The 115,343-nt window shown below is 59.1% G+C and carries 86 protein-coding genes and 10 pseudogenes (1 of these 96 running past the window's edge); 55 read left to right on the top strand and 41 right to left on the bottom strand.

Features of this window, described 5'->3' with window-relative positions; translation table 11 throughout:
* Nucleotides 1-183: 183 nt before the first annotated feature.
* The 7 genes and pseudogenes from C8D77_RS28730 (at nucleotide 184) to C8D77_RS28755 (ending at nucleotide 6,599) form a co-directional block, all read left to right on the top strand.
* Entirely contained in the window at nucleotides 184-2,043 is a 1,860-nt protein-coding gene (locus C8D77_RS28730; protein WP_109670629.1) for a reverse transcriptase domain-containing protein, read from the top strand.
* A 74-nt stretch (nucleotides 2,044-2,117) separates the two neighbouring features.
* Nucleotides 2,118-2,495 (top strand): annotated as a pseudogene (locus tag C8D77_RS28735) (hypothetical protein); the annotation flags it as partial.
* Nucleotides 2,496-2,663: 168 nt separating this feature from the next.
* The gene (locus tag C8D77_RS28740) at nucleotides 2,664-4,817 is read left to right on the top strand and encodes a ParB/RepB/Spo0J family partition protein (RefSeq protein WP_109670838.1); all 2,154 of its coding nucleotides are present in this window, start codon (nucleotides 2,664-2,666) and stop codon (nucleotides 4,815-4,817) included.
* Between the two features lie 66 nt (nucleotides 4,818-4,883).
* A complete protein-coding gene (locus tag C8D77_RS28745) occupies nucleotides 4,884-5,276 on the top strand; it encodes a hypothetical protein (protein WP_170136844.1) in 393 nt (130 codons plus the stop codon).
* Nucleotides 5,277-5,315: 39 nt separating this feature from the next.
* Nucleotides 5,316-6,107 (top strand): DUF1419 domain-containing protein, encoded by a 792-nt coding sequence (locus tag C8D77_RS28750; RefSeq protein WP_342770058.1) that lies wholly within the window; start codon nucleotides 5,316-5,318, stop codon nucleotides 6,105-6,107.
* A 79-nt stretch (nucleotides 6,108-6,186) separates the two neighbouring features.
* Nucleotides 6,187-6,342 carry a hypothetical protein gene (locus C8D77_RS37750; protein ID WP_170136845.1) on the top strand — a complete coding sequence of 52 codons (156 nt, stop codon included), beginning with the start codon at nucleotides 6,187-6,189 and terminating at the stop codon, nucleotides 6,340-6,342.
* A 59-nt stretch (nucleotides 6,343-6,401) separates the two neighbouring features.
* Nucleotides 6,402-6,599 carry a hypothetical protein gene (locus C8D77_RS28755; RefSeq protein WP_109670635.1) on the top strand — a complete coding sequence of 66 codons (198 nt, stop codon included), beginning with the start codon at nucleotides 6,402-6,404 and terminating at the stop codon, nucleotides 6,597-6,599.
* An 81-nt stretch (nucleotides 6,600-6,680) separates the two neighbouring features.
* Here C8D77_RS28755 and C8D77_RS28760 read toward each other — a convergent pair whose 3' ends face one another.
* Complete coding sequence (locus C8D77_RS28760; RefSeq protein ID WP_146211836.1) at nucleotides 6,681-6,878, bottom strand: hypothetical protein; 198 nt, start codon at nucleotides 6,876-6,878, stop codon at nucleotides 6,681-6,683.
* 209 nt (nucleotides 6,879-7,087) lie between these two features.
* Here C8D77_RS28760 and C8D77_RS28765 point away from each other — a divergent pair, with 209 nt between their 5' ends.
* Together C8D77_RS28765 and C8D77_RS28775 are read left to right on the top strand one after the other, a co-directional pair.
* Nucleotides 7,088-8,110 carry an IS110 family RNA-guided transposase gene (locus tag C8D77_RS28765; RefSeq protein WP_109670639.1) on the top strand — a complete coding sequence of 341 codons (1,023 nt, stop codon included), beginning with the start codon at nucleotides 7,088-7,090 and terminating at the stop codon, nucleotides 8,108-8,110.
* A 543-nt stretch (nucleotides 8,111-8,653) separates the two neighbouring features.
* Entirely contained in the window at nucleotides 8,654-9,343 is a 690-nt protein-coding gene (locus tag C8D77_RS28775) for a transposase (protein WP_245951896.1), read from the top strand.
* A gap of 36 nt (nucleotides 9,344-9,379) precedes the next feature.
* Here the strand turns inward: C8D77_RS28775 and C8D77_RS28780 are convergent, their stop codons facing one another.
* Nucleotides 9,380-10,573, bottom strand: a complete 1,194-nt coding sequence (locus tag C8D77_RS28780; protein ID WP_109670643.1) for a DUF1173 domain-containing protein — start codon at nucleotides 10,571-10,573, stop codon at nucleotides 9,380-9,382.
* Nucleotides 10,574-10,758: 185 nt separating this feature from the next.
* Between C8D77_RS28780 and C8D77_RS28785 the strand changes: the two genes are divergently transcribed.
* The 8 genes from C8D77_RS28785 to C8D77_RS28825 all read left to right on the top strand — a co-directional run bounded on the left by C8D77_RS28785 (nucleotide 10,759) and on the right by C8D77_RS28825 (nucleotide 20,708).
* Complete coding sequence (locus C8D77_RS28785; RefSeq protein ID WP_109670645.1) at nucleotides 10,759-15,330, top strand: strawberry notch-like NTP hydrolase domain-containing protein; 4,572 nt, start codon at nucleotides 10,759-10,761, stop codon at nucleotides 15,328-15,330.
* Nucleotides 15,331-15,342: 12 nt separating this feature from the next.
* Entirely contained in the window at nucleotides 15,343-16,392 is a 1,050-nt protein-coding gene (locus C8D77_RS28790) for a DUF7146 domain-containing protein (RefSeq protein WP_109670648.1), read from the top strand.
* Nucleotides 16,393-16,648: 256 nt separating this feature from the next.
* Nucleotides 16,649-17,590, top strand: coding sequence for a DUF2493 domain-containing protein (locus tag C8D77_RS28795; protein WP_109670650.1), 942 nt, complete (start codon nucleotides 16,649-16,651; stop codon nucleotides 17,588-17,590).
* 182 nt (nucleotides 17,591-17,772) lie between these two features.
* Complete coding sequence (locus C8D77_RS28800) at nucleotides 17,773-18,057, top strand: type II toxin-antitoxin system TacA family antitoxin (protein ID WP_095204806.1); 285 nt, start codon at nucleotides 17,773-17,775, stop codon at nucleotides 18,055-18,057.
* Nucleotides 18,058-18,564 carry a GNAT family N-acetyltransferase gene (locus C8D77_RS28805; protein WP_109670652.1) on the top strand — a complete coding sequence of 169 codons (507 nt, stop codon included), beginning with the start codon at nucleotides 18,058-18,060 and terminating at the stop codon, nucleotides 18,562-18,564. It abuts the gene before it with no gap.
* Nucleotides 18,565-18,764: 200 nt separating this feature from the next.
* Nucleotides 18,765-19,298: a hypothetical protein gene (locus tag C8D77_RS28810; protein WP_109670654.1), complete on the top strand. Its 534-nt coding sequence runs from the start codon at nucleotides 18,765-18,767 to the stop codon at nucleotides 19,296-19,298.
* 723 nt (nucleotides 19,299-20,021) lie between these two features.
* The gene (locus tag C8D77_RS28820; protein ID WP_006205585.1) at nucleotides 20,022-20,345 is read left to right on the top strand and encodes a DUF736 domain-containing protein; all 324 of its coding nucleotides are present in this window, start codon (nucleotides 20,022-20,024) and stop codon (nucleotides 20,343-20,345) included.
* Between the two features lie 72 nt (nucleotides 20,346-20,417).
* A complete protein-coding gene (locus C8D77_RS28825; protein ID WP_109670658.1) occupies nucleotides 20,418-20,708 on the top strand; it encodes a hypothetical protein in 291 nt (96 codons plus the stop codon).
* Nucleotides 20,709-20,997: 289 nt separating this feature from the next.
* On the opposite strand, the gene C8D77_RS28830 is transcribed toward C8D77_RS28825, so the two are convergent.
* From C8D77_RS28830 to C8D77_RS28840, 3 genes are all read right to left on the bottom strand, one after another.
* Complete coding sequence (locus tag C8D77_RS28830; RefSeq protein ID WP_109670660.1) at nucleotides 20,998-21,288, bottom strand: WGR domain-containing protein; 291 nt, start codon at nucleotides 21,286-21,288, stop codon at nucleotides 20,998-21,000.
* Nucleotides 21,289-21,501: 213 nt separating this feature from the next.
* Nucleotides 21,502-21,843 carry a hypothetical protein gene (locus C8D77_RS28835; RefSeq protein ID WP_095204876.1) on the bottom strand — a complete coding sequence of 114 codons (342 nt, stop codon included), beginning with the start codon at nucleotides 21,841-21,843 and terminating at the stop codon, nucleotides 21,502-21,504.
* The gene (locus C8D77_RS28840; RefSeq protein ID WP_109670842.1) at nucleotides 21,840-22,532 is read right to left on the bottom strand and encodes a ParA family protein; all 693 of its coding nucleotides are present in this window, start codon (nucleotides 22,530-22,532) and stop codon (nucleotides 21,840-21,842) included. Before C8D77_RS28840 ends, C8D77_RS28835 begins: the two co-directional genes overlap by 4 nt.
* A gap of 303 nt (nucleotides 22,533-22,835) precedes the next feature.
* Here C8D77_RS28840 and C8D77_RS28845 point away from each other — a divergent pair, with 303 nt between their 5' ends.
* On the top strand, nucleotides 22,836-23,267 hold the full coding sequence (locus C8D77_RS28845) for a hypothetical protein (RefSeq protein ID WP_245951897.1): 432 nt from the start codon (nucleotides 22,836-22,838) through the stop codon (nucleotides 23,265-23,267).
* Between the two features lie 56 nt (nucleotides 23,268-23,323).
* A pseudogene (locus C8D77_RS28850) lies at nucleotides 23,324-23,493 on the top strand (IS66 family transposase); the annotation flags it as partial.
* Nucleotides 23,494-23,601: 108 nt separating this feature from the next.
* On the opposite strand, the gene C8D77_RS28855 reads toward C8D77_RS28850, so the two are convergent.
* The 9 genes from C8D77_RS28855 to C8D77_RS28895 all read right to left on the bottom strand — a co-directional run bounded on the left by C8D77_RS28855 (nucleotide 23,602) and on the right by C8D77_RS28895 (nucleotide 37,111).
* Nucleotides 23,602-24,990: an aminotransferase-like domain-containing protein gene (locus tag C8D77_RS28855; protein WP_109670844.1), complete on the bottom strand. Its 1,389-nt coding sequence runs from the start codon at nucleotides 24,988-24,990 to the stop codon at nucleotides 23,602-23,604.
* 33 nt (nucleotides 24,991-25,023) lie between these two features.
* Nucleotides 25,024-26,460: an NAD-dependent succinate-semialdehyde dehydrogenase gene (locus tag C8D77_RS28860; protein WP_109670665.1), complete on the bottom strand. Its 1,437-nt coding sequence runs from the start codon at nucleotides 26,458-26,460 to the stop codon at nucleotides 25,024-25,026.
* Nucleotides 26,461-26,542: 82 nt separating this feature from the next.
* Complete coding sequence (locus C8D77_RS28865) at nucleotides 26,543-27,442, bottom strand: dihydrodipicolinate synthase family protein (RefSeq protein ID WP_109670667.1); 900 nt, start codon at nucleotides 27,440-27,442, stop codon at nucleotides 26,543-26,545.
* A gap of 947 nt (nucleotides 27,443-28,389) precedes the next feature.
* Nucleotides 28,390-29,622, bottom strand: a complete 1,233-nt coding sequence (locus C8D77_RS28870) for a serine hydrolase domain-containing protein (protein WP_109670670.1) — start codon at nucleotides 29,620-29,622, stop codon at nucleotides 28,390-28,392.
* Nucleotides 29,623-29,748: 126 nt separating this feature from the next.
* Nucleotides 29,749-30,984 carry an NAD(P)/FAD-dependent oxidoreductase gene (locus C8D77_RS28875; RefSeq protein WP_109670672.1) on the bottom strand — a complete coding sequence of 412 codons (1,236 nt, stop codon included), beginning with the start codon at nucleotides 30,982-30,984 and terminating at the stop codon, nucleotides 29,749-29,751.
* A 313-nt stretch (nucleotides 30,985-31,297) separates the two neighbouring features.
* Nucleotides 31,298-32,488, bottom strand: coding sequence for a M24 family metallopeptidase (locus C8D77_RS28880; protein ID WP_109670674.1), 1,191 nt, complete (start codon nucleotides 32,486-32,488; stop codon nucleotides 31,298-31,300).
* A gap of 263 nt (nucleotides 32,489-32,751) precedes the next feature.
* Nucleotides 32,752-33,822: an ABC transporter ATP-binding protein gene (locus C8D77_RS28885; RefSeq protein WP_109670677.1), complete on the bottom strand. Its 1,071-nt coding sequence runs from the start codon at nucleotides 33,820-33,822 to the stop codon at nucleotides 32,752-32,754.
* 13 nt (nucleotides 33,823-33,835) lie between these two features.
* Nucleotides 33,836-35,677, bottom strand: a complete 1,842-nt coding sequence (locus C8D77_RS28890; protein ID WP_109670846.1) for an ABC transporter permease subunit — start codon at nucleotides 35,675-35,677, stop codon at nucleotides 33,836-33,838.
* Between the two features lie 321 nt (nucleotides 35,678-35,998).
* A complete protein-coding gene (locus C8D77_RS28895) occupies nucleotides 35,999-37,111 on the bottom strand; it encodes an ABC transporter substrate-binding protein (RefSeq protein ID WP_170136846.1) in 1,113 nt (370 codons plus the stop codon).
* Between the two features lie 1,052 nt (nucleotides 37,112-38,163).
* Here C8D77_RS28895 and C8D77_RS28905 point away from each other — a divergent pair.
* Both C8D77_RS28905 and C8D77_RS39110 read left to right on the top strand, forming a co-directional pair.
* Complete coding sequence (locus C8D77_RS28905; RefSeq protein WP_109670681.1) at nucleotides 38,164-41,139, top strand: Tn3 family transposase; 2,976 nt, start codon at nucleotides 38,164-38,166, stop codon at nucleotides 41,137-41,139.
* A gap of 5 nt (nucleotides 41,140-41,144) precedes the next feature.
* Complete coding sequence (locus C8D77_RS39110; protein WP_425453767.1) at nucleotides 41,145-41,639, top strand: enolase C-terminal domain-like protein; 495 nt, start codon at nucleotides 41,145-41,147, stop codon at nucleotides 41,637-41,639.
* A 378-nt stretch (nucleotides 41,640-42,017) separates the two neighbouring features.
* Here C8D77_RS39110 and C8D77_RS28915 read toward each other — a convergent pair whose 3' ends face one another.
* Together C8D77_RS28915 and C8D77_RS39115 are read right to left on the bottom strand one after the other, a co-directional pair.
* Nucleotides 42,018-43,478 (bottom strand): M81 family metallopeptidase, encoded by a 1,461-nt coding sequence (locus tag C8D77_RS28915; RefSeq protein WP_109670685.1) that lies wholly within the window; start codon nucleotides 43,476-43,478, stop codon nucleotides 42,018-42,020.
* Between the two features lie 91 nt (nucleotides 43,479-43,569).
* Complete coding sequence (locus C8D77_RS39115; RefSeq protein ID WP_109670687.1) at nucleotides 43,570-43,878, bottom strand: autoinducer binding domain-containing protein; 309 nt, start codon at nucleotides 43,876-43,878, stop codon at nucleotides 43,570-43,572.
* Nucleotides 43,879-43,904: 26 nt separating this feature from the next.
* Between C8D77_RS39115 and C8D77_RS28925 the strand changes: the two genes are divergently transcribed.
* Complete coding sequence (locus C8D77_RS28925; RefSeq protein ID WP_146211837.1) at nucleotides 43,905-44,156, top strand: transposase; 252 nt, start codon at nucleotides 43,905-43,907, stop codon at nucleotides 44,154-44,156.
* An 11-nt stretch (nucleotides 44,157-44,167) separates the two neighbouring features.
* Here C8D77_RS28925 and C8D77_RS28930 read toward each other — a convergent pair.
* The 4 genes and pseudogenes from C8D77_RS28930 to C8D77_RS28945 all read right to left on the bottom strand — a co-directional run.
* Nucleotides 44,168-45,595 (bottom strand): annotated as a pseudogene (locus C8D77_RS28930) (ISKra4 family transposase).
* Nucleotides 45,582-46,043 (bottom strand): annotated as a pseudogene (locus C8D77_RS38435) (aminotransferase class III-fold pyridoxal phosphate-dependent enzyme); the annotation flags it as partial. The pseudogenes C8D77_RS38435 and C8D77_RS28930, both read right to left, overlap by 14 nt.
* Entirely contained in the window at nucleotides 46,040-47,224 is a 1,185-nt protein-coding gene (locus C8D77_RS28940) for a glycine C-acetyltransferase (protein ID WP_109670851.1), read from the bottom strand. The gene C8D77_RS28940 and the pseudogene C8D77_RS38435, both read right to left, overlap by 4 nt.
* Nucleotides 47,225-47,296: 72 nt before the next feature.
* Nucleotides 47,297-48,157 (bottom strand): annotated as a pseudogene (locus C8D77_RS28945) (aminotransferase class IV); the annotation flags it as partial.
* A gap of 484 nt (nucleotides 48,158-48,641) precedes the next feature.
* Between C8D77_RS28945 and C8D77_RS28950 the strand changes: the two are divergent.
* Nucleotides 48,642-49,344, top strand: a pseudogene (locus tag C8D77_RS28950) (IS6 family transposase).
* A 445-nt stretch (nucleotides 49,345-49,789) separates the two neighbouring features.
* Here C8D77_RS28950 and C8D77_RS28955 read toward each other — a convergent pair.
* From C8D77_RS28955 to C8D77_RS28985, 7 genes are all read right to left on the bottom strand, one after another.
* The gene (locus tag C8D77_RS28955) at nucleotides 49,790-50,188 is read right to left on the bottom strand and encodes a M20/M25/M40 family metallo-hydrolase (RefSeq protein ID WP_245951898.1); all 399 of its coding nucleotides are present in this window, start codon (nucleotides 50,186-50,188) and stop codon (nucleotides 49,790-49,792) included.
* Between the two features lie 308 nt (nucleotides 50,189-50,496).
* Nucleotides 50,497-51,936, bottom strand: coding sequence for a CapA family protein (locus C8D77_RS28960; RefSeq protein ID WP_109670691.1), 1,440 nt, complete (start codon nucleotides 51,934-51,936; stop codon nucleotides 50,497-50,499).
* A gap of 50 nt (nucleotides 51,937-51,986) precedes the next feature.
* A complete protein-coding gene (locus C8D77_RS28965; RefSeq protein WP_109670693.1) occupies nucleotides 51,987-53,042 on the bottom strand; it encodes an ABC transporter ATP-binding protein in 1,056 nt (351 codons plus the stop codon).
* Complete coding sequence (locus tag C8D77_RS28970) at nucleotides 53,039-54,046, bottom strand: ABC transporter ATP-binding protein (RefSeq protein WP_109670695.1); 1,008 nt, start codon at nucleotides 54,044-54,046, stop codon at nucleotides 53,039-53,041. Before C8D77_RS28970 ends, C8D77_RS28965 begins: the two co-directional genes overlap by 4 nt.
* 1 nt (nucleotide 54,047) lies before the next feature.
* Nucleotides 54,048-54,929, bottom strand: a complete 882-nt coding sequence (locus C8D77_RS28975) for an ABC transporter permease (RefSeq protein WP_109670697.1) — start codon at nucleotides 54,927-54,929, stop codon at nucleotides 54,048-54,050.
* Nucleotide 54,930: 1 nt separating this feature from the next.
* Nucleotides 54,931-55,872, bottom strand: coding sequence for an ABC transporter permease (locus C8D77_RS28980; protein WP_109670699.1), 942 nt, complete (start codon nucleotides 55,870-55,872; stop codon nucleotides 54,931-54,933).
* Entirely contained in the window at nucleotides 55,872-57,482 is a 1,611-nt protein-coding gene (locus C8D77_RS28985) for an ABC transporter substrate-binding protein (protein ID WP_109670701.1), read from the bottom strand. Before C8D77_RS28985 ends, C8D77_RS28980 begins: the two co-directional genes overlap by 1 nt.
* 737 nt (nucleotides 57,483-58,219) lie before the next feature.
* On the opposite strand from C8D77_RS28985, the gene C8D77_RS38870 reads away from it, so the two are divergent.
* On the top strand, nucleotides 58,220-58,402 hold the full coding sequence (locus tag C8D77_RS38870) for a PhzF family phenazine biosynthesis protein (RefSeq protein WP_281277054.1): 183 nt from the start codon (nucleotides 58,220-58,222) through the stop codon (nucleotides 58,400-58,402).
* A gap of 517 nt (nucleotides 58,403-58,919) precedes the next feature.
* Here C8D77_RS38870 and C8D77_RS29000 read toward each other — a convergent pair.
* The 3 genes from C8D77_RS29000 to C8D77_RS29010 form a co-directional block, all read right to left on the bottom strand.
* Nucleotides 58,920-60,299, bottom strand: a complete 1,380-nt coding sequence (locus C8D77_RS29000) for an aspartate aminotransferase family protein (protein ID WP_109670703.1) — start codon at nucleotides 60,297-60,299, stop codon at nucleotides 58,920-58,922.
* A 36-nt stretch (nucleotides 60,300-60,335) separates the two neighbouring features.
* A complete protein-coding gene (locus tag C8D77_RS29005; RefSeq protein WP_109670705.1) occupies nucleotides 60,336-61,829 on the bottom strand; it encodes an NAD-dependent succinate-semialdehyde dehydrogenase in 1,494 nt (497 codons plus the stop codon).
* A gap of 135 nt (nucleotides 61,830-61,964) precedes the next feature.
* Entirely contained in the window at nucleotides 61,965-62,456 is a 492-nt protein-coding gene (locus tag C8D77_RS29010; RefSeq protein WP_109670708.1) for an Lrp/AsnC family transcriptional regulator, read from the bottom strand.
* A 261-nt stretch (nucleotides 62,457-62,717) separates the two neighbouring features.
* Here C8D77_RS29010 and C8D77_RS29015 point away from each other — a divergent pair, with 261 nt between their 5' ends.
* From C8D77_RS29015 to C8D77_RS29035, 5 genes are all read left to right on the top strand, one after another.
* Complete coding sequence (locus tag C8D77_RS29015; protein WP_245951900.1) at nucleotides 62,718-63,848, top strand: quaternary amine ABC transporter ATP-binding protein; 1,131 nt, start codon at nucleotides 62,718-62,720, stop codon at nucleotides 63,846-63,848.
* A gap of 1 nt (nucleotide 63,849) precedes the next feature.
* Nucleotides 63,850-65,361 (top strand): ABC transporter permease, encoded by a 1,512-nt coding sequence (locus tag C8D77_RS29020; RefSeq protein WP_109670713.1) that lies wholly within the window; start codon nucleotides 63,850-63,852, stop codon nucleotides 65,359-65,361.
* On the top strand, nucleotides 65,358-66,323 hold the full coding sequence (locus C8D77_RS29025) for a glycine betaine ABC transporter substrate-binding protein (RefSeq protein ID WP_109670715.1): 966 nt from the start codon (nucleotides 65,358-65,360) through the stop codon (nucleotides 66,321-66,323). Before C8D77_RS29020 ends, C8D77_RS29025 begins: the two co-directional genes overlap by 4 nt.
* A 29-nt stretch (nucleotides 66,324-66,352) precedes the next feature.
* Complete coding sequence (locus C8D77_RS29030; protein WP_109670717.1) at nucleotides 66,353-67,534, top strand: M24 family metallopeptidase; 1,182 nt, start codon at nucleotides 66,353-66,355, stop codon at nucleotides 67,532-67,534.
* Nucleotides 67,535-67,780: 246 nt separating this feature from the next.
* Nucleotides 67,781-68,251, top strand: a complete 471-nt coding sequence (locus C8D77_RS29035; protein WP_109670719.1) for an Lrp/AsnC family transcriptional regulator — start codon at nucleotides 67,781-67,783, stop codon at nucleotides 68,249-68,251.
* Between the two features lie 466 nt (nucleotides 68,252-68,717).
* Here C8D77_RS29035 and C8D77_RS37755 read toward each other — a convergent pair whose 3' ends face one another.
* Nucleotides 68,718-68,891, bottom strand: coding sequence for a hypothetical protein (locus C8D77_RS37755; RefSeq protein ID WP_170136848.1), 174 nt, complete (start codon nucleotides 68,889-68,891; stop codon nucleotides 68,718-68,720).
* Here C8D77_RS37755 and C8D77_RS29040 point away from each other — a divergent pair.
* Nucleotides 68,890-71,364, top strand: coding sequence for a GcvT family protein (locus C8D77_RS29040; protein WP_109670721.1), 2,475 nt, complete (start codon nucleotides 68,890-68,892; stop codon nucleotides 71,362-71,364). The two genes, C8D77_RS37755 and C8D77_RS29040, sit on opposite strands and share 2 nt — an antisense overlap.
* A 251-nt stretch (nucleotides 71,365-71,615) precedes the next feature.
* Nucleotides 71,616-72,641: an NAD(P)-dependent oxidoreductase gene (locus C8D77_RS29045; RefSeq protein WP_109670723.1), complete on the top strand. Its 1,026-nt coding sequence runs from the start codon at nucleotides 71,616-71,618 to the stop codon at nucleotides 72,639-72,641.
* Nucleotides 72,642-72,745: 104 nt separating this feature from the next.
* Here the strand turns inward: C8D77_RS29045 and C8D77_RS29050 are convergent, their stop codons facing one another.
* Complete coding sequence (locus C8D77_RS29050; protein ID WP_109670725.1) at nucleotides 72,746-73,927, bottom strand: M20 family metallopeptidase; 1,182 nt, start codon at nucleotides 73,925-73,927, stop codon at nucleotides 72,746-72,748.
* Nucleotides 73,928-74,192: 265 nt separating this feature from the next.
* On the opposite strand from C8D77_RS29050, the gene eutB reads away from it, so the two are divergent.
* Nucleotides 74,193-75,179, top strand: coding sequence for a hydroxyectoine utilization dehydratase EutB (gene eutB / locus C8D77_RS29055; protein WP_170136849.1), 987 nt, complete (start codon nucleotides 74,193-74,195; stop codon nucleotides 75,177-75,179).
* Complete coding sequence (gene eutC / locus C8D77_RS29060; protein WP_109670729.1) at nucleotides 75,179-76,171, top strand: ectoine utilization protein EutC; 993 nt, start codon at nucleotides 75,179-75,181, stop codon at nucleotides 76,169-76,171. Before eutB ends, eutC begins: the two co-directional genes overlap by 1 nt.
* Before the next feature lie 382 nt (nucleotides 76,172-76,553).
* On the opposite strand, the pseudogene C8D77_RS39120 reads toward eutC, so the two are convergent.
* Together C8D77_RS39120 and C8D77_RS29070 are read right to left on the bottom strand one after the other, a co-directional pair.
* Nucleotides 76,554-76,829 (bottom strand): annotated as a pseudogene (locus C8D77_RS39120) (aldehyde dehydrogenase family protein); the annotation flags it as partial.
* A gap of 151 nt (nucleotides 76,830-76,980) precedes the next feature.
* Nucleotides 76,981-77,967, bottom strand: coding sequence for a GlxA family transcriptional regulator (locus C8D77_RS29070; protein WP_109670853.1), 987 nt, complete (start codon nucleotides 77,965-77,967; stop codon nucleotides 76,981-76,983).
* 240 nt (nucleotides 77,968-78,207) lie between these two features.
* Between C8D77_RS29070 and C8D77_RS29075 the strand changes: the two genes are divergently transcribed.
* The 11 genes and pseudogenes from C8D77_RS29075 (at nucleotide 78,208) to C8D77_RS29125 (ending at nucleotide 88,723) form a co-directional block, all read left to right on the top strand.
* Nucleotides 78,208-79,071 (top strand): transporter substrate-binding domain-containing protein, encoded by an 864-nt coding sequence (locus C8D77_RS29075; RefSeq protein WP_109670733.1) that lies wholly within the window; start codon nucleotides 78,208-78,210, stop codon nucleotides 79,069-79,071.
* Between the two features lie 30 nt (nucleotides 79,072-79,101).
* Nucleotides 79,102-80,091, top strand: a complete 990-nt coding sequence (gene doeB / locus C8D77_RS29080) for a N(2)-acetyl-L-2,4-diaminobutanoate deacetylase DoeB (protein ID WP_109670735.1) — start codon at nucleotides 79,102-79,104, stop codon at nucleotides 80,089-80,091.
* A 35-nt stretch (nucleotides 80,092-80,126) separates the two neighbouring features.
* The gene (locus C8D77_RS29085) at nucleotides 80,127-80,906 is read left to right on the top strand and encodes a maleate cis-trans isomerase family protein (protein ID WP_245951901.1); all 780 of its coding nucleotides are present in this window, start codon (nucleotides 80,127-80,129) and stop codon (nucleotides 80,904-80,906) included.
* A 37-nt stretch (nucleotides 80,907-80,943) separates the two neighbouring features.
* The gene (locus C8D77_RS29090) at nucleotides 80,944-82,125 is read left to right on the top strand and encodes a M24 family metallopeptidase (RefSeq protein ID WP_109670738.1); all 1,182 of its coding nucleotides are present in this window, start codon (nucleotides 80,944-80,946) and stop codon (nucleotides 82,123-82,125) included.
* A 16-nt stretch (nucleotides 82,126-82,141) separates the two neighbouring features.
* Entirely contained in the window at nucleotides 82,142-83,182 is a 1,041-nt protein-coding gene (locus C8D77_RS29095) for a threonine aldolase family protein (RefSeq protein ID WP_109670740.1), read from the top strand.
* A gap of 48 nt (nucleotides 83,183-83,230) precedes the next feature.
* Nucleotides 83,231-83,896, top strand: a complete 666-nt coding sequence (gene ehuC, locus C8D77_RS29100) for an ectoine/hydroxyectoine ABC transporter permease subunit EhuC (protein WP_109670742.1) — start codon at nucleotides 83,231-83,233, stop codon at nucleotides 83,894-83,896.
* Nucleotides 83,897-84,565 carry an ectoine/hydroxyectoine ABC transporter permease subunit EhuD gene (gene ehuD / locus C8D77_RS29105; RefSeq protein WP_109670744.1) on the top strand — a complete coding sequence of 223 codons (669 nt, stop codon included), beginning with the start codon at nucleotides 83,897-83,899 and terminating at the stop codon, nucleotides 84,563-84,565.
* A complete protein-coding gene (ehuA, locus tag C8D77_RS29110; protein ID WP_281277051.1) occupies nucleotides 84,566-85,384 on the top strand; it encodes an ectoine/hydroxyectoine ABC transporter ATP-binding protein EhuA in 819 nt (272 codons plus the stop codon).
* Between the two features lie 113 nt (nucleotides 85,385-85,497).
* Entirely contained in the window at nucleotides 85,498-86,976 is a 1,479-nt protein-coding gene (locus tag C8D77_RS29115; RefSeq protein WP_109670746.1) for an aldehyde dehydrogenase, read from the top strand.
* Between the two features lie 149 nt (nucleotides 86,977-87,125).
* Nucleotides 87,126-87,321 (top strand): annotated as a pseudogene (locus tag C8D77_RS29120) (FAD-binding protein); the annotation flags it as partial.
* A 652-nt stretch (nucleotides 87,322-87,973) separates the two neighbouring features.
* Nucleotides 87,974-88,723, top strand: a complete 750-nt coding sequence (locus tag C8D77_RS29125; RefSeq protein WP_109670748.1) for a maleate cis-trans isomerase family protein — start codon at nucleotides 87,974-87,976, stop codon at nucleotides 88,721-88,723.
* 216 nt (nucleotides 88,724-88,939) lie between these two features.
* On the opposite strand, the gene C8D77_RS38110 is transcribed toward C8D77_RS29125, so the two are convergent.
* Nucleotides 88,940-89,605, bottom strand: coding sequence for a hypothetical protein (locus C8D77_RS38110; RefSeq protein ID WP_109670750.1), 666 nt, complete (start codon nucleotides 89,603-89,605; stop codon nucleotides 88,940-88,942).
* Between the two features lie 95 nt (nucleotides 89,606-89,700).
* Here C8D77_RS38110 and C8D77_RS29135 point away from each other — a divergent pair, with 95 nt between their 5' ends.
* The 10 genes and pseudogenes from C8D77_RS29135 to C8D77_RS29180 all read left to right on the top strand — a co-directional run.
* The gene (locus C8D77_RS29135) at nucleotides 89,701-92,676 is read left to right on the top strand and encodes a Tn3 family transposase (RefSeq protein ID WP_109670752.1); all 2,976 of its coding nucleotides are present in this window, start codon (nucleotides 89,701-89,703) and stop codon (nucleotides 92,674-92,676) included.
* A gap of 60 nt (nucleotides 92,677-92,736) precedes the next feature.
* Nucleotides 92,737-93,498, top strand: a complete 762-nt coding sequence (locus C8D77_RS38445) for an ATP-dependent helicase (protein ID WP_245951902.1) — start codon at nucleotides 92,737-92,739, stop codon at nucleotides 93,496-93,498.
* Complete coding sequence (locus C8D77_RS29140) at nucleotides 93,419-95,746, top strand: ATP-dependent helicase (RefSeq protein ID WP_245951903.1); 2,328 nt, start codon at nucleotides 93,419-93,421, stop codon at nucleotides 95,744-95,746. The genes C8D77_RS38445 and C8D77_RS29140 overlap by 80 nt, the downstream gene beginning before the upstream one ends.
* 80 nt (nucleotides 95,747-95,826) lie before the next feature.
* On the top strand, nucleotides 95,827-96,573 hold the full coding sequence (locus C8D77_RS29145) for a multiubiquitin domain-containing protein (protein ID WP_109670754.1): 747 nt from the start codon (nucleotides 95,827-95,829) through the stop codon (nucleotides 96,571-96,573).
* Nucleotides 96,548-97,720, top strand: a complete 1,173-nt coding sequence (locus C8D77_RS29150) for a ThiF family adenylyltransferase (protein WP_109670756.1) — start codon at nucleotides 96,548-96,550, stop codon at nucleotides 97,718-97,720. Before C8D77_RS29145 ends, C8D77_RS29150 begins: the two co-directional genes overlap by 26 nt.
* Nucleotides 97,717-98,157 carry a ubiquitination-like system serine protease family protein gene (locus C8D77_RS29155; RefSeq protein ID WP_109670758.1) on the top strand — a complete coding sequence of 147 codons (441 nt, stop codon included), beginning with the start codon at nucleotides 97,717-97,719 and terminating at the stop codon, nucleotides 98,155-98,157. Before C8D77_RS29150 ends, C8D77_RS29155 begins: the two co-directional genes overlap by 4 nt.
* 219 nt (nucleotides 98,158-98,376) lie before the next feature.
* Entirely contained in the window at nucleotides 98,377-101,034 is a 2,658-nt protein-coding gene (locus C8D77_RS29160) for a PD-(D/E)XK nuclease family protein (RefSeq protein ID WP_109670761.1), read from the top strand.
* Nucleotides 101,034-104,426 carry a UvrD-helicase domain-containing protein gene (locus C8D77_RS29165; protein WP_109670763.1) on the top strand — a complete coding sequence of 1,131 codons (3,393 nt, stop codon included), beginning with the start codon at nucleotides 101,034-101,036 and terminating at the stop codon, nucleotides 104,424-104,426. Before C8D77_RS29160 ends, C8D77_RS29165 begins: the two co-directional genes overlap by 1 nt.
* A 294-nt stretch (nucleotides 104,427-104,720) precedes the next feature.
* Entirely contained in the window at nucleotides 104,721-105,707 is a 987-nt protein-coding gene (locus C8D77_RS29170; protein ID WP_146211838.1) for a hypothetical protein, read from the top strand.
* 457 nt (nucleotides 105,708-106,164) lie between these two features.
* Nucleotides 106,165-106,400: pseudogene (locus C8D77_RS29180) on the top strand (IS6 family transposase); the annotation flags it as partial.
* A 112-nt stretch (nucleotides 106,401-106,512) separates the two neighbouring features.
* Here C8D77_RS29180 and C8D77_RS29185 read toward each other — a convergent pair.
* From C8D77_RS29185 to C8D77_RS29205, 5 genes and pseudogenes are all read right to left on the bottom strand, one after another.
* Nucleotides 106,513-107,547, bottom strand: coding sequence for a GlxA family transcriptional regulator (locus C8D77_RS29185; protein WP_109670767.1), 1,035 nt, complete (start codon nucleotides 107,545-107,547; stop codon nucleotides 106,513-106,515).
* A 15-nt stretch (nucleotides 107,548-107,562) separates the two neighbouring features.
* Nucleotides 107,563-108,229 (bottom strand): annotated as a pseudogene (locus C8D77_RS29190) (corrinoid protein).
* 273 nt (nucleotides 108,230-108,502) lie between these two features.
* Complete coding sequence (locus tag C8D77_RS29195) at nucleotides 108,503-110,152, bottom strand: ABC transporter substrate-binding protein (protein ID WP_109670769.1); 1,650 nt, start codon at nucleotides 110,150-110,152, stop codon at nucleotides 108,503-108,505.
* A gap of 82 nt (nucleotides 110,153-110,234) precedes the next feature.
* Nucleotides 110,235-111,359 carry a glycine cleavage system aminomethyltransferase GcvT gene (gene gcvT / locus C8D77_RS29200; RefSeq protein WP_109670771.1) on the bottom strand — a complete coding sequence of 375 codons (1,125 nt, stop codon included), beginning with the start codon at nucleotides 111,357-111,359 and terminating at the stop codon, nucleotides 110,235-110,237.
* 37 nt (nucleotides 111,360-111,396) lie between these two features.
* A complete protein-coding gene (locus C8D77_RS29205) occupies nucleotides 111,397-113,001 on the bottom strand; it encodes a phytoene desaturase family protein (protein WP_109670774.1) in 1,605 nt (534 codons plus the stop codon).
* Nucleotides 113,002-113,275: 274 nt separating this feature from the next.
* On the opposite strand from C8D77_RS29205, the gene C8D77_RS29210 reads away from it, so the two are divergent.
* Nucleotides 113,276-114,235, top strand: coding sequence for a LysR substrate-binding domain-containing protein (locus tag C8D77_RS29210; RefSeq protein WP_109670776.1), 960 nt, complete (start codon nucleotides 113,276-113,278; stop codon nucleotides 114,233-114,235).
* Nucleotides 114,236-114,311: 76 nt separating this feature from the next.
* On the opposite strand, the gene C8D77_RS29215 is transcribed toward C8D77_RS29210, so the two are convergent.
* Nucleotides 114,312-115,343, bottom strand: partial view of a GcvT family protein gene (locus C8D77_RS29215; RefSeq protein WP_109670778.1) — the 3' end only. It continues 1,419 nt past the right edge of the window; only the last 1,032 of its 2,451 coding nucleotides appear in the window; the start codon falls outside the window, past its right edge; the stop codon is at nucleotides 114,312-114,314.

Genomic DNA, 115,343 nt, shown 5'->3' on the forward strand with positions numbered 1-115,343 from the left:
ATGTCCCGTAGGGCGACGGAGCCGCCATAGTAGCCAAACGCCCGGGGTAATGCCCGGGACAGCCATCCAAGGATGGACGTGCACGGGTGAAACCGACCGGGCAACCGGACGGGGAATCTCCACTGCACGGGTGAAGGGCGGCGCGTTTGCTGGGTCTTTCAACTTCATGACGGAGGTTTGCTGATGCAACCGCACACCGTAGAGAAGAGACTGGACTCGATCATCGACCTGTCTCGTCAGGGAAAACGTATCAACGGCCTGTTCAGGCTGCTTTCGGCTCCGACCATATGGGAAAGGGCTTATGAGCAGATCGCTCCCAACAAAGGAGCACTGACACCGGGCGTCGACCCCCAAAACACCCTCGATGGCTTCTCGCTTGAAAGGATGCAGGAGGTAATGGCGTCCGTTCTGGATGGATCGTATCGTTTCTCTCCGGCGCGCAGGCAATACATCCCCAAAGCCAACGGGAAGAAACGCCCGTTGGGCATTCCCACTGCCGACGACAAGCTGGTGCAGGCGGCTGTGAAGATTCTGCTCGAACATGTCTACGAGCCGGTCTTCTCGGAACAATCGCACGGCTTCCGCCGGGGGCGGTCATGTCACACGGCCCTGACTGAAATCAGGCGCACATGGCATGGCATGAAATGGCTGGTCGAGGTCGATATCGCCGGATACTACGACAACATCGACCACGACATACTGCTCGGTTTGTTGCGCAAGCGTATCGATGATGATCGATTGTTGCAGCTGATCGGGCGGATGCTCAAGGCCGGCTATCTCGAAGACTGGAAGTTCCACAAAACTTTCAGTGGAGCCCCGCAAGGTGGCGTGATCTCGCCGATCCTCGCCAACGTCTACCTCCATGAACTCGATCTGTTCGTGGGAGAGATGAAAGCACGGTTCGACAAAGGGCAGGGAAGGCGACGCAGTGCCGCCTACCTTGAAGCCTCAAAGCGGATCCAAATCCGACGCAATATGATCAATCGACGGCGTGCCAATGGCAACGAGGAAGAGATTCCCCGGCTGATCGAGGAAATCAGGGAGTGGGAGCGGCGACGGCTCGAAAAGCCGTCCGTCGATCAGTTCGATCCGAACTACCGCCGACTTCGCTACTGTCGCTACGCCGATGACTTCGTGATCGGCGTGATCGGCAGCAAGGAGGACGCTCGCCGTGTCATGGCCGAGGTCAGAACGTATCTGGCCGAAACCCTGAAACTGGAAGTGTCCGCGGAGAAAAGCGGTATCAGGAAAGCTGACGAGGGAGCCATGTTCCTCGGCTACCAGCTGAAAACATACGGCGATGGTCGCACCAAACGTCTCATGCAGCGCAGTCGTGCTGTAACGAAGCGTGTGCCCGGAGACCGGATGCAGCTTCATGTGCCGATGGATAAGCTCGCCCGCTTTGCAGAACGCAATCGCCTCGGAAATCTCCATACCAACCGTGGCGAAGCTCGATGCGAAGTGATCAACAACTCTGACGTTGCCATCCTGACCGGATACAATGCGATGTTGCGGGGGCTGGCCGAGTATTACAAGCTCGGCACGCTCTGGAAACAGCAGGTCGGACGGCTTCACCATCTATGGTGGTGGAGTTTTATGAAGACCCTGTCCCGTAAGCATAAGTGCTCGGTCAAGGTGACGGCAGAGCGGCTCCGAAACGGGGATCGCCTCGGCCTGTGGTATGAAGGCAGCCAAAAGCGGCGCTTCATGCCGATGTTCCTCCTCAAGGATGTCGAGCCCATGTTGGCATCCCAGCACGTCGATCATCAGACGCAGACGCATATCCACTTTGCTGGCCGAACCGACTTTGTCGATCGGCTCAAGGCGAGGGTATGCCAAGCGTGTGGGACGAAAGACGTGCCGGTGGAGGTGCATCACGTCCGAAAAATGAGTGACATGCAGGGCACCACGCTGTGGGTCCGGGTCAAAGCTGCACGCACGCGCAAGCGTGTTGTGCTCTGCCGCGACTGCCATGTTGCACACCATGCCGGACGGTTACAGGCAAGACTTGATCGTATGAATGCAAACGTAGGAGCCGGATGATGGGAAACTATCACGTCCGGTTCCGTGGGAGGGGTAGAGGTCAATCCCATCGGGAACCCTCGCCCCTACCCGACGGCGTCGAAGATTTCGAGGAAATCACCATCCGGCACTCCAAATATGCCGCTTCGCGCTTCGCCCTCGAAGCGGAGCCGGCGCTGATCCAGTTCGCGGACTCCTCGCCGATGCCCTTTGTGAACGGCATCAAGGCCGCGCGAGAACGGATCGTCGCCCGAGACGATGATGATCGCCAGAGCTTCCTGCGCAAGCGTGGTTTCTCCAAAGCCGAGACCACCAAGATCATCGACACCGTGCTCATGGAGGAGGGGCGGCCACCCGAGACCGTCTTCGATTTTGTCCAGGGCATTACGCGCGTCGCTCGCGACAAGCAGCATCAGGACGTGCGGCTGGATATGGAAGGCAAGGCCAAGAAGCTGCTCGATCTCGCAGCCTGATCCATACCGTGCCGGCAATGCGCCCTCCCTCCGCAGTCGAGTGCGCGGCTGCCCGTGCGGCCGGCGCACGCGCGCGGGCGGCAGAGGCAGAGGGGGGAGGGGAGGTTTCGTGACGGGCTTGGAGGTTCGGGGAGTGGCCCCGGGCCGCCCGTCATGGAGACCCTGACCATGGCAAAGGCCATTCAGAAGATCGCAATGAACGCCGCCGACAACATCCCCTACGACAAGCTGATGCTATCGCAGAAGAATGTCAGGCGCATCAAGGACGGCGTTTCCGTCGAGCAGCTTGCCGAAGACATCAGCCGGCGCAAGCTCCTGCAAAGCCTGAACGTCCGTCCGGTGCTCGACGGCGATGGCGCGGAAACCGGCACGTTCGAGGTGCCGGCCGGCGGCCGGCGTTATCTCGCGCTCGGCATCCTCATCAAGCAGAAGCGCCTGGCGAAGAACGAGCCGATCCCCTGCATCGTCAACCGCAGGCAAGAGACCTCGGCCGAAGAGGATTCGCTTGCCGAAAACCTGCGGCGCGCCGACCTTCATCCGCTCGACCAGTTCCGAGCCTTCAAGACGCTGAGCGATCAGGGGCTCGATCCGGACGAGATCGGCGCCCGCTTCTTCGTATCGCCGGCGACGGTGAGGCAGCGCCTGCGGCTGGCATCGGTGTCACTGAGGCTTCTCGATCTCTACGAGAAGGACGAAATCCGGCTCGAGCAGGTCATGGCGTTCTCGATCTCGGACGACCACGCGCGCCAGGAGCAGATCTGGGAGCGGATATCCAACTCGCACACGCAGGAACCCTACTACATCAGGCGCCTGCTGACCGAGACGACGGTACGCGCAGACGATCGCCGTGCCGTCTATGTCGGCGCGGAAGCCTATGAGGCGGCCGGCGGCGTCGTCCTGCGCGACCTGTTCGAGCAGGATTCCGGCGGTTGGTTCCAGGATGCAGCGCTCCTCGAGCAGCTGGTCTTCGACAAGCTGAAAGTGGATGCCGAGGCGATTCGTGCTGAAGGCTGGAAATGGGTCGAGGCGGCGATCAGCTTTTCCTATGGCCACACCTCCGGCATGCGGCGCATCTACGCCGAGGCCCAGGAGCTCAGCGCCGAGGAGATCAAACGCTACGACGCGCTGAAGGCCGAACACGACAAGCTCGATGCGGACTATGCCGCGGCCGAGGATGCCGACGAGGCGATCGAGGCGAAGCTCGACCAGCTGGGCGCCGACCTCGATGCGATCGATGACCGTCCTCAAAGCTACGACCCCGCCCAGAAGGGCATTGCCGGTGTGTTCGTGACGCTTGCCGCGCACGGCAAGCTCCAGGTCGAGGCCGGTTTCGTGCGCGCCGAGGACGAGCCCCGGCCCGAGACCGGCGGTGGCGATGAGCGCGAGGAAGGGGAGGCCAAGGGCGAAGCCCGGTCTAACGGCGACGGCGACGACCATGGCGATGGTGTTGTCGTCAACGGCAAGCCGGTGGATGACAGCGCTAGTGACGACGGCGAGGAGGACGGCATCAAGCCGCTGCCCGATCGGCTCGTCTTCGACCTGACCGCACAGCGGACGCTGGCGCTGCGCAATGCGCTCGCCGGCGACGCCGACATCGCCTTCTTCGCGGCACTCCATGCCTTCGTCCTGCAGGTCTTCTATCGCTTCGCGCCGGACAGCTGCCTTGAGATCAGCCTGAAGAGCGGCAGCTTCAGCCAGGTCGACGGGCTTGCCGAGACCTCCTGGGCGAAGGAAATCGCCGAGCGGCACGAAGCCTGGGACCGTGAGCTGCCCGATGAGACGGACGGCCTGTGGGACTTCCTTCTCGGCCTCGACGAGGCAAGCCGCAAGGCGCTGTTCGCGCACTGCGTCTCGCTGACCCTCAATGCGGTGGTCGAACCGTGGAACAGGCGGCCGCGGGCGCTCGAGCATGCCGACGTGCTGGCCTACTCACTTCAGTTCGATATGGTCGACGCCGCCTGGACGCCCACGGTCGAGTTCCTCGGGCGCCTCACCAAGGCGCGGATTCTGCAGGCTGTCCGCGAAGCCCGTGGCGAAGACTCCGCGCAGCTGATCGACCACATGAAGAAGGAGATCATGGCCCGTGAGGCTGCCCGACTTCTCGAGGGATCGAACTGGCTGCCGGAGCCGCTGCGCCTCGAGGTCGACCACGCGGCTGCCAATGGCGGCGGCGCAATCGCCGGCGAAACGTCGGACGAGACGACGCTCGATGGCGATGCGGCAGAACTGCCGGCCTTCCTCGCCGACGATGCGGATCCGTCCTCCGATGAGCCGGTGACCATCGACGGCGACGAGACGGACCATCTCCAGGCCGCCGAATAGTCAGCCTCCCGCTCCCCACCGGGCCCGGCACCTCCGCCGGGCCTGTTCCCTTTCATGGAGATCGACATGTTCGACTGGAACAGAAGCTGCTCCTGCGACGAACAGCAGAAGAGACGTTTTCACACGACAGCCCGCTCACGGCTGAAGAAGCTCGCTGCCGAGCTTGCACTTCCGCCGGGCAGCTTTGACTTGCGCTCAAATAAGGCGGGCATCGCCGTTTCCGGGGAAATCACCCTGCACCACGACCGCGCCTATATCCAGGTCGGCCAGTTCGGGCTTTCCTCGGGCCACGGCGTCCTGATCCGGACCTGCAAGTCCCGCAAGGACTACACAGGCGGGGCCAACCATTTTGTCGCGCTCGGCATGCTCGATGACATTGCGGCCCTCGCCGCGGCCGTCCGCGCCATCACCGGCATCGGACGGGGTCATTCTCTTTCCGCAGACCGCCGCGCCGCCTGAGGCCACAGCCCCGATCCTGCGGCGGCGTCGGTTAACCGCATGGCGCCGCAGAGCTCTCCAAGGAGGGGGTATCGGAAGACGATCACGGCAAGCGCGGAACGCCCCCCGATCCTCCAGGGGACCATCGAAGACCACCATTCCGATTCACCCGAGCCCGGCCATCGTGCCGGGCTCTTTCGTTTTCAGGTCACGCCGCGCGGTGTCGATCTGCTTCAGGAGCCAACCGCCATGACCTCAAATCCATCCTTCAGAAAGGTGCTCGTCGGCGTCGCCACGCGCGAGCACATGTTCCAGCTGTTCAATCGACACAAGGACAACCCCGACTTCGATCCGCTTTCCGGCACGCCGTATTCAGGTGAGTGGTTCCAGATCGAGGCCTCCTCGTACCATTTTATGCTCGGACTGCTGCCGCCTCTGTTCCAAAGGTCCGGGCTGTTCGGCATTTCGGAATTCAAGGCCGGCAGCGTCACCAGTGTGTTTTTCGAGATCAGGATCCGGGGCCGCGAACGCTGGTATCATGGCTTTTGCGACCTGTCGGATCGGCAATCCCCAGACAAGATGCGCGCCGCCATCATCGCCCACGAGACGGGCGCGACCGACAGCATGACCCGTGAGGAAAAGCTCGAGGCCATCTGGAACACGACGCATCCGGACTTCAAGGGAATAGCCGGCGAAATCAATCCCGACGCCTGGCCCGTCGAGCACCACGGCAAGCGTGCATTGCTGGTCGATGACGGCCGCGACGGCACGATCCTGAAACTGCTCGAGGATCTGTCGGACGACGAAATCGACAGCTGCATGCCCGTGATACGCGCACGCAGTGGAAGGTGAGGGGGCAACGATGTGGACCCCTCGTAAGCCGCCGCCACGAGGCGAATATGCGCATCTATCAAGCGCGTTCGAGCTGGGCATGCCGAACCTGCGCCTTCGACAATTGCTGGGCGAGGTCCGGAATGCCCCGCCTCGCGGCCAGCGTTGCGATGGCTTCTGTTTCGTGCGGCTGATCGAAGCGAAGGAAGCCGAAAAGCCGATGGCGCGTCGCGGTCCCTATAAGAAGCGGACCTAAGCCCACTTGAACGTGACATCGGCTTGCGCGATTGTCGCCGCCGGTGCCACGGGTGAACGATGAAGCGTAAGGACAAGGCCGCGCCTTTTGTGCCGATAGAAATCCATGTCGGCACGGTCGATGATGAGAGAGGCGTGTTGGGCATCCTCTCAATCCAGACCACGGAAGGCTTGTTGGACATTGCGCTTGATGAGCAAGCCGCCGATGCCATCTTGAAGGCAGTTAACACCATCAAGGCCAAACTAGGCCCGGCCTAAAAGAATGCCCGGGCGGCATCCCGGGCTAGTTGGAGGTCTTGGGAGTGCGCGCCGATACACCCTACCCCAATCGGCACAAGGCTAACTTGCTTCATCATCATGACGAGCAGATGAAGGCAATACCTGGCGGTTGTCGAGCGTCAGCCTGTAGCCGTGCGGAAGGTTCTGCAGCACAGTCAGAGCCTCCGCAGCCGAGTAGAAGGTGACAACGGTCATCACCTGATCGCCGTCGATCCGCTGCAGGCGGTAGACCGGTCTGTGCGGTCTTTCTTCGTCCACCAAACGCTCCCCCGAAATGAGGGATATTAGTAAACGTTCATGAAAGTTTCATGAGACCCGCAATTTCAAACATGGGGTAATCGCGGGAGCGAGTCGCCCTAAGGCCGGAAGCGCTCACATGATTGCAGAGCGGGTGGTTGTTCCCCGATAGGATGGAAGTGCGGGTTCACGACTGGACGCCGGGCCCAAGCATCGAACGGAGAACAACCATGAGCGAATATATCGGTCTCGACGTGTCGTTGAAAGAGACGGCGATTTCTGTGCGGCGTGGCGGCAAAAGGATCTGGCGCGGCAAATGTCCCTCTGATCCGAGCTTGGTCGCGGACGTTCTCCGCAAGCGGGCGCCAGCGGCCAAGCGGGTGGTGTTCGAGACCGGACCCTTGTCGGTGTGGTTCTATCATGCCTTGAGCGCCGAAGGACTTCCGGCGATCTGCATCGACGCCCGGCATGCCAAGGCCGCGCTGGACATGGCACCGAACAAAACGGACGCCAACGATGCCGACGGCTTGGCGCATCTGGCCGAGGTCGGCTTCTACCGCGAGGTGCGGGTGAAGGGCTATGACAGCATGCTGAGCCGCACGCTGGTGGCCGCGCGGAGCCGGCTGGTTAAGATCACGACCGAGCTCTCCAACCAGATCCGCGGGCTCATGAAGACGTTCGGGCTGATCATTCCGCGAAGCAAGGGCGGCAAGTTCGAAGCCGACGTCCAGCGCCTGCTGGCCGATCAGGAAGAGCTTGGCCGGATTGTCCTGCCACTTCTCGAAGCTTGGCTCAGCATGCGCGCCCGCGCTGCTGAACTCGGACAGCAGCTCGTCGCCAACGCCCGGCACAATGACGCATGCCAGCTATTGATGTCGATCCCCGGCGTCGGCACCATCACTGCGACTTCATTCATCGGTGCCATCGAGTATACATCGAATTTCAAGACATCGCGCGCTGTCGGCGCGTGGCTGGGCTTGACAACCCGACGCTATCAATCCGGCGAAGTCGATTATGATGGTCATATCTCGCGGCGTGGGGATCCTCATCTGAGAGGGCTTCTCTATGAGGCCGCAGTCGTGATCCTGACGCGCCGGGCTGACAGCAGTCTGCGCACATGGGGGTTGAAGCTGCGTGACAAGATCGGCTTCAAGCGGGCAGCTGTCGCTGTCGCCCGCAAGCTCGCTGTCATCATGCATGCGATGCTGAAATCCGGTGAGTTGTTCAATCGGGAAGAAGCCGCCATGGCCTGATCCATAAGGAAGTTCGAATGCGCCTACCCGAGGCGTAACGAGACGTCCCTGCCAGGACGTGGGCCGAGCCATTCCGCTGTGTCAGTTGCATCGTTGGCGTCACAACGCTCGCGATTGCGTTTCAAACCTTGGAAGGCTCCATCCCTCGCGAAGCCCATCATGCGGCGGCTTCATGTCGACCGCAAAGACGACCCGTGCTCCCGGCAAACGACACCTCAATACAAATTTGGGCTAGCATTTTGGTCTGCGATTAGACGACTGACCCACTACCGAAGATTTGAGGGGGGTCAGTTTCCCACTTCGCCTGACACTTCCCGGGGGCGCGACTTTGCCGAGCGGCACCGGCCAGCTTGCGCGTGGGAATATCGGCAAGCCATTCGACCGCGGCTTGGATGAGGAAAGGCTGAGATAGCGGCCAGCGTGCCATCCCCACGAGGATTAATCGGTTGAAAACGACACTTGCCCTCCCGCAGGCTCTTTCGATAAAGCTCTACCCGAGAGACAGCGGTCTATCGGCAAATCGTTTCTCACCAGGAAAGGCATATGAAGCAACAGACCCGACCATTCATCGTAGAGGTTAAACAGAAGCGCGGCGTTCAAAAACCGGGTCGTCCCATTTGGGGCGACGTCGACCTGTCCGCTATTGCGGCAGAGGTGGCCAAGGATGCAGAGGTAGTGTTTCTGCCAAATCCTCGGCCGGTTAACACCGTCGTCGGGTCTATCGATGCAGAAGATCAACCCAATCAGAAAGCGGAGCCTTACATGGCCGATCCTCAGGAAGCTCAATCACGCCAAGGTACTATGGAAGCATCTGCCACGCCGAACCCGCTCGAGACGAAAAAGAAAACCTTACGGCCGAGAAAGGCAAAGGCTGAGCCCAAACAGCCTCCTCGAAAGAATGGCGCCAAGCCTGCTTCGAAGGCAGTCGAAGCCCCAGCTGCAGCGGTCCGGACCGGGCGAAAAGTCTACTCCCGGATCGAACGCTCGCAAAGGCTTGCCCAGATCGGTAACTCGATTGCCGGCGGCGCTACCCTCAAGCACGCCGTCGGTCAGGCGGGTATATCCGAACAGACCTATTATCTCTGGAAGAAGGCCGCGGCGCCTGCCCAGGAGAGCGGCGACCTCAGGGATCTGCTCGCGCTCGAGGAAGAAAACAAGCGCCTCAAGAACCTGCTTGCTGACCGTCTGCGCAAGGAAAATGCCGAGCTCAAGAAGAAGCTGGGCCTTGCGTAAGACATACTGAGCCTTGTTGGAATTTCGGCACGACACTCAAGGCGGTAGCGGCGGCATATCGCCTTCGCCGACCCGCCACACCCAGGAGCCGATCTCCGGTCGCCCGGCGATCATTTCGTCGAGCGACGCTTCGTAGTTCTCGTCCGCTCCGGCCGGAACGACAAAGAGCGCTATCGGCTCCTCCCTGTTCTGAAGCAACGCATTGGCGATCGGCTGGTCGGGCTGCAGGTCGTAGCGCAATCCTTTCACGCTCTTCTCGCGAAGACGGGCCAGCGCATCGACGAGCCTCTTCTCAGGGACCGTCTCGTAGGGAATCCAGTTCTCGGACACCACCATCAGCGCGATCTCCTCGACAATGGCGAGGCCGGCCGGATTGAGCCCGAACGTCGCGATCGCTATCAGATGTGAACTCGAATCCGCTTCCCACAGCGACAATTCCTTCTCGAAACGTGCCTGCAAACGCCGATGCAATGCGTCATCGATGATGAAGGGAAAACCGGGCAAATGTCTGATGACAAGTTTCTGACCGGATCGGGCTGGCACGATCTCCTTCACTTCACCGACCAGGACCAGCAACTGTCGCGGCCCCGATTTCGGCGGTAGTGCTGGAGCAAGGACCGTGTTGCGACGCTGTTCGATCGCTTGCCTGTTCTCGGCCCGGAATGGCTCGGGGACGAACAGGATATCCGCGAGCGGTCCACCCCTCGTCGTCATTTGCCCGGCAGCCTCCAGAAGATGCCAGCGGACATTCCACCAATGTCGCTTGCCGGCCCATCTGGATGTCCAGACCGTCAATTCGGCCTCGTGCCAGAGATAGTGAAGGAGGCCACGTAGTGACATCCTCCTGGGATCTCCGGTTACACTGGCGGAGTTTTGGCCAGCAGGCATGGACGCTGCCCGCCCCCCCGTCTTCGACAGGCTGAAATCGAGTTTCAAAGCCGCCATGCCGCTTTGCTGATCGAGCTGGATCGCGCTGCCCATCAAGGCGCCCAGCCCGGACAGTTCGTAAGGGGACTCGTAGGATTCGCAGGAAGACTCGTGCCCGCCGCCGCTGAGCGGCATGCGCTTGATCAGGTAGAGGTCGCCGATGCGGGCGACATACATCGGGCAGCCCGGCTCACGGCACAGGCATAGTGGACGCTCCCTGCGGGTGTAGGCGTTCGCCAGCGCCGCCTGCAGGTCCGGCGCCCCTTCCTCGTAGACCTCACTGCCAATTCTGAACCGTCGCATGACCTCCGCAGCTCCAGGTCGCCGCCGCATCCCTGTCCGCGCATTCAAGTCATGGCTTTGCGTCGAGTGCAACCCGTTTGGTGCATCGGCGCCAGAGGAAGAGGGGAGCCGGGAGGAGTGCGGCCCGGCTGGCGCGGAGAGAGTGCCGGCGCGCAGGCCATTCCCCTCTTGCGAAGGACATCTTCATGAACATCGTCACGACAACACCGACCGTCGCCCGGACGGTCGCTCCCCTTGCCGCGCCGGCACCCGTTCCCACCGCCAGACATAACGCACAGGCGATCCACCAGGCGGCAACGCTTCTTTTTCCCTCCCTCGAGCAGGGCAAGCTCGTCACCAGCAACGCACTCCACGCCGCCATGACGGAAAGCTTCGGCGGCACCGATGCGCAAGGCTTGTGGGTCTGGAAGGACGCCTATGAAGCCCTCGAAGCCGCGCAGGTCCTGTTCATCCGCAGGTTCGGCCCGACGATCCTGTCCCGGTCAACGACACCGCAGGCGACGCTCACGATGATGAAGCGCGTTGCCGAACTCCTTCCCACCCATACACGGCGCTCGGACGAGAGCCAGGCGAGGCAGCAGTTGTCGACGCCGCTTCCGCTTGCCTTCGTTACGGCACGTGCTGCCGCGATCGCGTCGTCGGATATCGTTCTCGAACCGTCGGCAGGGACCGGCCTTCTCGCCATTCATGCCGAGATCGCACAGGCCTCACTGGTGCTCAACGAGCTTGCGCCAACGCGCGCCGACCTGCTCGGCCTGCTGTTTCCGCGTGTGCCGGTCTCGCGGCACGACGCGGCGCATATCGACGATCATCTCGATGCGGCCATCCAGCCTTCCATCGTGTTGATGAACCCGCCCTTCACCGTCGGCGCTCATGTCGATGGCCATGTCGCCGATGCGGCGTGGCGGCACCTTTCCTCGGCGTTCGCGCGACTGCGCCCGGGCGGCCGGCTTGTTGCCATCACCGGCACCGGGATCTCGCCAGAAAATCCCAAGTGGATGCCTGCCTTCGAACGACTGCAGGAGCACGGCACCGTTCTCTTCACCGCTGCGATCGACGGCCGCGTCTATGCCCGCCATGGAACCACGGCCGAAACCCGGCTGACCGTCATCGACAAGGTGCCCGCTGCCGATCCTTCCCGGTTCATCGCCTCGCCGGGAAAGGCCACGACCGCCGAGACATTGCTCTCGTGGATCTCCGATCTGCCGCCGCGGACGCCGGGTGGCTATCCGAATTCGATCGGCGCTCTCGCGAGCGGCATCCTGCGCGACACCGCCTTGCGCATGGCTGGGCGGTCCGCGGCCGGGTCCGCGCCTGCCTCTGTCCCAAAGACCGGGCAGCCGGTTCGCCCAGCGGCCCGGACCACGCCTGCCCGCCCGGTCATGGCAAGCACGCCGGCTGTCCCCCTTGCCTATGAGCTGAGGGACTGGATGCCGGAGAAAGGCGGCCGGCTCACCGACACGATCTATGAGCCCTATGCCCTCCAGGCGATCCATATTCCCCAGGCGAAGCCGCATCCGACACGGCTTGTGCAGTCGGCGGCGATGGCGGCGGTCGCACCGCCCCGGCCTGCCTATCGCCCCTTGCTGCCGGTGGCGGTCGTCCAAGAGGGCCTGCTGTCCGACGCCCAGCTCGAAAGCGTCATCTATGCCGGCGAGGCCCATTCCGGCCATCTCGCCGGCGCCTGGACGGTGGACGACACCTGCGATGTCGTCTCGGCCGCACCGGAGAACGCTGAGAACGCCGTGCGCTTCCGCCGTGGATGGTTCCTCGGCGACGGCACCGGCTGCGGCAAGGGCAGGCAGGTCGCCGGCATTATTCTCGACAACTGGCTGCAGGGCCGTCGGCGAGCACTATGGATCTCAAAATCCGACAAGCTCCTGGAGGACGCCCAGCGCGACTGGGCAGCGCTCGGCCAGGAACGGCTTCTCGTCCAGCCGCTCTCGCGTTATCGGCAGGGCACGCCGATCCGCCTTGCCGAGGGCATCCTGTTCACAACCTACGCGACGCTGCGCTCGCAGGAGCGCGAGGGCAAGAAGTCCCGCATCGCCCAGATCCTCGACTGGGTTGGAGAAGAGGCGGGGAGGGCCGAAGGCCCGACTGGGACTGAAGAAAACTCGGCGGGGAGGGTCGGAGGCGCGACAGGGACTGGAGAGAACGCGGCGGTGAGGGCCGAAGGTCCGACGCGGGCCAAAAAGTCTTTCGACGGCGTCATCGTCTTCGACGAGGCCCACGCCATGGCAAATGCCGCCGGGGGCAAGGGCGAGCGTGGCGACGTCGCTCCCTCGCAGCAGGGCAAAGCGGGCCTGCGCCTGCAGCATGCGCTTCCCGACGCCCGTGTCGTCTACGTGTCGGCGACCGGTGCGACCGCTGTCGAGAACCTGGCCTATGCGCAACGTCTCGGCATCTGGGGCAGCGAGGATTTTCCGTTCGCCAACCGGGCCGAGTTCGTCGCGGCCATCGAGGACGGCGGTGTCGCTGCCATGGAGGTGCTCGCCCGCGACCTCAAATCGCTCGGCCTCTATATGTCGCGTTCGCTCTCTTATGACGGCGTCGAATACGACCTCCTCGAGCACGCGCTGACAGAGGAGCAGATCCGCATCTACAATGCCTATGCCGACGCCTTCCAGGTCATCCACAACAACTTGATCGCAGCGCTCGAGGCAGCCAACATCACCAGCGATTCCGCCACGCTCAACCGCAACGCCAAAGCGGCGGCGCGATCGGCCTTCGAGAGCACCAAGCAGCGCTTCTTCAACCACCTTATCACCTCGATGATGACGCCGACGCTGATCGGCGCGATCGAGCAGGACCGTGTCGCCGGCCATTCGTCTGTCGTGCAGATCGTTTCTACCGGCGAGGCGCTGATGGAACGGAGGCTGGCCGACATCCCCACCGAGGAATGGTCGGATCTCCACGTTGATGTCACGCCGCGTGAGTACGTAGGAGGGTATTTGATGCACTCCTTCCCGACGCAGCTGTTCGAAGAGTACTCGGACGCCGAGGGCAACGTCACTTCGCGGCCCGTCCATGACGCGGACGGCAATCCCGTGCAGTGCCGCGAGGCGGTGCGCCGGCGCGACGAGATGATCGAAAAACTCGCGTCACTGCCACCGGTCGGCAGCGCGCTCGACCAGATCGTCCACCATTTCGGTACCGACACCGTCGCCGAGGTGACCGGCCGCTCGCGCCGTATCGTCAGGAAGACCGGTCGCGATAGCATCGACCGGCTTGCCGTCGAGAACCGTCCCGGTTCGGCCAACCTCGCCGAGACGCAAAGCTTCATGGATGACAACAAGAGCGTGCTGGTCTTTTCGGACGCCGGCGGCACCGGCCGCTCCTATCACGCCGATCTCGGCGCAAAAAACCAGAGACTGCGCAAGCACTATCTGCTCGAGGCCGGCTGGCGCGCCGACAACGCCATCCAGGGTCTCGGGCGGACGCACCGCACCAACCAGGCGCAGCCACCGCTGTTCCGGCCCATGGCCGCCAATGTGAAGGCCGGCAAGCGGTTCCTGTCGACGATAGCCAGGCGGCTCGACACGCTGGGCGCGATCACGCGTGGCCAGCGCCAGACTGGCGGGGCAGGGCTGTTTCGCGCCGAGGACAATCTTGAAAGCCCCTATGCCCGCGCCGCGCTGCGCCAATTCTACTATCTGCTCCACCAGGGCAAGATAGAGGGCTGCTCACTCACGACCTTCGAGACGGTGACGGGCCTGTCGCTGACCACCGACGAAGGTGGGCTGCGCGACGAGCTGCCGCCGATCACGACCTGGCTCAATCGGCTGCTTGCGTTGCGCATCGAAACCCAGAACCTGCTGTTCGAGGTGTTCGAGCAACTGATGACAGCGAAGGTCGAAGGCGCCATCGCTGCCGGCAACTATGACAAGGGACTGGAGACGATCACGGCGGAGAGCATCGTCGTCACCGATCGCCGAACCGTCTACACGCATCCGGTCACGGGCGCGCAGTCGCATGTGCTGACCGTCGCGCGCAAGGACCGCATCCGGCCGCTCGGCCTTGTCGATGTGCTGGCCATCGCCCGCGCCGAGCCCCAATCGGTGTTGCTGGTGAACACCCGTTCGAACCGCGCGGCGATACAGCTGCCGGCGGCGAGCCTGATGCTCGACGACGGAGCGATAGAGCACCGCGTGCGCCTGCTGCGGCCGACCGACGAGCTGCGCTTTGGCCTCGACGCCCTTGCCGAAACGCACTGGCAGCCGACTGAGCGAAACCTGTTCTGTGACCTCTGGCAGACTGAAGCCGCTGCCGTCCCGGAGTTCACGACGAGCACCTTCCACATTGTCACCGGCCTGCTGTTGCCGATCTGGCGGCGGCTGCCGGACGATGACTGCCAGGTCTACCGCATCCAGACCGACGCGGGCGAGCGCATCATCGGGCGTCACATCGCATCGACGCTGGTGGTGACCCTGTTCCGGAATCTGGGTCTCGACGATGTGCCGGCGCTCGCGCCAGAAGAGGCCTGGACCGGGCTCGTGGAAGGCAAGATCGCATTGCAGCTTGCCGACGGCCTGATCCTGCGCCGCAGCCGCGTCATGAACGACTACCGTGTCGAGCTGATCGGCTTCACCGACGCCATGGTTCCCCGGCTGAAGGCGCTGGGGCTGATCTCCGAAATCATCTCCTGGAAGCTGAGGCTGTTCATCCCGACGGCCGCGCAAGGGTCCGACATCCTGACCTCCCTCTTCGACCGTCATACGCTGGTCGGGGTCACCGACCGTACGGCAGCGGCTTGAGGGGCCGCGACCATGACCGGCTCGGCTTCCGATCTGGCACACCGCCTTGGCGATCATGCCGAGGCGGTGTGCCGCGAATATCTTTCCAACGGTCATCGCTCGGGCAATCACTGGATCGTCGGCGACGTGCGCAACACGCGCGGCCGCTCCATGCACGTCCGCCTGAAAGCCAATGCGAAAGGACCAGCAGGCAAATGGGTCGATGAGCAAAGCGGCGAACATGGCGACCTGCTCGACGTGATCGAGGCGAGCTGCGACCTCACGGACTTCCGCGAGGTCGCGGACGAGGCGCGTCGCTTCCTCGCCATGCCGCGGTCCCGACTGCAGTCTCAGACCCTTGGCGCGCAGCGCCAACCTGCCGCGGCACGCGGTTCGCCCGACGCCGCGCGTCGCCTGTTCGCCATGTCGCAGCCGATCGCCGGCACCCTAGCCCAGCGTTACATTGCCGGCCGCGGCATTCTGCTTTCCACGCGCGAGCGCGCCCTGCGCTTCCATCCCGCCTGCTATTACCGGGATCTCGTGACGGGCGAGACGCGGACGCTTCCGGCCCTGATCGCCGCTGTCACCAACCTGGATGGGCGTATTACTGGCCTGCAGCGCACCTGGTTAGATCCGGCAGGCAACGGCAAGGCGCATCTCGTCGATCCCCGTCGCTCGCTGGGCCACCTTCTGGGTAACGGCATCTGGCTTGGCCTCCAGCCCGGTACGCCTGTTCCGGTCATGGCTGCCGGCGAGGGTTTTGAGACGATGGCCTCGCTCCGGACGGTGATGCCGGCCCTGCCGGTGGCAGCCGCCACCTCGGCCAATCACCTCGCCGGCCTGATCTTCCCGCCCGGCTGTACCCGCCTCTACATCGCGGCCGATGCGGACGCCGCCGGCCGGCATGGCATCGAGCGTCTCAGCCGGCGAGCAGGCGAGGCCGGGATCCTCGCCCTGGTGCTGCAGCCGCGGCTCGGCGACTTCAACGACGATCTCCGGCAGCTCGGCCCGGCCCGCCTCGTGGCTTGGCTGCGGGGCCAGCTCATCCCGGATGATGCCCGTCTCTTTCTGCCGTCCGGATGAGCGGCCCAAACCGGCAAGTTGTCCGGGCGGGCAGGGGCGGCGTCACTGGAAAGTTTGCAGGCATGGCGGCGGTCCGCCGGAGGGGCCGCGCCAGTGGCCTGCCTGAGAGGCGACCCCTGCCACCCCCCGGTCACTGCCGCAACGGCTGCGCCGTCCTCCGCTTGCGCTTCGGCCTTCGGTGCGGCCGCGCCCGGGGCGCGGCGGGGATGCGCTGTCAGGCCGCGATCGGCGCGGCCACGACCGACGGAGACACGCCATGACCTACGAGCTTCCTTTCGACGACGCCTACGAGCCCTATCACGCCTCCTCGCCGACTGACCGCGTCATCCTGGAACTGCAGATGTACGGCCATCGTCCGCATCAGGACGAGCCGGACCCGCGCCCGCTGCCCGACGACGAGGTGATCCGGGCCGGCCTCGCCGGGATCGTCGAGACCTTCGCCGGCATGCTCGGCGACACCAGGCTCGAACCCGATCTCGACGACCTGCTCTGGTCTTTTACCAACGTCTTCCATCGCGCCGCCGAACGCGTCGCCCGCAGCCTCGACCGCAACGAGGACGCGCAGCGTTCGAGCCAGAGCGAACAGGACGGCTCGGAGGTGAAGTCCGTCGAGTTGGAACGGCTCACGGGCGAAGGCATCACCTACATCGAGCGTCGCAACGTGCTGGAAATCATGCGCGACGAAGCCGCCGACCTCTACGAGGCGCAGACCGGATCGGCATGGCGGCCGCGCACCGGATCCAAGGTCTCCCATCAGGCGATGACAGCGGCGGTGATCGACTCCAGAGACTTCCTCGCCGCGCGCCGCCACGCCGAAACCGAGGTTCTGGTGCCCGCCGGCACCAAGATCGCTTTCGCCGGCGGCCTCGACTTCAACGATCACGACCGGATCTGGGACGCGCTCGACAAGGCCCGCGAGAAGCATCCCGACATGGTCCTGCTGCACGGCGGAAGCCCGCGCGGCGCCGAGCGCATCGCCGCCTGCTGGGCCGAGAGCCGCAAGGTCACGCAGATCGCCTTCAAGCCGGACTGGAACCGGCACGCCAAGGCCGCACCGTTCCGCCGCAACGATCAGCTTCTCTCGGTGGTGCCCTACGGCCTGATCGTCTTTCCCGGCTCCGGCATCACCGAGAACCTCGCCGACAAGGCCCGTCGGCTTGGCATCCCCGTCTGGCGGTTCGCGGAGGGCGGCGCGTGAAGCGCCGGTTTCCTCGCATCCGCACCATCGAACCCGACGCGCGCGGTCGGGTTCGGCCCGCGCGCGAAGCACGGCACGCTGCGCCTCCACGGATCGTACGCGGTGGAGCATGCAGCCATGCAATATGGTATTGCAGTCCGCGTTACACTGGCGTATATACGTCCGCAGCACAGGAGCGCGCCATGGCCACTACAGCCACGAGGAAGGAAACACCCGTCTCGATGCGGTTTCGCGACGATGATCTCACCATCATCGACCGCGGCGCGGAGCTGCTCGGCCTGTCGCGAACTGAGTTCGTGCGGCGCGCAGCACTCCACGAGGCGCAAGCGGCCATCCTCAACGAAACCGTCATCCGCGTGTCCCCGGAAGCCTATGACGCCTTCATGCAGGCGATCTCAGCCCCTGCCGCCGCCCCCCCGCCGAAGGCGGCGGAGCGGCTGCGTCGGTCCCCGCCCTGGGATCGCTAGGTGGCGCTTTCAGGCATCGAACTCCTCGACGACGCGCACCGCCTCGAAAGCTTCGATTGCGGCAAGCTGGCGCTTAACGCTTGGCTGGCCGGCTTCGCGCGAACGAACCAGGCCCGCGGGTTTACCCGCGTTCTGATCGTTCACGACGAGGGAACAGTCGTCGGCTATTACGGCCTTGCGCCGGGCGTGATCCAGCCAAACAGCGCACCGCGCGCCATCCGCACCGGACGCCCGCCCGATCCGATCCCCTGCCTGCTGATTGGCCAACTCGCCGTCGATCATCGCTATGCCGGACAAGGCATCGGCAGCGGCCTGGTCAAGGACGCGCTTCGTCGCTGCGTCGCCGGCGCCGAAATCGTCGCCGGCCGCGCGGTGGTGGTGCGGGCGATCGACGCCGAGGCCGAGGGCTACTGGCAGAGCTGGGGTTTTGTCCCGTCGCGAGACAACCCGTCTATCCTGATGCGCTCGATCCAGGACGTGAGCCTCTGGCTGGCCGAAAGCCGCTAGTCCATGCGCGTAGCGCCTCCGGCAGCGGCAGGGTCCGGGCGCGCCGGTCTGGCGGCCGGCCGGGCTCTAGTCGCGGCGTCCCGCCGCTCCCCGCGCCGGCTTCGCCGTCTCGGCCTTCGGGTGACGATCCCTCGCGCAGGGCCAGAGGGAGAGGGCGGCCGGCGCGGGGGCGGGGGACGCTGGAGAGAAGGGAAGTCACGATGTCGATGATATTCATAGGTGGATCAGGCGAGATATTCGAGCTGCCGGAACCTGCCATCACTCGCATCGGCGCAATCGTTGCTGCCGAGCACGGCGTGCTGATTGGCGACGCCTCGGGAGCGGATGCCGAGGCGCAAGGCCTGCTCGCGGGCTACAGGTACGAGCATGTCGGCGTCTTCCATGCCGGCAAGGAGCCCCGCAATAATTTGGGCGACTGGGCCGCCTACCATGTTCCGTCTCCTGACGATGCCAGAGGGGACTTTGTCCACGCCGCCAAAGACCGGGAGATGGCGCGGCGCGCCGACTTTGGCATGATGGTCTGGGACGGCGCATCGCCCGGCACGGCCGTCAACGTGCTTCGGCTCGCGATGACAAACAAGCCGTGCGTCATTTACGATCTGGCCAGGGGCAGCCTGGCGACCGCGTACAATGTGCAAGACTGGTGCGCCATGCTCCGCCATGCTGGTCCGGACGTCCGCCGGCAGGTCGAAGCCCGCATGACGCCGGAGGAGCGTCTGGCGTTGCCAGGATGATGTGCGCGCGGTCCACCGGCTGTCCGGCAGGCTCGATCCCATATGCTTGACCCGGCCCCTGTGCCCCCACCTCCGCTGTATGAACGGCCGGAGCCGGCCCCAATTCGAAGCCGGCCCACACGCGCACGGCGGGGCGTCTGTCGAGGATGATCATCTTGACCCCGTCTCGCATCTGAAAGCGGGGGCAAGCGTGGCGAACATCCTGTCTTGGACGGTCATCCAACTTGGCTTCGAGGCACCGCCTATCGAGGGCGTGAAATTCGTTGCCTGCCGGCTCCAATCTCGAAACCGATCGGCCGCCATACCGAAGACGCAAGGCGGTTCACGCGCCGTGTTGCTGTTCGAGGTATCGGCGAGGCACGGGCAATGACCCGAGAGGCTGGCGCGGCAAGCATGTTCCGGCGATCCGGCACCTTTGCGTGGGCGGCCAAGCGTTAGCGGCCAGGGTTCTTGTCCATCTGCCGCATCCGGGGCCATTCCCGTTTCATGTCGCCTTTGTAGACGACCGCCTGCTTTGTGCGGTCAACCCCCGTTGGGGGTACACTCGGCGAATATTCTGGAAAATTCGATTTCTGTTTTTTGTCCGCGGGCAGGCGAAGGGCCTGCCCGCAATTTTTCGGCAAATAGAATTTTCCAGAATTTTCGCCGAGATGACCGCAGCAGGACGGCCCTCTCCTTTGGCGCCATCGGGAATGGTCCCGATGCAACCGAAGGAGAACTACCATGGCCACCACGATCGCAAACCTCACCACCAAGGCCGACGGCTCGATGGAAGGCGTCTTTGCCACGCTCCGGGTCAACGCCCCGATCACCCTTATCCCGAACACCAACAAGTCGCGCGAGGACGCGCCCGACTACCGGATCGTCAACAAGCGCACGGGCTTCGAGATCGGAGCCGGCTGGCACCGCATCTCCCAGCGTTCGGGCGAGGAGTACCTCTCGGTCAAGCTGGAAGCCCCCGAGATCGGCGTGATCTTCGGCAATCTCGCCCCCGCCCCGGGTGGCGAGGAGAACAAGAAGGTCATCCTCTGGAACAATCCCCAGTGACAGCCACGAACGGGCCGGCTTCGAAAGGGGGCCGGCCCCTTCACCTCACCTTCCCGGAACAAGGAGGCTACGATGAGCCGCTATACGATCACAGTCACTGGCACCGTCACCGGACACGGCCGCTCCGACCGCGAGGCCATCATCGGCTACGACCCGCCGCTGCGAACCTACTTCCTGCAGGCATTCCCCCACGAAGAGACCGACGAACCGGCGCTGTGGCTTGGCACTCACGATCAGGCGTTTGAGATGCTTGACGATCTTCACCACGCCGCCATGGCGCACGGCTATGATTTCATGCCGCTGCCGTCCGATGTCGCCACAAAGCTGGCGGATGACAAGGCTGCTACCGGTGATCGTCCGTAGCGTGGAATCTTCGGGGAATTGCTGAAACGCCTCCATCAGCCTGATTAGGCGAACGCGCAAAAAAAGGGCCCGCGACGGATGCTCCGTCGCAGGCCCTTTTTTTGCGCGCGTCGTAGTGAGCCGCAACAGTCCCTCATCACCCTGACCGCGCGGTAATGACGATCACTCCTTCGTTCTCAGCGATGGCCTCGACGACCAATCCCGCCGGGATCAAGGACGACAAACGCAAATTTCTCACCATGGTGCTGATTCCCCTCAGAAAACGGCACCACGCCGCCATGCAACATCATCAAATGTGAGTCAGACCCCTATAGTGGCCGATTGACATCGGATAGGTGGATCGCGGCTGATAGCCGCGCATCCGCTTGGCGCGCAGCAGCTGGAGGAAAAGCTCGACAGCTTCGCCCTCGGTATCGAAAGAGTGCTGTACCGTGCGGCCGGTGGTTCCGATCCGACCCCAACGGCGGACCAGGCAGGTCTGGCCGAACAGGGTCTCCTCGATCGACAGCGCATAGAAGCGCGCCATGTTCCGATCCGCGTCGCGGCGTTCGATACAGAGGCGATAGAGCTGCGCGATCATTGCGGAGAGAATCGCGCAGCCGGACGCGCGCGTCCAATGAATGGTTTGAATCAGCGGACGCGGATCGATTCACTCTCGTGATGGATGGAACCGAACGTCAGTCGTTCAGCAGCGTCTTTGATGGCCTTCCCCGAAGAGATGTAGCCAATCCTCGTTGGGCCGGAGTCATGGGCGGTCGGTGATAACGAAAATCGACGCGATTGGCGCGTCTGGCTACTTTGGCTGCCGAGCAAGGAATTCCGTTATCAGGCCCTGCACCACCTCCTGCATGGTTGTTCTGTTGCGCGCGCAATGGACCTGCAGCTCGATCATCTGCGAGACCGGAATGCGTGTGTGCAGCCGGGCTGTCCCGCCGTCTGCCTTTGGCCTTTCGAGCTCCGCCTTCGCCTTTCTGGCAGACTGGGTTCTCGTCTGCTGCTCCAGGTTGTCCGTTTCGCTGATGCTGGATTCCACGATGGCAGCCATGTTGCGCGAGAACGGATCATCCGAACGGGCACGCGGTTTCAAGGCGGGCAGCGGCAATTGGTTTGCGGTCCGATCGCTTTTCTCGTTCATTGGGGGGTGGCTCCGTTCAGTTTGCGGATGATCTCGGCGGTCAGGGCATTCGTTTGGTCGCGAGCGTCCTGCACGGCCTTGTTCACGGGCTGGACTTCGTAAAGCGTCCCGGCGGTGGCGATTGAGGCGAAGGTCGGCCGTTGCGACAAAAACGTCTCAAGCACGCTGGCATCGGCCTGCCGCAGCAGCTGGATCGCCGTGCGAAAGGCCATCGTGTTGTGCTCGATCCCCGAAACCATGTTGAGCATCACCGAGTAGGGAATTTCGCGATGGCGTCCGCCAAGCGAGCGGATGTGCCGGATCAGACCCAGGCATTGCTTGACATCGAAGACGTGCGCTTTCGTCGGGATCAGCACGAAGTCGGCGTTGGCGACGGCCGGTCCGAGGGCGGCCACGGCCGTGCCTTGGACGTCGACCAGCAGCAGGTCCTCGGCGTCGGATTGCGCCAGGCGATCGATCAGTTCGTCGGTCGAGTTGATGGGGATGACGTCGATGTTTGAAAGAGCGTACCCGGCGCGGCGACTGTTTTTGCTCCACTCCAGCGCTGACAGTTGCGGATCGGTGTCGAGCACCGTCACCCGATGACCGGCGGCGGCGAACTCGCCAGCGAGCAGGATGGTGGTCATGGTCTTGCCGACCCCGCCTTTGGGAGAGGCCACTGTGATTTGCACCGCGCGTTGTTCCGGCATTGTCTTTTCCCAATGTTGCGTCACCTTGGCGTCAAGGCGCATAGGCGATTTGGCGCCAAAGTGACTTTCTTGCATTATGCAAATGCGCCGATGCTACAAAGTGCGAAGGCACGTAAGTGCCTAGGTGATAACACGAATGTGCGCATTTGATGCAATGTTCCGGGATGCATAAATGGCTCTGGACTATCGAAACATCTGATCAGTATAATGTTTCATGGTGAATTGCGTACGCTAAGGGCGAACAGAGCAAGAACCCGAGTGCGATATCGGCCGCATTGCACTTGATCTCTGTGGATAGCGATTTTGAGCAGTTCTTGTTCCGACCCCATCATGCGGCTGACGCCGGCTCTCTGCGAACAGCTCCAGAAACGCATGCTCGATGCGTGTCGGAAGATCGCCACGGATCATGGATTGGTCGTCGAAAGCGCGAGCTGGCGCAATCTGGACAACGGCCTTGCGTTCGAGCCGGTGTTCCGGGTCAGCATCCCCGCTTCCGACGGGACCGCGTTCAACCTGGAAAAGGACATGTTCGCCTATCTGGCCGAGCATTACGGCTTGGCGGCTTCCGACTTCGGACGTGAGTTCACCACCGGAAGCGAAAGGTTCCGGATCACCGGCATCGATCCGAAGCGGCCAAAATACCCCATCTCCGCCGAACGCATTCCCGACAGGCGCGGCTTCAAGTTCACCGCCGAAAACGTCGTCATGCTGCTGCGGGCACAAGCTCAGACTTGATGTTCCCGAGACGTTCCTGATCTTGGCCAAAATCGCAGCTTCGGGCCGATTGGGCCAAATACGCCTGCCGGACCTGCGCGACGGTGCTGCAGGCGCCAGCTCCGGAGCGGCCGACGCCGGCGGCCTGGCGACGCCGGCGCAGGTGCTGGTCAGCAAATATTGCGACCAAACACCGCTCTATCGGCAGTCGCAGATCTTTGCCCGCCATGGCCTCGATCTTCCGCGCCGACTGGGTTGGCGACTACTTTCTTGTGAGCCGCCGTAAAAATTTTTGCAGGTGTCAGTCGCATACGACCTTTGCTGCTACACAGGCCTTCAAGATGGTCAAGTTTCGCTAGGCTACCGAAGCAACGTTCACTGGATGTCGCTTCAAAATGTCGCGGAGGACCCGAAGAACACTGTGTAGTTCGCTAGGATTTTTCGGAGCACCCAAACATATGCGGACCGCACCTGGCTCAGCTTCTCTCACGGCCGAAGCGATCGGGGGCGTTACAAGGATCCCACGAGCCCGCGCAGCGGACACAAATTGATCTGAGGACCACTCGCGGGGCAAAGGCAACCAGCCATAAAACGCTGGACTCGGAATCCTCGCAACGTCAGGGAAGGCTTCCAGCAGAAGGCGGTAGCGCTCCAAAGCATCTCGTCGCCGCTCCAGCAACAGTTCATCGAACTTCCCGCTGGCAATCAGGCGCACGACGGCTTCGCCCAACATTGGAGCGACAAACCAAGCAGAAGCATGCAAAAGAAGCTCGATTTGCGCCACATAGGATGCGGGGACCGTCAAAGTTCCAAGCCGGAAACCGGGAGCGATGCATTTAGAATATGACGTGATGTAGAAGGTTCGGGTTGGAGCCAGGGATGCAAGCGGGAGCGGGCGTTCAGGGAAGAAAAAGCCATAGACATCATCCTCAATCAAAGCCAGATCGAACTCGTCTGCCAACTCGGCGATCTGATGTCGCCGGGCAGCCGTCATTGTCCGGGCGGTGGGGCTGTGCAACGTTGGCATGCAGTAAAGCACCCTTGCCTTTGTCTTCTGGCAGGCCTCTTTCAGAGCGTTCGGAACCATACCCTCTTCGTCCATCTCAACTGGAACTAAAGTCAGGTTGCTGGCCGCCGCAACTGCTTTGAAACCAGAGTAGGTTAGGTCGTCGACCAGAACGCTATCGCCGGGCTTGGCGACCAAGCGCAACGTCATATCGATGGCGTGCTGGGCTCCATTACACAAAAACAACCGCGATGGTTCGATATTGTAGGAGTCGTCGGATAGTGAGGCGGCGATGATCTCGCGGTGCCTCCATATGCCCGCGTGCGGGTGGTAGCGGAGCAGGGGAGCAAGATCATCTTCGCGGATCACGTCGCCTAGGAGTGCCGATAGGATCTTCGTTTCCTTACCATCCGCGGGCATATTCAATGCTAAATTCACTGGCTCGTGTCTTGCCACAGTTTCCGATCGGATACCTGCGCGCTTGCGCACGAATGTGCCCTGTCCGACGTGACCGCTCACGACACCGCGCTGTTCGGCCTCCTGGTAAGCCTTGCTGACCGTACCAACGGAAAGACCAAGTTCTCGTGCCAGGTCACGATGAGCTGGCAAACGGTCGCCTTCCGACAGCAAACCGTCTGCGATGTCCTCTTCTAAAGCATTAACTAGTGCAAGATAGCGCGGGCCCTCAGCGCTTAGCAGCCGCGGCCGCCAGCCTGATAACGTCTCGTCCAAGGTCATGTCCCGCGCCTCTTTTGCTATTTGTCTCATCCCCTACAATACATGAAGATGACCGACGTATTTTCTGACGGTGTAAGACTCCAAACCTTCGATACCGCCCTCTCGACCCCAGCCACTATCGCCAATGCCGCCGAACGGAGTCTCCGGGATCGTTACCACCATCTGGTTAATGCCGATTACACCTACCTCCATGGCCTCCGATATACGATTAGCAGTCGCCGCGGAGCGGGTGAAGGCGTACCCAGCCAAACCATAAGGCAATGCATTCGCTCGCGCGAGCCCCTGTTCTATATCATCCACAGATTGAACCAACGCAAGTGGCCCAAACGGCTCCTCGGTCATAGCCCTCGCCTGGTCGGGAATGTCCGCCAGGATCGTCGGCATGTACATCAGGCCTGAAGCGTTGATGCGCTCGCCCCCCGTGATTAGCCGCGCTTGATGGGACAAGGCGTCCGCGATGAGATCGTCCATGGCTGCGATACGGCGGGTGTTGGCCATTGGTCCCACGGTTGTGCCCGATTGCAAGCCGTCGCCCACGACTTGTTTCTTTACGAAGGCCCGCGCATGTTCCAGATACTCTTCGTAAATTGGACGCTCTACAAAAAATCGGGTCGGCGACGTGCAGACCTGGCCGGTGTTTCGAAGTTTGATAGCCATCGAAAGCTCTGCTGCACGCTGGACATCAGCATCCTTTGCGACAATCACGGGTGCGTGACCGCCAAGCTCCATAGTAGCAAGGGTTAAGGTCTCTCCGGCAAGCCGAGCGAGGTGGCGCCCAACCGGTGTGGATCCGGTGAACGAGATTTTGCGGATGATCGGCGACCGAATGAGATACTCAGATACTTCACTCGGCACCCCGAACACAACGTTAAGTACGCCCTTTGGCAGGCCGGCATCGGTAAGAGCACGTGCTATCTCGAGGGTGGTGCCTGGCGTTTCCTCGGCCGGCTTGATAATGCAGGTGCACCCAGCAGCGAGAGCAGGCGCGATCTTGCGTGCTGGAGTTACGGCCGGGAAGTTCCAAGGGGTGAAGCAGGCTACTGGACCAATAGGCTCCTGCGTCACAGTTTGACGCATATCGGCAAGTCGCGCAGGAATGACACGTCCATAGCTGCGTCTTCCCTCTTCTGCGAACCAATCAAAGAATTCCGCCGCAGCTGTGATCTCGCCCTTGGCCTCAGCCAAAGTTTTCCCTTCCTCCAACGTTAGCACAGTCGCGATATGATCGAGACGGTCGCGCATCAGGTCCGCGGCGCGGCGCAAGATCTGCGCCCGCTCGAAGGGCGAAGTACGCTTCCAGCTCTCAAAGGCGCGGCTTGCAGCCGCGAGAGCTCGATCAAGCTCGGGCTTGCCTGCGTGCGGCAGATTACCGAGCGACTGTTCAGTAGCCGGATTGAGGACGGTTTCGCCTCCAGCTTTGGTTTCCTCTATCCATTCGCCGTCAATGAGGAGTGCAAGTTTCGTATACATATCTATTCCTTAGGTAAGAAAGGAGACGCCCTAGTAAGCCAGAGCGTTCTTGACCGGCTTTGGTACCCGTACGGAAGCCTCTTTAAGGCTTCGCCCAGCGCGCAAGACCCGCATCAGAGATGATCTTTGCAATGTTTGCTTTCTGTTCATCTGCCAAAGGCAGGAGGGGAAGTCGTGGACCGCCGGCACTTCGGCCAAGCTGATCCATGGTCTCTTTGATGGCCGCGTAATACGCGCCGGACTGGAAGCAACGATAGAAAGCAAAGACGTCGCGCCCAAGCTCAGCTACCACCTTCTCTCCGGTGAGAGCCTTATCCCAATAGTCGCGGATGAGGGGGCCGGCGATTTGGTGCGCCATTGCGACAACACCATGAGCGCCAACGGCACGAGCCGGAACGATCATGGTCTCATATCCAACGAATACTTGAAGCTTATCACCCACGCGTTGTACGAGCTCGCTGACTTGGGTGATCACACCCGAACTGTCCTTGATAGCCACCACGGTGGGTAGTTCGGAAAGCTGCTCAACGAGAGCCGGCGTAATGTCGATTCCAGCCCGGCGCGGGCTATTGTAGAGCATAAGCGGAAGCGAGGTGTTCCGAGAAATGTACTCGAAGAACGCGACGATCTCGCGCGGGCTCGGCATGGCATAGATTGGCGGCAGTATCATGCCGCCAGCGCAACCCGCTGCGACAGCCGACTGGCATGCTTCCAGCACATCTTCGACGCGCAGATCTGCTACGCCCGCCAAAACTGGCACACGGCCAGCCACATGATCGACCGTTACTTTGTAAAGATGGGCACGCTCTGCTTTGGTGAGAGCATAGAATTCGCCTGTGCTTCCAGCCGCCACCACGCCCTGCGCGCCGTCGGCGATTGCATCATCAATGAGCTCTTTATAGCGAGTTTCATTGATCGAGCCGTCTGCTCCGAAGGGAGTTACGAGAACAGGAAAGATACCGCTCCAGTTTACATTCGTCATAATCCACGATCCTTTGTTAGAAGATACTTTTTGAAGGTGCAAATGCCGGCGGTGCGATTGGGTTAGGGTGGGCAAGTTCCACAAAGCGTTCGTCGAAAACGACAAACCTCGGAATACTTCCAAGATCGCGGCACGGAATGGGAGGCAATCCGCCCGGGAGATCGGCACGATCAACTTGAAAACCCGCAGCGCCACTGCTCCAAGGTGTTTCACTCGTTCAGTTGGTGCATGTATCCGAGATGTAGCCCCGCCCTTCCGTCACAGCGCCGCTTGCTACGCGCTGGAAGGCGGACGAAGGGTGTTCAGCCGTCGTTGGCACTGACGCCAGCCCGCTCAATGCGGCGACGCTAAATGCAGTCACGACCATTGCGCCGACAAAATGATCGATTGGAACCTCCTCCGGCGAATTGGAATATATCATTTATGTATTGCACTATATCATTTAGTTTGCGACGCGCAACATTAATCTTATGCCGCCATTTTGACTCCCAGGTATCTCAACTCATGGATGCACCGCGGGATGTTTGTGATCTAGGCGGTCATCAGCTGTTCGCCTTGCCTAGGAGCGGTAACAGAGTGGATTGGCCGACGAGATACCGTGAGTCGCCAGCAAAGAAGCTCAGTACGAGGTCGGCATATCGCCGCCCAGCAATGTAGGTGGGAAAAGTCGAGGCCGTAGGTCTTACCATCTGTTTCGGCCGCGGCTCCAGTCGATCAGAGCGAGATACTCCCACGGCATCACGTGAAGAAGGAGCGTAACGGCGACGACCTGGTGACGCTCACCTGGACATCACAGAGGTGCACTATCTCCTCCGGCCCTACGATGTCCTAGGTCGTCATCGTGAAATGACATTCATGATTTCGTTTTCTGTGGGGCCCGCTTTAGCGGACACAGCAAGGCAAAACTCAGGCTCATCAAGAGTTAGCTCAGCGACATACGCCACTGCTCACTTTGCCCACAGCATTCTTCCAAGTGTCAGCAACTGCGGAGATGTGATCCTGCAGCCGGCGCCTTCGGCGACCGGGTGGGAGGCAAAAATTGCCACGACCATCTCCGCCTTCGGCGCCACATAGAGGCGCTGGCCGTGAATGCCACGTGCTTCGAACGCCCCCAACTCGTTGTCCGAGACCCACCACTGACTGCGATATGTGTAGCCAGCTTCAACGTTTGCTCGCTTCCCACCTCTTTGCACGTCATGCACGACAGATGCGGGAATAAGCTGCTTTCCATTCCATCGTCCTTCGCACCGCATCAGCTCGCCAAAACGCGCAAAGTCTCGAAGCGTAGCGCTCAGGCCACTTTCAGCCAGCGGCATGCCACCCGGATCGATCTCTAGACAACCGTCCTCTTCGCAGCCAAGCGGCGCCCACAGGCGTTCGTGCAACAATTGAGCGAAAGAACGACCGGTAACGCGCATCATGACCCAAGCCAGCACTTGGGTGTTCAGGCTCTGATAAGCGAATCGTCCGTGCACTCCGTGCTTGCGCACGGTCCTTAGGTAATCGCATGAGGTCCGGGGGCCGTTGTAGCCAACCGGTCGCGGTAGTCGCCCAAATGCCCATCTGTACTGCCAGATGTCAGAGTGCTCGTCGTAGCCCTCCCTGAATGTAATGCTGGTCCGCATATCCATTACCTGACGGATAGTGGCAGCTTCCCATGCCGTGGTTCGCAACTCCGGCAGATAGTGCGAGATGGTCTGAGAGTCGTCCAGCACGCCTTCGTGAATGAGCGCCGCCGCGAGCGTGCCGGTGTACGACTTCGTGCACGACTGGCACTCATGCGGCAGGTGGGGCTCGAGTGCACCGAAGTAGCGCTCGTAAACAATTTTTCCGCGATGTAATACCACGACGCCGTCAACGTAAGTGTCGATCAGCGCCTCACCGAAGCGTCTAACGACACCGTTCAGGTCTGCGAAAGATAGCTGGTCAATTTCATCGCCCCCCTCGCCGCGGTCGAATTGGACGGGTGTGCCCTGTCCGCGCCACACGTTAACTGTAGGCATCAGCTCACGCATATGCGAGAACGACCAGCGGATTTGTGGAAAGTCACGGAATGTCCCACCCTCAAACGTGATCCGCTTGTCGCTTGGCGCAGGCGCCCCACGCATCCAACCGAGCTCTCGGGGATCGGATGCGCGACCGTCGAGATAGTGATGTCCGTTGATTTCGAGGGTTCCCAACACAATTTCTCCTCTTTCGCGTATGCGGTGCGTGTAACCAGTCCAAGCGGCATCAGCGCTCCGCGTTTTTCGCCTTATGATCGCGGATTGATCAGCCCGTAGCACCCAGGTCTCGGTTTCTTCACTCTATCTGAGGCGATAAGGTGTGCACGAGAGTCGAGGCGTACGCGCCGCGAGGAGATCGGAGATGAGTGCTGCTGTCATCGGCGCGCCGCTGATGCCCATGTGTCCGTGCCCAGTGGCAAAGAACACGGAGGCATAGCGAGGATGGCGATCGATGATGGGCAGACTGTCAGGTGTTGATGGTCGCACGCCCATCCACTCGGTCACTTGACCGACCGCGAGATCCGGCAGCATCGCTTGAGCGGATACCCGCAACTTCCTATTCTGCCCCTTGGTCGGCGCAGCATCAGGTGCCTCGAACTCCGCGATGCCGACGATACGGAGACCTTCACCTAGGGGCGTCGCCACGATTGCTGAAGCGGCGTCTGTAACCGGCCGGCTTATAGCGCTCTCAGCCCCCGGCATAGTGATGTGATAGCCGCGCTCGCTGGCTAAGGACAAAGTGACCCCGAGCGAACGCCCCAGATCTCGGCTTGCGATCCCAGCGGCAATGACAACAGAATCAAATCCGTGAACGCCCGAATGCGTCCGGAGTTTCACTCGGTCCGCCTCTGGGTCGATAGCCACGACAGCCGCTGCCTGTATCGTTGCCCCTAGCGAAGCCGCCCTGTCCATTAATCCCTGCACAAGGCCTAGTGGGGACGTGACATGGCCGCTGTCTGGAAAGAAGATGCCGCGTCGATAAGAGCGAGACAATTGAGGCTCTAGTTCTAAAACCTCGTCGAATGAGATTCTTTGAAATCGAACCCCCTTCTCATTTCGCATCGAGTCAACGATGTGATCCAAAGGCCCTAATGAATCGACTCTGTAAACATGCAGTGCGCCATTCGGTCGAAAATGCCGGTTCCAACCAACTTCTCCGAGCATGTCTTTATAGAGACCGGCGCATTGAGCATTCAGAGCGTGAAGCGCATCGTAAGCAGGCCTCCAATTCTCCAAGCGTCCGGTGCTAAGGAACCGAAGCAACCACGGGAAGGTGCGAGGAAGTTCTCGCGGCGCCAGACGTACCGGACCATTCTTGTCGGTGAGCCACCGCATGGCTTGCCGCATAACGCCTGGATACGCCATTGGCAGGGACGAGCCTGCATTATACTGTGCCCCGTTGCCCCAGGAGCACCCGTAGCCAACACGGTCTTTTTCGAACACCGTAACCTGATGCCCCTCGCGGGCTAGCATTAGCGCACAACTTGCGCCGACGACACCTCCACCAATGATAGCCACGGTGCGACGCTCAAACATTTGGAGCCCCCTTCTCGCGGGTCGTTAACCTCGTCGCGAACGTTTAAGACCGAGCCAGACGACGCTGACCACTCACTGCCGCCGCATTGACATAGCTCGACGCGGGCGCGCACGAGGTTCCTCCTGGATTCGGGAAGGTAGCCCCAGTGGACAATCCGTCTGCTGAGTCCATCGACGGGAACACGCTTGGCAATATGGTCTCCACCTACTTCCTCCTGTTCGAAGACGGAACTCAAATCGAAGTTCCCGTATACCGGCGGTTTGCAATTCAGCAGCGTCACGTCTGCTGGGGGAGCGAGTCCTTTCGCCCTTTTCAGACGGTGAACAGGTCGACAGGCCCAGCCCCGGAGAGTGCTTCGATGCCGGTCTCGGTGACCAAGTAAGTGCCACCCAACATCACACCCAACCCGTCGCGTGGGAGTGATAGCCAAGAATGGACATAAAAGGTCATACCGGGCACTAATGTGCCGGTAGAAAATCTATCGAGCTGGAGGGAACTCAACCAAATAGGGGGATAGGCAATACCAATGCCGACACCAAAACGCATCTGCGCAGCGTCGCCCAAACCAGCGCGATCGATCGGTTTACGCGAACCGTTGTCGATGTCAGCGACATGAGCGCCAGGACGGCATTCCTCCAGACCGGCCACTAGCGATTCCCGCGCTACATCATACAGTTTGCGCGCGCCCTCGCCCGGTTCGCCCGTGGCCAAAGTTGTCATCCCCACACTATGATATCGGCGGGCCACGCCGGCAAACTCAAGGTGAACAAGTTCATTTTTGCCAATAATCTTTAGCATAGGGGCTGCGTGGCCGCTTGCTGAGCGCGCCCCACTCCCACATTCAATCGGAAGCGCTGGATAGTCACTGCCAGCTTCCCGAGCTGCCCGTTCCACAGCTGCGCAAAGCGCGATCTCACTAATACCAGGCTGAAGGCTTCTACGGGCTGCTTCTACGCCGAGATTTGCATAGCGTGCGGCTTCCTTCATGAAGTCAATTTCAGCCGGCGACTTTATGAGCTGAAGCTTGTTCAACAAGTGACTTACATCACCAAATTGTAAGTTCAGTGCAGTTTCGAGAGCCCGCATATAGCTCCCGGTGACCGCCGGTGACTGCATGTCCAATCCTAGGCGACCCTTCGCTATCCCCTGATCGTTAGCAATTTGGCCAACGACCTTAGCCACATCGTCTACGAAAAGTTGATACGTCCGGACGTCCGCCAACCAGGAAGTCTCCTTTACCAGTGGAAGGTCCAGGTTGCGGACCAACAATGTCGGATCCCGACTTTCATCGACGCTCAGTACCAGAGCTTGTGGGCAAATGTTGGCGCAGATTGAATCGTAACCAGTGAGGTAAAAGATGTTTTCCGGGGCGACAATAATACTCCCGCCATAACCCGCCGTGGCAAGTTCTTCACGAGCACGCTTGAGCCTGAATCTATGTTCTGCTTCCGAAAAAGCTTGAAACGCTAGCTTGAGCATCAATATCTCCTTGAGGTTTTCCAATCCCGATCTGTCGCCGCCGTGATCACACTTGGGCGCCGGGTGAGCGATTTTTCATCGTTCCCTGGCGGCATCGAGCGCGATCGAATGCAATGACACCAATGCAAAGCATTGCAGGATGATTCGAGTTCTACAAATCGAGTCCAACACGCACGGTAGGCTGGCACTCGTAAACGGGCTTGCCTGTTGGAATCCTTGGCGAAAGGCGATAGTTCGGCCCGTTGAACTCTCGACGAGGACACCCACGACTCCGATTTGATTGAGCATCAATTCAAAACGGTAGAGTTCCCCATATTCCATGATACTGACACGGGACTTCCGTTCGCAAATTGCGCCTGCCCTCGGTTTTGTTGCTTGACGGTTATGCTTTCGTTTCCGCAGCGAACCACGTACCGGGTCAACTCGCCCAGAAACAATGCACTTTCGACAACTCCATTAAGGACATTTCCCACGTCAGTATTTGCGCCTCGCGGACTGATGTCGATATGCTCCGGTCTTACAAAGAGCCAACCGGAGTCACCACGTGACTGTCCGTTTAAGCGAGCCACGCCTGGCTCGCGATCACCAATAGTCACCTTGCCGGCACCGTTATCTATCTGGTCGACCCGACAGGGAAGGAGATTAGATTCCCCTACAAAAGATGCTACGAAGCGGTTCTTTGGATTGTAGTAAAGGTTGTTGCTATCCGCGACTTGAACGAGCCTGCCCTCGTTGATCACCGCAATTCGATCGGACATAACAAGCGCTTCGTCCTGGTCATGGGTAACGAAGACCACCGTCATGTTCAACTCCTTTTGGATGCGCATGATCTCGATTTTCATGTGCTCACGCAAATTGCGATCGAGAGCGCCAAGTGGTTCGTCCATAAGCAGGAGGCTTGGGTCAAAGACGATGGCACGGGCAAGGGCAATTCGTTGCTGCTGTCCGCCAGAGAGCTGATTAGGAAAGCGATCGCGATATTCACCCATCTTCACGAGATCCAGTGCACGGCGTACTTTCTGCTCCGTTTCAGCCTTTGCGACGCTACGAACCTTGAGTGGGAAGGCGACGTTTTCAGCGACGGTCATGTGCGGAAAGAGCGCGTAGTTTTGAAAAACCATGCCGATACCACGTTCATAAGGCGGGACGTCGACGATCGAGCGACTGCCGAGCATAATGTCGCCGCCAGTGGGTTGCTCGAAGCCAGCTATCATCTTCAGCGCAGTCGTCTTGCCGGAACCGGATGGCCCAAGAAACGTCACGAATTCGCCCGGATCAACGTAGAGATCAAAGTCGCGCACAACGTGGAGCCCGCCGTACCATTTCTGGATTTTTTTCATTTCGAGACTGGTGGACATAGTTCCCTACCTTTCATTGACCGTTGCTGGCAGAGGTACGTCTGTCGTGCCGCACCTTGATCCACAGCGTTGTCAAGATCGCTGCCGTCACGAGTAGGACGACAAACGCCGAAGCCGCGCTAAGCAGCGGATTGAGCTCGTATTTGATATCGTTCCAAAATTTGAAAGGTAGCGTCAGCGTCTGCCTTCCGATCATAAACATTGTCACAAGCAGTTCGTCGAACGAAGTTAGGAATGCAAGCAAAGCGGCTGTCAGCAGCGCCGGCTTTAGGAGTGGCAACGTAACTAAACGGAGAACCTGAATCGGGCGAGCGCCATGAATAGCAGCTGCTGTCTCTAGGGACTGGTCAAAGCCACGCAATGCAGCGGCCATGATGACAACAACATAGGGCACCGACAGAAGCACATGGCCGACGACCAGTCCGGCAAAGCTTCCAAGCAAATGGATACGTGCCTCAAACATGTAAAGAGCCGTCGCGATAACGATAACAGGCACCATAAGAGGCGACAGCGAGAACAGGAACAATGCTCTCTTTATCGGTAGCGTGGTACGCACCAGCCAGAAAGCGCCCATGGTCCCAATGATCGTGGCAAAGATTGCAGAGACCGCCCCGAGCTTGACAGAGAATAGGAATGACTCGTGCCAATCAGAGGCGTGTAGCAATTTCACCCACCACTGCAGTGAGATCCCTGGGGGAGGAAATACGACAAACGAGGACGAACTGAATGAAAGCATGAAGACGACGATAAGGGGCGCTGTCAGAAACAGGAGGACGAGGATCGTGTATGCCCAAAGCCAGCGCGCTCTACGTGACAAGAATGGTTTGGTTATAAAGTGCATCAGGTTTTCTACTGCAGTCAAAGCCGGATGTATTGCCCGCTTCGCATTTATGAATAACTTATATTGTGAGCGACCATGTCGATTCGTATTGTCGAGAGATGACGACGACCAAATCATTTCGAGCGGGATGAATAGGCTTGCAAAGAACAGAATTGCGATTGTCATCAGGAGAAGGACAATTGATGACGCGAAGCTAAGCTCGAAGTTTAACAGCGTGGTCATCTGAGTAACGATCAACTGCGTTATCATCGCATCGCGCGGCCCACCAAGCAGTGCAGGTGTAATATAGAAACCGATAGCAATGATGAAAATGAGTATCCCAGCAGAAAAGACGGCTGGCAGCGACAGAGGGAAATAGACGCGCAGAAAGGCTTGCACCGGCTTGGCGCCGAGTATTTGTGCGGCGCGAGCAGTATTGTGGTCTATATGCACCATCGAGGAGTACATTGTAAAGATTGCCATAGGCAGCAGCACATGCACCATCCCTACAATAACGCCAAAGGTCGTGTTGAGGAGTGGTAGCGGCTCACTGATAAGTCCGAGCCAGATCAATGTGTTATTTATGGGTCCTTCGCGACCAAGGATGATCATCCAAGCGTACGTCCGAATGAGGAATGCAGTGAACAGCGGCACGAGGATGAACAAGGTCACAATCGACAGAGCGCGTGACTCAATCTGAGTCAGCAGGTAAGCAACGGGATAGGCGGTTACCAACGACAGAAGAGTTACGGTAAATCCGACTTTCAATGTTTGCAGCATGACGCTGAGGTTGGTCTCGTCGGAGAATATCCTCGCATAGTGCGAGAAGGTCAGTTTGCTGCCTTCGACGCTGCCCCAGAGAACAATCGATAGTGGTATAACAAGGAAGCCAACTAGGAGAACTAGAATCGGCGTGGCGATGATCGTTCCGCGAACCCATCGGCGCGCTAATAGCCCGTTCAGCGGATTTCGGCTCCTAGACACATTGACAACTGGAGCACCCGCCACTTTTCGTTTTGCCAGCAGAGTGGTCATCTTCTTTTGCTCCTCCCTTAACCATGCCCGTTTCAAATTCCTCTTAACAGTGGCCAACTGCACAGAAGCAACTTCTGAGATCCAGTTTGTGTTATGCGCCGACCACTTGGCCTGTCTCGTCGATCTCAGCATTCTGCAACAGCGCCACATGGTTTTTTGACTTCCCTCAAGTGGCGGCCGACGTCTCCATCGACCGCCACTTGGAGTCTCCTATCTTATCGGACAGGAGTGGTCGGGTTTCGACTGGTCCTGTCGTGCTAGCAATTTAGTACGGTCGCCTCGCAATGCGCTGCAGCGAAGCCTGCAAGAGCGGAAGGCCGATTATTTCGCCAACTCCGATTGGCAACGTTCGACCGCATAGTCGAGATTTGTTTTGCCATCGGGCCTGGTCTTTGACCAAAAAGCGTAGTCTTGAGTGATTTGTTTCTCTGCAATTCCAGGCGCTCCAGGCAGATTCTCAGCGAGGCCTTTCGGAAGAAGTTTGTAAGCGTCTTTGTTTACAACGCCGTAAGGAATTGCTTCGGCAAAGGCCGCTTGCGCTTCTGCACGGGCGATATAGGCAAGGAACTTAGCAGCGTTTTCTTGATTGGGAGATCCTTTCACGACGACCCAATCGTCGTACTGCAAGAGGGATTGATCCCAGGACAAAGCTACCGGTGCGCCCTGCCCCTGCAAGCTAACAATTCGCCCATTCCACGCCGAACCCATATCGGCTTCGCCGTCGATGAGGCTCTGCGGAGCTAAACCACCCTCGTCCCAACCCCACCAGCGTCCGACGTCGGGCGCAATTTTCTTTAGCTTGGCAAAGGCTCGATCAAAGTCGATCGGATAAACCTTATCCGGAGCAACGCCGTCTCCCATGAGCACCCCTTCAAGCAAACCGCCGTAAAGAGTGTTGCCGCAATTCGGAACAGCGCGCTTACCCGGGAACTTCGCAACGTCGTAAATATCGACCCAGTTCTTGGGATGCTCAATGCCTTGAGGATATTTCTTGGTGCTGTAGGCAGGAACGACAGAGTAAGTGTGAGAGCGGAATGCATATTCACTTCTCGCCTCTTCCGGGATACCTGACAACGTTTGCTTCGCAAAATAACTGTAATTGATCTTGTCGATAAACCCTTTGTCGATCCAACCCTGAACTTCACCTCCGCTAATAAACGTAAGGTCAGCTTCAGGCTGTCCAACCTTTACGGAGGCCGTGAGCTTTGCATTTGTTGTAGGAACCACCACTATTTTGATACCGGTATCGCGCATAAATGGCTCAAACCATGCCTTCATTCGGGCGTCGTCAAATGCTCCTCCGCCGCCAGTTGTGGTAACCAGTTCGCCTGTCCCCTTGAGATTATCGGGAATCTCATCTGATAGCGCGACAGATGGGACCGCTGCCAGCAGAAGTGCCGCACTAACTGCAAACTTCATGGTTGTAATTTTCATTGCTAATTCCCCTGATTTGGATGGGTCAACTCCCGATTGCGTTTTCATTGTGTAGCGACGACGGGAGTGTTGCGCGCGACACATCGGCATTTTCTTCTTTTCCTTCCGCGGCTGATTTGAACTTGCGCCTCGGTTAGCTCCCGACCAACACCGGCCTGGATTTCAGGCAACCATCTGGCGGCAGAAACCTACCGTAGGTCAGGATGCCGCGGCCCTGCGAAGACCGCATGGGCTTGTCAATTGGGAATCTTCGAGACCATTCTTCCGATCCACGAGCGCCGTCGCGGCCTTCGAACCAACCCTTCATGGGAGCCAAGCCAACCACCGGGTCTGTATTGGGCTTGCCCGAGGTCTGTCGCGCTTGAGTGATACGCGCTCGAGGCCCTCCATGCGAATAATCCGGATCAAGTGCGATCGGGACTGCGGAGCGCAACATAGGTCTGGTTCCCTGATTGTCTTATGTCATTTACTCATTGCACTATATCATTGTTGTGGGATGGCGCAACATCAAAGATTCCGCTTTTTCGAACGAAGATGGCTCAAAGCCGATCAGATCTTGTTGGAGGGCTTCTCGGCTATGGCGAGGGACGATTTCAGTGGGGGCTCAGCGGCACGCGTAGCCCGTCGATGCAATCGAGTGTGCTGGCCGTCTCTTGCCAACGGCTTGATGGCGTGTCCCTGAGCGCTACGCAGCGGGTCGGGTGTGAATCGGCGTGCAAAAATTGGATGCCGATCCGGGGTCAGTTTTGGAAACGATGACGTAATTGCTGCCGTCGCTCCTTTGAACGAAGATTCGGCTGACGGCAAAAGCCGCCGACCATTGAGATCAAGGAGGCCGCAGTGAAGCAATATGTCGGATTGGATGTGTCGCAGCGAGAGACCAGCGTTTGTGTCGTCGATGATGGGGCCGGAACAAGATTTGCTTTCCCAGACACGCTAAGGTCGAACGAAGCACGAACATCTGTTTGTCCCCTGGATAAGATTACCAACTCGATTGCGATCGATCTTGCAGCGACCATAAGCTCGGCTCCTTCATAGCGAGGAGCGAACGAATGGGCCGAAGAAGGCTGGTCAATGCGGCGGAGGCAAAGGTTCTTTTTGGCTTCCCGGCTGACGAGGATAATCTGCTCCGGCACTATACTCTCGATCCAATTGACAGGTTGAAATGTGAGGTGCGTCGCCGCGCGCATAATAAACTGGGCTTCGCCATCCAGCTTTGCGTCATGCGGCATACTGGGCGTCTCTTGGGAGAAGACGAGCAGCCTCATGCGACGGTCATCCGCTACTTGGCCGACCAGCTCACCGTAGACTCGCGTGATTACGCCATCTATGCGCGTCGGGTGCAGACACGTTTCGAGCACAGCCGTTTCCTGACCGAACATCTCAGCCTGCACATAGCCAACAAGAACGACCGGCGTGCAGCACTTCTGGCTGCTATCGACGCAGCGGCTGCCGGGGATAAGGGGCACCCGATCGTCACGGCGGTGATATCTGCGTTTCGGCAGCGCGGTGCGCTACTCCCTTCTCAGGCGGCGATCGAGACGATCGGATTGGCCGGTCGCGCCATTGCACGCCGACGCGCAGAAATCACACTCCTCGAAGATATCGCCGCCGAGAAGTTGGAAGCGCTCGACGCTCTGCTCCACGTCGATCCGGCTATTGGTCAAACGCGATTCCATTGGCTGCGATCAGCGCCAGACGCGCCCGGTGCTTCGAACCTAATTGGACTGACCGAACGAATTGCCTTCCTGCACACGCTCGAAATCGATCCTCAATTGCAGGCGCGTATTTCATCTGGACGCTGGGACCAGCTCATTCGGGAGGGCGACGCCACTCCTGCGTGGCTCGCCACAGATTTCGGTGCAAATCGCCGGCGTTCGACGATCGTGGCGCAGATCATCAAGCTCGGTAAGAAACTCACCGACGATGCCGTAACGATGTTCATCAAGCTGATGGGTCGGTTGTTCTCGCAAGCCAACAATCGCAAAAAACAGCGGCACATGGACGCTCGGCCGGAGACCTCAAAGATTCTGCGGATGTTCCTCGATACGATATCCGCCCTCCAGGCGGCGAATGATAATGGCGATGATGCGATCGAGACACTCGACCGCGAAGTTGGCTGGCCTCGACTGCTTCGGATGAAGCCCGAGCTTGCCGCTATGGTCGAAGACAACGAGGCTTCACCTCTGGCCTTAGCAGCCGAGCAGTATGCGACCGTCCACAAATATGCGGGTGCGTTCCTGCAGGCGTTGACGTTCCGCTCGACCCGCCGACACGATCCACTTCTTGCGGCGGTCGGTGTGCTGAAACGCCTCTACTCGGAGAGGCGCCGGACACTCCCGGAGCGCGTCCCGATCACGCACCTCCGCCAAGCCGATCGGAAACTCATCTTCGGACAGGAAAAGCCCGATCGGCGTCTTTATGAAATTGCAACACTCGCCGCATTGCGAGACAGGCTTCGTTCGGTCGATGTCTGGGTCGACGGCAGCCGCTCGTTCCGCCCGATCGATGAGCACCTCATGCCTCGACCAACTTTCACTGCAATGAAGGAAGAAGACCGACTCGGCCTTGGCGTACAAGTTGATGGAGCGGCCTGGTTGGCTGAAGCTCGCCAAATGCTGGACTTCAACCTCAAACGCCTTGCCTATCGGGCACGAGGCGGAAAGCTCGAAGAGGTTCGTCTTGAAGGCGGGACGCTGATCGTTTCGCCGACCGTCGGCGAGGTTCCTTCCGCTGCAGAAGATTTGAACGCCGAAATAAGTGACATGTTTCCGCAAATCGAGGTGCCCGATCTGCTGAGAGAAGTGCACGAATGGACCGGGTTCGCCGACCAGTTCACCCACGTCCGAACTGGGGATGCGCCGCAGAACGTATCCGCCATGCTGGCCGGCGTTCTGGCTGACGCGACCAACCTCGGTCCGAAGCGGATGGCCAGTGCTTCAAAGGGCATCAGCGCTCATCAGATCGGCTGGATGCGCACCTTCCACGCTCGATCAGAGACGTATCGCGCAGCGCAAGCCTGCGTGACAGATACACACAGCCGCCATCCGTACTCTCGTCTGTGGGGCAACGGAACGACAGCTTCATCCGACGGGCAGTTCTTCCGGGCAAGTGATCGAGCCGCCAAACGCGGTGACGTCAATCTACATTACGGCAGCGAGCCGGGATCGAAGTTCTACAGCCACCTGTCTGACCAGTATGGCTACTTCAGCATCTTGCCCATCAGCCCGACGGAAAGCGAGGCTGCCTATGTGCTCGACGGCCTGTTCGATCAGGACACGATCCTCGATATCCAGGAGCATTTCACCGACACCGGCGGCGCAAGCGATCACGTGTTCGGGTTGTTCGCTCTGATCGGCAAGCGGTTCGCACCTCGGCTACGCAATCTGAGGGATCGGAAGTTCCACACATTCGAGAAAGGCGACGCCTATCCTGCGCTAACCAATCACATCGGTGCGCCGATCAACACGGCATTGATCCTCGATCACTGGGATGATCTGCTTCATCTTGCGGCGTCGATCACCACCCGCGCCGTTGTGCCCTCGACAATTCTGAAGAAGCTCTCGGCGTCTCCGAAGGAAAGCCAACTCGCGAGGGCTCTGGGGGAACTGGGCCGCATCGAGCGATCGTTGTTCATGATCGAGTGGTACTCGAGCCCGGCACTGCGACGGCGCTGTCAGGCTGGCCTCAACAAGGGCGAGGCTGCGCACAAACTCAAGCGCGCCGTGTTCTTCCATGAGCGAGGCGAAATCCGTGACCGATCGTTCGAAAGCCAGGCCTTCCGCGCATCCGGCCTCAATCTCGTCGTCAGCGCGATCGTGCACTGGAATACGGTCTATCTCGACCGTGCTGTCGCGCATCTGAAGCAAGCGGGCAAAAACATTCCCGACACGCTGCTGAAGCACATCTCGCCGCTCAGTTGGGAACACATCAATCTTACAGGCATCTATGCCTGGGATACCGAGCATCAAATGCCCGAAGGCTTCCGGTTGCTCAGACTGCCTGCGCGCCGACTTCGCGCAGCTTGATGTTCATGCTTCGTTCGATCTTAGCGTGTCTGGGAAAGCAGATCTTGTTCCGACCCCTTCTAGCTAGGAACGGCGTGGTGCTGGTCGAGCAACCATTTGCACCAGAGGAGGACCAGCGGCTGGACCATCTGCCCCATCCAGTCCCGCTCTGTGCGGACGAGTCGTGCCGAGACGCTGCCTCGCTTGACGGTCTCCGAAATCGATACAAGTGCATCAGCATCAAGCTAGAGAAAGCAGGAGGGCTGACCGAAGCTCTTGCCGTGTTGCGGCGAGCACGGGAGTTGCGGTTTGGTGTCATGGTCTCGTGCATGATCTCACTCGTCGCTAGCGTTGGCGCCCGCGATAATTCTCGCGGGAGAAGCAGACTACCCGGATATCAGCGTTCCGGGCGGCATCGAGGGCGACCCTCAGCCCACCCTCGAGACACGCGACGGCCTGTGCCTGCCGCCGGCGCCCGAACTCTGGGGCTAGAGCGTGCTATTGTTCATGCGGAAGCATAGCCCACGCAATGGCCTCGACCGATTCGCCGGCTTTCGCCGTGTTGCCTCGACGGTTCGGCGGCTTTTCTGATCAGGAGCTGAGGCGAAGGCCCATGTGTGCCGGCGGCCAGGACGGCCGGCACACTACTCCACCTTTGTGACTGGCGATGTTTGTCGAGAATGACGACGTCGCCCTTCGCCACTGTAGACGAGGACTGTCTCGACACAGAGGTGAAGAGTTCGCCGTTGCTCGGTCCGTCATTGACCCGGGTCGCTGGCTCTCCCGATCAGGGCGTCCCGTCAGTAGACCGCTCCTCCAATCACCACCTCTCCCGGGCCAACGGTTTGTTCAATCCCCGGCTCCGAAGTCGTGGCCGCAGCCTACACGGCCGGAGAGGATCAACGCGCCTCAAATGGGTCCTCAACGCACGGCCAGAAGGGGGTCTTGAATTTGGTGTATGGCACCGTTGCATAGTCGAGGGTCAGAAGACCATCGGTTGCGGGGTATAGGATCTCAGTTGCAATCGGCGCGAATCCCGCCCGGAAATGGTTGGACGATTTCACAATGATTGCACGTTTTCCCGTGAGTTCGATCCCGAACTGCGTGAAAGCGTCTGGCTGGTATATCTGTTGGCGCGTCTCGGTGAGCACAATATCGATGGCATCGTCTGTACGGACGCAAACCGCGTCGCCGATCGAGTCGGTGGTGCCGGCAAAATGCTGCGAGGCATTCTCGATGATGCGCATAACGGTCACATTCAGGTCTAGCGGCTGACCGGACGCCCTGCAAACCTTGCCGCCGATCCGCAGATCGAGCTTGGCGCCTTCCCCGGCGGCGATGCAAAGGCCGACAGCGCCCTGGTCCCAGATAAAGCCGCAAGCGGAATTTCCGATTCCCCGCTCCACCAGCGCGCGGAGAATATGCGTTGAATCGCTCGGCGCGCCACCTCCGGAATTGTCGCAAAAATCGGCAATGACGATCGGCCCCGACTTTGCTGTTGCCACTTTGTCGAGAACGGCGTCGAGGCTCTCCCATGTGCGGGCGGTTTCCCGCCGCATATCCCACAGCCTTTGTCCAAGGTCGCGCGCAAGCGTTTCGGCAGCAGCCGCATTCCCGTTCGCAATGACGAGAACCTTTGCGCCGCCCTCCGGCACGTCGGCCAATCCGAAATCATGCGCAAACGAGACTGAAAGAATATCCCCTCGCCCCTCGCAGTCCATCATGTGCCGGACGAAGCCGGCCATGGGCTCGCGGTCCGTCGGCCACGTTGAAACCATCCGGCATTCATGGATCGCCGTGACCGGCTTTATTTCTCGGCGAACGGCTGCGTCGCAGAGGGCGAACACTTCCGGGGCCCTCTCCTCGACATCCGTGTGAGGGCTGAGTTTATAGGTGATAAGAATGTTCGCGGCGGCGACCATTTTGCGGGTTATGCTGCAGTGAGGATCGAGTTCTGCGCCAATAACTACATCGGGACCGACAATGGACCTCACCCGTTCAAGCAAGTCACCTTCGCAGTCGTCATAGCCCTCCGCGATCATCGAGCCATGTAGGGACAAAAGTACCATATCCACATCGCCCGCGCTGCGCAGGTCATTGAGAATCTCGTCCCGAAGCTCCTCATAAATCGCGCGCACCACCGGAGCGCCCGACCCGGCACTCGCACAAAGGCTCTCTATGACCTCGTAACCCTTTTGCTCGGCCAGTGTCTTCCAGATGTGCATCGGCGCCGAAGCCCAGCCCGGTGGGTGAGCCGTGGCGTCACCATGAAAGGTTTCCCCGGCGAAAGACCCGCGCCCAATGGGCACAGGAGAGAAACTGTTGGTCTCGGTATACAGACCACACATGAACATACGCATATTGGAAAGCCCTCTGCTTAACGGTCCCCAATGGTCCCAGCCGAGTGCTCTTCCGTCAAATTCAGTTTGTTCGCTAACAACGCTGATGAGGTTATGAAGTCATGGTTCGATGCATCGCCATGCTCCAACTGGTTGCCTTGCCCAGGCGTATCGAGCGGCGCTTGAAGCGCAGGCTACCGTGGGCGTACATCGAGATCAGGTGCAGGTTAAGCCGCGTTTCCGGCTCGAGGTCGATCTCCGAACCTCCGAACGAAACGCAACCTTGCAAGCCGTCGGCGCCGTGAACCGGAACACAGAACCCCGTGACGAGGCCTACGTTGTGATTAGGCGTGGAATAAGGCCCCGTGATGTGGAGTGCGCCCCGTGGGGCGGACAGATTAGGATTTTGGGATTGACCCAGTCAGCCGGGTTTTCGGAAAGAAGACCATGGCAAGATATCGTACCCAGAGCATCGAGTTTAAGCGGCAGGTCGCGCAGGAATACCTTGCCGGCGAGACGCTGCACGGACTGTCCAAGCGTCACGACATTCAGCGACAGCTGATCCGTGTCTGGGTCCGCAAATATGAGGAAGGCGCGCTCGATGAGGACGCGCAGGCAGCCGACCTGATCCAGGAATATGAGGCCCGCATCGCAGCACTTGAACGGCTCGTGGGCAAGCAGGCTGTCGGAGACCGGTAACTTCTCTGGGGTTAGGCGGCGCGCAGAAGGGGCGGTTTGGGCTTGAATAATGGAGGCACGTTCGGTTCTGGCTGTCGGAACGGTGCCCGCAGCCGATCGCGAAGCTCACCATTGATCTCCGCCGTCCTGACCTGCATGAGCATGTGCGCACCGTGGAGAGACCAGCGCATCTGCTGCTTCTTGACCATGCGTTTGCCGACAAGCGAATTCACTGCTGACTCGGCGAGGCTGGTGGCGACACGAAGCCCAGCTCGGTATCGCTTGCCATAGTTGACGATCGCGCCGCGGTTCGATCTGACATAGGTCAGGAGCTGCGAGCCGAGGCTATGAAGCCGTGCGATCGAGAACTCGCTGTCTCCTTGCGAATACTCTCCAAGAGTTGCTCCAGGTCGCGGATCGCGCGATCGACGCGCCCATGCCACAGGCGCCACTTCACGGCTCTGATGTCCCTGTGGAGGGTTGGAAGGGGCCTGGCACCGTCCGCGCGAGATCGAACCATGTGGTCGGCGATCTGCTGCATTGGTTGGAGCTTCATGGCGATGTGGAACCAGTCGATGATATGGCTGGTCGGCCTTGGCATGGCGCGGGGCAGGCGCTTCAGGATTTCGGCGCCATCCGAGATCACGGTGACGTCGCCAAAGCCGCAATATCCTTCTTGCTGAAGCGCGTGGAGCGCTCGATCCCGGATTGCGGTTGGTCGGTGCTGCTGGTCACGAAATAGCGGCCACCGGGTTCGCCCCGACCGCCGCAACCGCATCTGGCTACAACGAGTTCGAAGTTTCGCGCTGCATTGGGATCGGCGCTGCGCACATGCGCTGTGTCGATGCTGATGATAAACTCTTTGCGCCGATCGCCGGGAAGCTCCATTTCGAGCTGGCGCCGATCATCAGCTTGCGCCCTTGCGCGCCGTTCTTCCTCTGCAACCTGCTCGCCCAGCCGTTCACCGATCCTGATGGTGCGCTTGCGCACGGTCGCATGCGTCTCGGTAGGCTCAATGGGCAGGAATTCGGTGAGCACTCTGGCGGCCTGCCGGTACGGCATCATGCTTCCCAGCCGCGCCGTCAGTTCCATCAGCTCGGGCGTCGCCCGATCCGGGCAGATTTCCTTCAGTGGCGCGAAAGCAACGACCATCCCTGGATGGCAACCCCACACAGCATCCAGCGGGGATTGCGCACCTCCACCGTGCCGAACACAGTTCGGATCCGGCGCGCCGTATAGTCTTTGACCGGCCGGAACGTGTGGCAGTCCGGGCAAACCCGCCGAAACAGAGCATAGGCATTCACCTCCTGGTTTACGACCGCGCTCTGCAGCGCCGTCATGATCTTCTTGCCGTCTTCGATCGACAGGCCGATTTCGCCGTCGAACAGGCGCTCCCAGCTCTTGTCGACTCGGACCTCCCGACGACAAACGTCGCCGAACTCGCTCGTGATAACCGCGATGCCGCGAGATGATCTTTTTTCTTTTCAGGGCGGCCGAGAATGTCGTTGTAGTACCAGACGAGCTTGATATTGGTTTCATTGGCATCGGACCCGGACAGGCCAAAATAAACCCTTTGCCGGTTCCGGGCTGCTCACCAGAAGCCTGGACAGGCCTTCCATTCTTTCACAAGTTCTTCGACCATGTTCTGCCCGAAATCGGCCAAACGTGCGACAGGCTCCGTGCCCTGGCTGGCATAGACATGCGCGAAGGGCAGTTCGTACGCCTGCTTCGCAATGGCGTCGGCGATCTCCGTGCATCCATATCCCCTGTGACGCAGTAACGGCCGCCGAAACCACCGAGGCTCTTTCGACCTTCGGTATCCCAGCTGTAGACACCTTCCTCCAACGGCCTGCTAGGCTTTCGCCCAAGGCTATGTTTGGCGGCAAGCAGATAGAGACCGCAGGTCATACGATCGAAAGCTCCCTTGCCACCTCAGCAAACGCCTCGACCGCGCGGTCGATGTCGGCACTGGAGTGCGCCGCCGACATCTGCGTGCGGATGCGGGCCTGGCCCTTCGGCACCACCGGGAAGGAAAAGCCGATGACGTAGATGCCGCGCTTCAGCATGCGCGCCGCCATTTCCTGCGCCAGTGTCGCGTCGCCCAGCATCACCGGGATGATCGGATGGTCGGCGCCCGCCAGCGTGAAGCCGAGCTTGCCCATCTGCGACCGGAACCGCGCCGCATTGGCATTGAGGCGCTCGCGCAAGGCGTCGCCATTGCGGACCAGTTCGAACACCTTGATCGAGGCGCCGGCGATCGCCGGCATCAGCGTGTTTGAGAAGAGATAGGGCCGCGAGCGCTGACGCAGCCAGTCGACCACCTGTTTCCTGCCGGACGTGTAGCCGCCGGACGCGCCGCCGAGTGCCTTGCCCAGCGTGCCGGTGATGATGTCGACCCTGCCCTCGACGCCGCAATGTTCGGCCGAGCCGCGGCCATTTTTGCCCACGAAGCCGACGGCATGGCTGTCGTCGACCATCACCATGGCATCGTATTTGTCGGCGAGGTCGCAGACACCCCTGAGATTGGCGATGATGCCATCCATGGAAAACACCCCGTCGGTGGCGATCAGCCGGAAGCGGCAGTCCTTGGCTTCCTTCAAGCGCGCTTCGAGATCGGCCATGTCGTTGTTGGCGTAGCGGAAGCGTTTGGCCTTCGACAGCCGCACACCATCGATGATCGAGGCGTGGTTCAGCGCATCGGAAATGATCGCGTCGTCATCACCGAGCAACGTCTCGAACAGGCCGCCATTGGCGTCGAAGCAGGAGCCGTAAAGGATGGTGTCTTCCAGGCCGAGGAAGGATGAAATCGTCGCCTCGAGCTGCTTGTGCTCCTCTTGCGTGCCGCAGATGAAGCGTACCGAGGCCATGCCGTAGCCATAGCGGTCGAGCGCCCGGCTGGCCGCGGCACGCAGGTCGGCGCTGTCGGCGAGGCCGAGATAGTTGTTGGCGCAGAAATTAAGCACCTTCTCGCCGCCCACCACGATCTCGGCAGACTGCGTCGAGGCAATCACCCGCTCGGATTTGTAGAGGCCGGCGGACTTTAACCCGGCGAGCTCATTCGAGAGATAAGAAATGAAAGCGGAGGTCATTGGCAGACTCACGGCAGCACAGCCCTCGCCGCGCGAGGGAGGAACGCTCGACAAGATATCGCGGTACGATGCGTAATTTACGGCGGTCGACCATGCCGGATCGGCATGCTTCTCCCAATACAGGTCTGTCAGCTGGCGAGTCAGGGCACCAACCTTGCCGTCGCCTACAACGGTCTCGTTAATCTTGGATACTGGCATGATCCCGCCCGCTGTAGACGTAATGAAAACCTCATCGGAGCCCTTAAGCTCGTCGCGATCAATGTCGCCGGCGCTGACCGATAGGCTCAGTTCGCCGCATAGATCAAATACGGTCTGGCGGGTAATGCCGGTGAGGACGCCATAAGCCGGTGTCTTCAAGCGGCCGCCCTTCACGGTGAAAACGTTGAAGCCAGGCCCCTCGGCAATGTTGCCGTTGATGTCGACGATCAATGCAGTTTCGGCACCGTAGTCGTACGCATCGAACAGGCCTTTGATCAAATCGAGCCAGTGATAGTTCTTGATGGTCGAATCGATCGACTTGGGCGGGATTCGGACGGTGCTGCTGATGGCGACATGCAGGCCGCGCTCTAGTTGCTCCTTGTTGGCAACCGACCCGAAAGGCACCGCGAACGCGATGAAACGGTTCTCCGCCTCGCGCGGATCGCGGCTGAAGGTGGGCGAGCCACCGCGCGTGCAGATCATTTCGACATAGGCGGACTTGTGCCCGGACAACGCCACACAAGTTGACAGGATCTTTTCGATCTCGCAGCGGCTGTAGGGAACTTTCATGCGGAGCTTTTCCATTCCGCGGCAGAACCGGTCCAGGTGCAGGTCCAGCCTGAAAAACCTGCCGTCCCATACATGAACGGTATCGTAGGTGGCATCGGAATGCAGAAAGCCCCAGTCAAGAACGGATATCTTGGCTTCGGACATCGGCAGGTACTGACCATCCATGAAGGCTATGCCGTGAGGATAATGCCGTTGATCCCGGTGGCGTTTTTCTATGGCTGGGAGAGCTGTTGCAGGTTCGGCTGCAGCAAGTGTCATTCCTGAGTCCTCCAAATCTTGCAATCCAGACGCTCCGCACACCCGGTCACGATTTGCCGCCGCGAAACCGCCCCAGCGGCTCCATCTCAGCAGTTGGCGCACCTCGAACCGCCAGCACGCCGCGCCTGCCAGATTTCGTCATCGCGATCGGTTACCGCCTGGGCGGGTCCATAAGCCCGTTCGTGGGCGGCAGTCGCTCACCCGAAAGCCTAACTAAATCGCAGACTTCGATGCGTCGATAGCGATCAAAGTGGCTCCCCGGCCGCAATGCACGCTTCAAAAACGGGATGGGAGTGGCGAAACATTCAGTCTTAAAAGAGGCTGCACCAGCACTCGGGGCGGTGGCGTCGCCTTATCCGGCTGGTGCGGATCCGTAGGATAGTCTACCTGCATGATTGAAGACTCGCCCGCCCGCTACAAACGTCACCTATTTCCTGCCGAGATCATCGCGCACGCGGCATGGCTCTACTATCGGTTTCCACTGAGCCTGCGCGACGTCGAAGACCTGCTTGCCGAGCGCGGTATCGTTTCAGACAGTCTGGGAGTGGGCGGAAAAGTTCGGCCTCAAGTTCGCCATCAACTGCGGCAACGGTCCCGCGGTCACTTTGCCGACAAGTGCACCTCGACGAGATGGTCGTGTCCATCAAGGGAAAGAAGTTCTGGCTGTGGCGTGCCGTCGATGCCAATAGCTACCTTCTCGACGCTATTCTCCAAAACCGCAGAAACAGGGGGGCCGCTCTTTGGCTGATGCGCAAGCTTCTAAGCGCCAGGGCGTCCCGCCGCGGGTGATGGTGACCGAAAAGCTGCGCTCGTACTCCACCGCAAGGGCCGAGTTGATGCCGGGCGTCGAGCACCGTTCGCACAAAGGGCTCAACAATCGCGCCGTGAACTGTCATCTTGCTCTGCGGCGACGAGAGTGGCGCATGATGCGCTTCAAATCGGCACGAAAATGCCAACGTTTCGTCTCAACCCACAGTCAGATTGCCAATCTCTTCCACATTCACCGAAACTATCTCACTGTCGCCGATCATCGCCAACTTCGCGCACATGCTATTGCGAGTTGGCAAAAGATTGCCTTGTCAGCTTCTGCTTGAAGGAAAGTCCATATGCCCTCTTCCCGAGTCGAGCTCCGTCAAGGCGACGCCACCTTTCAGTATCTCGACGAGACAAACGCATGTGGCCATTCCAGCCCGAGTCGCTGGCGCATGACTTGACCGCGTTGTTTCCAACGCGCGTACCGTTTCCTGACGAATCGGGCAGGCCGGAATGTTCCAGCATGAAACGCGTCCGGCTTTTGATCGGAATGCTGTCTGGCAAACCGTCGGAATCTGCAGTCCGGATGTTGCCGGTGCGAAAGTGACCGGTCTCGATTAGCAATCGACAATCGTCGCCTTACGAGGGTCGGCTGAGCATCATGCATACTGCCTAATGCGTGGTCTCAGCCGCAGCCAAGCTCACGCTCACCAGCTTCTTCCGCTTGACAACCAGGAACGTGCACCTCCGTGCGGCATCCATTTGACGCACAACCCATGCATCTCCTTACTGCTGGGTCGTAGGTTTGTAAGGCAGAAGGGTCTCCACGAGCTTAACCCACCAGCCGATACCGTAAGGCAATGCTTCATCATTAAAATCAAATTTCGGATGGTGAAAATCCGCGCTCGGTCCATTACCAATGAAGATATAAGCACCGGGCCTCTCCTGAAGCATATAGGAGAAGTCCTCAGCGCCAACTTCTTCTCGAATGTTGTCATTCACGGACGCATCACCGACTAGATCGCGTGCTGCCGCGACGGCCAGTTTGGTTTGCTGTGGATAGTTGAAGGTCGCCGGCACTGAGCGCATGTACTTGAATTCGATTTCCGCGCCATAGCCTTGAGCAATTCCAGCTGCAATGACAGGTATCTGCTTTTCTGCGAAATCTTGGAGGCTGGCTCCCAACGCTCTGACCGTGGAAAACCGTGATTTGGGACCAGGTGAATCGGCGCCGCAGGCCTTATCGCGTTCTAATCTAGACAACGTGACATCGCCCTGTCGTCATCACCGCCAAAGTGATGCGCGCGGTCTTGTCTCCCAGCGCGACGATTGCGACGTGGATATGGCGTTGAGCGGCGACCCACGCTCCACTTGCCCGACCATAACAGCGGTCATAATATCTCGTCGTTCTCCCCAAACCGAATGACGGCTTGGTCGCGGAGGCCGTACATCTCATTACGTGCGAGACGATCGGCGATTTGTACGCTGATGCTTCAAGCTCCAATGAATGCACCCGAACCGCGTCGTTGGTCCAAGTTCGGCTGCAAACGGATCACTCCGACGCCTTTATCGATCTCAATTGCCGTGCCGAGCGACTTAGAGAGTTCCTGAATTCTCTTTAGAATTGAGTGCCCTTGCGTCGCTGGAGCTATACGCGGAACTCCGCGGTTGGCGAACCTCTCCAAGCGACGGAGCTCAATCGGGTAGAGCCGTATCTCAGCGATTTGGTTGTCCTCGAAACGGCTCACGCTGATGACGCTCTCATAAAACTCTGCCTCGCGAAGCGGTATAAAGCCTTCTGCCGACGGATATCCTACCGCCATTTCGTGAGCGCTTACCTCTGCATCGGTAGCAACCCGAGGATCCTTACCGTGTGCGTCGAACATGTCCGCACCCACTGGCGATCTTAAGTCCTGATTGAAGAAATTGCCCAATGCATAAAAAATTGGTCTGCCCTTGTAGATTTCGATACCCCTGACGTGATGAGGCCCATGATTAATATATACATCCGCTCCGGCGTCGATCAGTTCGCGCGCAAATGCTTGTTCGTAGTCAGCCGGTTCTCGGCTGAACTCGCCTGGCTCATGCCCGTGGTTCGTAGCTATGCAGAAGTCGCCGAATTGCTTACCCTGGCGCACGTTGCGAAGAATATTGTCAACGTCCTGCGCATTCGGTTCAAAGCTGTAGCCCGGCTTTTCCCCTGCTTTGAATACTACCTCTCCAAATGGCCATTGAATGGCCACACAGGAGGCCTTTTTGGGAGGGGGAGCATACCAGGGAAGGGACTCTCGCACACGCCTTAGGTTCTCGAGCATCTCTGACGAGACGACGATGCTTTTCGCCAAACGAAGGGGATTAAGGCCTGGTCTGCCGGGGGCCTCGCCCGCAGGATCGCCCGCACGAGCCATGGGCTCGAACGTAGCCGCAAAGGAAACCAACGCCACTCTACCACGTGGGGTTTCCAGGAAGCGGGCTGCACCGGCCTGCGCTAGATTCTCCCCGGCGCCTGCATGGACGATCCCGTGGTCATTTAGGGCGCGACTCGTCTCGCGCAAACCTTCAACGCCCCAGTCAAGTGTATGGTTATTCGCGCGGCTCACGATATTGAAACCCATTGTGCTCAGATCGGGTGCAACTTCTGCAACACTGATCAGGTAGGCTCCGCCATATTCAGCTTGAGGGCACCCCTTGGACTGAACATCCAAGATATTAGTCTCCAAATTTCCAAAGACCACGTCGTTGCCATGAAAAATCTTGAGGACCTCATCCAGCCCAGGGTAATAGCCTTTTGTTACAGGCCGTCCGTAAAGAAGATCGCCGACCGCAGCCATTGTGAAACCATCAGCAACATTTGTTGCAATAGAACCAACCTCGTCAAAACGATCATCGCTGTCAGTTGGATGAACGTCGTTTTCGCCTAAATCTTTCTGCATATGGTCTTCCACTTGTATGAGTGGCGAGAATCGCCTTGCCAAAAGTCTTCTTATCCAGAGATCGAGCTGTGCGATTCTGAAACCAGAGCGAGTTGATCCCCGGCAATTACATTCGACTGCTCCAAGAGATCGGTAACCGGAGCGCGCACATGACAGGCGACGACGCGCCCGTCCGCCATCGGCACCAGAGGCGGTACGTCGATGCGGCAACGCTCGACCGCGATCGGGCAGCGTGGATGGAACGCGCACCCGCTCGGCGGATTGATAGGGCTTGGTACCTCGCCCTCGACGGGCGCCTCCAGCCGAACCCGCGTCGGATCAGGTATCGGGGCTGCCGCAATCAGCGCCTCCGTGTAAGGGTGGACAGGTTTGGCGAAAAGGGCCTCGCAGGGAGCGAGCTCGACGATCCGCCCCAAATACATGACCGCGACGCGATGGCCGATATGCTCGACGACGCCAAGATCATGCGAGATGAAGACAAAGGCAATGCCCATCTGCTGCTGGAGATCCAGAAGCAGGTTCAGGATCTGTGCCTGCACGGAAACATCGAGGGCTGAGACCGCCTCGTCGGCGATGATGAGCGAGGGCTGAAGAGCCAGGGCCCGCGCAATGCCGAGCCGCTGCCGCTGGCCGCCCGACAACTCCGACGGGAGCCTGTTCATCATCTCGGGCGACATGCCGACCTTTCGCAGAAGCTCCGCGGCAAGTGCTTTGCGCTGTTTCCGGCTGAGGCGTTCAAAATTCTCGACGGGCTCAGTAATGATCTTTTCAACGGTCAGGCGTGGATTGAGCGACGAGTAAGGATCCTGGAAGACCATCTGCATCCGCCGGCGCCAGGCGCGAAGAGCATTCTTCTTGAGGCCGGCGATATCGGTGCCGTCGATCAGCACGCGCCCGGCAGTCGGTTCGACGAGCCGCATCAGGAGCCGCGCGACCGTGGACTTGCCGCAGCCGGATTCGCCGACGATGCAGAGCGTCTCGCCAGCCTCGACCGAGAAGGATACATCCTCCACCGCCCGCACCACCGGGATGGTCTTGTTCAGGAACCCAGTACCGAGCGGATAATGCTTGGTCAGGTTCTCGACTTTCAGCAGAGGACCGCTCATGCGCCCATCACCTCTTCAGCGCGCCAGCAAGCCGCCCCATGCCCGGGCACGACATCTCGCAAGATGGGCGTTTTCTCGCGGCAAATGTCGATCGCGAATGGACAGCGAGGCGCGAAGCTACATCCCACGATCGGCTCGCGCAGACTGGGCACGATACCGGGGATTTCCGGCAGGCGGCGCTGTCGGCCGCGCCGCCGATCAGGCACCGAGCGCATCAGGCCCTGCGTGTAGGGGTGCGAGGGCCGCGCGAACAGATCAACTACGCTCGCCTGCTCCACGATGCGGCCGGCATACATGACAATCACGCGTTGGCATGTCTCGGCGACGACGCCCAGATCGTGCGTGATGAACATGACCGCCGTTCCTGTACGCTCTTTCAGTTCAACCACCAGCCGCAGGATTTGTGCCTGGATAGTGACGTCGAGCGCAGTCGTAGGCTCGTCGGCGATCAAGAGTTCCGGCGAGCAGGCAAGCGCCATGGCGATCATGGCACGCTGTCGCATGCCGCCCGACATTTCGTGGGGATAGTTATTCACCCGACGCTCGGGGTCTGAGATGCGCACGAGACGCAGCAACTCTTGTGCCTTGGCCATGGCTTCTGATTTGGTGGCCTTGGTGTGGATCTGCACCGCTTCAGCGATCTGGTGACCGACCGTGTAAACCGGGTTCAGGCTTGTCATCGGCTCCTGGAAGATCATGGCGATCCGGTTGCCGCGGATGCCTCGCATCTCACGCTCGGAGAGTTTCAGGAGGTCGCGTCCGTGAAAGCGGATCTCGCCGCCGACGGTCTTGGCGGTGAGCTTCGGCAGCAGGCGAAGGATCGACAGCGCGGTGACGCTCTTGCCGCATCCGGATTCGCCGACGACGCCGAGCGTTTCGCCTCTCTTAACCTGGAAGCTAATGCCGCCCAGCGCGCGGGTGATGCTTTCGTCGCCGTAGAAGTGGGTCTCAAGATTTTGGACATCGAGAAGCACGTCATTGGCTATTGTCGTATGCATCAGCATGTCAGCGTCTCCGCTTCGCGCGGGGGTCGAATAGGTCGCGCAAGCCATCGCCGAGCAGGTTGACGGCAAGAACCGTGACAGCAAGGCAGATGCCTGGGGCAAAGATAGTCAATGGCGCGATGGCGAGATACAGTCGTGAACTGGCGATCATGTTTCCCCAACTGGGGATCTCGGGCGGTACGCCCACGCCGAGGAAACTCAGGGCGGCCTCGGTCAGTATCGCACTGGCACACACATTGGCGCCCTGGACCATCAGCGGCGGGATGGTGCTCGGCAGGATATGCCGCCACAATACCTTCGGCAGGCGCGCGCCGCCACAAACCGCGGCCTCGACATAGGGACGTTCACGCACACCTAGAACGACTGAACGGACCAGCCGCGCGACACCCGGGAGTTCGGGGATGGCGATTGCGACGATGAGGATGCCGATGCCCGGGCCGGTCAGCGAAATCAGCGCAATGGCCAGCAAAATCGTCGGGATCGACATCAGGCCATCCATCACCCGCATCGCGACACTGTCGAAGGCGCGGCTGTATCCGGCAAGGATGCCGATCAAAAGCCCACCCACGGCCGCGTACGCCGCCGATATCAATCCCACCATGAGGGAGATCCGGGTACCGAACATAGTTCGCGCAAACACGTCCCGGCCCAGATTGTCGCTCCCGAACCACATCTCGGGGGATGGCGGTTGAAGGCGTTTGAAGGGATCCATATTCAGTGGATCGCCGGCGTAAAGTGGTGCTGCAAGCGCCAGCACGATTAACAAGGTCAGGAGGCCCCCGCCTATGAAGACGAGAGGATGCCGCTTTGCCAGACGGGGAAGGTCGGATAGGCGCTGCCGGCCTATCGGCACGGTTTCAACGGGTGCGGAGAGGAGCGTCATATCAATACCGGATTCGAGGGTCGATCAGGGTGTACCCAAGATCGACGGCGAGATTGACAAGGACATACATGCCAGAAGCAAGGATCAGCACGCCCTGGATGATGGGATAGTCGCGGTTGTTGATCGCATCGACAGTCAGGCGGCCGATACCAGGGACGTTGAACACGGTTTCGGTAATGACGACGCCGGAGATCAGATAGGCGAAACATAAGCCTACGACGGTCAGGATCGGTACACCGGCATTCTTCAATGCATGGTGGAAAAGCATAGCGTAGGACGATGCGCCCTTTGCAGCGGCCGTTCGCATATAGTCTTCCGACAGAACCTCCAACATGCTGGCGCGCGTGATCCGGGCGATGAAGGCAATATAGCCGAGACTCAGAGCCAGGGTTGGCAGGATCAGGTGGTCAAACCACGGGCCGATGCCTTGACCAATCGGCTGGTAGCCCTGGACCGGTAGCCAATGCAAGTTGATTGCGAACCAGTATATGGCAAAAAAGCCGATGACGAATACCGGGACAGAAAAACCCAGTGCCGCGAAGGCAGAAAGCATGCGGTCGACGAGCCCGCCGGCCCGCCATGCGGCAACGATGCCGAAGGAAACGCCGACTGTTACCGAAACGATCATCGTCAGCATCGAAAGAGAAAGAGTCGGTTCAAGCCGCTGCCCGATGAGTTCGAGCACCGGTCGTCCGGCAAAGATGGAAGTTCCGAAATCTCCGCCGAGCATGTCGCGCACCCAACGGATGAACTGGATCGGCATGGGATCGTTGAGGCCCAGCTTTTCTCGGATGCCAGCAATCATCTCCGCCGTGGCTGACTTGCCGGCGATGATAGCAGCCGGGTCGCCTGGCGCCAGCCTGAGGAGCAGGAACACGAACATCCCGACCATCGCCATGACGGCGATGGCCGAAACCATCCTGCGAAGGATGTAGGCAGCCATCAGGCAGAAGTCTTCTGCATGTTCCACATCGGCACGATCGCAGGCACACCGATGAGGCCCGTGAGGGTCTTGCGGCGCGCGATCGGGGAAATGTATTTTCCCAACCTCACATCGCCGACGAAGTCCCACCAGATTGCTTGCATTTTTCGGGCAAGCTCCTTGCGCTCTTCGAGTGTTTGGACATCCGCCAACTTACGCCTAAGAGCCTCGTATTCGTCGTTATTCGGCCAGCCGTACCAAGCCTTATCGCCATTGGCGGTCAGGAGTGGGTCCGTCAGAGGGTTGCCAAGGGAGAAATCCATTTCAGATGTGATGAACATGCTCCAGCCACCGTTCTCAACGGGCCCCTTGTTCGCGCGTCGTGTCGTGACACCACCCCAGTCCATGGGTGCCAACTCGGCGTTTACTCCTACTTTCTGCAGCGCCGCCGCCAGAAGCTGAGAGGCATTGTCTCCCTCGTGCCAGTCCGTCGGATCGAGAATGACCACCTTCTGCCCGGCATATCCAGCTTGCTTAAAAAGCTCTTTTGCTTTTTCTGGATCGCCGCCCTTCTTGTACCATCCGGTATTCTCGCCGTTAGACAATAAGGTATCTTTACCGAATATCGAAGTGACAGAGTCGATGTATTTTGGGTCAGGGTACATGGCGCGCATGAACGCCTCCTGATCGATCAGGTGAAGCACCGCTTGGCGCGCTTTTACGTTGTCGAATGGCGGCTGCAGGAAATTCATGCGCACGAGCGCGTCCTGGCCCGCCTTATCCAGAACTTGAAGAGCAAGATTGGGATCGCTCTCGATCGACGAGTAGAAATCGGCAGGAGGCAACTCGAAATAGTCAATCTCACCGGCTTGTAAGGCCGCCATAGCCGTCTGCTGGTCGGCGATAACATCCCAGACGACTCGGTCGACCTTGACGACCTTCCCGCCAGCCATCCCGTCCGACGGCTCCTTACGAGGGATGTATTTTTCATTACGATCGTAGGTGATGCTTGCGCCGGGCTTTGCGAGAGCTTCATTGAATTTGAAAGGCCCCGATCCAATCTTTGTCGTCACTTGTTCGCTAGCGGGATGGCTGGCATCCTTCTCGCGCATGATGAACAAGCATGGGGGAGTTAGATCTGCCAAGAGATCGATCAGAAGCCCAAGCGGCTCCCTGAGCGAAATTGTGAAAGTCTTATCGTCCTTTTTCGAGATGTCGCTAGCCCGTTCCAAGAGGAGCTGCCCGCCGGGTGCCACTTGGCCCCAGCGATGGATCGAAGCGACGCAATCCGCGGCGGTAACGGAGGTGCCGTCATGCCAACCTAGGCCGTCCCGCAGCTCGAAAGTGTAAGTCTTCTTGTCGTCGGAGAGCCCCCACCTACCCACCATTTGTGGTTGAGGCATGAACTTCGAGTCGACTGAAAACAGCGTGTCGTAAATCGCCGCGCCGTGGTCGGCAGTGATGTTTGTCGCCGTCCAGATGGGATCGAACACGCGCAAGTCGGTAGACTTCACCATGCGGACCGTACGGTCGGGGGCTGGCTGTGTCTGCGCCCGGAGGATGGATGAGACGGATATGGCCGCTCCCGCAGCAATACCCGCCTTGAAGAGAGTGCGGCGAGAAAGTGTCATGTCTATTCCCCTTTGGAGTTATAGCGCAGTTGGTTCGCGCGCCTCATTTTGACTTGTTACGCCGCCACCTACGGTTTCCTCACTAAGCTAACGAGCTATCGGTGGAGCATTTAAATCACTACTACCATCGTGAGCCAGAGTTCGTGCAAAAGGCATCGATCGATGAAATGCATGCCCCACACTGCGGCGCAATTTGAAATGACGTCAAGCATCACGGTCGGGGAACGGGATCCCGTATCCCACGAGCCGTACCGCACCGTGTGAACGACGACCTGGTAAGGTGGATATCCTAAGCTCCGCCATGAAACTGGCTCAACGTCATCGTCGAGGCAACCTAAACCCTACGCCACACCATCGGGTTCACGTCCTTCAGCATATGCGGAATTATAGGATGAAAACCTCATCGTCCGAGGCTGCCGTCTCTTCGAGCGTTTTGTTTGCTGCCCGTTTTGCCCTCCTCACATCCGCCGGCGTGCGCTTCCGCTCCGAGGGCGATTACAAGCTTGCCGCCAATGATGGAATATGGTGATGACCCAGTTCAATGGATTGCCGCGCAGCAATGGTCGAGCGGCAAGGTCGGGAGTTATGGCTGCTCTTCTTGTCTTCCCTGGCGGCCGGCCACCAAGACGTTGCTACCGCAGCTCGTCGAGGCGCTGAAGCAAAAGGGATCGGCAACATAATCGTGGTTTGCGACGGCGTCGTGCCCCGTCAGGACTCTCAATTTCTTGTCGAGCACTGTGTGGCGGCTGTCTTCGGCCCCTGTAGGCCTCGTTCTGACGGGGCAGGAGGCCGAGAGCGCGAAGGCACACTTCGTGTCCCGCTACTTCGCGCCAGGTGCAGGTATACCCGAAGACCCGGTTACGGGGTCGATCCATGCCACACTTGTTCCCTATTGGGCGAAGCGGTTGGGTTGCGACTAGCTCTTAGCTTATCAGGCGTCGGCCCGTGGGGGTTGGCTCGTCTGCGAATTGACTAAAGATCGTGTTTTCCTGTGTGGGAATGCTGTGACCTTCATGGAGGCGGAAATTTCTATTCCCAATGCTGCTTAATGCAAGGTTGTTGATCTGGCGTCAGGCGTGTTCTGTCCGAAGCAGCCCGGTAGCATAAAAAGCTGGGGGCCTCGTCGGCTCTACGTTTGCGTCTCGAAGCCGAACTCGGCCCCAAGCAGGCGACGTCGCAAACCGTCCCAGGCCAAATGGAACAAGATGCCGATGCCCGGACCGCCCGTGAGGATCGGCATCGGTGGCGGCTACGTGCGCAGTTGGACCAACAGACCGACCAATCGAGGTGATCGTCGGCAAATCCGTGCCCGAGGATGGGCCGGCACGGCGCTTTGGCTTCGTAGCCGGGCACGACGAAAAGCAAAAGGCCGTTTACACGAGCTGTTGGCATGCGCCCCAACGCGGAGCACTTTCTCGACTATTTCATGGCTGGATTTCAGATACTTGCAAACACGCTGTTCACGGCGTCGGCGGTCCTGGCGACGATTGTGTCGGCCTCCTCACGCGTCAGGCAGAGCGGCGGCGCGAAGCCGAGAATGTCGCCCTGCGGCATGGCGCGGCCGATGACGCCGCTCGCCGCAAGCGCCGTAGCAATCTGCGGCCCGACCTTCAGCGACGGATCGAAGAAGACGCGGTCGTCGCGGTCCTTCACGAACTCGACCGCGGCCAGCATGCCGTCACCGCGCACCTCGCCAACGTGTTTGTGGCCGCCGACGGCCTTGGCGAGCTCGGCGCGGAAATAGGCGCCGGTCTCGCCGGCGTTCCGCACCAGGTCCATCTCGTCGATCAGTTCGAGATTGGCGACACCCGCGGCAACGCAGATCGGATGCGCCGAATAGGTCCAGCCGTGGCCGAGCGAACCGAGCTTGTCGGAACCCTGCACCAGCACCTGCCACATCTTGTCCGCGACAATCACGCCCGACAGTGGCGCATAGGCCGAGGTCAGGCCCTTGGCGATGGTGATCAGGTCCGGCTTGATGCCATAGTGGTCGGAGCCGAACATGGTGCCGAGCCGGCCAAAGCCGGTCACCACTTCGTCGGCGACCAGCAGCACGTCATATTTTTTCAGCACGGCCTGGATCTTTTCCCAGTAGGCGGCCGGCGGCGGCACGATGCCACCAGTACCGAGGATCGGCTCGCCGATGAAGGCGGCGACGGTGTCAGGGCCTTCGGCGAGGATCATCTGCTCGAGCTTGTCGGCGCAATGTTGCGAGAACTGCTCCTCGCTCATCGAGCGGTCGGCGCGGCGGAAATAATACGGCGCCTCGGTGTGCAGGATCGGCGCGCGCGGCAGGTCGAAGGCGTTGTGGAACAAGTCGAGCCCGGTCAGCGAACCGGTCATCACGCCCGAGCCGTGATAGCCGCGCCAGCGCGAGATGATCTTCTTCTTCTCAGGTCGTCCCAGCACATTGTTGTAGTACCAGATCAGCTTGATGTTGGTCTCGTTGGCATCGGAGCCCGACAGCCCGAAATAGACCCGGCTCATGCCCTGCGGCGCGCGGTCGATGATCATCTTGGCAAGCCGGATTGACGCCTCGGTGCCGTGTCCGACATAGGCATGATAGTAGGCGAGGTTTTTTGCCTGCTCGGCGATGGCATCGGCGATCTTCTGGCGGCCATAACCGACATTGACGCAATAGAGGCCGGCAAAGGCATCGATGCTCTTCCTGCCATTGTTGTCCCAGACGGTGACGCCTTCGCCGCCGGCCATGATGCGGGTCGGGCTTTCGCCGCGCGCGTGCGTGCCCATATGCGTCGAGGGATGGAAGAAGTGATCGCGATCCCAGGCGGCGAGTTCGTTGGACTGGTCGAGCATTCTTTTTGACTCCTTGAAAGACAAAGCGGTCGCAGCCTACGCCACGTCCAGGCAGAGGTATTTGAGATCAGTAAAAGCTTCGAGCCCGTGACGCGAGCCTTCGCGGCCGATGCCGGACTGCTTGACGCCGCCGAACGGGATTGGCGCGCCCGTGATCTTGACGCGGTTGATAGCGACCATCCCGTAGTCGAGCGCGCGGCCCATGCGCTGCTGTCGCGCGCCGTTCTCGGTGACGACATAGGCAACGAGGCCATATTCGGTGGCGTTGGCGCGGGCGATCACCTCGTCCTCGCTGTCGAACGGCGTGACGGCGGCGACGGGGCCAAAGGTCTCTTCGCGCATGATCAGCGCTTCGTCGGTGACATCTACCAGCAACGTCGGCTGGTAAAACAGCGATCCCGCCGCGTGAAGCTTGCCGCCGGCAAGGCAGCGCGCGCCGCGGGCGAGCGCATCGGCGACCTGTTCCTCGACCTTCTTGATGGCGCGCTCATGCATCAGCGGTCCGATTTCGGTCTCATCGGCAAGCCCATTGCCGGTTCGCAGCATCTCGATGCGCCGCGCAAAGGCGGCGCAGAAACGGTCGTAAAGGGAGCGCTGCACATAGATGCGGTTGGCGGCGAGGCAGTCCTGGCCCGAGGTGGCGAATTTGGCGTCGAGCGCGATCGTCACTGCCTTTTCGATATCGGCGTCGTCGAAGACGATCAGCGGGGCGTGGCCTCCGAGCTCCATTACCAGCCGCTTCATCGTCGGCGCGCTCTGTGCGGCGATCAGCCTGCCGATTTCTGTCGAGCCGGTGAAGCTCATGGCGCGAACGCGGGGGTTCTCGCACATCCGACCGACAATGATGGAAGCCTTTCCGGTAACGACGTTGAAGACGCCGGCGGGCAGCCCGGCGCGCTCGCCAAGCTCGGCCAGCGCCAGCGCGGACAGCGGCGTTTCCGAGGACGGATGCGCGACAATGGTGCAGCCAGCGGCGAGTGCTGCCGCCGCCTTGCGGGTCAACATCGCCGACGGAAAGTTCCATGGCGTGACGATGCCGACGACGCCGAGCGGTTCGCGCCGCACCATCATCTCGGCCCCGGGCAGGTGGCTGGTGACGCTTTCGGCATTGAGGCGTTTGGCTTCTTCGGCGTACCACTCTACGAAGGAGGCCGCATAGGCAATCTCTCCCAGCGACTCCTTAAGTGGCTTGCCCTGTTCCAGCGTCATCAGCAGCGCCAGATCGTCCCTGGAGGCGACGACCAGCTCGAACCATTTGCGAAGGATTTTGGCGCGCTCTTGCGGCAGCAGTGCCCTCCAGGCTGGAAAGGCGCGCGAAGCGGCGTTGATCGCCTTCGTTGTCTGTCCGGCATCGAGTGCGGCAACGAAGGCGACCGTGGCGCCGCTGGCTGGATCGGTGACTTCGAAGCTTTCAGCAACCTCGCTCGCCGTCCACTGTCCATCGACATAGGCGAGCTCGCGCAGCAGCCGACGATCGACGAGGCGGTCGAGTGCGTCATGGCGGATCGTGCGGGCAAAGTGCGCGGACATGGTGGAGGCCTCCCGGATCGGACTGATACAGGGAGACTATTCGCCATCGGCAGACAGAGAGGCTGTTTGGATGCCTACCTGAAGAGAGATTCTCTTTATTGCGCGCGCCGGCAAGAGAATATCACTCTGGTTCCGCTACGAATGTGGTGGCAGCAGGTCGGCCAACGGCAAGACGGTCTCATCCTTCACCGTCTTGGTGACTATGTAAGTGAAGTAGCGATCGATGCCGATCTCGCGCTCCAGCAAGCTATCGACCAGGCGCTGGTAGGCATCGATGTCGCGCGCCATCACCTTCAGCACATAGTCGACGCCGCCGCCGACCGACCAGCAGGCGACGATTTCGGGGATATCGCGGATGACGCGCTCGAAGCGGTCGAAATCGGCCTGGCGGTGGCTGGCCAGCGTCACTTCCATCAGCACGGTGGCGACAGGCGCGACGACGCGGATGGCGATCCTGGCATGATAGCCCGCGACAATGCCGGCCTTTTCCAGCTTGCGCAGCCGCATCCAGCATGGCGTCGGCGACAGCCCGACCCGTTCGGCCAGCGCCAGCTTGGTGATGCGTCCGTCGCGCTGGATGGCGTCGAGGATTTTCAGGTCGATCGGGTCAAGTTTTGCGGCGGTCATCAGTAAGTTTCCTGACCAATAGGCCAGCCCATAAGGCATCGAACTCGCGTTTGTGACCCTAGCCCAGCCTGCCCGCTAGCGCCCTGTAAAGTAATTCAGATCTGAGCATTCCCCTCTCATTCTCGCATCTAGACAGGCGATGTATGGCGGCGATTTTACTCGTCACCGCGCGGTTTAGCAGCTTAAAGTTCGCGAAATACGCGCGAGAAGTGCGCTCGGCGCTCAATATACTGTCAGCTAACAAGGGGAACAAAACGGACCATGACGAATTTCGCTGATGCTATGCACAGCAGAAGCCACGCTTCGGCCTTCGAGGAAGGTCAGCTGCGAGTTGGCAACCAACTGGGCGTCGACCAGCGCGAACCAGTGGTATCCTGTTCCAACGTGTGGAAGATTTTCGGCACCCGTGCGCCGGAGGCTATGGAGGCTATCTTGGATGAAGGCCTCGGTAAGGACGAGGTTCTCGCGCGCTTCGGGTGTGTCGTTGCGGTCAGAGACGTAAGTTTTTCGATCAAGAAGGGCGAAATCCTTGCGATCATGGGCCTCTCCGGAAGTGGCAAGTCAACGCTCGTCAGACATGTGAACCGTCTCATCGAAGCGACAACCGGGATAATTCGCCTCAATGGCGTTGACATTTCCAAGGTTACGAGTGCGGAGCTCCGCTCAATTCGCTCCAAGCAGGTCGGGATGGTCTTCCAGGATTTTGCCCTCCTGCCCCACCGGACAGTCAGGGACAACGTCGCCTTTGGCCTTGAACTGCAAGGCGTGTCAAAGCGTCAGCGCTGGGCAAACGCTCAGGCCGCAATCGAACAGATGGACCTCAAGGGGTGGGAAGACCGGGTTCCCTCCGAGCTCTCTGGCGGTATGCGCCAGCGCGTCGGAATTGCGCGAGCTCTGGCTGCCGATCCGTCAGTCTTGCTGATGGATGAGCCGTTTGGAGCACTTGATCCGCTGATCCGCCGGGATCTGCAGGACCAATTCCTGGCGCTCTCACGCGACCTCGGAAAAACCACTTTGTTCATCACGCACGACCTGGAGGAAGCCTTCCATCTGGGTGACCGCATCGCGATCATGAAAGACGGCGCGATCGTCCAACTCGGAACGGCTGCAGACATCATTACCTCGCCGGCAGATGCCTATGTTGCAGACTTTGTCCGCGGCATCTCGCGCGTTCCCATCCTTACCGCGCGTCACGTGATGACTCCGGCAAATTCTACTGAGCCCCCCCACGTTGCAAACGCACCCGTCGCCACACTTGAAACGCCTCTGGCGGAGTTGATCGCCACAGGCGCAAAAACCCGCTCCGACATTGCAATCGTGGATCAATCCGGACGTACCGTCGGAATGGTGACAATAGAGACGATGCTGTCCGCAATGAAGGAAGTCCGCTGACATGACAAGGTCATACAGGGAGCAGGACTGGTCGAGTTCAATCGCCGAATTCACGGGCGTCAACAGCAGCTACTACCAAGGTAAGTTTGCGGACCTCTTTGAGGGAAGCCGCGCCAGACTCAGACCCAATTGGGCAGCCGCCATAGTAGGTCCATTGTGGGCTGCTTCACGCGGCTTGTTCGGGGCGTTCCTGGTAGCAGGGCTGGTCGAGATTGCCTTGGTCATCGGCATTGTCTTCCTGAGCACCGGTGGCCTCAGCGTCGACAACATGTCGCGTGCTCAGTCACTTGAAAAACTGAGTGAGGCGCGCCTCACCCAGGCGAATGACGAGCGCCAGAAAGGGAATGAGGCGGCGGCGAACCAGATGCAGGAACTTTCGAAGTCGCTCGCTCAGTCAGCGGCGAACGAAAGAGCAGTTGCCAACGACAAGGCTCGGGCCGCAACGATGCTAATCGTCTCAACTATCGCAGGCCTGCTAGGTTTGCGGGCGATTTTTGCAGTGGCAGGAGATTGGCTCTATTCGCGCCAGTACATGCGCTGGCGGCGGGACCGAGCCACGCCATCAAGACGCAGCTATCAGCGTGTCGTGGCCTGTGGGCTCTTGTTAGTCATCATCTACGTCGTCGCGCTTTTCGGCGCCAAAGTACCACAACTTGCCAGTACGCTGGCCATCCAGACGAACACCTCAGAGCTGGCAGGTATTACAGCAACTGCCCTCGATCGATTTTTTACGTCGATAACACAATCGGGCCGGTCGATCTTTGATGCGATTACAGGAAGCATCTCGGCACTAGTCGCCTCGGTGGAAAGCCTTCTCGAAGGACTTCCGTGGATTTGTACGATCCTGGTGGTTGTCTTTGCTGCATGGCTGCTTGCGGGCTCTGGAACCGCAGCGTTCACCGGGGCAGGATTGGTTTACCTGGCTCTTTTCGGTTTCTGGCAGAAGAGCATGGTTACGATCGCGCTTTTGGGAACGGCGGCTGTGTTGGCGCTCAGCATAGGCATTCCCTTGGGAATTCTCTGCGGCAAGAGCCCAAGGGCGTACCGCATATTCCGGCCTATGCTCGATCTCATGCAGACGATGCCCGCGTTCATCTATCTGGTGCCCATCATCGCATTCTTTGGCATCGGTAAGACGCCGGGGGTCTTGGCCACGATTATCTTCGGAATGCCGCCGGTAGCGCGCCTGACAGCTCTGGGTCTTCAGCAGGTACCGCTCAGCATCAGGGAGGCGGCCGTCGCGTTCGGTGCGACCCCTTGGCAGAGTCTGGTGAAAGTCGAGTTGCCGCTCGCCATGCCGTCGATCATGGCAGGGATCAACCAGACGATCTTGATGTGTTTATCGATGGTGGTGATTGCTTCGCTCATTGGCGCCGGCGGCCTGGGCGAGGATGTTTTGCAGGCACTGCAATTCGCGTCCGTCGGACAAGGTTTCTTGGTGGGGGCGGCAGTGCTGATCTGCGCCATCATCTTGGATAGGCTCATACAAGGGAAAAGGAGTAATAACCAATGAAGATCAAGCTTTCGATGCTCGCTCTTGCCGTCGCAATGGGGTTGGCCGCACCGGCAGCGGCCCAGGAGAAAATCAAGATCGGATCCTCCAATTGGCCATCGCTCCAGGCGATGTCCAGTGTCCTGAAGGAAATAACAGAAAAATACTTCGGTGCGTCTGCCGAGGTGGTCAACAGTACACTGCCTATCATTATGGCATCGATGGATAAAGGCGAGATCGATATTCTGCCAGAAATCTGGTCTCCGAACCACGACAGTCTGATCAACACCTACGTCAAGGAAAAGCAAACCGTCAAACTGGGCAGTTTGACTTTCCCTTCAATTTCCGGGATGTGCACCACGCGTCACACGCAGGAGAAATTCGGCGTGAAGTCGATCTATGATCTGTCGCGTCCCGAGATCGCAGACGTATTCAGGTCGGCTGCAGGCGGCAAGCCGAAACTTTGGGTCGGCCCTGCCGGCTGGAGCTCGTCAAAAACCGAGCTTATCCGTGCCCGAGACTACGGATATGCCGACCTCTTTGAACTGACGACTGTCGAGGAAAGCCTTGCGATTGTGGACTTGGAACAGGCGATAAGAGCTGACACGCCATGGATAGGCATCTGCTACACCCCTCACCCGACCTTCTCCCGCAAGGAGGTCGTAATGCTCGACGAGCCGCCGCATGACCCGGCGAAGTGGAAGATTGTACAGCCCGACCAGAACCCGAACTGGCTTGCGATGTCATCGTCGACGACCGCCTGGGCTCCGATCTCGGTCAACATCGCCTATGCCAAGGAGCTGGAAGCAAAGGATCCGAAGCTTGTCGCACTCCTCAACAACATCACGCTTGATCCGGCTGAAATCGCCCAGTGGATCGATGCGGTTGGCACCAAGAAAATCGATCCCGACACCTTCGCGAAGGACTGGGTCTCGAAGAACGACGCAAAAATTCTCGGCTGGATGGCAGGCAAAGCCCAATAGGCACTAGAGTCAGAAAGTTGAGAAGTCACATGTCATATGTAATCCCATTCGACGCGGAAGAGTACGATGCGCGCCTTCGAAAGGTCAAGGAGAGGATGGAAGGTGCTGGAATAGACCTTCTGCTTTGTACCGACCCGGCGAACATTAATTACCTAACGGGTCTTGATGCGCTCTCGTTCTATGTGCCCCAGGTCCTCCTGGTGCACAAAGACGAAGCTGAACCGTTCTGGTTCGGTCGCATGATGGACACATCGTCCCTCAAGGTTACCACCCGACTGCCCGAGAAGAATTTGTTGCCGTACCCAGAAACTATGCTGCATCAGCAGCACGTCCATCCCTTCCAGTTGCTAAGCGAGCACATCCAAACTCGCGGGTGGGCCAGCCAAACGATCGGGGTCGAAATGGACGTCGACTACTACACTGCCCGATGCCATCAGACTCTCGTGGTGGGGTTGCCCAACGCCAAGATCGTCGACAACCGTCGTCTCGTAAACTGGGTTCGGCTGGCTAAATCGCCAGCGGAACTCCGTTACATGCGAGAGGCCGGGAAAATCACCACCGTCGCCATGCAGGAGGCTATCGACAACTTGCTGGCCGGAAAAAGGAGCTATGAGGTAGCAGCTGACATCCTCCATACATCGGTCATGGGCACCGATGGGCTCTACGGGGACTCTCCTGCGGCATTTCCATTTGTGATGGTTGGTGAGAATGCCCACGCCTGCCATCTGTACTGGACCGACCGGGACATGCCCGAGAACGAAATGGTTGTTCTAGAACTGGCGGGCGTCCGCAAGCGGTATCACAGCCCGCTTGCTCGAACGATCCTTCTTGGTAAAGTGACCGACGAGCCGCGCCGACTTGCCGATATCATCATCGAAGGTGTCGATCGGGCACTTGAGGCTGCGAAACCGGGTGTGACGTGCGGCGAGGTCGAGAATATCTGGCAGGATGTCCTGCGAAGGAATAATCTTACAAAAGACAGCCGCGTTGGCTATCCTGTTGGCATTGCCTACCCGCCCGACTGGGGTGAGAAGACAGCCAACATCCAGAATGGTGATAAGACTGTCCTGGAAGCGGGAATGTGCTTCCACTTCCAGTCAGGCCTTTGGCTAGATAAGCAGGGTATTGCGCTCTCGGAGACGTTCGCAGTCACCGAAAACGGAGGTGAACGCCTAGCCCAGGTCCCACATCGCCTATTTTATCAACATTGAAAATGACGGCCGCCGCACCGTCGTGCGCTTTACAATGGTGCGGCCCCCACTCCAGACGTGAGATTTGCATGGTTTCCAAACCCCCGCCGAAACGTCTAGGTGTGGAAATCAACAGTGGGCATCAGACAGCCTTCTGGCTCAGACGACCAATGCGTTGGTCTGCTTTTATCTGGAGGTGTTGGCAGACAGTACAGGCTCCGGTTAAAACTTGCGGGGATCGCTGTTCAGTTTCGACGGAGGCAACCTGTGAGCACTGAAGACATCGACGACTACGACAGGAAGATCCTCGAGATCATCCAGGTCGACGCCGAACTCCCGGCCTCGACGATCGCCGAAGTGGTGAACCTGTCGGCATCGGCGGTCCAGCGCCGAATCAAACGTCTGAAAGACTTAGGGGTTATCGTCGCTACCGTCGCTGTGGTTGACGGCAAAAAGGTCGGCCGCCCGCTGGTATTCCTAGCCGCCGTAGAGGTTGAGCGAGAGCGCAAGGACCTTCTTAACCAGCTTAAGAAATGGTTGCTGGGCGAGAGCTATGTACAGCAGGCGTTCTACACAACAGGTGCATCCGACCTCACCGTGATCATTACAGCGAAAGATGTTGAGGAATATGATCACATTACCCAGATGATGGTGGAGATGAACCCGAACATAAAGCGGATTAATACGAGCGTCTGTCTGCAGATTTACAAACGTGGAAGCATTATCCCAACTGACTGAGTGAACATCCGGTGCCCGCAGCCGGCAAGGATTTGGCACAAACCCGAGTCGGGCCATTTCATACTACCAATCTCCTAGAGACAATTTACTAACACTGATCCTGATATCAATTTGTACGCAACCATGCGGGATACAGGCCGGTGACGTATCCAGAATGGTCGGGATGATCATAGCTGTTTCTGGATTCCACTGATCCAAATGATTTTCGTTTGTGTTGTGTCCTCGTAAATACGCCTTCGAAGCTCGTGTTGCCGTGCTTGGACCCGCCGAAGCGCATGGCATCAAATACGGCAATCCGATGAACACTGATCATTACGCCCTCTGGGTCAATGCCCGCGGCGTACGCCGCGTCAGGAACTCTCGATCTCGTCAACACTAGTTGCAAGGGATTTCAAAGATAACCCAGCACGCGATCTAGCCCCCTACGCCGTCTCAGAGTGCATCTTCTACATGGTAAGACGGCATCTTAGGGATCGAACACGCCTGTTAGCCGCAAAAGTTCGACGCCACTCGCGGCCAAATCGATCATTCTATGTAAAAAACGCAGAATATGCACGCCGCACACGGCTAACTTTGACCAAGTATTTGCAGAGAACGCGGCGGCTTCACATGCCCCTTCATTCAATCCATAGGGTTCCATGACACATTCCCCATTCGTGCGCCCCCGCGCTTTGGCAGCCCGTTATCACGAGATAGTCATTCTGGGAGGCGGCATAGCGGGCACCAGCGTTGCGTATCATCTTGCGAAGTTGGGCAAGAAGGATGTCGCGATCTTGGAGCGGAACACTCTCACTTCCGGCACGACTTGGCATGCGGCCGGCTTGATCATGCAGACACGTGGCACACATTCGTTGACCGAAATCGCAAAATACAATGCCGAGCTTTACGATGCCCTTGAGGCCGAAACAGGCCAGGCCACCGGTTTCAAACGCAACGGCACGCTCGGCGTTGCACGGACGAAGGATCGTCTCCACGAAACCGCCCGCAACGCGTCGGTCGCTAAGAGCTTTGGACTTGAAGCCCATATGATCTCCCCGGCGGAGGCGAAGGCGCTTTATCCTGCAATCGACGCTTCGATCATCGAGGGCGCAGTGTTCATCCCCCGGGATGGGCAGACAAACCCCATCGACACCTGCATGGCATTGGCAGCAGGTGCAAAGCAGAATGGGGTCCGAATTTTCGAAAACCAAGAGGTAAAAGACCTTTGGCGGACGCCGAAAGGTCTCTACCAGCTCCAGACCGACCATGGGGTCATAGAGGCGGAAACGCTGGTACTAGCCTGCGGGCTCTGGACACGTGATTTAGCAGCGCGGTTAGGTGCGCGCGTCCCATTGTACGCCGCCGAGCATTTCTACGTGGTCACGGAACCGATGGATTTCATCCGTCCTACGCTCCCGGTCCTGCGGGACACTGATGGTCACGTATACTTAAAGGAGGATGCGGGAAAGCTCCTTATCGGCGCCTTCGAGCCTTGGGGAAAGCCCCTCGCGATGGAGAGCCTGCCCAAAGAGACGGCTTTCATCGAACTTTTGGAAGATTGGGACCATTTCGAACTGCCTATGACCAAGGCTATTGAAATAGTTCCCGGACTTGCCGATGCGGGAATAGCTAAGTTCTTCAATGGCCCGGAAAGCTTTACTCCGGACCTGCTATTCATGATCGGCGAGGTCCCGGGACTGAACAACCTTTTTGTGTCTGCTGGTTACAACTCCGAAGGCATCGAGTATGGGGCGGGCGCCGGCCGCGCCTTAGCTGAATGGATCGTTGCCAAGTCCCCGCAGATGGACATCAGCTTCGTGGATGTGGCCCGCTTCCATCCGTTCCAGATCAACAAGCGTTACCTGCACGATCGCACGGCAGAAGTACTCGGCTTGCACTACAAGATGCACTGGCCGAGCCATCAACCAGAAACTTCGCGCGGGGTTCGCAAAAGTGCTCTCCATGATCGCTGGGCGAAACTTGGCGCGAGCTTTGGCGAGGGCATGGGCTGGGAGCGTCCAATGTGGTTCGCCGGAGAGGACCAGCCAACAAATAACGTTTACTCGTACGACGAACCAAACTGGTTCAGACATACTGCCGAGGAGTGCCGCGCTGCGCGTGCTGACGCGGTGTTGTTCGACCAAAGTTCCTTCGGCAAGCACCTCATCCAGGGAAGGGACGCGTGCCGGTTCCTCCAATGGCTGTGCGCGGGTAATGTCGACGTCCCCGTCGGCAAACTCGTCTATACGCATATGCTCAACAAGAACGGTGGTATCGAGACCGACATTACCGTCAACCGGCTTTCGGAAACTGAATACCTCATCATATCCTCGGCCACTGTGCATCCGCGCGACACAGCTTGGATCCGCAAACATATCGACGCGGAGTGGAACGTTACGCTGACGGATGTGACTTCAGCCTATGCGGTGCTATCCCTGCAGGGCCCAAAATCCCGTGACATCCTCTCGAAGGTCACCGACGCCGATCTCTCCAACGAATCGTTCCCTTTTGCCACCAGCCAAGTAATCGATGTCGGCTATGCGCGGGTCATCGCCAACCGCCTGACATATATCGGAGAGCTTGGCTGGGAACTGCATGTTCCTACGGAAATGGCTCAGCACGTTTTCGATATCTTATGGGAAGCCGGGGATGGGAATGGTCTGCGTCCAGCCGGCTACCATGCCCTGGAGCATCTTCGCTCAGAACGCGCTTACCGCGAGTATGAGCTTGACCTCACGCCAGTCGACACCCTGCTCGAAGCCGGACTCGGATTCACAATTGACTGGTCGAAGCCGTGCGGCTTCCAGGGCAAGGACGTCTTGGATGCACAGAAGGCGGCCGGCACACCTCGCAAGCGGCTGCTTTCATTTAAGCTGATGGATCCCAGCCCCGTGCTCTTCCGCGAAGAGCTTATCCGACGCAACGGCGATATCGTCGGTTACGTTTCGTCCGGCGTAAAGAGTTTCACGCTCGGGTCTTCGATAGGACTTGGCTATGTCAAACACGCTGACGGTGTAAGCCGAGAATGGATCGACGCGGGAAACTGGCAGATCGAAATCGCTGGCAAGCTGTATGACGCGGACGCTTCGCTCCAGGCCTTTTTCGACCCTAAGGGCCTTAGAGCGAAAGTCTGAACAGGCATTCACGCTCCTTCCATTACGCCATTACGTGATTTTCGCGCAGTTCTAAATTTAAGCAGGATTGCCGCGTGAAAAGCATAAATTTGGGGTCTTGCGGCACTCTGTAGCATTTATTGTCGGGCATGCAGCGCTCGCTCCCGCAGCAGCTAGATATAAATCTGCGCTCGGTTTGGCTTGCCAATATTTGAATATCCAATCTGAACTAAAGACATTCGTCAATCTGGTCGCATCAGAAAGGCTAACCCATGAAAGTCGCATGTCTGTGGCACGCAACCCAGGATGAACTCAACTTTATCAGGAGCTCATTGCCCGCCGACACCGTAGTGACTGCTCCGCAAGGCCAATACGATTCGAGATTTGAAAGTTCATTCGTTGAACTGGATCCAATCACTCACGATGCTGATGCCCTCTTGGCGTGGGCGATTCCAAGAGGAGTCGTAGAGAACGCCAAAAAGCTCAAATTTTTGAGCTGGATGCACAGCGGAGTAGATGACTTGGGACAATTAGGGATCTTGGGCCTTGCCATAAAAAATCACTTCCGCATTGCGAATATACGTGGAGCCAATTCGATCGCGGTAGCCGAACAAGCGATGATGTTTGTGCTTTGCCTCGCCAAGAAGACTTTGCGCAATCACAAGAGGGCTTCGGACGGGACACAACAATTTCCGCTTTGGGATCCGACTGATCGTTCCGGTATGCTCAGCGGACGTCGCCTTGCAGTTGTAGGCGTCGGTGAGATCGGAGCGAGCGTCGCCAAGCGGGCGAAGGCCTTCGATATGGAGGTTATTGGCGTGCGCCGACACAAAGAGCGCCCTGTTGAGTACGTGGACCACATGTATGGACCGGCCGATTTGACCGCAATCCTGCCTGATTGCGACTATGTTGTTTTGGCAACGCCGCAAACGGAAGAAACACAGGAACTGTTCGGCGCAGAAGAGATTTCTGCAATGAAGAAAGGGGCATACCTGATCAACGTGGGCCGAGGCGGTCTCATCAAAGAAAGACCGCTTTACGACGCGCTCGTTTCGGAACATCTGGGTGGCTTCGCCACAGATGTCTGGTGGAAGTATGAGTACGGCGCCGCCTTCCCGAATGGGTGGGGGTCTCGGCTTAATATACAAAAGCTTCCAAACGTTGTCCTATCTTGGCATGAAGCTCACAATGCAGACGACGTTCTTGAAAGGAACCTGGAGCTTGGTACACAAAATTTACGCCAGTTTCTTGCTGGGCAACCTGTCTGCCGCGAAATCAATCTTGAACTTGGATATTGAGCTCGAACGCAGCTGTCGCGCTATTGACGGCCGGCCTGTGAGCCAAGTCTGGGCGGCTATACAATAGAGCGGATGGGTTAACGTGGAGCGGCCAGATCGATAGATCATTTGCGGAGCAACAACTGACAGTATCGAATAGCCAGTTCAGTTGTCGGTATGAGCAAATCGTCGGAAGCTCCGAAGGTTGGCGTGTGAAGACCCGTTTCATAACCGGGTTCCTGACTGCCGAACCAAAAGTATATGGATGGAACGCAGCTGGAATAGTAGCCGAAATCGTCGCTTCCTGAGAGAGCTGGTGGCTCAACGAATTTGGACTCCCCAACCGTTTCAAGAACAAGATCTCGGAACAGCGCGACCATCCCGACGTCGTTGATAACGGGCGGATCGCCAAGATGGGAGGTAAACACCGCCTCACCTCGATGTGTTGCCGCAATGCCCTCGGCGACCTCGCGAACGCGACGCACGAGATGGGCACGCCGCACCAGGCTAGTGGTGCGTATCGTTCCTGTCAGCAGAACAGACGAACAGATAATATTGCGAGCCTCGCCTCCGTGAACGGTCCCGACGGTAACAATGACCCCGTCATCGCCGGGAAACTCGCGCGATGCCACTTTTTGAACCTCGTTGATGAACGCGGCCGCTATGGCGATGGCATCCACTCCCTCATGAGGCATGGCCCCATGAGCCATCAACCCCTTGAAAGTGACGTCAAACTGGTCAGCTGATTTGGTGGCCGCACCTGGCCGTGCGCCGTAGACTCCCGAGGGAATGCTTGGCATGATGTGCATTCCGACGGCCGCATCGAAACCATCGAGGAGCTTTTCCTTCAATACCGACAGGCCACCTACCGGTTCCATTTCTTCTGCAGGTTGGAAGAAAACTCGCACTCTACCGGAAAAATCTGCCCGCATCCGATGGAGAGCAAGCGCTGCTCCCAATGCGATCGAAGTATGCATGTCATGCCCACAGGCATGCATTCTACCAGGGAGCACTGACTGGTAGGACAAATCATCACGTTGCTCCTGGATTGGCAGCGCATCAATGTCCCCACGCAATGCCACAGAACGGCAAGGACCCTCAGCCAATCCTTCAATGTCGACATAGAGGCCGGTTTGATGAAATGCCTTGGACCCCGTTAGACCAAACGCCTCCAGGGCGTCGCGAAGTCTCGCTTGGGTCTTCCACTCATTGTTTGAGAGCTCGGGCTCCTGGTGCATCGCGTGACGCATTTCGATCACCGCGTGGCGCTCTTCGGCTGAGAGCAGGTTGTTGGTCAAAGCAGACATTACATTGGCCTCTGCGCGTAAGCAGCATCATTCCAGTCCCTATGTTTAGACAAATGGCAACCTGTAAGGCCGCATGATCGTCGATCTTTACGCGCGATTTCGGCGTCAAACGCTGCCTTGTCAGTGAAATCCATCGCTGCAGGGTGATATGATTCCTATCGGTCGTATAGGCCAGTCGAGACTGTCCAGCTCGCACGCAAGTACACCAACTCACCACCAGTCGCGCCGCCAACAGGGCCTTTGCAACGTAAGGAGTATCATACCCTTGATACAACTGCCCGACATAAACGAGGCGCGCCGGCGCATCAGCGATGTGATTGTGAACACACCCCTGGTTCGCTCCACAGGGCTTTCCCGCGAGTCAGGGGTCGAAGTCTTCCTAAAAATGGAGCACCGACAGAAGACAGGAAGCTTCAAGCTCCGCGGCGCGACGAACGCCATCAGCCAACTCACCGAAGCTGAAAAGATAAGCGGAGTCGTGACGGCTTCGACGGGAAATCATGGACGCGCTGTGTCGTATGCTGCCACTGCTGCGAAGGTGCGTGCTACGATATGCGTTTCGAACCTCGTTCATGAAAACAAGATCGCAGAGATTCGAAGGCTGGGCGCAGATCTGCGTATCATAGGCAACTCCTATGACGAGGCCGAACAAGAGGCTGAGCGTCTCGCAGAACACGATCGCATGGTGATGATTCATGCATCAGACGACCCAAGGATTATTGCGGGTCAAGGCACAATCGGTCTCGAGCTTCTCGAAGCATTGCCTAATGTCGCGACGGTTCTCGTGGCCGTCGGAAGCGGAGGGCTTTCCGCTGGCGTCGGGCTTGCAATCTCGAGCTTACGTCCAAGTGCCCGGATACTTGGTGTATCAATGGATCGTGGCGCCGCCATGAAGGCAAGCCTTGAGGCAGGCCATCCGGTTGAGGTTGAGGAATTGCCAAGTTTGGCAGACGCACTCTGCGGCGGAATTGGCTTGCAAAACAAACTAACCTTTAAGGCATGCCAGAGCCTGCTTGATGACGTTATCCTTGTCAGTGAGGAAGAGATCGCCGCAGGCATCCGATATGCCTACGATCATGAGCATGAAGTAGTCGAGGGTGCGGGAGCCGTAGGCATTTCTGCACTTCTTGCCGGCAAGGTCACCGCTCTAAAGGGGCCTGTCGCGATCATCATCTCGGGCGGCAATATCAATATGGCCCTTCATCGCCGGGTCATGGCAGGCGATCACACCATTTTCCAGCAGGTCGGCTAATGCAAGAAGTCACCATTCTAACAGAGCAAGTCTTGAGAGGCCTCGTGCCATTGGACCAAAACGCTGTGCAATGCATCGAAGATGCCTTTCTCGCGCTTGCCACTAAGCGGGTGGTAATGCCGCCAATCTTACGACTAGACATACCTGAACATCATGGCGAGGTCGACGTCAAAACGGCTTATGTAAGCGGTCTTGAAAGCTTCGCAGTGAAGATCGGACCCGGCTTTTTTGATAACCCTCGTATTGGACTGCCCAGTACAAGCGGGCTTATGGTGGTGCTTTCCAGCACGACCGGCCTGGTGCAGGCGGTGTTGCTTGACAATGGATACCTGACGGATATCCGCACCGCCGCAGCTGGAGCCGTGGCCGCAAAGCACCTCGCTCGCGACGATGCCTCCATTGCTGCAATCATTGGAGCCGGCGTCCAGGCGAAACTCCAGTTGCAGGCGCTCGCTCTCGTTCGGCCTATCCGAGAAGCCCGACTGTGGGCACGCAATATCACAAAGGCAGTAAGCGTTGCAGCAGAGCTTTCGAGTCGTCTAGGTTTCCCTGTTACTGCATATGCCGACCCTCGTGTCGCAATTGCCGGATCCGACGTCATCGTGACAACGACCCCGTCGACCCAGCCAATCCTGCTTGCCGAGTGGCTCGAACCCGGGCAGCATCTCACTGCCATGGGATCCGATGCAGAACATAAGAATGAAATTGCGCCTGGTGCAATCGCACGCGCCGATGTGTACGTGGCAGACAGCTTGGCACAAACTCGGAAGTTGGGCGAACTCCGTTGCGCGCTTGCAGACAATGTTATCCCAGAAGGTCAACGCCACGTGGAACTTGGGCAACTCATAGCGCGGTCAGAGGTTGGAAGGATTACAAAAGCTCAGATTACGGTCGCGGATCTGACCGGCACGGGGATTCAAGATACCGCAATTGCAACGCTCGCCTTTCACCGAGCGAAAGCTGTAGGTGCGGGTATGACCCTATGGAACTGACCCTTCCAGTCAGCATGAGTAGTGAACGCGAGCCTTTCTACGCGCCTCGTAGCGGCATGTGGCATCCAGTTTGGCGGCATTCGGGGTGGCGATCTCGGGTCGCTCCACATGCTCGGAAAGCGCTTGCGCAGGTCGATCCACGGTCTCGCAAGGAGGTGCTTCAGGATGCCGATGCAGAGACATTTCGTTTCATGGTAGTCTTCGAACCCGTGGCGCGAACCCTCCTGCCCGATGCCGGGCTGCTTCATTCTCAAGGGTGCCGCTCCCGATGAACATGCGTCCCGTGTTGATGCCCATGCCATGTTCCAAGGTCTCGGCCATCCGCCAGACACCAACCAGGTCCGCGGCAAGAAGTAGGCGGCCAGGCCGTAGACCATTTGCCTCATTCACAGCCTGACCCGCAGGGTCGTAGCGAAGGGATGTGGCCAGCTGCCCCCCTCTTGCGCAATCGGTTTTCGCCAGAGATTTGACTGAGGACCGGCGGTCGGAAAAGCGTGCAGTCCTTAACATTGTGCTTGCCCCCGTGGCCAATTTTGTCGCCGTTTGCGACCGCATCGGGGATATGAAATTCGATCTTGGCCACAGCGTGACTATCGATTATCGGGCCGATTGCCGACCCTGAATCGAATCCGTCACCAACCCGAAATCGGCGATCCCGCTCGACAAACTCACCGTGAACTCCCGATTGGCCGTAAAGGCATTCGCGGTGGCAGGGCCGGCACTACGGCTCTCGCTTCGATCGCACCACGAATCCATCGTTTGTCTCTTTTCGCCCCAAGAGCAACCACAACAAGGGCTAAGGCTGTCCTCTAGCTGTTTGAAATTGGTTCGCGAAGAGTGCCGGGCGTGACACCAAAATTCTCTCGAAAAGCTCTTGTGAAATGAGATGCGTTTTCAAACCCAACCTCAATAGCAATATCCAGCAGTGGCGCGTGAGTAGCGATAATGAGTTGCCTTGCCCTTTCGAGCCGCAGCCGTTTGTAGACCACCGCTGGCGAACTTTTGATCGTTTTTGTGAACAAGCGCTCCAGCTGTCTCCGAGATAAACCGACCTCGGCCGCAAGTTCGGAAATCGAAAGCGTCCTATCAATATTGCCATCCATCGCAATTAAAGCCGCCTGGACTCGTGGATCGCTGCTTCCAATAGACTCCGGTCTTCGCGGCTGTACATGAATTGCCGGACGTGCTTTGTCGATCTGGAGAACCTCCAAGGCGTTCCGTTCAGCCCTGTGACTAATGTGCCGCCTGACTATCGAAAAGGCCATGTCGGCAGCGCTGCTGCCACCAGCACAGGATCCTCTGGTACGGTCGAGATTGAATATGCGATCCGATCGGACTTGGTGATCCGGAAAACGCTGACGGAATTCTCTGAAGTGCAGCCAACTCACGCAAGTCCGGTGGTGCCTCATCAGCCCTGCGTCAGCCAAAATGAATGTGCCCGTGCAGACACCAATTAGGGGGACCTTCTTGCTCGCAGCTTGCTTGAGATAATTAACTGTCGCGCTATCGACTGGGGAATCGTGCCTTAATAGACCTCCGATCACGACAATATAGTCGAAATTGCCGGGGTCCGTGAAATCCGACGTCGGGGTTACGCGGATACCGCAGCTCGAATCGATCGTATTCCGACAACTCGCCAAGACCTGCCAATCCGCAAAAACTCGACCCGATTTGTCGCCGTCGTCGCTAGCCAAACGTAAAGTGTCAACGAACAAAGCAAACGCGGTGAGCGTGAACGAGCGTGCGAGTATGAAGCCCACTCTTAGTCGTGCGGTCTTTGTAATTTCTCCCAACACCTGGTTTAGCCTCCTCCAGATATGATTGTGTTTGGCTGCGAGCCTGCGCAATGAAGAAGGGTAAGCTTGCCTCCGCTCAACCTCCTGCGGGCCTGAGAAGAGAAAAAAGCAAGTAGCACCTTTTGTGCGCGCTTTTTAATCGCATTGAAGGCCGAAAACGCGGGATCGCCGCTCTTCAGCGCGTTAGACTGATTGTGCTTGACGGGTTATCCGATCAAGATTCAACCACGAGGCACTCACATGACAGCAGCAGGGAAGTTGGGAGTAAAGCATTTCGCACTCGCAGTCGTTCTGACAGCAATCACGCTTGGTGCTACGGGACTAGCTGTTGCCGATGATCTGCTTACGCGCACGCGCGCCGGCGCCCCTCTTAGAATTGGCTTTTCAAATGAACGACCTTGGGCATTTCCCGATGAAAGCGGTAAAGCCGCAGGCCTGATGAATGTCGTCGCAATCAACACTCTCAAGGCAATGGGGATCACGAATATCGAGCCGGTTGTTGTAGAGTGGAATTCCTTAATTCCCGGCTTGCAGGCAGGGCGATATGACATGATCACCGGAGGGATGTACGTCCTGAAGACCCGCTGCGATAGCATCGTCTTCTCAGATCCAGTCATAAGGATGGGGGATGTCTTTGGGGTCCCCAAGGGTAACCCAAAGAAGATCGAAACATTCGAAGACATCAAGAATCAAAATTCCGTCTTGGTCACCACCGCAGGTAACAACACGGTCGAAGTTGCCAAAAAGGTCGGGATTACAGACGACAAAATAATGCAAGTTCCCGGCCCCACAGAAATGCTAGCCGCAGTGCTAAGTAACCGGGCGGACGCGGCTGGAACAAATTATTTCAGCATAAAGGCTCTCGTCGACCAGAGTGATGGAAAGCTCGAAATCACAGATCTTAACAAAATGCCGGAGTGGACCTTGAATTGGGCTGCAATGGGCTTTCGCGAAGAGGACAAAAGTTTCATCGAGGAGTACAATCAATTTCAAAAGAAATATATAGGATCTGCCGAAATGATGAGCTCGGTCGCTGAATACGGTTACACAAAGGACAATCTGCCGGGTAATGTAGCGACGGATTGGTTGTGCAAGAACCGGTGAAATAATGACTCTGTTGTAGGTCTACCGACGATGGCGAAGAATCCAATTACGTCAACCGTTGATTTCCAGAGGGATGGAGTTCAGCATGGGTTCCTGAATTTGCCTTACTCGTGTGACCAGTCAGCCTGGGGATCGATTAGAATCCCAGTGACTGTAGCCAAAAATGGAGAGGGCCCGACGGTCCTCTTCACGGGTGCGAACCATGGGGACGAATACGAGGGCCCTATTGCCCTTTTTGATCTGGCACGCAACATAAGAGCAGACGAGCTTTACGGTCGCGTCATCATTGTGCCCGGAATGAATTATCCGGCATTCCGAAACGGCACAAGAACGTCACCCATCGATGGTGGGAACTTGAACCGAATGTTCCCCGGCGATCCGTCGGGCTCGGTGACGTCGAAGATAGCGGACTATTTTTATCGTGCACTTCTGCCACTTGCGGACTTCGTAGTGGACTTCCACTCCGGCGGTAAGACGTTGGAGTTTATTCCGTTCTGTTGCGCTCACGTTCTGGACAACAAAGAACAGGAAGAAAAATGTGTCGCCGCCATGCGAGCCTTCAACGCGCCATATTCAGTCATGCTGATGGAGATTGACCCGGAGAATATGTACGACACGGCTGCGGAACGAATGGGAAAGGTCGTCATCGGAACCGAGCTATCTGGCGGGGGTACGTCGACGGTCTACACAAATGAGATCGCGAAAAGGGGCATTAGAAATATCCTGAAGCACGCCGGAATAGTAAAGGGCGACCTGGAGCAGGCGTCCTCGACGGAGCTTAACGTGCCCGACCCGAGCTGTTTCCTCTTTTGCGAGAATTCTGGTCTTTTGGAACCGTGTGTCGACCTGGGTGACGTTGTTGTTGCAGGTCAGATTGTTGCCCGAGTTCACCCGATCGGCCGCACAGGTGCCCAACCGGAGGAATACTATGCCGCGATTGGCGGAGTATTTTCCGGCCGACATTTCCCCGGCCTAATTTCGGCAGGAGATTTTCTAGGGTTGGTAACGGTTCCTCTGTGAACAGTACTTGGTCAACGTAGACAGGAAGCATTTCTATGGCTGAACAACATGAAACCGTGCGACGGTTCGGTCGCTCGAATGCTGCCACATTCGATGACGGGCCGGGGAAGTACAGAATAGGACTTGTCGCGTTGTCCAACGACTATGTGACTGAACGAGATTTCATGAATATGCGACCCGATGACGACGTCGTCATCTACACGAGTCGGCTGGCGAATGCTCCTGACTGTTCTTTGGCGTCGTTGCGCGAGATGGCGCCACGCATCACCGAAGCCACTTCGCTGCTTGTTCCGGAAGGCCGCCTCGATGTCGTTGCTTATTCCTGCACCTCGGGAACGGCCGTTATGGGCTACGAGAGGGTTCAGGAACTTGTTCATGCTGGTCGTCCGGACGTAGCCTTCAGCACTCCTCTTACTGCGTCACTAGCAGGGCTCAATCGCTTTTCGGTACGACGTGTCGCCGTTCTCACTCCTTATACCGACGAAGTGAATTACGTGATCGCCAGCAATATCGAGGCGTCCGGAATCGAAATAGCGGAGTTCAACAGTTTCAATCTGTCCGACAACGAGTTGATGGCGAGAATTACCCCGGATAGTATCGTTCAGTCTGCGTTGGAGCTTGATACTTCGACCGCCGATGCCTTGTTCATTTCTTGCACCGCGATCAGGGCGGTTGAGGTAATAGAGATTATCGAAGCGAAAATCAAGAAGCCGGTGATCACGGCGGTGCAGGCGCTGTTTTGGCAATCCTTGCGACTTGCAGGTTATAACAAGCCTGTTCCAGGATACGGGAGTTTATTGAGACTGTCCCAATAAATGGATATCGGGTCCCTTGAAATAGTGTGGAATTAATATGTTTTATGACAAGCCATTCAGCCCAGCTGAGTATGAGAGCCGAATATCAAAAGTGAAGCGGGGCATGGAAGCGGGCGGTTTCGACCTCCTCATCTGTCAAGACCCTGCAAGCATGAACTGGCTCTCCGGTTTTGATGGATGGTCCTTCTACACCCCACAGGCTGTTCTGATATGTTTAAGCGAAACCGCCCCAATTTGGTTCGGTCGCGCCCAAGATGCTAAGTCGGCGCAGATTACCACGGACATTCCAACTTGCAACATCATCGGCTATTCTGAACCGTTAGTCCATCACGCGTCGAAGCACCCATTTGACGAACTCTGCGGCCTCATCCAGACGCGAGGCTGGGCATCCGCACGCATAGGCGTCGAGATGGACGCCCACTATTATACAGCCAGGGCTCATCAGCATTTGGTAGCCGGCCTTCCAAATGCACGATTTGCGGATAGCAAGGAATTGGTCAATTGGGCAAGGCTGGTGAAGTCCGAGGCCGAATTGGTGTACATGCGGGAAGCCGGGCGGAACGTTTCGAGCACGATGAAGAAGGCAATTGCCAATGTCAAACCTGGCAGGAAGCAATATGAAATCGTCGCCGACGTGTATCACTCTCAGATCACCGGCCTCGATGGAAAGTACGGGGACTACACAAGCATTTGTCCGCTTATGCAGGTTGGCGAGGGCACGAGTACTCCCCATTTGACCTGGAGTGGCGAGGCTCTCCCAACCTCAGGCCTGGTTGTGATGGAGCTAGCGGCAGCGCGCCGACACTATCACACGCCTTTGACCCGCACGCTCCATCTTGGCGCCCCCCCCAGCCACATGGCCCAGCTCGCGGCCACGATCGTCGAGGGAGGCGACGCCGCACTCAGCGCGGCTAGACCTGGGGTAACTTGCGGCGAAGTTGAGAGAGTTTGGCAGGCCGTCCTCCGAAGGGATGGCTTTGAGAAATTAAGCCGCGTTGGATATTCGATTGGGTTGAACTATCCCCCCGATTGGGGTGAGAGAACCGCAAGCCTGCGCGATGGTGACACGACGGTCCTTGAAGAGGGCATGTGTTTTCATTTTCAATCAGGCGTGTGGCTGGCAGAATATGGTGTCGCGGTATCGGAGCCTTTTGTTGTGACAGACAAAGGCGGAGAACGGCTTTCTAATGTCGATCGTGAATTGATTGTAATCGACTAAAGGTAACATAGCTCAAATGCGTCTTTTTGCATCCGATAATGTGACCGGCGCCTGCCCAGCTGTCGTAGAAGCGGTCCTCTCCGCCAACGCTGGTCTCGCCGCGTCGTACGGGGAAGATTACTGGTCGACTGCTTTGAGGGCTAAATTCTCGGAGATTTTTGAGACAGAGGTAGAAGTATTTCCGGTTCTTTCCGGGACGGCCTCAAATGCACTGGCCCTGGCAGCCCTAACGCCGGTTTACGGAAAAGTGTACTGCCATGAGTTATCCCACATCAATACTGATGAATGTGGGGCGCCTGAGCTACTCACCGGCGGTGCAAAACTCATCCCGATGCGCGGTGCTAATGGCCGGATCGTGCCGGATGACCTTGCCCAGGCAATTCGCGGACGTGGAAATGTTCACGTTCCTCAACCCGCCGTCGTTAGCATCACGCAGGCATGCGAAACCGGCACGGTTTACCGGCCTAGTGAGATTCTCGAAATTGCGGCGATCGCCCGTGATCATCACCTTAAAGTTCACATGGATGGCGCACGCTTTGCAAATGCACTTTCAACCTTGGGTGTCACTCCTGCACAAATGACATGGCAGGCCGGCGTCGATGTTCTGTCATTCGGCGGGACAAAAAATGGATGCTTCGTGGCTGAAGCCGTAATCTTCTTCAAGCCTGAAATGGCTGAAAATTTTGATTTTTTGCGCAAGAGGTCAGGACAGTTAATTTCAAAGATGCGTTTCGTTTCGTCACAGCTACTGGCCTATATCTCCGATGACCTTTGGCTTCAGAATGCAATGGTTGCAAACAAAATGGCTCAAAAACTGAGCCGCGGAATGGCGGCTCTCCCCGACATCGAACTGGCCTATCCGACGGAGTCCAATGAGGTCTTCGTGCGGCTACCAGATTACCTCATTGGCGGCCTAAGGGCAAAGCACCGATACATCAACGAAGATGAGCTTGATGGGAAAGCCGTTCGCTTTGTAGCATCATGGGTCACTACAGATGAGGAAGTTCAGAGCCTTCTCGACGATATCAGTCAATGCATCCTGGGAGCCAAAGCGTGAGAGTCAGAGCGCAGACATACTAATTTCTCAACAGGGCGCCCCGCAGCGATGACATTTGTGGAATTCATCATCACCTACTATCCGCGCTTCCTCAGCGGTACGATAGTGACTATCGAGCAGTTCGTTTTGGCGTCAGTGTTGTGCATTTTCCTCGCCCTTCTAGCTGGGCTTATGAAGCTCTCACCTAGAACGTCGGTCCGCGCCTGCGCCACCGTCTATATTGAAATATTCCGCGGCACGTCGCTGTTAGTGCAATTATACTGGATCTTCTTCGTGTTACCACTATTTGGCATAACGCTTGACAAGTTTACGGCAGGATTTGTGGCCGTCGGTCTCAATGTGGGCGCCTACGGCGCAGAACTCGTTCGTGGGGGGGTGCTTTCCGTCCCAACAGGACAATGGGAGGCGGCGGTTTCTATTAATATGTCGCCTGGAAAACGGATGTCCCGAATCATACTTCCTCAAGCATTGGTAAACATGCTGCCCGCATGGGGCAACTTGTTGATCGAACTGCTGAAAGGAACGGCTTTGGTGGCCACTATTGCTGTAGCCGACCTGACGTTTGAAGCGCGTCAAATCAATTATTCGACGTTCATGTCGGCCCAAAGTTTCGGAACTGCGTTGATAATATATTACGTCCTGGCAAGGTTTCTTTTAACTCCTCTTATGCGACGGCTCGAAAAGATTATGGCGCGTCAGATAGGAAGGGAATAGATGACCAACTGGCGCTGGGATTTTGTCTGGGAGATCCTTCCGAGATTAATCTGGGCAACCGGAAACACTCTGCTCGCCGCTGGCGGAGGGTACGCCATAGCGCTTGTACTGGGGCTGGCGTTGGCAGTTGCACAAAGGTCGAGGCACAAACTATCCAAAAACATCCTGCGCGAATTGGTCGAATTCATCCGCTCGACGCCTCTCGTTCTCCAAATATTCTTCATTTTCTATGTCGGCCCCCAATTTGGGGTGTGGCTGTCACCATGGACGGCGGGGATGGTGGCGATAGGCCTCCACTACGCAGCGTACCTGTCTGAGGTGTATCGTGGAGGCATTGATAGCGTACCCAAGGGTCAGTGGGAGGCGGCCACCGCGATAAACTTGACAACGACACAAACTTACTGGCGCATCATCCTTCCCCAGGCGTTGCCCCCCTCCCTAGCAGGTATGGGAAATTATCTCGTTGGCATATTCAAAGACACGCCTATGCTTTCGGTCATCGGCGTTGGTGAGTTGATGCATACGGCGAACGCGATCGGATCCGAAAGTTATCGCTTTTTGGAACCCTACACTCTCGTCGGCGTGATCTTCCTTGCCATATCGCTTCCGACTGCGGCCTTGGTACGTCTGCTTGAAGCTTCTGTGCGTCGCACCTTGGGGATGAGTTGAATGAGTGAGGACATGACACAATTTCCACTGCGGCTTGAAGGCGAGAATGCGCCGATGGTTCGGTTCATGAACGTGTCCAAGAGCTATGGCGAACTCACTGTGCTCGATCAGCTGAATTTGGACGTTGCGCCAGGTGAGATGATGACGATCATCGGGCCTTCCGGTTCAGGAAAAACAACCGTTCTGCGGATGTTAATGACGCTTGAGACCATCAATAAAGGCGTCATTTATGTCGATGGGGAACCCCTCACGCACATGGAGAAGAACGGGGTTCTTGTTCCCGCAAACAAAATGCACCTTCGAAGGATGCGCGCCAAGATTGGCATGTGTTTTCAGCACTTCAATCTGTTCCCTCATATGACAGCGCTACAGAACTGCATGGAAGGGCCAGTGCAGGTCCTCGGACTCACAAAGGAAAGCGCGCGTCAGCGAGCCGAGGAATTGCTGGAAATGGTAGCCATGTCGGACAAGCGAGATCATCATCCGTCCCGCCTTTCTGGCGGTCAGCAGCAGCGTGTCGCAATTGCTCGAGCCCTTGCCATGCGGCCAAAGGTGATGCTGTTCGATGAGGTAACGTCAGCACTTGATCCAGAAGTCATAAACGAAGTCACTGGCGTTATCCGAAAGCTCGTGGGAGAGCATCATCTAACGATGATGATGGTAACGCACCAAATGGGATTCGCTAGGGACATATCTGACAGGGTATGCTTCTTCTACGGTGGGAAGATTGAAGAACAAGGCGCACCTGCCGATCTCTTTGGCAGCCCAAAGAAGCAAAGAACTAAGCAGTTTCTGAGCGCGGTCAAAGAAGCAGTATGACAGCTTGCTGAGGCGTCGTTTCGACAGAGATCATGTGCCGACAATCACTATTGGAAGGTAGAAGTGATGAATTATGTTCTACAGATATTCACTAGTGTATCTGGTGCGAAGTCATGAGTAATTGTCTGACTGTGGAGGAATATAGAGCAATAGCGGGATCAATTCTGCTGCCAACGCAAGCATTCATAGACGGAACGTTTCGACCGGCTATCTCGGGAAAGACCTTCGAATCCATAAACCCGGCGACGGGCAAGGTGCTTGCTAATATTGCCGCTTGTGACAAGAATGATGTGGATCTCGCAGTGGCTAAGGCTCGCGAGGCCTTCAAGGATGGCCGCTGGTGCAAGATGCTGCCTGCAGACCGTAAGGCCGTGCTGCTGCGTTTGGTTGAGCTTTTGCGGCGCAATGCGCGCGAACTGGCTGTGATGGAGTCAATCGACAGCGGTAAGACGATCTACGATTGCGAGAGCGTTGACCTTCCCGAAGCCATTAACTGCATAAAATGGCATGCCGAGGCGATAGACAAGATTTACGATCAAGTGTCACCCGCGTCAGATGGTCACATGGCGATGATCGTGCGTGAGCCCATCGGCGTCGTCGGCCTTGTCTTGCCCTGGAACTTCCCACTGCTAATGCTGGCATGGAAAATTGGGCCGGCGCTGGCGGCGGGCTGTTCCGTTGTCGTCAAACCCGCGGAGGACACATCGCTTACAACCCTTCGTGTCGCCGAGCTGGCGCATGAAGCAGGGGTTCCTAAAGGAGTGCTGAATGTCGTAACGGGGTCCGGAGCTGATGTCGGCCAGCCGCTAGGCCTGCACACGGACGTCGATATGGTGTCCTTTACAGGCTCTACCGAAACCGGCCGACGGTTCTTACGCTATGCCGCCGACAGCAATATCAAGGAAATTGTTCTGGAAATGGGGGGCAAAAACCCCTGTATAGTGATGGATGATGCCGAGAACTTGGAAAGCGTGGCTGCCCATGTGGTGAACGGGGCTTTTTGGAACATGGGAGAGAACTGTTCTGCAATATCCCGGCTCATAGTTCACAAAGACGTCAAAGCCCCCTTGCTGGAGCGCATCGTGGCATGTGTTCGTGAATGGCCGCTAGGCGACCCGCTTAACCCGGGGAACCGTATTGGCGCCCTCGTCTCGAAAGCGCATTTCGACAAGGTTTGTTCCTATCTTGATGGCGGCGAGAAGTTGTACATCGGCGGTTCGACCGTCGAAGGCATCTATGTAGAGCCCACCGTAATGGATGTGTCCAACAATCAGGTAAGAGCCGCCCGCGACGAGATTTTCGGACCTATCCTATCAGTCATAACTGTAGAAAGCCTTGATGAAGCTATCCAAATCGCCAACGATACTGACTATGGTCTAACGGCGTCAATCTTCACCGGAAATGCAAAAAGAGCGCTCCATGGTGCACGAAGCTTGAAGGCTGGCACCGTTACCGTTAACAGCTTCGGAGAAGGCGACGCTTCTACTCCCTTCGGGGGATACAAGCAATCGGGCTTTGGAGGGCGCGATAAATCTATCCACGCCCACGATCAATATACTCAGCTCAAAACCATTTGGTTGGATTTGTCTTGAGAGGGTTGATTGGGTATAGTGCATGTTCTCATTCGTTATTGGTAAAGAGAGGGCCGCAATTGCATTGAGGCGGCAGCCTACAGCCCGCCGAAGCCGCGGATGATGCCCATCGGCTGGAAGATGTCTCTTCCTTCCCGCTATGTTCAACGCAGGTCGGCAAGGTCGTCATCCCCGATCTCTACATCGAGGCTGGCATTTCGGGCGCGATCCAACATCTCGCCGGCATGAGGGATTCGAAGGTCATCGTCGCTATCAACAAGGACGAGGAGGCACCGATCTTCCAAGTTGCGACTGGCCTGGTCGGCGATCTTTCCGTCACCCCTGCCAGAGTTGCAGAAGGCGCTTGAGTTCGGCCGGATGGCCCTCCGCTTCTTAAGCTGGGCAGGGGGGCCGATTGATGAGGTGTGCTGGGCTCAAACCGTCGGCCCTCGTTCAAAATGCTGAATGAATCTCCAACTGTCAGACCATCTTCGCCGCGATAATATCTTTTAGCCGCGTCGGGGCGAGATGAAAACGGAGAGCAGCCTGCACCTTTCACACCCTGACCCGAGCAAGTAGCCTGCCGTGGGTGGATGCGGCTAAATTATACCGGAGTGGCGGTAATACGCAGAATTGCCGCAATATACCGTCGAAAATCAATCTCACTCATTTGCGAAATCGCTCAAAATGCAACTGCCGTGCCGATCACAGTTCTGGCTGGAGCATGACGATCAACGATCCAGATGCGCGGAATATACTTCCCTGCAAAGGCGCCAATTGCTTGCCGGCGTTATGCTTGGCATTAGATCGCCGACCAACCGAACTTGTGAAGGGGCCACCCTCAGGTCGGCTTGGCCGCGCGAGCGAAGCGCACGCACACGGGCTGATTTTTCGAACTACCGAGCGCGGCAAAGCACCATACGTTTCGTGCCTGTTATCGCACTTTGCGCCAAAACACATGTGTCGACGCGTCGATTCAATGCGAGAGGCGCGAACCTGAATTCTCATTGAGGGCATCATGACAGAACTTGACACTCAGATACTAGACCGCGTCACAAAACCATCTAAGGCAGCTACTGTTGGCCTGATCGTTCTCAATACCGACGAGGTGGCTGGCATAGCTTTCAACTCTATAATGCCAAAGGAAAAGGTTTCGGTCTTCGAGACGAGGTGTGGCTACAATACCGTTAACGGGTTTTCACTAACCAGGACCTTGGCTGAGGTGGCCAATGATCTGCCGCCGGTTGATCGAATGGACGTGGTGGCGTTCAGTTGCACCAGCGGTACTGTAGCTTGGGGTCTGGAAAGGCTGTTTTCCGAGCTTAGTAAGGCGTTCCCTGGCGCCAAGTATACGTCGCCGGCTTCGGCGGCCATCTTAGCTTTGAGGCGGTTAAACGCGTCGCGTATAGCATTATTGACCCCCTACGGATTAGAAACGCATAAATCATTTCTTAGCTTCTTTGGCGGAACCGGCTTCGAAATTGTAGCAAATGGAACTTTCCCTTATTCGACCGATCATGAAATATGCGAGCTAAGTAGCGAATCTATCTTCGGAGCAGCTAAGACATTGACTTTGGATGGTTTGCCGGATGCGCTTTTCATCTCATGCTGCGCAACGCCCGTCGTGCCTCATATCAAAGACTTGGAAAGGGAGCTTGGTATCCCCGTTGTTACCAGTTCCCAGGCCATGGCGTGGGATGCGCTTCATCTTGCTGATTGCTACGAGCCCATTCAAGGATTTGGACGGCTTTTGACATTGTCGCGGTAGTCGGATTGATAGGATTCCTAAACCAACGACGCTAAATATGGGTGAAGCTGGAATTCGGCGCTCGGGGCGCCCCATGACCGACCGAACAGGTGAAATACGTCAACTTAATTTCACAATTACGGCTTCAGCAAATGCTGAACGGCCCATAAACAGTGAAATCCCACGAGCGCGGCAACGTGCGCCAGGTGTGCGCGCGTCGTCGGTGCAATCGCGCGTTTAGATTTCGAACAGCTCAACCCGTGCCTGTCGAACAGCGGTATCAACGCTAGGAACCAACTTGAAGTGATCCAAAAAGGTTTCGCTTTCTACCGAGAGCGTTTTAATATGTGGCCCGAGCACCGACACTATTGCTTTCGCCGCATTTACGATAAGCGGCAAGGCATCGAAGAAGATCGGAAGCCTTGCATCTTGTAGGGAGGCGAAGGCAGCCATAGCCTCACCTCCGACATAGGAATATATGGTCGCCACCCTTTCCGCGCTAAGATGGGAGGCTTTGTGCGGCATGTTGAGCAGAGCGTCGGTATCTTCCCACGAAATCGCCTGGATAAAGGCCGGCTCCCCTACTTCCGGTGGCGGACCATAGGTAAACAACCCATAGTTCTTCGACCTCCCGGCTTGGCTCCCCCTTGTGAAGAAGGTCTCCAGGCTTCTGATTCGGTTGGCGTGGTTATGATGTCGGGCGTTCCGAATTGCCAACAGTGTCGCTGTTGGCGCAGTTCGGTTCCACTCAAACACGATTCGAGGATCGTCCTTTGCGGCGTCATAAATGCTATGAAATGCGTTCAGGATCGCCGAAAGACCTTGGTCCAGGTTTCTGGCACATTGGGGCCGGAACAAGAGCTGTGCAGAATCTTGCGCTAAGGTCGAACGAAGAGTGAACACCCGGATGTTCGCTGTGGATACGCCATTTGCCTCCTGTACCGTTAGGCCGCTTTGGACAGAGGCTTGGCCACTACCGTTCTGGAGTGGAGTGGAAAGTGGCCCGACGAGCGCTTCTCAAAGAACACGAGCGAAAGACGCTATTCGACATTCCGGTCGATGACGACGGTCTGATCAGCCACTATTCTCTTTCACCGGCCGATTTGCTGGAAATCCAGCTACGGCGGCGCGAACACAATCAGCTCGGCTTCGCGATCCAACTCTGCTTGATGCGCTACCCCGGCCGGCCACTGTTGGCTAACGAGGTTCCGCCGAAAGCGATGCTCGACTATGTTGCCGAGCAAGTAGGCGTAAGCTCCACCGCATTCAGGCTGTATGCCCGTCGTGAGGAGACCCGCAGCAATCACATTGCTCACCTCTTGGGTTATCTGCAGAGGCGAAACGCAACAGCCGAAGATCGGCGTGCCGCATTGCTGTCGGCAATCGAGATAGCCTCAACAACAGACGCCGGTACTTCGCTTGCTGGTGCCATTGTGGCGGAGCTCCGCAATCGAAATTCGCTGCTCCCGGCGGCCAACATTATCGAGCGGATGGGGCTCGCCGCTCGCGCTATCGCTCGTCGGCGGGCGGAAAGGACCCTGATCGAAGGCATTTCGTCAGATAGGCTACAAGACCTCGACCGTCTTCTGGAGGTTGACCCGACAATCGGGCAGACGCGCTTTCATTGGCTGCGATCGGCGCCAGAAGCGCCGGGTGCATCCAACCTTGTCGGACTGACCGAACGGATTGCATTCCTGCGGACGCTGGAGATAGACCCGAAATTTCAAGCGCGCATATCTTCGGGACGTTGGGATCAGATGATCCGCGAAGGCAACGCCACGCCGGCTTGGCTTGCCAACGACTTCAACGCAAGTCGCCGTCACGCTCTGATCGTGGCTCAAGCAATCAAGCTCGGCCAGAAGCTCACCGATGACGCTGTAACGATGTTCATCAAGCTCATGGGTCGGCTGTTCTCGCAAGCCAACAGCCGCAAGAAGCAGCGGCATATGGAAGGTCGTACGGACACTGCCAAGGCGCTGCGCATGTTCCTCGACACGATCACTGCCCTGCAATCCGCGAACGATTATGGGCGGAACGCATTGGAGGTTCTTGATCAGGAAGTTGGTTGGCATCGGCTGCTCCGAATGAAGCCTGAACTTGAGTCGATGGTCGAGGTCAACGAGGCATCACCCCTGACCGTGGCAGCCGAACAATATGCGACCGTCAATAAGTACGCCGGCGTCTTCCTGCAGGCATTCACGCTCCGCTCGGCGCGCCGCTATGACCCGCTTCTTGCCGCGGTCGGGATGTTGAAACGGCTCTATTCGGAGAAGCGTCGGACATTGCCGGAGGCCGTCCCAGTCAGCCACCTCAGCCAAGCCGATCGGAAGCTGATCTTCGGGCAGGAAAGACCTGATCGCCGCCTCTATGAGCTTGCAACACTAGCGGCATTGAGAGACAGGCTTCGATCAGCGGACATCTGGGTCGACGGCAGTCGATCCTTCCGACCGATTGACGAGCATTTGATGCCGCGATCAACGTTTATCACCATGAAGGAGCAGGATCGGCTCGGACTGGGCGTACAGGGCGATGCCGCCGAGTGGCTAGCCGAAGCGCGGCAAATGCTCGACTTCAACCTGAAGCGACTGGCGCATAGAGCGCGGTCCGGAAAGCTCGAAGGTGTTCGTCTTGAAGGGGGAACGTTGATCGTCACGCCGAATACCGGCGAGGTTCCCGCTGCAGCCGAAGAACTGAATGCCGAGATCAGCGAGCTCTATCCGCTGGTCGAGGTGCCGGACCTCCTACGAGAAGTGCACGAGTGGACCGGCTTCGCCGATCATTTCACGCATGTTCGCACAGGTGACAACCCAAGGAATGTCTCGGCCATGCTGGCCGGCGTTCTGGCGGATGCGACCAACCTCGGGCCGAAGCGGATGGCAAGCGCGTCCAAGGGGATCAGCGCACACCAGATCGGCTGGATGCGCACATTCCATGCTCGTTCAGAGACATATCGCGCGGCTCAGGCGTGCGTGACAGATGCGCATGCCCGGCACCCGCATTCCCGACTTTGGGGCGACGGAACGACATCTTCGTCGGATGGTCAATTCTTCCGCGCAAGCGACCGTGCCGCCAAGCGCGGAGATATCAACTTGCACTACGGCAGCGAGCCCGGATCGAAGTTCTACAGCCACCTGTCCGACCAGTACGGGTATTTCAGTATCCTGCCGATCAGTCCGACCGAAAGCGAGGCCGCCTATGTACTCGACGGGCTTTTCGATCAGGACACGGTCCTCGATATCCAAGAGCACTTCACCGACACCGGCGGCGCCAGCGATCACGTCTTCGGATTGTTCGCCTTGATCGGCAAACGCTTCGCACCTCGGTTACGCAATCTCAAAGATCGGAAGTTCCACACGTTCGAGAAGGGCGACGCATACCCAGCACTGTCGAACCACATCGGAGCACCGATCAACACCACGCTCATTCTCGACCACTGGGACGATCTGCTTCACCTGGCAGCGTCGATCACGACGCGATCCGTCGTGCCGTCGACCATCCTGAAGAAGCTCTCGGCATCGCCAAAGGAGAGCCAACTCGCCAGGGCGCTGCGGGAACTCGGTCGCATCGAGCGGTCCCTCTTCATGATCGAATGGTACTCAAGTCCGGCATTGCGCCGGCGCTGCCAAGCCGGTCTCAACAAAGGCGAGGCGGCACACAAACTCAAGCGTGCCGTTTTCTTCCATGAGCGGGGCGAAATCCGCGATCGGTCGTTCGAAAGCCAGGCGTTTCGCGCATCAGGCTTGAACCTCGTCGTCAGCGCGATCGTGCATTGGAATACAGTTTACATAGAGCGGGCGGTTGCCCATTTGCGCAGTGCACGTCGAGAGGTTCCGGATCATCTGCTGAAGCACATCTCGCCGTTGAGTTGGGAGCACATCAACCTGACCGGCATCTACACTTGGGACGCGGAACATCAAATGCCTGAAGGATTCCGATCGCTAAGACTTCCGACCCCAATCCGTCGAGCAGCATAGAGTTCACGATCCGTTCGCCCTTAGCGCAAGATTTTGAACAGCTCTTGTCCTGACCCCCAGATGGACCTGTTTGCACGCGAGCTGCTGCTCCCGCGCATCCTGGCGCGCGCACTTCATATCGATGAAGGGCTCTCCGCGTCCGCCATTGCCGCGAAATTCGGCGCACCGTTCGAGGTCGTCGCGCAGCAGCTGTTCGACGCCTTGCTGCTGCCCCCGGTGCCTCCCGCGACAGCCACGACGCATGTCGAGCGGCCGCTGAATTCGCTGCAAGCCTCGGCGGCGGCACATCGCGGCGAAGCCTATCTGCTTGAGGCGGGTCCCGGCACTGGCAAGACGCAGACGTTGATCGCTCGCGTCGAAGGCCTTCTGGACGAGGGTGTCGATCCGCGGCGCATCTTGCTTCTGACCTTCTCGAACAAGGCGGCGGGCGAGATGGCGGAGCGGATCGCCCGCAAGCGGCCCGAGGCTGCTGCCGCGATGTGGATCGGCACGTTCCACGCATTCGGTCTCGATATCATCCGTCGTTTCCATGTAGAACTGGGCCTGCCGAAAGACCCGCGGATGATGGATCGGACCGAGGCGGTCGAGCTCCTCGAGGAGGAGTTCCCGCGCCTGAGGCTTGTTCATTACCGCAATCTCTACGATCCGACCCAGATCATCGCCGACATGTTGGCCGCCGTCTCACGGGCAAAAGACGAGGTGGTCGACGCCGAAACCTACGCCACGCTCGCCGGCGCAATGCTTGCGAAGGCCGGGGACTCCGATACGCGCGAGGTCGCTGAACGCGCCGGCGAGGTGGCACGCGTCTACGCCGCCTATTGAACAGCTCAAGCGCAACGCGCATTGTGTTGATTTCGGCGATCTCGTCACTCTGCCGGTACAACTGCTTGAGACCGACGCGGCCATCTGCGCAACGCTGCAGGCGCAATATGACCATGTCCTGGTGGATGAGTATCAGGACGTGAACCGCAGCAGCGTGCGGTTGCTGCATGCGTTGCGACCAGATGGCCGCAATCTCTGGATGGTCGGTGACGCCAAGCAGTCGATCTACCGGTTTCGCGGCGCCTCTTCCTTCAACATGGCACGGTTCGGCAAAGAGGACTTCGCTAACGGCAAGCGCGGCCGTTTGAAGCGCAACTATCGTTCGGTGCCGGAAATTGTCGAAAGCTTCTCCAGCTTCGCTACCACCATGTGCTCCGGCGACGCGGACAGCGGCCTTGAAGCGCATCGGGACGGCAAAGGTCAAAAGCCCGAACTGCGGACCGTGCAGCGGGCCGAGCAGCAGCAAGTTGCTCTTGCAGACGCGATCGAGCAACTTCGCAGTGAGGGCTTCGCCTACCGTGACCAGGCGGTCCTATGCACCGGCAATGAGAAGCTGTCGACGATCGGGCAGGACCTCGAACGGCTTGGTGTCCCCGTCTTGTTTCTGGGCAGCCTATTCGAGCGGGCCGAGGTCAAGGATCTCCTGGCCTTGCTCTCCGTTCTCGTCGATCGGCGCGCCATGGGCATGCTGCGTGTAGCGTGCTGGCCCGACTTCACAACTTCCTTCTCTGACGTGGCGGCGATCTTTGAGCACCTGCGGGCAGCCGAGCACCCCTCCGGCAGCTGGCTTCAGCACGTCGATGCAATCCCGAGCGTAAGCGACACCGGCCGTCAGACACTCTCCAAGCTTGCGATCGCGCTCAGCGGCTTCGACCAGACAGCCTCGCCCTGGACTGTGCTCGCGACGCTATTGCTCGATCGCACGCGCATCGCCGCGCGCTTTGGCGTGTCCGAGGACCTCGCCGATCGTACGCGCGGCATCGCAATCTGGCAGTTTCTCAACTTCATGCGCGTTCAGCCAGCGGGCCGCGGACTACCGATCACGCGCATGCTCGATCGTGTGCGCAGGCTTGTGCGTCTCGGTGACGATCGCGACCTGCGCCAATTGCCGGCGGCCGCTCAACATCTCGACGCCGTGCGTCTAATGACCATTCACGGCGCAAAGGGCCTCGAGTTCGGTGGTGTGCATATGCCGGGGCTCAACAGCGATACGATCCCGCGCACGCCGCCGGCGCCGCCATGTCCAGCGCCCGACGGCATGATTGCGGGCGCCGAAGGCAGCGCGCTCGAGGCATATCGCGCAGGGCAGGCAGAGGAGCAGGAGTGCCTCTTCTACGTGGCACAGTCGCGCGCCCGCGATCGCCTGATCCTTTATGCGCCGACAGAGAAGAGCAACGGTCACAGTCGACCGCTTTCGCCATTCCTCGACCGCCTCGGGAGCGCCTTGACACGGCGCTCGGTTGTCCCAGCGCGGCCGCTTCCGGTGGCGGCGGAAGCGCGGGGAGTCGAATTGGTCATCGACGGGCGGTTGCGCTTCGGAGCTCCGCAAATCGCTCTGTATGAATCCTGCCCGCGCCGCTTTTTCTATACCCATGTCCTGCACGTCGGTGGGCGCCGAACCACTACGGCCTTTATGCACTTGCACGAGGCGGTTCGCTCGGTAGTCGAGGCGGTAATCGCGTCGGACGTGCCTGTGACCGAGCAGGAACTCACTGATCGCACCGATACTGCGCTTGCCGACGAGGGACTAGGCGAGCATGGCTATCGCGCTGAATTCCGCGATCTCGCATCGGCGATGCTGCGTTTCTTTCTGTCGGGCCGCGCAGGAGCGATCGCTGAGGCGCCGGTGGCGGTCAGTATCAACCTCGGCGGCGAAGAAATCCTCGTCGAGCCGGACGAGGTGTTGATGCGGCCGGACGGCATCCGCGCCGTGCGCCGCGTCCGCACGGGTCACATGCGATCGGCCGAGAGCAAGGATGTCGGCGCCGCGGCGCTGATCCTGGCGGTCAAACAGGCCTATCCAGGTGCTGTTGCGGAGCTCGTCCATCTCTCCGACGGCGAGGCATCCGAGCTTTCCCTCTCAGACCGCGAGTTGAAGGGACGCACGGACAAGCTTTCAAAGTTTCTCGGCGACATCCGCGCTGGACGGTTCCCGGCCGAGGTCTCATCGCGCACCTGTCCGAACTGCCCGGCCTTCTTCATCTGCGGACCGACACCCGACGGCCCCCTGCAAAAAAAGTTCGCCTGACCTTACCGGTCGGCGAATCTCGATCCGATTGGACCCTTAGAGCCGTGGCCCCGCCTTGGCCCAACCTAAGGACCAATCGTATGAACACTGAAGAACTTCTCGACTACGACGACGTCGGCGACGCCCTGCGCGAAGGGCGGTCACTGCGTCCGGCGCGGGGATATCGCTTCCTCCTCGCCCAGGGCGATCTCAACTTCCTGTCCCGCCAGGTGAGCGATCCTGTGCCGCTCGGCCGCCAGCTGCTCGAAGCCGCCGCTCTAGACCCTCAGGACGGCTACAGCCTCTTCGCGGTCCTGCCCTCGGGCGATTTTGAGGACGTGCGGCTAGACGAACCCTTCGACCTGCGCGAGCACGGTACCGAGCGCTTCGTCGCCTTCCTGACTGATCGCGACTTCAAGCTGACGGTCAACGACGACGAGCTGCGCTGGGGCAAGCCCGTCATCAGCGGGGTAGTGCTCTATGGCCTTGCCAAGCCCGGCGATGGCGACGGCGTTTTCCTTGAGGTCCCTGGCGGCGAAGACCGCTTGATCGAGCTTGGTGAGCTGATCGATCTGGCCGAGCCCGGCATCGAGCGGTTCATCACCGCGCGGCTGACGTTCGAGATCATCGTCAATTCGCGGCCGCGCACCGTGAACGCGCGCACGGTGACGTTCGAGCAGATCGTCCAGCTGGCCTTTCCGGGTCAGCATGAGCCCAACGTCGTCTTCTCGATGACCTACCGGCACGCGGCATCGACACCGCACGCCGGTGAGCTCGGCGCTGGCGGCTCTGTCGACGTCAAGAAAAAGGGGACCGTGTTCAATGTCACACGCACTGTTCAGTCTTAATCCAGACCTCAAGCGGCTGAGGGACGAAGGCTACTTCGTCCAGCAGCGCGGTGGATATCTCGTCATGCGCGAGGTGCCCTATGTCGATGCACAACGGCAGCTGCGCATTGGCACCCTGATCTCCAGCCTCACGCTGGCCGGGGACCGGACGCGCAAGCCCGACACCCATGTCGCCCACTGGGATGGCGACTTCCCGTGTCACGCCGACGGGTCGCCCATCCAGGGCATCGCGCACCAGACCGGCGCCTTCGATCTCGGCCATGGCCTGAAGGCGACGCATGCCTTCTCAAGCAAACCCGCCGAGGGCTACGCGGACTATCACCACAAGATGACCAGCTACGCTAACATCATCGCCGGTCCGGCCGCGGTGCTGAACCCCGGCATGACGGCTCGCACCATCCGTGAGCCTGAAGCAGAGGAAGACAGCGTCTTCAATTATGTCGAGACCGCCTCCGACCGTGTCGGGATCGGCGCCTTGGCCGAACGGCTGGCCAGCGAGCGGGTTGCCATCATCGGGGTCGGCGGCACTGGCGGCTACATCCTGGACTTCGTCGCCAAGACGCCGGTTCGCGAGATCCGACTCTTCGACAGCGACGAGTTCTTGACCCACAACGCGTTTCGGGCACCGGGCGCTCCGAGCCTGGACGAACTGCGAGAAGCGCCAAAGAAAGTCGAATATCTGAAGGATATCTATAGCCGGATGCATCGCAATATCGTGGCGCATGACGTGGCGCTCGGACCGGACAACCTGCACCTTCTCGACGGCGTCACCTTCGCGTTCCTGTCGTTCGATGCCAGCGATGCGAAGCGGCTGATCGTGGAGAAGCTCGAGGCGATCGGCGCCGCGTTCATCGATGTCGGCATGGGCCTCGAGCTCGACGAAGGATCACTCGGCGGCATCCTGCGGGTGACCGCCAGCACGCCTCAGAAGCGGGATCATGTGCCTCAGCGCATTTCATTCGTCGGTGGCCGCGTGGAGGCCATTTATGCATCCAACATTCAGGTTGCGGATCTCAATGCCCTGAATGCTGTCCTGGCAGTGGTGAAGTGGAAGAAAATCCGCGGCTTCTACCGAGACCTCGAACATGAGCATCACTGCACTTACACCACCGACGGCAACATGCTGATCAATGGGGATCTCACATGATACGGCACAAGCGACTCGAGCATCGTTTCGTCGACCACATCCCCGAGCGCCTTGGGGCAGGCGTGCTGTACCTGTCGATGGAATATGCGACATCGGCCCACAGCTGCTGCTGCGGTTGCGGCGAGGAAGTTGTCACGCCGTTCACGCCGACGGACTGGAAGATGACCTTCGACGGTGAGACCATCTCGCTTCATCCGTCGATCGGCAACTGGACGTTGAAGTGCCGGTCACATTATTTGATCGACCGCGGCAAGGTGGTCGAAGCCGGCCCGTGGAGCGACGAGCAGGTGGAGTCCGAGCGCAGTCGTGATCGTGCCGCCAAAGCTCGTTTCTACGGGCAATCGCCCACGGTCGAGCCTTCTGCTCAACCTGCTCCGCCCAAGGCGACACCAGGCTTCTGGCGGCGCCTTTGGAGCCATATATCTGGTCGATTCTAACGATAAACTTGTGGATTACATTCCATCAGAAGCATCTCGCCCGGTATTCTACTGTCTACCTGTTATAGAGAGCCTCTCTGAACGGGTTTGACAGACTTCCCACAAAGTAGCCCCGCCAAAATAATACCGCCACGCAACAGTCACGCGCTCGCCAGCGCGGCAGCCCCGGCTCTGAGCCGGCGCCCGAATGAGAACTGACCTCGAAAGGAGGGAACCACCATGGCCATCTCGGGCCGATCCACCCTCGTCGTTCACGGCCGCCTCGCCATGCGGGAAGGCCGCCTGGCGGCGGCGCGCGACCGCCGTCATGGCCTGCAGGTCATGTCGTTCGAGCAGGCGGCGGTGCGGCTCGCTGGAGGTTTCGTCCGCCCAATTGATGATGAAAGCCTTCGCGTGGCGATCCAGACGGTCCTGCCGGCAACGCCGATGGGCGAGCTGGAGAGCATCAAGTCGCTGCCCGGGATGATAGACGCAGCCGCGGACACCCTGCACAAGGCCTGGCGCGCTGGTATCGACCTTGCAGCGCGCGCGGTCGAGCATCCGCGACTCGACGCCATCGCTCGATTGGAGTCGGCGGTCCTGGCGCAGCTACCAGCCGCCATGATGCGGCCCATCGACATCGTCGCCGACGCTACCAGCCGTATCACCCATGCGCCCGCCGTTCTCGGCCCGATGGAGATCGCTGGCCTCACCGAACTCTCGCCCTGCTGGCGGCCGCTCCTGAAAGCGCTCACCGCGCACATTCCCGTGCGATGGACGGCCGGGCCGAGGCCGACGCCGGCCTGGTTGGAGGGCACGGGTGTCGCGGTGCTGCGCGCGCCTTCGCAGACCCCGGAAGTCAGCACGGCCAGCGCGGCTACGGCCTATCACGAAGCCATCGAGGCCATGCGCTGGGCGCGGTCGCTTCTCGCCTCCGGGCGCGCGGCGCCGTCCGATATCGCGATCGCCACGGCCTCGCCCGCCGACTACGACGATCACTTCCTCGGCCTGCGCGCGGACGCCAACATCGACCTGCACTTCGTCCAAGGCGTCAAGACCGTCACCACCCGCGATGGCCAGGCCGCGGCCGCGCTGGCCGACATCGTCGTTCGCGGCCTGTCGCAGTCCCGGTTCCGTCGTCTCGCCGCCCTGTGTCGGAATTCCACGCCTTTTGCGTCACTTCCCGAAGGCTGGCTGCGGATCCTGCCGGCCGATGCGCCGATGTCGACGCCCAACGCCTGGGACCGCCTGCTGGCGCGATTGAAGCCCGAGGACTGGCCGGACGACGCGGATCACGCCCCGGCCTTGCGCGCGGCCATCGACCTGCTCGCCAAGGGGGCCGACGCAGCACCGGAGATCGGTGAGGCCTTTCTTAAGGGCCGCGCGCTCGCCATCTGGCGCAAGGGCCTCCTCGCCGGGCCGGCGGCCTCGATCGACACCACCCTCGAAACCCTGAAGCAGGATGACGGGCTGGAGGCGTGCGTGTCCGTCGGCTGGATGCCTGCTAGCGCGCTAGCAGCCTCGCCGCGGCGCTTTGTGCGGCTGATAGGCCTCAACTCTTCGCACTGGCCGCGCGGAATTGCCGAGGACCGGCTGATCCCGGACCATATCATCCCCACTGCCGAGCTCGACCCGCTCCCGGTGAGCCTGGCCGATCGCCGAGACTTCGAGACGATCCTGGCAACGACGACCGGCGAAGTCGTCCTCTCGCGCGCCCGTCGCGACAGCGACGGACGGCTGCTGGGACGCAGCCCCCTCCTCGCTGCGCACGGTCAGGAAATCTATCTCCGTCGCAACGCCGTTCCGATCCATGCGTTTAGCGAAACCGACCGCCTCATGGCCAGGCCGCAGGAGTTTAGCGCCGACCGGCAGGCGCTCAGCGCGCAAGGCTGCTGGCGCGACTGGCGGCACACCGAGATCACGCCGCATGACGGCCTCATCCGGCCCGATCATCCGCTCATTCTCGCAATTCTGGCCCGCACCCAATCGGCCAGCTCACTCCGGCGTCTGCTGCGCAACCCGCTGAGCTTTGCCTGGGTTTATGCCTTCGGCTGGCGCGTGCCAGAAAGCACCATCGAACCGCTCGTGCTCGACGCACTCGGCGTCGGCGATCTGGTTCACATGGTTCTCGATCGCGCCTTACGCGATCTGGAGAGCGCCGGTGGATTGGTGTCCGCCGACGCCGCGGCGATCACGGCGACGGTTGACCAGGCCGCGGCGCTTGTCGCCGCCGATTGGGAAAGCGAACGTGCGGTCCCGCCGGCCGTCATCTGGGGGCGCACCCTGGGTGATGCCCGGCTGACGGCGGCGCGGGCTCTTGCCTATGGCGACGTGCTTCTGCCGGGTGCCCGCTCCTATAGCGAGGTGCCGTTCGGCGGGGCCGAGCCCAAGTCGGACGCGCAGACGCCGTGGGACCCCAATGTGCCGGTCACGATTCCCGACACGGGTTTCAATATCGCCGGCTATATTGACAGGCTGGACATTGCAGGCGACGGCAAGCGCGCGCTGGTCCGCGACTACAAGACCGGCCGTCCTCCGCGAGGCGACATCCGGCTGAACGGCGGCCGCGAGCTTCAGCGCTGCCTCTATGCCTTCGCGGTGAAGGCGCTGCTGGGCGATGATGTCACGATCAGCGCCTCGCTGCTCTACCCGCGTGAGCCAATCAACCTCCAGCTCGAAGATCCGGACGCGGTCCTCGCTGAGATCACTGACTATCTGCGCGCGGCGAGGAGCAGCTTCGCCGGCGGTGCCGCGCTGCCAGGCCCCGACACCGGCGGCGACTACGACGATCTCGCCTTTGCCCTGCCGGCGAATGCCAGCGCCACCTATTGCAAACGCAAGATGCCGGCCGCGACCGAACGGCTCGGTCAGGTCACTCAAATCTGGGAGGCGGAATAATGAGCAGCGTGTCTAGGGCCCTCAAGGATGACGACGCGCGACGCGACGCGATCAGTCTCCATGATCGCTCGATCCTGGTCGAAGCTGGCGCAGGCTCCGGCAAAACTGCCGTCATGGCCGGACGCATCGCCGTCATGCTCGCGGAGGGCGTTCCCCCGCGCGCCATCGCCGCCGTCACCTTTACAGAGCTAGCAGCCAGTGAGCTGCTTTCGCGCGTGCGCGAATTTGTTGCCGATCTTGCGGCCGGCAACATCTCGACCGAGCTGCGCGTGGCGCTGCCCGGTGGCTTGTCGCAGGCGCAGCGCGACAATCTCGCCGCCGCGACCGCCGTGATCGACGAAATCACCTGCTCGACCATTCACGGCTTCTGCCAGCGTCTGATAAAGCCCTATCCGGCCGAAGCCGACATCGATCCCGGCGCCGGCGTCATGGACCGCAACCAGGCCGATCTCACCTTCCTTGAGATCGTCGATGGCTGGCTGCGCGAGCGTCTGTCCGGCGATCAGGACGGCATCCTAGCCGAAATGGTGCTGCACAGCCCCGGTGAAACCGTGGCGCTCGTCCACAAGATCGCTGAGAATCTGCGCCGCTGCCGCACCCTCGCAGCGCCGCCCGTATCGCCGCTTGACGGTCATCTGACAGCCTTTCGGCAGGCGACGGCGGATTTCGCGGCCTTCATGCGCAGGGCAGCGGCGACCGAGCCGGAAACGCTCGCGATCGTCCAGCGGCTGGCCGAGATGGCGGCCGCGTTGGCTGCCGGTCCCGATCCCGCGACGCCCTCCGGCCTGGTCCAGCTTCTGACCTTGCGTCCGCACCCGGATCTTTGCACCAAGGCAGGCGCTTTTGCCTCCTATCGCAAGAAGGGCAAATGGGCTGCCGCGGCGAAGCAGGCTGGCCTCTCCAAGGCCGATGGAGATCGGCTGAACGATGCAGCGGAGGTCTGCTACAACGCTTGCTGCGAGGCTTGGGGTTTGCTTCTTCAAGCCGCGGCCGGCCAGGTTCTGGAGGCGCTGATCGACGACGCGCGTCCGATCCTGCAGCGCTATCGCGACTACAAACGGGCGAGCGCCCAGCTCGACTTTGATGACCTGATCTTCGCGGCGCGCGACCTGCTGCGCGACCATAACGATGTCCGGCGCGCGCTGGGACAGCGCTTCGCGCGTGTCCTCGTCGATGAGTTCCAGGACACCGATCCCCTGCAAACCGAGATCTTCTGGCGGCTGTGCGGCGATCCGGTCGACGACGTTGACGACTGGACACGGTTCCGGATCCGGCCGGGCGCGCTGTTTCTGGTCGGCGACCCCAAGCAAGCAATCTATCGCTTCCGCGGCGCCGACGTCGGCGCCTATGTGCAGGCTCGCGATGCCTTTCGGACGCAGGACCCCGACAGCCTTCGGTCGATCTCCACCAATTTCCGTTCCTGCGCCTCGATCCTCACCTTCGTCAACGAGCGCTTCGAGGCGGTGCTCTCGGCCGATGGCCAGCCCGGTTTTACCGCTCTCGACCCTTTTCACGACGATCGCGGCGACCTGTGCGTGGCGGCCCTCGACGTGGCCGTGGCGGACGAAAACGGCAAGGCCAGCGCCGAGCGGCAGCGCGATGCCGAGGCCGATGCCATCGCAGATCTGTGCGCGCGCCTGATTGATACTCATCCGATTGTCGACCGGCGCAGTGGGACCCAACGTCCTTGCCAGGCCGGCGATATCGCTTTGCTGGCCCCGACCGGCGCAGAGCTGTGGCGCTATGAGGAGGCGCTCGAACGTCGCGGCATTCCGGTGGCGACACAAGCCGGCAAGGGTCTCTTCCGCCGCCAGGAAATCCAGGACCTGATCGCGCTGACCCGCGTTCTCACCGACCGGCGCGACACGCTGGCGCTTGGCTCGCTGCTGCGCGGGCCGCTAGTCGGCCTCACCGAAGAGGAACTTCTGGACATTGTCTGGGCGCTGCCGCGTTCCGAAGAACAGCCCGACCGAATTGCCCGTCTCGACCTCGGCGTCGATCCCGCCGCCATCGTTCATCCGCTTGCACGAGAGACCATCGAAAAGCTGCAGACGCTCTACCGCCGCAGCAACAGCACGACGCCGCACGAGTTGCTCTCGCAGGCCGTGGACATGATGCGAGTTCGGCCGCTCCTTCTCGCGCGTCATCGCGGCCAGGCCGAACGCGCGCTCGCCAATGTTGATCTCTATTTGAGCCTGTCGACCAGCTACTCCGTTCGCGGTCTTCGCTCCTTCGCCGAGGCGATGACCGCAGCCTGGACCGACGAGGCGCGCGCAGTGGAGGGTCGGCCAGATGCGCAGGAAGAAGCCGTCGCGCTCTTCACCATGCACGCGGCCAAAGGCCTCGAGTGGCCAATCGTCATCCCGGTCAACACCATGACGGGCGTCATGGCGCCCGACAGTGCGGTCATCGACCGTCAGACGGACACCTTCTATTGCCCGGTCCTGGGCGTCGCGCCGGACGGCTACGAAGTCGCGCGCCAGGCTGAGAAAGACGAGCTTGATCGGGAGCGCGTCCGCCTCTGGTACGTGGCCGCCACGCGCGCCCGCGAACTTCTCGTCCTGCCCCGGCTCGACACAACGCCGTCGAAGTCCGCCTGGATCGGTCTCGTCGATCTTTCGCTGGCCGAACTCCCCGGCCTGGACCTCTCGCATCTACCCGCCGACGTCGCGACGGCAGCCAACGGAGCGGCCAATACCCAAACTCGCGCAATTTTCGCCACGGAAGCCGAAGCCGTTACCCAGCGGCAGGCACGGCTGATCTGGCTTGCGCCCAGCCGAGATGAGAACACCGCCGGAGCGGTGCTGCAGGAAGAAGAGGCCGGGATCTGGACCGGATCGGCTGATGACCAGCCAGCCGAACTGCAAGCCGCTGTTCTGGTTCAAGGAAGCCGCGAACGCGGACTGATCCTGCACAAGCTCATGGAAGAGGTGCTGACCAGGGAAACCAATGAGGCAAAGGCAGCCCTTGCAGACCGAGCCACCATACTCATCCGCGCCCTCGGCCGGTTTCCGGTCGCCGACCCGGCGACGGGACTGTCTGCCGAGGAACTGGCGGGCTGTGTCGTCCAGACCCTTGCCCTGCCCCAAATCGCGGCCTTGCGGCCGGCTCTCCTGGCCGAGTTTCCCGTCTACGCCGGGCATGCGGACGATAGGATGGAAACGGCAACGACCGGAATCGCGGATGCCCTAACTCTGACGTCTGAAGGCCGTCCAGCCGTCGTCGTCGATTGGAAGAGCGATGTGGCGCCCGATCCCCAGACACTCGACCACTACCGCGCGCAGGTTCGAGCCTATCTCGACATGACCGGAGCCGAGCGCGGTCTGATCGTGCTAATGACCACAGGTGCGGTGATCGGTGTCGGGCCGACAGCCCAGCCGATGGCGGCCTGATCGGAGGGACTGTGCATGCCGTCAACGTCTAGCGACGGTCGACGCATTGAGGGCTTGCCGCCGCTATCGACGATCTGCCGCCTCCTCTCGGTTTTTTCTAGCGAATGCAAAGGCTCAATACCGGCTGCCGTGATCTCACTGATTGGCTGAGTTCTGTCGCAGATCCCCACGACGGCGGACTTGAAGAGCAACAGATACATTAGCATGAGATGTCTGGATTGATTGGTCGGCTTAACCGCGCCTCAGTACGCCGTCGGTAAAAGGCATGAGGACTGGGTACATTGGGGGAGCGATTTGGCAGGCAAAATCTATGTCATCATGACGGGGAACGAAAACAGCCTTTGGTCTCGGTGCCTCAGCGAGAGCCTCGTAGCCCTCGAATTTGGCAAGACCTATTTTGATCCATGGCGCGCAGAAGACTACGATAGCTATCTGGAGGTTACGAAAGCTGGCGCCGCCAAAGACGACTCGGAGGCCGACGTCAAAGGTCGGGCGACGCTCTGGTTCAATCGAGGTAACGACCTGACGCGCAGTGAAGGCGATCTCTGGCTCCACAGAGACAAGAACAGCGATAGTCTCTATTGGGCCCGGACGACGAGTGCCGATCCGGTTTTTGATCACTCCGATCCCGACAGCGTTATGCTCGCGAAGCCTGTCACCAAGTGGTCCCGCCATGACAAGAAAATGAAGCCGTTGTCATGGAAGACGATCCATCCCGTGGCGAAGGACTATATCTCCTCAATGGCGGCGATGTTCAGCGTCGCCAATGCGGATATGAAGGCCTATGTACAGGCCCTCATCGACGGAGGTGATCTCACTCCATGGCATTCGCGCCCAAAGTGGGAAGAACGCCTCGGCGTGCAAAAAGGGAAGGCCCTCGGATCGAGCGTGTCGCTGCATGAGCTCACTCTCGCAAATCTCATGCTCTCGATTACGGGCACGGTTGCGAATTCGAATGGCCAGAAGGTCTTCAAAACCTTAAAGAACAAGGAACTCCATTGTTCCGAGGCCGAGATGAAGGCTCATCTTGCCAACCTCTACGAGGAGCAGAAGGGGAAATGCGCTATCACCGGCCTTACGATGCATCTGCATGGGCAGGACGATTGCGATAGCGATATGCTCGTTTCTCCGGACCGGATTGACAGCTACGGCCATTATTCGATCGGCAATGTTCAGCTCGTCTGCCGTTTCGTGAATTTCTGGAAGATGGCTCAGGATAATAACCGCTTTGCCGAACTTCTGGACCGTGTGGTGGCCAACCAGCTCGCAGATACGTTGTAGCCAGACCACAGATCGTGCATTTCCGTCGCTGCATCATCCCGGCGGGGCATCAATCTGATGATCTTTCCAGCCAATCTTATCGAAGGCGACAGCATCGCCGTTCATGACCCCGATCGTCGGCTGCCGCACGATCAATCGGCCTGGTCGTGAATTGCTGCCTGCGGTTGCAACCTGGCATTGACCCGCTCAAGACACTTGGTCCTCAACGACATCGACCTCAGGTTCTTCCTCTTTGCCGTCGTCCTCCCCGCCGGCCAATCCGACCGGAATATCCCCAGCCAGCAGCTTCTCTAGAGAGTGAAAGTCTCTTCCGATGAAGAAGAGCCCCGAGTCATGCGCGGGCGGCCGTGAGGACGTACGTGAAGCGTTGACAGGGGAGCAAGCAGGCCAGGTATTAAGCCTCGAAAAATGCAGCATCCAGGCGCCGACGCACTCAAATCCTTATGCTCCCCTCTATCGCGCCATCATCGTTTCCTGCGATGCCACAAGTCGATTGCAGGATTGGTCCCGGCGCCGGTCGAAGCCGATCCGCGCCGCGTGCGGCCGATGCTCGGTTTCAAATCGACGCACGCCGCCGCGGTCACCCTGTCCGGCATCGAGATGGTCCACATGATGCGCAAACGACAAGCGCGGTACGCCTTCAATCCGAACCCGTCTCTCGCCGAGCAGTTAGAAATCCTCGCTGCCGCATGAGGTTGCCACCACTCTGGCAAATTCTCTGACCCGACAAAACTTTGCAACGGAACGACCCTGCTTGTACCATTGGGTGAGCTGGGCTCTCGAGACCCTAATTGATCGACCCTGATCAGTTCCTGCAGGCACTGGGGTTGATGTCGAATACTGTACGGAAGCACTTCGAAAAATGTGATGCCGAAACGAAGCCGCATGCGATCGCGATTTCCACCATCGGTAACTCAGTTTGCTCGACTAGGCGCTTGGCGCGGGCGAGTCTCATATGGAGATAGTAGCGCATTGGAGAGGACGACACTGAGTGCTTGAAAAGTCGTTCAATCTGGCGCTGTGAGCGGCCAACGCGCCTAGCGATGTCGCGGAGAGGGAGGGGATTTTCAACATACTCCTCCATGATACAGATCACTTCCGCCAGTGCCTTGCCGATGCCGGTCGCATCAGTGCTTGAGGTCCATTGTCTGTCTGAAGCCGAGCGCCAGTGCGAAGCGATCGTATGTCTGCAAACTGCCAATGCGGCCTCTTCGCCGAGATGTTCGCCGATCAACTCCATCACGAAGTCGAAGGACGCGAACTCTCCTGCACAGGTGGCGACACGAGCATTTCTAACAAAGAGTCGGTCAGTTACCTGAAGGCGACGAAACGTTTCAGAGAGAGCTGCGCGCTTGTCCCAATGGATCGTGCACGCCGTATCGTCGAGCAAGCCGCTTTCCGCCAATAGCCAAGTCGCGGTGCCTAGGGCGGCTATTGGCACGCCGTGCCTTCCGCACAGGCGGAGAATGCGGAGCAGAGAAGCTGACGACTGTTTCTCTACTCGATCGCCGGCGCAAACAATCACCATGTTCGGGCGCTTGCCGGTCTGCAGGCTTTGCCCCGTTCTCGCGAAGTCCGTGCTGGCCGACAGCCAGAGGCCACTGGCACACTCGACTGGATTACCATCCAGGCTCGCGATGGCCCACTCGAAGGAAGCCCGGCTGGAGACTGAGTTCGCAAGCCGGAGGGGATCTACAAAAGATGAAAGGGTGAGTTGCGAGAATCCCGGAAGCGCAAGGATGACCACTCGATACGCCTCCACATCCGCCCCCTTTGGCAGCCGCCCAAAGTCCCGACGAACGTCGCGAGCTCGATCCACCGCCAAAAATGGTGCATTCATTCGGTCATATCTTCCCTAATGGGTCGTCGACATGCGTTGGCCGACATACGAGACTGGTCGCGCGGTTCCGCAATTGCGCTTCATGAAATCCTTGGCGGTCTCGACCGCCATCGCCACATCGCGCCAATAGGCATCGGCGCCGACGGCCTTGCCGAATTCCCCGTTGAGCGGCGCGCCGCCTTCATGTAGGGCATGGTGGTGGTCAGCAGCGCCGACATGCCGACGATGTCGGGCTGGTGCTGCTCGATGGCATCGAGATATTTCTCGACCGCATTGTTGATGCCGAGGTCGATGAGGTCGATGCCAGCGCCCTCCATCATCATGCCGACGAGGTTCTTGCCGATGTCGTGGATGTCGCCCTTGACGGTGCCGATCACCATCTTGCCCTGCTTGGGCGCCGATGCGGCCAGCAGCGGGCGCAGGATGAACATGCCGGCCTTCATGGCGTGGCCGAAAGCAGCACTTCCGGCACGAACAGGATGCCATCGCGAAAATCCTCGCCGACGATGCGCATGCCTTCGACCAGTGCCTCGGTCAGCACCTTGTAGGGCGCCCAGCCGCGCTCGAGCAGGATGTTGGTGCCTTCCTCGATCTCTTCCTTCAACCCGTCATAGAGGTCGTCGCGCATCTGCTGCACAAGTTCGTCGGAAAGGTTAGACAGGATGACGTTTTCACCAGACATGATGGGATCGTGCCGCTCAACTTAACGAAAGGTCGGTACCCGCCCCTTGGCGGGTACCGACTAGGCTTGCGGTGCAGCCTTGGGAGTTGATCCGGGCGACGGGTTGGCCTTGCGTGCGGCAATCTTGACGAATGCCTGCTTGTATCGAACCTGGAGGATGTCGCATCCCCCAGGAACCTCCTCTAGTTGTCGCGGCAATTGCGAAAGCCGCGGTGTGTGCCGCTCCGAACGCTATGCCGACACCAGAAGGCATCGGCTGCCGTATGAGCTTGCCTATGCGTCCAGCCAGACGTTTTGAAGATCGATCTCGTAGGTCTGGTGCATGCCGTAGTTCTTCAGCTTCTTGCTCATATGGCAGTAAAGCTTCTGCCAGTACGGCTGGATGATAATACCGGAATCCTGCAGGATCCGCTCGACGTCCTTCATGACCTCCTTACGCTTGCCGGGGTCGCTGATCGAAAGAGCCTCTCTCAACTTGGCGTCGAACTCGGGATTGGCGTACCCGGTCTCGTTCCAGGCTTCGCCCGAGCGATAAGCCAGAGCGAGCGTCTGGACTGCCAGCGGACGCATATACCAAATCGTGAGCGAATAAGGATATTTCGTCCAGTCGTTCCAGAACGTCGAACCAGGCAATACCGTTCGCTTCACCTTGATACCGGCTTCCCGTAGCTGGCCGGCAATCGCATCCCCTGTGGCCTTCTGCCAGTCGTCTTCGATGGTGATCAGTTCGTGCTCGTAATCGGCCTGTCCGGCTTCCGCCATCAGCTTCTTGGCGCCGGCGGCGTCACGTGCCTGTTTTGGAAGCGGGAAATACTCGGGCTGAATCGGACTGACGTGGTGATTCTCGCCGACCGTGCCGCGACCGTTGTAGCCGAGCTGCAGCACGGCGTTATTGTCGACCGCCATTTGCAGGGCGTTGCGCACCCTTTTGTCGTCATACGGTTTGTGCGCGACGTTAGTGCGCGCAACAACAGTGGTCGCCGTCGCCACCTCGGACTTAACCAAGCCCATCTTGTCCAGTGCATCGATATAGTCGGACGGGGTCTCGTAATCCAAATCGATTTCGCCGGAGTCGAACGCCGAGATCGTAGCAGTGAAATCCTGGCCGTAGTCGATGAACTGTACGCCGTCGAGCGGCGCTTCTCCACTCCACCATTTGCCATTCTCGCGGCGCTTGACGACCGCTTTCTGGCCGACATCGTAGGAAACAAGTTCGAATGGTCCCGTACCGATCGGCTTCTTGACCGGATCGGCGCCGTCCTTGTCGAAGTTGCGATGCACGATGAGAGCCGGGTAGTCCGTGAAGCCAGGGATAATTGAGATGTCTGGCCCGTTCAGCTTCAGCTTCACGGTGTAATCATCGACCTTCGTGATCGCGCCGTCCTTCGCCTTGCCGGTCATGTCGTCGATCAGAGAACCCATGCGCGCTGCCATGGAGTTACCGGCAACACCCTTTTCACACCAGCGGGTAATGTTGAAAACGACATCGTCAGCATGGAAGACGTCGCCGTTGTTCCACGTCACGCCCTCGCGCACGTGCAGAACGTATTCGGTGGCGTCATCGTTGACGCCCCAGCTCTCAAGCAGAACCGGTTCGAATGTGAACTTGTGCGTGTATCGCACCAAAGGCTCGAGCCAGCAGCGAGAAACATTTGCCATTTCTCCCCAATCGTACGTGCGCGGGTCCTTCTGCCCCTTGACGGACATAGCCACGCGCAGGGTTCCGCCCTTCTTCGGCTCTTCAGCGAAGGCCGGCTGCGGCACGGCAAGGCCCGCCATGCCGTAGGCCATGGCGGCCGATGCGCCGAACACGCTCGCGATTGCAAGGAACTCGCGCCGGTCCACCCGGCCCTCGCGAGCGTCCTTGGCCATTTCGTCGACGGACGCAGGAACGCGCCCGCCATTCGACTTGAAGTATTTCATGCTCTCCTCCTGTTCTTGTTCCCATTCACAGTTCAAAACGCATGCTCCTGAGGCGAGGTTGGTCGCCTGCCTCACTGGTTTCTTAGGATCTGGCCCGCATCCTATTCGGGTCGTAGAGCGCCTCGCTGCGAAGGACAGCTTGGCTGGCACGCGCCTTGGCTTCGACAACCACCGGCTGCCCGTCATTGGCCAGGTCCGAAATGACGTACCCTTGCGCCAGGGCCTTCCTGACCGTGAAGCCTTTGGCGACCGATGTGACGGTGCCGGCTTTCCTGCCATCGACTGTGATGTCGGCGCCGATCTCCAGCGGCACATCAAGGTCGGCGGTCTCGACCAACATGAGGCGCTTGGACGGCCCCTGCTCCATCTGTCGCGCGATGACGCTGCGGCCGATGAAATCGGGTTTATCAAGACGGACAGTCCATTCGAGACCCGCTTCGACGGGAGTGTTGCCCGTCGAAAGATCAAGACCATACAGGGGAAACTTCTTCTCCATCCTTAGGGTAGCGAGCGAGCCCAGTCCGCAAGCCTTCACGCCCAGGTCTGCTCCGGCCTCGATAAGGCGGTCCCAGACGTGCTCGGCGTACTCAGAGGGATAGAACAATTCGTAGCCAAGCTCGCCCGAGTAGCCGGTGCGGGAGATCATCATGTCGGGGACACCCGCCAGGTCGCCCATGACGAACCTGAAGTACTTCAGCTTGGACGCTGACAGATCGGCGTCGGTAAGTCTTGAAAGAAGTGCTCGGGAGTTCGGGCCCTGCACCGACATGTAAGCAAAGCGAGCGCCATAGTTGATGACCTGGACCCGAAGTTCGCCAGCCACCTCGCGTATCCAAGCTTCGACCGAAACGAACCGCGACGGCGTGGGGCAAACCCTGAATGTGTCGTCTGCCATACGATAGACCAACAGGTCGTCGATCATCCCGCCCTCAGCGTTGCAGAGCGAGGTGTAGACAACGCCCGACGGTCCGACGCGCCCGATGTCGTTGACGCAAAGCTTCTGCATCACGTTGAGTGCGTCCGGTCCGGTCACTTCCAGGAAGTACTGCGAGTAGACGTCGAAGAGGCCGACGTTTTCTCGAGCGGCTATGTGCTCTGCTTCAATGGACCCGAAGTGCAAGGCGGCTGCAAAGCCGATGCGATCCACGAACTCCGCGCCAGCGGCCGCGTGCTTGTGATAGTAAGGCGTGCGGCGGATCATGGCCATCTGGTCTGTCCTTCTAAATGTTGATGGTGGCGCTTGCTCATCGCATCCGCTTCCCTTGGTCCTTAAGAATTTCCCGCGCTGCGTTGTGGCCAGGAATGCCGGATACGCCGCCTCCTGGATGAGTGCTCGAGCCGCACTGATAGAGTCCGCGGATCGGCGACCTGTAGTCGGAGTAGTGAGCGGCCGGCCGCTTGAAGAAGAGTTGGTCAGGTGCGAGTTCGCCATGGAAGATGTGGCCGGAGGGTAGGTTGACCCGGCGTTCGATCTCGTCGGGCGTGAGCACATCCATGGCGATGACGTCGCCCGAAAAGCCTGGCGCAAAGCGGTCCATGGTGGCCATCACGTTCTTGACGAGGTTCGGCCTCTCGGCTTCCCAGTTGGACGACTTCAGGTCGCATGCGGCGTGCCCACCGAAGACGTTGAGAACGTGCTTGCCTGCAGGAGCAAGGGTGTCGTCGACCACCGTGGGGGCAACAGGGGTCAGGAACGGCTCGGTGGAATACCAGCCATCCTTGGCATCTGTGTACGAGCGGTCCAAATATTCGACGTCGGGCGCGATGTGCACGTATGTCGGGTAGGTGAAGCTGCCGAGAGCCCCGTCCGCGATCGCCTTGTCGACGGCCCGGTACTGCGGGAGGCGTTCGCACGCGATGTTGATTTTGAAAGCGGAGGAGCGCATCCGATAATTGCGTATGTCGCGCACGAATTCCGACGGCAGTTCCTTTGAGTCCACCAGCTTCAGGAACGTGACCGGAGCCGCGGCATTCGAGACGACAATCTTCGAGCGGTACTCACGACCATTGCGCAGGGCAACGCCGACACTTCTGCCATTCTCGATGATGATCCGCTCGACATCGGCCTCAGTCTCGATCTGGAGACCCTTCGTACGGCCATAGGAGGCAATGGACTGGGTAATCGCACCCATCCCTCCCTTAATGAATCCCCAACCGCCAGCGCCTTCGTGCTCGCCCATGATGTGGTGGATGATCACGTAGGCAGACCCGGGCGTACGCGGACTGACGAACGTCCCGATCGAGGCGTAGTACGCGAGGACCGCCCGGATGCGGCTGTCGTCGAACCATTCTCGCAGGAAGTCGTCCGCGCTCATAGTAAGCAGGTCGACAAGGCGATAGAAGCGATCGCCGATCTTGCGATACTTCCAGGCGAACGAGGCCAGGTTCTTGAGCGACTTGAAGTCGGTCCGCGACGGGTCTGGCGGAACGTCGAACAGAAGCTTGCGCACCACGTTGGCGGCTTCGCTTATGTAGCGGTCGAATTCCGGATAGATCTCAGCGTCGTGGCGGTTGAAGCGACCAAACTGTTCCTGCGTCTTCTTCACGTTGTCGGAGAAGACGATGTAGTCATCGTCCAACGGCGAGTACATATCCGAGCAAGGCAGTACTTGGAGCCCATGCTTGGCGAGTTCGAGGTCGCGGATGATCCTGGGATGCAACAGGCTCATCAGGTAGGAGAAAGTCGACGCCCGATAACCTGGATGGAACTCCTCGGTCACGGCTGCTCCGCCCACAACAGAGCGTCGCTCGAGGACTTTGACCTTCAGTCCATTGCGGGTTAGGTAGGCGCCGCAGACCAATCCGTTGTGCCCGCCTCCAATGACGATCGCGTCGTAGGTCTCTGACATTCAAGTCTCGCTTGGGGCTTGGGCTAGGTTCGCGAGCAGCGCTGCTTCACGCTCCGTGTCGACTAGCGTCACAACCGGGATGTTCAGGGTCATGACCATGATGCCGGATTGGATTTGACTTCGATTTGTGGACATGGCGACAGGTGACAACCTTGACAGCTGATATGACGGGCCTTCATGTGATGAAGGGACTTCTGTGAAGTCAAACCCTAAAATATGCGCTGTTGAAGCCGAGCGATATGCGCATCCCATTCATGGCACATGAGAGCAGCTCATGAAGTATTGGCGACATGTCCCCCCGTTGCGCGTGATGCTCGCCATAGAGGCAACAGCCCGTCTGGAGAGCCTTTCCAAGGCGGCCGGTGAGCTCAACGTGACCCAGTCAGCGATTAGTCATCTCATCACGCAGGCAGAAGATTTTTTGTCTGTCAGATTGTTTGATAGACAAAGCAGGCCCGTACGCGTCACGACTGAGGGGAGGCGCTATGTAAATGCCCTTGTAGCCGGCCTCGATATCATCTCCCTCGAGGGCGAGACGCTTCAGCGGGGCCACAATGCGGACAGTCTTACCGTCTCATGTAACCTCGCCTATGCAAACTTCTGGCTGCTGCCTCGCCTGAAGGAATTCCACAAGAGCCACCCTGAGATCACCGTGAACATGGTGACGGCGTATCAGGGGTTGCCCGAACTCTCTGAAAGAATCGACATTTCGGTCCGGTTCGGCAAAGGCAACTGGCCGGATTGTGACGCCGAATTGCTCCTGTCAGAGCTAATCACTCCCGTCGCAAACCCTGCTTATCTGGCCCGCTCGGCTCCCATCAAGACCCCGCGCGATCTGACGATGCACATCCTGCTGCACGCAAGGGCGGACGACAAGTCGTGGTTCGACTGGGAGCAATGGTTTGCCCACTATGACATCAAGACCAATCCGCTGCCCGGGCCGCATTTTGACAATCATTTGACCATGATGCAGGCCGCCCTGGCAGGCGAAGGCATCGCGCTCGGATGGATTGGCACCGCAACGGAGCTTGTCCGAGCCGGGCAGCTGGTTGAGCTGTTTGACGACAAGGTTCAGGCCGACGGCGGTATCTATCTGGTCTGGCGCAAGAACGTCCCCCTATCGACTGCCGCCAAGACTTTTGCCAAATGGATGCTTGGTTCGCGAGATGACAGCTTGCGTGACCTCCAGGATCACAGCCCTCCGATCACGGTCGACTGGGAACGTGGGCCGTAGGGTTCCGCGAAGGTTCCTCGACGCAGCCAGGTTCCGAAGGCGCCGCCATTGCCGACGCCTCATGAATGCCAGATGCCTAGCCGCGCACTCTCGCGTTTCGCGGGTCGTACCAAGGCCCAAACTGGAGCTCGATCGGATAGCGCTTCATCGCAATTTCGACCTCCCACTTGCCATCGGCGAGCCAGTCCTTTGTCACTCCATCAGCGTTTCTCACGTAACCAAGGCCAAGCGACGCGCCGACGCGATGGCCATAGGCTCCGGACGTAACCGACCCGACGATGGCGCCGTCGCGGACCAGCGGCTCGTTGTGATAGAGCATCGGCATGTCAGGTCCACCTGCCAGTTTCACTTGCACAAGGCGGCGCCTGACAGTGCCCTCCGCTCGTTGCGTCAGCAGCGCGTCTCGACCAAAGAAGCCGCCGGGCTTGTCCAAGGCCACGGCAAAGCCGAGGCCACCGTTGTAGGGCGTGTCCTCCTCGCCGATGTCGTGCCCCCAATGGCGATAGCCTTTTTCCATCCGCAACGAATTCAGTGCGAAGAAGCCGCCGTGCTTAAGGCCGAGGTCGTTTCCAACCTCGACGAGCTTTTCATGCACGTGAGCGGCGAATTCCGTTTCGGGATAAAGCTCGAAGCCGAACTCGCCCACAAACGTCAGCCGACTTGCGCGAACGCGAGCGTAGCCGAGGTCGATCTCGCGGCTCGTACCGAAGGGAAAGCCATCGTTGCTGAAATCATCAGGCGAGACGCGCGCCATGAGCTCCCGCGCCTTCGGCCCCATCACGGCAAGCATCGGAAGGCCGGATGTGATGTCGACGATGTGGACGCGCGCCCCGTCCGGCAGGTGCCGCTTGAACCAGGCGAGGTCCCGACGCTGCGAGACTGCCACGGTGACGACGAGGAAGGCGTCATCCGCCAGACGCGTCACCGTGACGTCCGCCTCGATGCCACCGATCTCGTTGAGCCACTGTGAGTAGACCACGCGGCCGACCTCGACGTCGCAATCGGCAGCGCAAATCCAGTTCATCGTCTTGAGCGCGTCCGGACCTTCGACACGGTATTTGACGAAACAGCTATGGTCGAAAATCGTCACGTTCTCAGCGGTGTTCTG

The sequence above is a fragment of the Mesorhizobium loti genome (assembly GCF_003148495.1).
Lineage (GTDB): Bacteria > Pseudomonadota > Alphaproteobacteria > Rhizobiales > Rhizobiaceae > Mesorhizobium > Mesorhizobium loti.

What these genes read in the sequence shown, in the direction of transcription:
- C8D77_RS29010 (WP_109670708.1), bottom strand. Translation starts at nt 62,456, where the DNA reads ATGACCGCCGCAAAACTTGACCCGATCGACCTGAAAATCCTCGACGCC.
- C8D77_RS39110 (WP_425453767.1), top strand. Translation starts at nt 41,145, where the DNA reads ATGCTTCGTTCGATCTTAGCGTGTCTGGGAAAGCAGATCTTGTTCCGA.
- C8D77_RS28875 (WP_109670672.1), bottom strand. Translation starts at nt 30,984, where the DNA reads ATGTTTGAGCGTCGCACCGTGGCTATCATTGGTGGAGGTGTCGTCGGC.
- C8D77_RS28885 (WP_109670677.1), bottom strand. Translation starts at nt 33,822, where the DNA reads ATGTCCACCAGTCTCGAAATGAAAAAAATCCAGAAATGGTACGGCGGG.
- ehuD (WP_109670744.1), top strand. Translation starts at nt 83,897, where the DNA reads ATGACCAACTGGCGCTGGGATTTTGTCTGGGAGATCCTTCCGAGATTA.
- C8D77_RS28820 (WP_006205585.1), top strand. Translation starts at nt 20,022, where the DNA reads ATGGCCACCACGATCGCAAACCTCACCACCAAGGCCGACGGCTCGATG.
- C8D77_RS28825 (WP_109670658.1), top strand. Translation starts at nt 20,418, where the DNA reads ATGAGCCGCTATACGATCACAGTCACTGGCACCGTCACCGGACACGGC.
- C8D77_RS29210 (WP_109670776.1), top strand. Translation starts at nt 113,276, where the DNA reads ATGAAGTATTGGCGACATGTCCCCCCGTTGCGCGTGATGCTCGCCATA.
- eutC (WP_109670729.1), top strand. Translation starts at nt 75,179, where the DNA reads ATGCAAGAAGTCACCATTCTAACAGAGCAAGTCTTGAGAGGCCTCGTG.
- ehuA (WP_281277051.1), top strand. Translation starts at nt 84,566, where the DNA reads ATGAGTGAGGACATGACACAATTTCCACTGCGGCTTGAAGGCGAGAAT.
- C8D77_RS29020 (WP_109670713.1), top strand. Translation starts at nt 63,850, where the DNA reads ATGACAAGGTCATACAGGGAGCAGGACTGGTCGAGTTCAATCGCCGAA.
- C8D77_RS28730 (WP_109670629.1), top strand. Translation starts at nt 184, where the DNA reads ATGCAACCGCACACCGTAGAGAAGAGACTGGACTCGATCATCGACCTG.
- C8D77_RS28890 (WP_109670846.1), bottom strand. Translation starts at nt 35,677, where the DNA reads ATGACCACTCTGCTGGCAAAACGAAAAGTGGCGGGTGCTCCAGTTGTC.
- C8D77_RS28785 (WP_109670645.1), top strand. Translation starts at nt 10,759, where the DNA reads ATGAACATCGTCACGACAACACCGACCGTCGCCCGGACGGTCGCTCCC.
- C8D77_RS29185 (WP_109670767.1), bottom strand. Translation starts at nt 107,547, where the DNA reads ATGAATGCACCATTTTTGGCGGTGGATCGAGCTCGCGACGTTCGTCGG.
- C8D77_RS28780 (WP_109670643.1), bottom strand. Translation starts at nt 10,573, where the DNA reads ATGCGACGGTTCAGAATTGGCAGTGAGGTCTACGAGGAAGGGGCGCCG.
- C8D77_RS28775 (WP_245951896.1), top strand. Translation starts at nt 8,654, where the DNA reads ATGAAGCAACAGACCCGACCATTCATCGTAGAGGTTAAACAGAAGCGC.
- C8D77_RS28960 (WP_109670691.1), bottom strand. Translation starts at nt 51,936, where the DNA reads ATGCAGAAAGATTTAGGCGAAAACGACGTTCATCCAACTGACAGCGAT.
- ehuC (WP_109670742.1), top strand. Translation starts at nt 83,231, where the DNA reads ATGACATTTGTGGAATTCATCATCACCTACTATCCGCGCTTCCTCAGC.
- C8D77_RS28860 (WP_109670665.1), bottom strand. Translation starts at nt 26,460, where the DNA reads ATGTATACGAAACTTGCACTCCTCATTGACGGCGAATGGATAGAGGAA.
- C8D77_RS28865 (WP_109670667.1), bottom strand. Translation starts at nt 27,442, where the DNA reads ATGACGAATGTAAACTGGAGCGGTATCTTTCCTGTTCTCGTAACTCCC.
- C8D77_RS28830 (WP_109670660.1), bottom strand. Translation starts at nt 21,288, where the DNA reads ATGATCGCGCAGCTCTATCGCCTCTGTATCGAACGCCGCGACGCGGAT.
- C8D77_RS29115 (WP_109670746.1), top strand. Translation starts at nt 85,498, where the DNA reads ATGAGTAATTGTCTGACTGTGGAGGAATATAGAGCAATAGCGGGATCA.
- C8D77_RS29125 (WP_109670748.1), top strand. Translation starts at nt 87,974, where the DNA reads ATGACAGAACTTGACACTCAGATACTAGACCGCGTCACAAAACCATCT.
- C8D77_RS29030 (WP_109670717.1), top strand. Translation starts at nt 66,353, where the DNA reads ATGTCATATGTAATCCCATTCGACGCGGAAGAGTACGATGCGCGCCTT.
- C8D77_RS28905 (WP_109670681.1), top strand. Translation starts at nt 38,164, where the DNA reads ATGGGCCGAAGAAGGCTGGTCAATGCGGCGGAGGCAAAGGTTCTTTTT.
- C8D77_RS29050 (WP_109670725.1), bottom strand. Translation starts at nt 73,927, where the DNA reads ATGTCTGCTTTGACCAACAACCTGCTCTCAGCCGAAGAGCGCCACGCG.
- C8D77_RS29145 (WP_109670754.1), top strand. Translation starts at nt 95,827, where the DNA reads ATGAACACTGAAGAACTTCTCGACTACGACGACGTCGGCGACGCCCTG.
- C8D77_RS29005 (WP_109670705.1), bottom strand. Translation starts at nt 61,829, where the DNA reads ATGTCCGCGCACTTTGCCCGCACGATCCGCCATGACGCACTCGACCGC.
- C8D77_RS38445 (WP_245951902.1), top strand. Translation starts at nt 92,737, where the DNA reads ATGGACCTGTTTGCACGCGAGCTGCTGCTCCCGCGCATCCTGGCGCGC.
- C8D77_RS28975 (WP_109670697.1), bottom strand. Translation starts at nt 54,929, where the DNA reads ATGACGCTCCTCTCCGCACCCGTTGAAACCGTGCCGATAGGCCGGCAG.
- C8D77_RS29025 (WP_109670715.1), top strand. Translation starts at nt 65,358, where the DNA reads ATGAAGATCAAGCTTTCGATGCTCGCTCTTGCCGTCGCAATGGGGTTG.
- C8D77_RS28855 (WP_109670844.1), bottom strand. Translation starts at nt 24,990, where the DNA reads ATGACCTTGGACGAGACGTTATCAGGCTGGCGGCCGCGGCTGCTAAGC.
- C8D77_RS28765 (WP_109670639.1), top strand. Translation starts at nt 7,088, where the DNA reads ATGAGCGAATATATCGGTCTCGACGTGTCGTTGAAAGAGACGGCGATT.
- C8D77_RS28795 (WP_109670650.1), top strand. Translation starts at nt 16,649, where the DNA reads ATGACCTACGAGCTTCCTTTCGACGACGCCTACGAGCCCTATCACGCC.
- C8D77_RS28745 (WP_170136844.1), top strand. Translation starts at nt 4,884, where the DNA reads ATGTTCGACTGGAACAGAAGCTGCTCCTGCGACGAACAGCAGAAGAGA.
- C8D77_RS28790 (WP_109670648.1), top strand. Translation starts at nt 15,343, where the DNA reads ATGACCGGCTCGGCTTCCGATCTGGCACACCGCCTTGGCGATCATGCC.
- C8D77_RS29150 (WP_109670756.1), top strand. Translation starts at nt 96,548, where the DNA reads ATGTCACACGCACTGTTCAGTCTTAATCCAGACCTCAAGCGGCTGAGG.
- doeB (WP_109670735.1), top strand. Translation starts at nt 79,102, where the DNA reads ATGGCGAAGAATCCAATTACGTCAACCGTTGATTTCCAGAGGGATGGA.
- C8D77_RS28970 (WP_109670695.1), bottom strand. Translation starts at nt 54,046, where the DNA reads ATGCTGATGCATACGACAATAGCCAATGACGTGCTTCTCGATGTCCAA.
- C8D77_RS28750 (WP_342770058.1), top strand. Translation starts at nt 5,316, where the DNA reads ATGGCGCCGCAGAGCTCTCCAAGGAGGGGGTATCGGAAGACGATCACG.
- C8D77_RS29205 (WP_109670774.1), bottom strand. Translation starts at nt 113,001, where the DNA reads ATGTCAGAGACCTACGACGCGATCGTCATTGGAGGCGGGCACAACGGA.
- C8D77_RS37755 (WP_170136848.1), bottom strand. Translation starts at nt 68,891, where the DNA reads ATGGAACCCTATGGATTGAATGAAGGGGCATGTGAAGCCGCCGCGTTC.
- C8D77_RS29155 (WP_109670758.1), top strand. Translation starts at nt 97,717, where the DNA reads ATGATACGGCACAAGCGACTCGAGCATCGTTTCGTCGACCACATCCCC.
- C8D77_RS28940 (WP_109670851.1), bottom strand. Translation starts at nt 47,224, where the DNA reads ATGACCTCCGCTTTCATTTCTTATCTCTCGAATGAGCTCGCCGGGTTA.
- C8D77_RS29075 (WP_109670733.1), top strand. Translation starts at nt 78,208, where the DNA reads ATGACAGCAGCAGGGAAGTTGGGAGTAAAGCATTTCGCACTCGCAGTC.
- C8D77_RS28835 (WP_095204876.1), bottom strand. Translation starts at nt 21,843, where the DNA reads ATGAACGAGAAAAGCGATCGGACCGCAAACCAATTGCCGCTGCCCGCC.
- gcvT (WP_109670771.1), bottom strand. Translation starts at nt 111,359, where the DNA reads ATGGCCATGATCCGCCGCACGCCTTACTATCACAAGCACGCGGCCGCT.
- C8D77_RS29000 (WP_109670703.1), bottom strand. Translation starts at nt 60,299, where the DNA reads ATGCTCGACCAGTCCAACGAACTCGCCGCCTGGGATCGCGATCACTTC.
- C8D77_RS29015 (WP_245951900.1), top strand. Translation starts at nt 62,718, where the DNA reads ATGACGAATTTCGCTGATGCTATGCACAGCAGAAGCCACGCTTCGGCC.
- C8D77_RS29160 (WP_109670761.1), top strand. Translation starts at nt 98,377, where the DNA reads ATGGCCATCTCGGGCCGATCCACCCTCGTCGTTCACGGCCGCCTCGCC.
- C8D77_RS28800 (WP_095204806.1), top strand. Translation starts at nt 17,773, where the DNA reads ATGGCCACTACAGCCACGAGGAAGGAAACACCCGTCTCGATGCGGTTT.
- C8D77_RS28925 (WP_146211837.1), top strand. Translation starts at nt 43,905, where the DNA reads ATGGCAAGATATCGTACCCAGAGCATCGAGTTTAAGCGGCAGGTCGCG.
- C8D77_RS28915 (WP_109670685.1), bottom strand. Translation starts at nt 43,478, where the DNA reads ATGCGTATGTTCATGTGTGGTCTGTATACCGAGACCAACAGTTTCTCT.
- C8D77_RS28895 (WP_170136846.1), bottom strand. Translation starts at nt 37,111, where the DNA reads ATGAAAATTACAACCATGAAGTTTGCAGTTAGTGCGGCACTTCTGCTG.
- C8D77_RS37750 (WP_170136845.1), top strand. Translation starts at nt 6,187, where the DNA reads ATGCCGAACCTGCGCCTTCGACAATTGCTGGGCGAGGTCCGGAATGCC.
- C8D77_RS29045 (WP_109670723.1), top strand. Translation starts at nt 71,616, where the DNA reads ATGAAAGTCGCATGTCTGTGGCACGCAACCCAGGATGAACTCAACTTT.
- C8D77_RS28965 (WP_109670693.1), bottom strand. Translation starts at nt 53,042, where the DNA reads ATGAGCGGTCCTCTGCTGAAAGTCGAGAACCTGACCAAGCATTATCCG.
- C8D77_RS29095 (WP_109670740.1), top strand. Translation starts at nt 82,142, where the DNA reads ATGCGTCTTTTTGCATCCGATAATGTGACCGGCGCCTGCCCAGCTGTC.
- C8D77_RS28810 (WP_109670654.1), top strand. Translation starts at nt 18,765, where the DNA reads ATGTCGATGATATTCATAGGTGGATCAGGCGAGATATTCGAGCTGCCG.
- C8D77_RS29040 (WP_109670721.1), top strand. Translation starts at nt 68,890, where the DNA reads ATGACACATTCCCCATTCGTGCGCCCCCGCGCTTTGGCAGCCCGTTAT.
- C8D77_RS28740 (WP_109670838.1), top strand. Translation starts at nt 2,664, where the DNA reads ATGGCAAAGGCCATTCAGAAGATCGCAATGAACGCCGCCGACAACATC.
- C8D77_RS29165 (WP_109670763.1), top strand. Translation starts at nt 101,034, where the DNA reads ATGAGCAGCGTGTCTAGGGCCCTCAAGGATGACGACGCGCGACGCGAC.
- C8D77_RS28755 (WP_109670635.1), top strand. Translation starts at nt 6,402, where the DNA reads ATGAAGCGTAAGGACAAGGCCGCGCCTTTTGTGCCGATAGAAATCCAT.
- C8D77_RS28985 (WP_109670701.1), bottom strand. Translation starts at nt 57,482, where the DNA reads ATGACACTTTCTCGCCGCACTCTCTTCAAGGCGGGTATTGCTGCGGGA.
- C8D77_RS28840 (WP_109670842.1), bottom strand. Translation starts at nt 22,532, where the DNA reads ATGCCGGAACAACGCGCGGTGCAAATCACAGTGGCCTCTCCCAAAGGC.
- C8D77_RS29090 (WP_109670738.1), top strand. Translation starts at nt 80,944, where the DNA reads ATGTTTTATGACAAGCCATTCAGCCCAGCTGAGTATGAGAGCCGAATA.
- C8D77_RS28980 (WP_109670699.1), bottom strand. Translation starts at nt 55,872, where the DNA reads ATGGCTGCCTACATCCTTCGCAGGATGGTTTCGGCCATCGCCGTCATG.
- C8D77_RS29085 (WP_245951901.1), top strand. Translation starts at nt 80,127, where the DNA reads ATGGCTGAACAACATGAAACCGTGCGACGGTTCGGTCGCTCGAATGCT.
- C8D77_RS29195 (WP_109670769.1), bottom strand. Translation starts at nt 110,152, where the DNA reads ATGAAATACTTCAAGTCGAATGGCGGGCGCGTTCCTGCGTCCGTCGAC.